The organism is Methylopila henanensis (assembly GCF_042681025.1).
In the GTDB taxonomy this organism is placed as follows: domain Bacteria; phylum Pseudomonadota; class Alphaproteobacteria; order Rhizobiales; family Methylopilaceae; genus Methylopila; species Methylopila henanensis.
Map to the genome: position 1 here is coordinate 298,393 of NZ_JBHUER010000010.1, position 101,893 is coordinate 400,285.

General features: G+C 71.1%; 100 protein-coding genes, 1 other RNA gene and 1 riboswitch. Of the genes, 52 read left to right on the forward strand and 49 right to left on the reverse strand.

Annotated elements, in window-relative coordinates:
• Positions 1 to 38: 38 nt before the first annotated feature.
• From ACFSCV_RS14505 to ACFSCV_RS14515, 3 genes are all read right to left on the reverse strand, one after another.
• Positions 39 to 344 carry a hypothetical protein gene (locus ACFSCV_RS14505; RefSeq protein WP_378800286.1) on the reverse strand — a complete coding sequence of 102 codons (306 nt, stop codon included), beginning with the start codon at positions 342 to 344 and terminating at the stop codon, positions 39 to 41.
• A 164-nt stretch (positions 345 to 508) separates the two neighbouring features.
• Complete coding sequence (locus tag ACFSCV_RS14510) at positions 509 to 1,189, reverse strand: YoaK family protein (RefSeq protein WP_378800287.1); 681 nt, start codon at positions 1,187 to 1,189, stop codon at positions 509 to 511.
• A 46-nt stretch (positions 1,190 to 1,235) separates the two neighbouring features.
• Positions 1,236 to 2,228, reverse strand: coding sequence for an MBL fold metallo-hydrolase (locus tag ACFSCV_RS14515; protein ID WP_378800288.1), 993 nt, complete (start codon positions 2,226 to 2,228; stop codon positions 1,236 to 1,238).
• A 64-nt stretch (positions 2,229 to 2,292) separates the two neighbouring features.
• Here ACFSCV_RS14515 and ACFSCV_RS14520 point away from each other — a divergent pair, with 64 nt between their 5' ends.
• The gene (locus tag ACFSCV_RS14520) at positions 2,293 to 3,078 is read left to right on the forward strand and encodes a helix-turn-helix transcriptional regulator (protein ID WP_378800289.1); all 786 of its coding nucleotides are present in this window, start codon (positions 2,293 to 2,295) and stop codon (positions 3,076 to 3,078) included.
• Positions 3,079 to 3,212: 134 nt separating this feature from the next.
• Here ACFSCV_RS14520 and ACFSCV_RS14525 read toward each other — a convergent pair whose 3' ends face one another.
• The gene (locus tag ACFSCV_RS14525; protein ID WP_378800290.1) at positions 3,213 to 3,542 is read right to left on the reverse strand and encodes a hypothetical protein; all 330 of its coding nucleotides are present in this window, start codon (positions 3,540 to 3,542) and stop codon (positions 3,213 to 3,215) included.
• 100 nt (positions 3,543 to 3,642) lie between these two features.
• Here ACFSCV_RS14525 and ACFSCV_RS14530 point away from each other — a divergent pair, with 100 nt between their 5' ends.
• Together ACFSCV_RS14530 and ACFSCV_RS14535 are read left to right on the forward strand one after the other, a co-directional pair.
• Positions 3,643 to 4,608 (forward strand): LysR family transcriptional regulator, encoded by a 966-nt coding sequence (locus ACFSCV_RS14530; RefSeq protein ID WP_378800291.1) that lies wholly within the window; start codon positions 3,643 to 3,645, stop codon positions 4,606 to 4,608.
• A gap of 101 nt (positions 4,609 to 4,709) precedes the next feature.
• Positions 4,710 to 5,771, forward strand: coding sequence for a transglycosylase SLT domain-containing protein (locus ACFSCV_RS14535; protein WP_378800292.1), 1,062 nt, complete (start codon positions 4,710 to 4,712; stop codon positions 5,769 to 5,771).
• A 7-nt stretch (positions 5,772 to 5,778) separates the two neighbouring features.
• Here ACFSCV_RS14535 and ACFSCV_RS14540 read toward each other — a convergent pair whose 3' ends face one another.
• The gene (locus ACFSCV_RS14540) at positions 5,779 to 6,207 is read right to left on the reverse strand and encodes an organic hydroperoxide resistance protein (protein ID WP_378800293.1); all 429 of its coding nucleotides are present in this window, start codon (positions 6,205 to 6,207) and stop codon (positions 5,779 to 5,781) included.
• 168 nt (positions 6,208 to 6,375) lie between these two features.
• Between ACFSCV_RS14540 and ACFSCV_RS14545 the strand changes: the two genes are divergently transcribed.
• On the forward strand, positions 6,376 to 6,816 hold the full coding sequence (locus ACFSCV_RS14545; RefSeq protein ID WP_378800294.1) for a MarR family winged helix-turn-helix transcriptional regulator: 441 nt from the start codon (positions 6,376 to 6,378) through the stop codon (positions 6,814 to 6,816).
• A gap of 33 nt (positions 6,817 to 6,849) precedes the next feature.
• Here the strand turns inward: ACFSCV_RS14545 and fliJ are convergent, their stop codons facing one another.
• Entirely contained in the window at positions 6,850 to 7,266 is a 417-nt protein-coding gene (fliJ, locus tag ACFSCV_RS14550; RefSeq protein WP_378800748.1) for a flagellar export protein FliJ, read from the reverse strand.
• A gap of 30 nt (positions 7,267 to 7,296) precedes the next feature.
• On the reverse strand, positions 7,297 to 8,616 hold the full coding sequence (fliI, locus tag ACFSCV_RS14555) for a flagellar protein export ATPase FliI (RefSeq protein ID WP_378800295.1): 1,320 nt from the start codon (positions 8,614 to 8,616) through the stop codon (positions 7,297 to 7,299).
• 375 nt (positions 8,617 to 8,991) lie between these two features.
• On the opposite strand from fliI, the gene ctrA reads away from it, so the two are divergent.
• Positions 8,992 to 9,693: a response regulator transcription factor CtrA gene (gene ctrA / locus ACFSCV_RS14560; protein WP_271199100.1), complete on the forward strand. Its 702-nt coding sequence runs from the start codon at positions 8,992 to 8,994 to the stop codon at positions 9,691 to 9,693.
• Positions 9,694 to 9,755: 62 nt separating this feature from the next.
• Here ctrA and ACFSCV_RS14565 read toward each other — a convergent pair whose 3' ends face one another.
• From ACFSCV_RS14565 to ACFSCV_RS14595, 7 genes are all read right to left on the reverse strand, one after another.
• Entirely contained in the window at positions 9,756 to 11,273 is a 1,518-nt protein-coding gene (locus ACFSCV_RS14565; RefSeq protein ID WP_378800296.1) for an EF-hand domain-containing protein, read from the reverse strand.
• A gap of 94 nt (positions 11,274 to 11,367) precedes the next feature.
• On the reverse strand, positions 11,368 to 12,225 hold the full coding sequence (locus tag ACFSCV_RS14570) for a CheR family methyltransferase (protein ID WP_378800297.1): 858 nt from the start codon (positions 12,223 to 12,225) through the stop codon (positions 11,368 to 11,370).
• Positions 12,222 to 13,364: a protein-glutamate methylesterase/protein-glutamine glutaminase gene (locus ACFSCV_RS14575; RefSeq protein ID WP_378800298.1), complete on the reverse strand. Its 1,143-nt coding sequence runs from the start codon at positions 13,362 to 13,364 to the stop codon at positions 12,222 to 12,224. Before ACFSCV_RS14575 ends, ACFSCV_RS14570 begins: the two co-directional genes overlap by 4 nt.
• A 27-nt stretch (positions 13,365 to 13,391) precedes the next feature.
• Positions 13,392 to 13,757: a response regulator gene (locus tag ACFSCV_RS14580; protein WP_378800299.1), complete on the reverse strand. Its 366-nt coding sequence runs from the start codon at positions 13,755 to 13,757 to the stop codon at positions 13,392 to 13,394.
• Between the two features lie 25 nt (positions 13,758 to 13,782).
• The gene (locus tag ACFSCV_RS14585) at positions 13,783 to 14,235 is read right to left on the reverse strand and encodes a chemotaxis protein CheW (protein WP_378800300.1); all 453 of its coding nucleotides are present in this window, start codon (positions 14,233 to 14,235) and stop codon (positions 13,783 to 13,785) included.
• Positions 14,232 to 16,868: a hybrid sensor histidine kinase/response regulator gene (locus ACFSCV_RS14590; protein WP_378800301.1), complete on the reverse strand. Its 2,637-nt coding sequence runs from the start codon at positions 16,866 to 16,868 to the stop codon at positions 14,232 to 14,234. The genes ACFSCV_RS14585 and ACFSCV_RS14590 overlap by 4 nt, the downstream gene beginning before the upstream one ends.
• A gap of 117 nt (positions 16,869 to 16,985) precedes the next feature.
• Entirely contained in the window at positions 16,986 to 17,921 is a 936-nt protein-coding gene (locus ACFSCV_RS14595; protein ID WP_378800302.1) for a DMT family transporter, read from the reverse strand.
• 163 nt (positions 17,922 to 18,084) lie between these two features.
• On the opposite strand from ACFSCV_RS14595, the gene dmeF reads away from it, so the two are divergent.
• Positions 18,085 to 19,089 carry a CDF family Co(II)/Ni(II) efflux transporter DmeF gene (gene dmeF / locus ACFSCV_RS14600; protein ID WP_378800303.1) on the forward strand — a complete coding sequence of 335 codons (1,005 nt, stop codon included), beginning with the start codon at positions 18,085 to 18,087 and terminating at the stop codon, positions 19,087 to 19,089.
• A 9-nt stretch (positions 19,090 to 19,098) separates the two neighbouring features.
• On the opposite strand, the gene ACFSCV_RS14605 is transcribed toward dmeF, so the two are convergent.
• The 7 genes from ACFSCV_RS14605 to ACFSCV_RS14630 form a co-directional block, all read right to left on the reverse strand.
• Entirely contained in the window at positions 19,099 to 19,923 is an 825-nt protein-coding gene (locus ACFSCV_RS14605; RefSeq protein WP_378800304.1) for a TIGR00282 family metallophosphoesterase, read from the reverse strand.
• 110 nt (positions 19,924 to 20,033) lie between these two features.
• Positions 20,034 to 20,159: an EncA/B family entericidin gene (locus ACFSCV_RS14610; RefSeq protein ID WP_271199111.1), complete on the reverse strand. Its 126-nt coding sequence runs from the start codon at positions 20,157 to 20,159 to the stop codon at positions 20,034 to 20,036.
• A gap of 90 nt (positions 20,160 to 20,249) precedes the next feature.
• The gene (locus ACFSCV_RS14615; RefSeq protein ID WP_378800305.1) at positions 20,250 to 20,849 is read right to left on the reverse strand and encodes a 5-formyltetrahydrofolate cyclo-ligase; all 600 of its coding nucleotides are present in this window, start codon (positions 20,847 to 20,849) and stop codon (positions 20,250 to 20,252) included.
• A gap of 12 nt (positions 20,850 to 20,861) precedes the next feature.
• A non-coding RNA gene (gene ssrS / locus ACFSCV_RS19195) (6S RNA) lies at positions 20,862 to 21,019 on the reverse strand.
• Positions 21,020 to 21,060: 41 nt separating this feature from the next.
• Positions 21,061 to 21,741, reverse strand: coding sequence for a hypothetical protein (locus ACFSCV_RS14620; protein WP_378800306.1), 681 nt, complete (start codon positions 21,739 to 21,741; stop codon positions 21,061 to 21,063).
• Between the two features lie 143 nt (positions 21,742 to 21,884).
• Entirely contained in the window at positions 21,885 to 22,256 is a 372-nt protein-coding gene (locus tag ACFSCV_RS14625) for a cell division protein ZapA (RefSeq protein WP_378800307.1), read from the reverse strand.
• A 3-nt stretch (positions 22,257 to 22,259) separates the two neighbouring features.
• Complete coding sequence (locus ACFSCV_RS14630; protein ID WP_378800308.1) at positions 22,260 to 22,568, reverse strand: DUF4164 family protein; 309 nt, start codon at positions 22,566 to 22,568, stop codon at positions 22,260 to 22,262.
• Positions 22,569 to 22,862: 294 nt separating this feature from the next.
• On the opposite strand from ACFSCV_RS14630, the gene tkt reads away from it, so the two are divergent.
• The 12 genes from tkt to ACFSCV_RS14690 all read left to right on the forward strand — a co-directional run bounded on the left by tkt (position 22,863) and on the right by ACFSCV_RS14690 (position 37,028).
• Positions 22,863 to 24,854 (forward strand): transketolase, encoded by a 1,992-nt coding sequence (tkt, locus tag ACFSCV_RS14635; RefSeq protein ID WP_378800309.1) that lies wholly within the window; start codon positions 22,863 to 22,865, stop codon positions 24,852 to 24,854.
• A 163-nt stretch (positions 24,855 to 25,017) separates the two neighbouring features.
• A complete protein-coding gene (gene gap, locus ACFSCV_RS14640) occupies positions 25,018 to 26,028 on the forward strand; it encodes a type I glyceraldehyde-3-phosphate dehydrogenase (protein WP_378800310.1) in 1,011 nt (336 codons plus the stop codon).
• Positions 26,025 to 26,606, forward strand: coding sequence for a putative glycolipid-binding domain-containing protein (locus ACFSCV_RS14645; RefSeq protein WP_378800749.1), 582 nt, complete (start codon positions 26,025 to 26,027; stop codon positions 26,604 to 26,606). The genes gap and ACFSCV_RS14645 overlap by 4 nt, the downstream gene beginning before the upstream one ends.
• Positions 26,607 to 27,806: a phosphoglycerate kinase gene (locus ACFSCV_RS14650; RefSeq protein ID WP_378800311.1), complete on the forward strand. Its 1,200-nt coding sequence runs from the start codon at positions 26,607 to 26,609 to the stop codon at positions 27,804 to 27,806.
• 50 nt (positions 27,807 to 27,856) lie between these two features.
• On the forward strand, positions 27,857 to 28,822 hold the full coding sequence (locus ACFSCV_RS14655) for a class I fructose-bisphosphate aldolase (protein WP_378800312.1): 966 nt from the start codon (positions 27,857 to 27,859) through the stop codon (positions 28,820 to 28,822).
• Positions 28,823 to 29,000: 178 nt separating this feature from the next.
• Entirely contained in the window at positions 29,001 to 29,648 is a 648-nt protein-coding gene (locus tag ACFSCV_RS14660; RefSeq protein ID WP_378800313.1) for a thiamine phosphate synthase, read from the forward strand.
• Positions 29,645 to 30,742, forward strand: coding sequence for a tetratricopeptide repeat protein (locus ACFSCV_RS14665; RefSeq protein WP_378800314.1), 1,098 nt, complete (start codon positions 29,645 to 29,647; stop codon positions 30,740 to 30,742). The genes ACFSCV_RS14660 and ACFSCV_RS14665 overlap by 4 nt, the downstream gene beginning before the upstream one ends.
• Positions 30,743 to 30,827: 85 nt before the next feature.
• Entirely contained in the window at positions 30,828 to 31,391 is a 564-nt protein-coding gene (gene efp / locus ACFSCV_RS14670) for an elongation factor P (protein ID WP_378800315.1), read from the forward strand.
• A 193-nt stretch (positions 31,392 to 31,584) separates the two neighbouring features.
• Positions 31,585 to 32,370, forward strand: a complete 786-nt coding sequence (locus ACFSCV_RS14675) for an inositol monophosphatase family protein (RefSeq protein WP_378800316.1) — start codon at positions 31,585 to 31,587, stop codon at positions 32,368 to 32,370.
• 95 nt (positions 32,371 to 32,465) lie between these two features.
• Positions 32,466 to 33,515 carry a flagellar motor protein MotA gene (locus tag ACFSCV_RS14680; protein WP_378800317.1) on the forward strand — a complete coding sequence of 350 codons (1,050 nt, stop codon included), beginning with the start codon at positions 32,466 to 32,468 and terminating at the stop codon, positions 33,513 to 33,515.
• A gap of 16 nt (positions 33,516 to 33,531) precedes the next feature.
• Positions 33,532 to 34,554 (forward strand): peptidoglycan -binding protein, encoded by a 1,023-nt coding sequence (locus tag ACFSCV_RS14685; protein ID WP_378800318.1) that lies wholly within the window; start codon positions 33,532 to 33,534, stop codon positions 34,552 to 34,554.
• A gap of 476 nt (positions 34,555 to 35,030) precedes the next feature.
• Positions 35,031 to 37,028, forward strand: coding sequence for a TonB-dependent receptor domain-containing protein (locus ACFSCV_RS14690; protein WP_378800319.1), 1,998 nt, complete (start codon positions 35,031 to 35,033; stop codon positions 37,026 to 37,028).
• A gap of 69 nt (positions 37,029 to 37,097) precedes the next feature.
• Here ACFSCV_RS14690 and ACFSCV_RS14695 read toward each other — a convergent pair whose 3' ends face one another.
• Entirely contained in the window at positions 37,098 to 37,520 is a 423-nt protein-coding gene (locus ACFSCV_RS14695) for a GNAT family N-acetyltransferase (RefSeq protein WP_378800320.1), read from the reverse strand.
• Between the two features lie 3 nt (positions 37,521 to 37,523).
• Positions 37,524 to 39,335, reverse strand: coding sequence for an ABC transporter transmembrane domain-containing protein (locus ACFSCV_RS14700; RefSeq protein ID WP_378800321.1), 1,812 nt, complete (start codon positions 39,333 to 39,335; stop codon positions 37,524 to 37,526).
• Positions 39,336 to 39,545: 210 nt separating this feature from the next.
• On the opposite strand from ACFSCV_RS14700, the gene rpmE reads away from it, so the two are divergent.
• The 9 genes from rpmE (at position 39,546) to ACFSCV_RS14745 (ending at position 47,729) form a co-directional block, all read left to right on the forward strand.
• Positions 39,546 to 39,779: a 50S ribosomal protein L31 gene (rpmE, locus tag ACFSCV_RS14705; protein ID WP_378800322.1), complete on the forward strand. Its 234-nt coding sequence runs from the start codon at positions 39,546 to 39,548 to the stop codon at positions 39,777 to 39,779.
• Between the two features lie 89 nt (positions 39,780 to 39,868).
• Positions 39,869 to 40,270 carry a hypothetical protein gene (locus tag ACFSCV_RS14710; RefSeq protein ID WP_378800323.1) on the forward strand — a complete coding sequence of 134 codons (402 nt, stop codon included), beginning with the start codon at positions 39,869 to 39,871 and terminating at the stop codon, positions 40,268 to 40,270.
• 35 nt (positions 40,271 to 40,305) lie between these two features.
• On the forward strand, positions 40,306 to 42,390 hold the full coding sequence (locus tag ACFSCV_RS14715) for a putative bifunctional diguanylate cyclase/phosphodiesterase (RefSeq protein WP_378800324.1): 2,085 nt from the start codon (positions 40,306 to 40,308) through the stop codon (positions 42,388 to 42,390).
• Between the two features lie 88 nt (positions 42,391 to 42,478).
• On the forward strand, positions 42,479 to 43,363 hold the full coding sequence (locus ACFSCV_RS14720) for a hypothetical protein (protein ID WP_378800325.1): 885 nt from the start codon (positions 42,479 to 42,481) through the stop codon (positions 43,361 to 43,363).
• 242 nt (positions 43,364 to 43,605) lie between these two features.
• The gene (locus tag ACFSCV_RS14725; protein ID WP_378800326.1) at positions 43,606 to 44,415 is read left to right on the forward strand and encodes a hypothetical protein; all 810 of its coding nucleotides are present in this window, start codon (positions 43,606 to 43,608) and stop codon (positions 44,413 to 44,415) included.
• Between the two features lie 88 nt (positions 44,416 to 44,503).
• Complete coding sequence (gene argB / locus ACFSCV_RS14730; RefSeq protein WP_378800327.1) at positions 44,504 to 45,397, forward strand: acetylglutamate kinase; 894 nt, start codon at positions 44,504 to 44,506, stop codon at positions 45,395 to 45,397.
• Positions 45,394 to 45,720, forward strand: coding sequence for a hypothetical protein (locus ACFSCV_RS14735; protein ID WP_378800328.1), 327 nt, complete (start codon positions 45,394 to 45,396; stop codon positions 45,718 to 45,720). Before argB ends, ACFSCV_RS14735 begins: the two co-directional genes overlap by 4 nt.
• Before the next feature lie 123 nt (positions 45,721 to 45,843).
• A complete protein-coding gene (locus tag ACFSCV_RS14740) occupies positions 45,844 to 46,605 on the forward strand; it encodes a pyrimidine 5'-nucleotidase (protein WP_378800329.1) in 762 nt (253 codons plus the stop codon).
• A gap of 125 nt (positions 46,606 to 46,730) precedes the next feature.
• Complete coding sequence (locus ACFSCV_RS14745; protein WP_378800330.1) at positions 46,731 to 47,729, forward strand: sugar-binding transcriptional regulator; 999 nt, start codon at positions 46,731 to 46,733, stop codon at positions 47,727 to 47,729.
• 4 nt (positions 47,730 to 47,733) lie between these two features.
• Here the strand turns inward: ACFSCV_RS14745 and ACFSCV_RS14750 are convergent, their stop codons facing one another.
• Positions 47,734 to 48,015, reverse strand: a complete 282-nt coding sequence (locus ACFSCV_RS14750; protein ID WP_378800331.1) for a hypothetical protein — start codon at positions 48,013 to 48,015, stop codon at positions 47,734 to 47,736.
• Positions 48,016 to 48,209: 194 nt separating this feature from the next.
• On the opposite strand from ACFSCV_RS14750, the gene ACFSCV_RS14755 reads away from it, so the two are divergent.
• A complete protein-coding gene (locus tag ACFSCV_RS14755) occupies positions 48,210 to 48,863 on the forward strand; it encodes a pyridoxamine 5'-phosphate oxidase family protein (protein ID WP_378800332.1) in 654 nt (217 codons plus the stop codon).
• A 102-nt stretch (positions 48,864 to 48,965) separates the two neighbouring features.
• Complete coding sequence (galE, locus tag ACFSCV_RS14760; protein WP_378800333.1) at positions 48,966 to 49,985, forward strand: UDP-glucose 4-epimerase GalE; 1,020 nt, start codon at positions 48,966 to 48,968, stop codon at positions 49,983 to 49,985.
• Between the two features lie 216 nt (positions 49,986 to 50,201).
• Here galE and ACFSCV_RS14765 read toward each other — a convergent pair whose 3' ends face one another.
• Entirely contained in the window at positions 50,202 to 50,363 is a 162-nt protein-coding gene (locus tag ACFSCV_RS14765; protein WP_271199139.1) for a Thivi_2564 family membrane protein, read from the reverse strand.
• A gap of 130 nt (positions 50,364 to 50,493) precedes the next feature.
• On the reverse strand, positions 50,494 to 51,426 hold the full coding sequence (locus tag ACFSCV_RS14770) for a class I SAM-dependent methyltransferase (protein WP_378800334.1): 933 nt from the start codon (positions 51,424 to 51,426) through the stop codon (positions 50,494 to 50,496).
• A gap of 154 nt (positions 51,427 to 51,580) precedes the next feature.
• Here ACFSCV_RS14770 and ACFSCV_RS14775 point away from each other — a divergent pair, with 154 nt between their 5' ends.
• On the forward strand, positions 51,581 to 51,979 hold the full coding sequence (locus ACFSCV_RS14775) for a hypothetical protein (RefSeq protein ID WP_378800335.1): 399 nt from the start codon (positions 51,581 to 51,583) through the stop codon (positions 51,977 to 51,979).
• Between the two features lie 149 nt (positions 51,980 to 52,128).
• Here ACFSCV_RS14775 and ACFSCV_RS14780 read toward each other — a convergent pair whose 3' ends face one another.
• Positions 52,129 to 52,593, reverse strand: a complete 465-nt coding sequence (locus tag ACFSCV_RS14780) for a nuclear transport factor 2 family protein (RefSeq protein ID WP_378800336.1) — start codon at positions 52,591 to 52,593, stop codon at positions 52,129 to 52,131.
• A gap of 50 nt (positions 52,594 to 52,643) precedes the next feature.
• Between ACFSCV_RS14780 and ACFSCV_RS14785 the strand changes: the two genes are divergently transcribed.
• Positions 52,644 to 53,099, forward strand: a complete 456-nt coding sequence (locus ACFSCV_RS14785; RefSeq protein ID WP_378800337.1) for a DUF983 domain-containing protein — start codon at positions 52,644 to 52,646, stop codon at positions 53,097 to 53,099.
• A gap of 18 nt (positions 53,100 to 53,117) precedes the next feature.
• Here ACFSCV_RS14785 and ACFSCV_RS14790 read toward each other — a convergent pair whose 3' ends face one another.
• The 8 genes from ACFSCV_RS14790 to ACFSCV_RS14825 all read right to left on the reverse strand — a co-directional run bounded on the left by ACFSCV_RS14790 (position 53,118) and on the right by ACFSCV_RS14825 (position 64,427).
• Entirely contained in the window at positions 53,118 to 54,476 is a 1,359-nt protein-coding gene (locus ACFSCV_RS14790) for an aminotransferase-like domain-containing protein (RefSeq protein ID WP_378800338.1), read from the reverse strand.
• Positions 54,477 to 54,823: 347 nt separating this feature from the next.
• A complete protein-coding gene (locus tag ACFSCV_RS14795) occupies positions 54,824 to 58,351 on the reverse strand; it encodes a 5-oxoprolinase/urea amidolyase family protein (RefSeq protein ID WP_378800339.1) in 3,528 nt (1,175 codons plus the stop codon).
• A 137-nt stretch (positions 58,352 to 58,488) separates the two neighbouring features.
• Positions 58,489 to 59,172, reverse strand: coding sequence for an urea amidolyase associated protein UAAP2 (locus ACFSCV_RS14800; protein WP_378800340.1), 684 nt, complete (start codon positions 59,170 to 59,172; stop codon positions 58,489 to 58,491).
• A 12-nt stretch (positions 59,173 to 59,184) separates the two neighbouring features.
• Positions 59,185 to 60,009 carry an urea amidolyase associated protein UAAP1 gene (locus ACFSCV_RS14805; RefSeq protein ID WP_378800341.1) on the reverse strand — a complete coding sequence of 275 codons (825 nt, stop codon included), beginning with the start codon at positions 60,007 to 60,009 and terminating at the stop codon, positions 59,185 to 59,187.
• A 76-nt stretch (positions 60,010 to 60,085) separates the two neighbouring features.
• Positions 60,086 to 60,195: riboswitch (guanidine-I (ykkC/yxkD leader) on the reverse strand.
• Between the two features lie 68 nt (positions 60,196 to 60,263).
• Complete coding sequence (locus ACFSCV_RS14810) at positions 60,264 to 60,476, reverse strand: hypothetical protein (RefSeq protein WP_378800342.1); 213 nt, start codon at positions 60,474 to 60,476, stop codon at positions 60,264 to 60,266.
• On the reverse strand, positions 60,473 to 61,282 hold the full coding sequence (locus ACFSCV_RS14815) for an anti-sigma factor family protein (protein WP_378800343.1): 810 nt from the start codon (positions 61,280 to 61,282) through the stop codon (positions 60,473 to 60,475). The genes ACFSCV_RS14810 and ACFSCV_RS14815 overlap by 4 nt, the downstream gene beginning before the upstream one ends.
• Positions 61,266 to 61,811: a sigma-70 family RNA polymerase sigma factor gene (locus ACFSCV_RS14820; RefSeq protein ID WP_378800344.1), complete on the reverse strand. Its 546-nt coding sequence runs from the start codon at positions 61,809 to 61,811 to the stop codon at positions 61,266 to 61,268. Before ACFSCV_RS14820 ends, ACFSCV_RS14815 begins: the two co-directional genes overlap by 17 nt.
• Before the next feature lie 72 nt (positions 61,812 to 61,883).
• Positions 61,884 to 64,427, reverse strand: a complete 2,544-nt coding sequence (locus ACFSCV_RS14825; protein WP_378800345.1) for an HWE histidine kinase domain-containing protein — start codon at positions 64,425 to 64,427, stop codon at positions 61,884 to 61,886.
• 321 nt (positions 64,428 to 64,748) lie between these two features.
• On the opposite strand from ACFSCV_RS14825, the gene ACFSCV_RS14830 reads away from it, so the two are divergent.
• From ACFSCV_RS14830 to ACFSCV_RS14840, 3 genes are all read left to right on the forward strand, one after another.
• Positions 64,749 to 65,537: a cell wall hydrolase gene (locus ACFSCV_RS14830; protein WP_378800346.1), complete on the forward strand. Its 789-nt coding sequence runs from the start codon at positions 64,749 to 64,751 to the stop codon at positions 65,535 to 65,537.
• A gap of 85 nt (positions 65,538 to 65,622) precedes the next feature.
• On the forward strand, positions 65,623 to 65,994 hold the full coding sequence (locus tag ACFSCV_RS14835) for a YciI family protein (RefSeq protein WP_271199153.1): 372 nt from the start codon (positions 65,623 to 65,625) through the stop codon (positions 65,992 to 65,994).
• The gene (locus ACFSCV_RS14840; RefSeq protein WP_378800347.1) at positions 65,991 to 67,247 is read left to right on the forward strand and encodes an RNA polymerase sigma factor; all 1,257 of its coding nucleotides are present in this window, start codon (positions 65,991 to 65,993) and stop codon (positions 67,245 to 67,247) included. The genes ACFSCV_RS14835 and ACFSCV_RS14840 overlap by 4 nt, the downstream gene beginning before the upstream one ends.
• On the opposite strand, the gene ACFSCV_RS14845 is transcribed toward ACFSCV_RS14840, so the two are convergent.
• From ACFSCV_RS14845 to ACFSCV_RS14880, 8 genes are all read right to left on the reverse strand, one after another.
• The gene (locus ACFSCV_RS14845) at positions 67,241 to 68,611 is read right to left on the reverse strand and encodes a glutamate--cysteine ligase (protein ID WP_378800348.1); all 1,371 of its coding nucleotides are present in this window, start codon (positions 68,609 to 68,611) and stop codon (positions 67,241 to 67,243) included. The genes ACFSCV_RS14840 and ACFSCV_RS14845 overlap by 7 nt on opposite strands.
• Positions 68,612 to 68,689: 78 nt before the next feature.
• Entirely contained in the window at positions 68,690 to 69,394 is a 705-nt protein-coding gene (locus tag ACFSCV_RS14850) for a L,D-transpeptidase (RefSeq protein ID WP_378800349.1), read from the reverse strand.
• Positions 69,395 to 69,518: 124 nt separating this feature from the next.
• Positions 69,519 to 70,259 carry a L,D-transpeptidase gene (locus ACFSCV_RS14855; RefSeq protein WP_378800350.1) on the reverse strand — a complete coding sequence of 247 codons (741 nt, stop codon included), beginning with the start codon at positions 70,257 to 70,259 and terminating at the stop codon, positions 69,519 to 69,521.
• Positions 70,260 to 70,571: 312 nt separating this feature from the next.
• The gene (locus ACFSCV_RS14860; RefSeq protein WP_378800351.1) at positions 70,572 to 71,321 is read right to left on the reverse strand and encodes a 16S rRNA (uracil(1498)-N(3))-methyltransferase; all 750 of its coding nucleotides are present in this window, start codon (positions 71,319 to 71,321) and stop codon (positions 70,572 to 70,574) included.
• Between the two features lie 24 nt (positions 71,322 to 71,345).
• Positions 71,346 to 71,852 (reverse strand): DoxX family protein, encoded by a 507-nt coding sequence (locus tag ACFSCV_RS14865; protein ID WP_378800352.1) that lies wholly within the window; start codon positions 71,850 to 71,852, stop codon positions 71,346 to 71,348.
• Positions 71,849 to 72,637 (reverse strand): HvfC/BufC family peptide modification chaperone, encoded by a 789-nt coding sequence (locus ACFSCV_RS14870; protein WP_378800353.1) that lies wholly within the window; start codon positions 72,635 to 72,637, stop codon positions 71,849 to 71,851. The genes ACFSCV_RS14865 and ACFSCV_RS14870 overlap by 4 nt, the downstream gene beginning before the upstream one ends.
• A 1-nt stretch (position 72,638) precedes the next feature.
• Entirely contained in the window at positions 72,639 to 73,508 is an 870-nt protein-coding gene (gene bufB, locus ACFSCV_RS14875; RefSeq protein WP_378800354.1) for an MNIO family bufferin maturase, read from the reverse strand.
• Positions 73,509 to 73,584: 76 nt separating this feature from the next.
• On the reverse strand, positions 73,585 to 73,869 hold the full coding sequence (locus ACFSCV_RS14880; RefSeq protein ID WP_378800355.1) for a BufA1 family periplasmic bufferin-type metallophore: 285 nt from the start codon (positions 73,867 to 73,869) through the stop codon (positions 73,585 to 73,587).
• 170 nt (positions 73,870 to 74,039) lie between these two features.
• Between ACFSCV_RS14880 and ACFSCV_RS14885 the strand changes: the two genes are divergently transcribed.
• The 6 genes from ACFSCV_RS14885 to ACFSCV_RS14910 all read left to right on the forward strand — a co-directional run bounded on the left by ACFSCV_RS14885 (position 74,040) and on the right by ACFSCV_RS14910 (position 81,598).
• On the forward strand, positions 74,040 to 74,591 hold the full coding sequence (locus ACFSCV_RS14885) for a sigma-70 family RNA polymerase sigma factor (RefSeq protein WP_378800356.1): 552 nt from the start codon (positions 74,040 to 74,042) through the stop codon (positions 74,589 to 74,591).
• Positions 74,588 to 75,226, forward strand: coding sequence for an NrsF family protein (locus ACFSCV_RS14890; RefSeq protein ID WP_378800357.1), 639 nt, complete (start codon positions 74,588 to 74,590; stop codon positions 75,224 to 75,226). Before ACFSCV_RS14885 ends, ACFSCV_RS14890 begins: the two co-directional genes overlap by 4 nt.
• Positions 75,227 to 75,345: 119 nt before the next feature.
• Entirely contained in the window at positions 75,346 to 76,788 is a 1,443-nt protein-coding gene (locus ACFSCV_RS14895) for a sodium:proton antiporter (protein ID WP_378800358.1), read from the forward strand.
• Positions 76,789 to 77,007: 219 nt separating this feature from the next.
• Positions 77,008 to 77,865, forward strand: coding sequence for a hypothetical protein (locus ACFSCV_RS14900; RefSeq protein ID WP_378800359.1), 858 nt, complete (start codon positions 77,008 to 77,010; stop codon positions 77,863 to 77,865).
• Positions 77,866 to 78,027: 162 nt separating this feature from the next.
• Positions 78,028 to 80,010, forward strand: coding sequence for a DEAD/DEAH box helicase (locus ACFSCV_RS14905; RefSeq protein WP_378800360.1), 1,983 nt, complete (start codon positions 78,028 to 78,030; stop codon positions 80,008 to 80,010).
• Positions 80,011 to 80,116: 106 nt separating this feature from the next.
• Positions 80,117 to 81,598, forward strand: coding sequence for a helicase HerA domain-containing protein (locus ACFSCV_RS14910; RefSeq protein WP_378800361.1), 1,482 nt, complete (start codon positions 80,117 to 80,119; stop codon positions 81,596 to 81,598).
• A gap of 2 nt (positions 81,599 to 81,600) precedes the next feature.
• Here the strand turns inward: ACFSCV_RS14910 and ACFSCV_RS14915 are convergent, their stop codons facing one another.
• The 4 genes from ACFSCV_RS14915 to ACFSCV_RS14930 all read right to left on the reverse strand — a co-directional run bounded on the left by ACFSCV_RS14915 (position 81,601) and on the right by ACFSCV_RS14930 (position 86,449).
• Positions 81,601 to 83,076, reverse strand: a complete 1,476-nt coding sequence (locus ACFSCV_RS14915; protein WP_378800362.1) for a methyl-accepting chemotaxis protein — start codon at positions 83,074 to 83,076, stop codon at positions 81,601 to 81,603.
• A gap of 202 nt (positions 83,077 to 83,278) precedes the next feature.
• Positions 83,279 to 83,770 (reverse strand): DUF3617 domain-containing protein, encoded by a 492-nt coding sequence (locus ACFSCV_RS14920; protein WP_378800363.1) that lies wholly within the window; start codon positions 83,768 to 83,770, stop codon positions 83,279 to 83,281.
• Between the two features lie 71 nt (positions 83,771 to 83,841).
• Positions 83,842 to 85,455, reverse strand: a complete 1,614-nt coding sequence (locus ACFSCV_RS14925) for a phosphoenolpyruvate carboxykinase (RefSeq protein ID WP_378800750.1) — start codon at positions 85,453 to 85,455, stop codon at positions 83,842 to 83,844.
• A gap of 262 nt (positions 85,456 to 85,717) precedes the next feature.
• Positions 85,718 to 86,449 carry a HugZ family pyridoxamine 5'-phosphate oxidase gene (locus ACFSCV_RS14930; RefSeq protein ID WP_378800364.1) on the reverse strand — a complete coding sequence of 244 codons (732 nt, stop codon included), beginning with the start codon at positions 86,447 to 86,449 and terminating at the stop codon, positions 85,718 to 85,720.
• Between the two features lie 136 nt (positions 86,450 to 86,585).
• Here ACFSCV_RS14930 and ACFSCV_RS14935 point away from each other — a divergent pair, with 136 nt between their 5' ends.
• From ACFSCV_RS14935 to ACFSCV_RS14955, 5 genes are all read left to right on the forward strand, one after another.
• Positions 86,586 to 87,299, forward strand: coding sequence for a response regulator (locus ACFSCV_RS14935; protein ID WP_378800365.1), 714 nt, complete (start codon positions 86,586 to 86,588; stop codon positions 87,297 to 87,299).
• Positions 87,300 to 87,333: 34 nt separating this feature from the next.
• Positions 87,334 to 89,130 carry a stimulus-sensing domain-containing protein gene (locus tag ACFSCV_RS14940; RefSeq protein ID WP_378800366.1) on the forward strand — a complete coding sequence of 599 codons (1,797 nt, stop codon included), beginning with the start codon at positions 87,334 to 87,336 and terminating at the stop codon, positions 89,128 to 89,130.
• Positions 89,127 to 89,642 carry an HPr kinase/phosphorylase gene (locus ACFSCV_RS14945; RefSeq protein ID WP_378800367.1) on the forward strand — a complete coding sequence of 172 codons (516 nt, stop codon included), beginning with the start codon at positions 89,127 to 89,129 and terminating at the stop codon, positions 89,640 to 89,642. The genes ACFSCV_RS14940 and ACFSCV_RS14945 overlap by 4 nt, the downstream gene beginning before the upstream one ends.
• Positions 89,643 to 89,708: 66 nt before the next feature.
• Positions 89,709 to 90,110: a PTS sugar transporter subunit IIA gene (locus tag ACFSCV_RS14950; protein WP_271199175.1), complete on the forward strand. Its 402-nt coding sequence runs from the start codon at positions 89,709 to 89,711 to the stop codon at positions 90,108 to 90,110.
• Positions 90,111 to 90,137: 27 nt separating this feature from the next.
• Positions 90,138 to 90,419, forward strand: a complete 282-nt coding sequence (locus ACFSCV_RS14955) for an HPr family phosphocarrier protein (RefSeq protein ID WP_378800368.1) — start codon at positions 90,138 to 90,140, stop codon at positions 90,417 to 90,419.
• A gap of 100 nt (positions 90,420 to 90,519) precedes the next feature.
• On the opposite strand, the gene ACFSCV_RS14960 is transcribed toward ACFSCV_RS14955, so the two are convergent.
• Positions 90,520 to 91,542, reverse strand: coding sequence for a Tim44 domain-containing protein (locus tag ACFSCV_RS14960; protein ID WP_378800369.1), 1,023 nt, complete (start codon positions 91,540 to 91,542; stop codon positions 90,520 to 90,522).
• A 228-nt stretch (positions 91,543 to 91,770) separates the two neighbouring features.
• Between ACFSCV_RS14960 and ACFSCV_RS14965 the strand changes: the two genes are divergently transcribed.
• Both ACFSCV_RS14965 and ahcY read left to right on the forward strand, forming a co-directional pair.
• The gene (locus tag ACFSCV_RS14965) at positions 91,771 to 92,586 is read left to right on the forward strand and encodes an outer membrane protein (RefSeq protein ID WP_378800370.1); all 816 of its coding nucleotides are present in this window, start codon (positions 91,771 to 91,773) and stop codon (positions 92,584 to 92,586) included.
• A gap of 190 nt (positions 92,587 to 92,776) precedes the next feature.
• A complete protein-coding gene (gene ahcY / locus ACFSCV_RS14970) occupies positions 92,777 to 94,213 on the forward strand; it encodes an adenosylhomocysteinase (protein ID WP_378800371.1) in 1,437 nt (478 codons plus the stop codon).
• A 70-nt stretch (positions 94,214 to 94,283) separates the two neighbouring features.
• On the opposite strand, the gene ACFSCV_RS14975 is transcribed toward ahcY, so the two are convergent.
• A complete protein-coding gene (locus ACFSCV_RS14975; protein WP_378800372.1) occupies positions 94,284 to 94,892 on the reverse strand; it encodes an NAD(P)-dependent oxidoreductase in 609 nt (202 codons plus the stop codon).
• Between the two features lie 71 nt (positions 94,893 to 94,963).
• Between ACFSCV_RS14975 and ACFSCV_RS14980 the strand changes: the two genes are divergently transcribed.
• The 5 genes from ACFSCV_RS14980 to addB form a co-directional block, all read left to right on the forward strand.
• A complete protein-coding gene (locus ACFSCV_RS14980) occupies positions 94,964 to 95,401 on the forward strand; it encodes a winged helix-turn-helix transcriptional regulator (RefSeq protein WP_378800373.1) in 438 nt (145 codons plus the stop codon).
• Between the two features lie 156 nt (positions 95,402 to 95,557).
• Positions 95,558 to 97,990, forward strand: coding sequence for a sensor histidine kinase (locus ACFSCV_RS14985; RefSeq protein WP_378800374.1), 2,433 nt, complete (start codon positions 95,558 to 95,560; stop codon positions 97,988 to 97,990).
• Positions 97,987 to 99,552, forward strand: a complete 1,566-nt coding sequence (tsaE, locus tag ACFSCV_RS14990; protein ID WP_378800375.1) for a tRNA (adenosine(37)-N6)-threonylcarbamoyltransferase complex ATPase subunit type 1 TsaE — start codon at positions 97,987 to 97,989, stop codon at positions 99,550 to 99,552. The genes ACFSCV_RS14985 and tsaE overlap by 4 nt, the downstream gene beginning before the upstream one ends.
• A gap of 20 nt (positions 99,553 to 99,572) precedes the next feature.
• Positions 99,573 to 100,271, forward strand: coding sequence for a nucleotidyltransferase family protein (locus ACFSCV_RS14995; RefSeq protein ID WP_378800751.1), 699 nt, complete (start codon positions 99,573 to 99,575; stop codon positions 100,269 to 100,271).
• Between the two features lie 95 nt (positions 100,272 to 100,366).
• Positions 100,367 to 101,893 (forward strand): double-strand break repair protein AddB (gene addB, locus ACFSCV_RS15000; protein WP_378800376.1); only part of this gene is annotated, 1,527 nt, incomplete at its 3' end.

Below are 101,893 nucleotides of genomic sequence, written 5' to 3' on the forward strand. Positions count from 1 at the left end.
CCCCCGTCGTTCAGTCCGGTCGGGGAACCGGTGGGCCGTTACGAGCCGGGCTTCGCGACCGAAGCGTCGGCCTGGACCGCCGGCTGGGCGGCGAGCCAGACGCCGTTGGCCGCGGTCAGGAGGTAGCGGCTTTCGCGCTGGACCTCGGCGAGGCTGGTGGCGCGGCCGGCGACCGCGACATGCATCGCGCCGACGGTGCCGGCCGACTGGGTCGAGGCCGCGTCGGCCGCGCTGACCCGGAACGGGGCCTTCGGTGCGTCGACGTTGGAGGTCAGGTCGCTGGCGAGCGCCGGAGCGGAGACGAGGGCCGCCAGAACGGCGGCGATGGAAGCGGTGCGGATCATGGCTCAGGTCCTTGAAGCTGCGCGGCGGGGCCGACCCCGCCGTCTCTTGGACCGTAATTTGCTACCGCCCTTTTCATGAATCAAACCGATCGGTTCGATACTGACTATCGACCACGTCGATGACACGTACGACGGAAGTCTAACCCCCTCCGGGCTCTCGCGTTTCAGCCGCCTTCCGTCGCCTTCCGGCTCGCCACGGCGAAGGTCAGCAGCGACACGACCGGCGCCGGCGCGAAGCACCACAGCGGCGCGGCGACGAAAACCAGCGCTCCCGCGCCGCAGCCGATCGCGAAAGCGGCGACGCTCAGCCCCGTCGGCCCGAGCCGCTTCTTCGCCGCCGCCCGCGCCTCCGGCCGGATCGGCCGCATCAGGTCGCCGAGGTCGACCATCATCTGAGTCGTGGGGCCGGTCATCACGGTCGAGGGCGGCAGGCTCGCGAGCCGGACGCGATGCACCGCGTTCTGGATCGCCATGGCGGCGACCAGCGCGCCGCCGGTCGCGAGCGCCGGCCAGGCGTCGCCGTCCGGGAACGGGCCGAGCCGGACCGAGAGCACGGCCGCGGCGACCAGAAGGACGGCCTGAAGCGCGAACATGATCCGCGTCACCGGCCAGCCCCTGCGCTCCATGCCGATCCCGGCGAGGCGCGCCACGAGCACGACCACGCAGAACAGCGGCAGCGCCAGAAGCTTGGCGAGCACGCCGGTCGCGCCCATGGCGACCGCCGCGCCGAGCGTGACGAAATTGCCGGTGACATGAGTCGTGAACAGGCCGTGCAACGCGAGGAAGCCCGCCGCGTCCACATAGCCGGCGTTGAAGCTGAGCAGTACGAGGAGGAGGAGCCTCATGGCCCGAAGTGGACGGCGCGGCGGCCGCGACGTCAATCCCGATCCGTCACTCCGCGAGCTGATAGGTGACGGGCAGCCAGCGATAGGCGCTCCCCGCCCGCTCCACGAAGCCGAGCGAGGGAAACGACGTGTGATAGCCCAGCACCGGCAGCCGTTCCGCCGCCGCCATCTCGTAGACGCGCCGGCGCGTCGCCGCGCCTTCCGCTTTGTCCATGTCGAACAGCGCGCTCCATTCGGGATGCGCGAGCGACGCCACCTCGTGATGGGCGCAGTCGCCCCAGACGAGCAGCCGCTTTCCCTCGCTCTCGAGATGGTAGGCGAGATGCCCCGGCGTGTGGCCGTGGGCCGCGACGGCGCCGATTCCCGGCGCGACCTCGTCGCCGGGCTTGAGGAAAGTGGTCCGCGCGGCGAGCGGCGGCATGAACTTGCGGAACAGCAGCGCGGAGTTGCGTTCAACCCCGCCCTTCGGCGCGCCGAGGCGGGCGTCGTCGGCCCAGAAGGCGTGCTCGCGCGCGCCTAAGGCGTAGCGGGCGTTGGGGAACGCCGCCGCCCCCGCCTCCATCAGCCCGCCGATGTGGTCGACGTGGCAATGGGTCAGCGCGACGACGTCGATGTCCCCGGGCGTGACGCCCGCCGCCCTGAGGCTGTCGATCAGCCGGCCCCCGGCCGGGCGCGGGACGAAGCCTTCCGCGCCGTTGCCGGCGTCGATCAGCACGAGCTCCCGGCCCGTGTTGACCACGACCGGGCTGAAGCCCGGCCGGAACCGGGCCGGCGGCAGCAGGTTCGCGCGCATCAGCGCCTCCACCTCCTCCTTCGGCCGGTCCTCGCCGACGATCGGCCACGGGCCGTCGATCATCGCGTCGGCGTCGCTGAGGACGGTGATCTCGAAGGCGCCGAGCGTCAGGCGGCGGAAGGCGGGCTCCGCCGGCCCGAGCCGCGGCGCCGCCGCGGTGGCTGGTCTTGCCCGCAGCAGGGCTGGCGCGGCCAGAAGGCCGATCGCGACGGCGCGGCGGGTGACGCCCTCGGTGGACTTGCGCATGGTCGGCCTCGGCTCGATGGTGGTCGGACAAGGTCGAGCCATACGGCCGTCGGGAGGATCGCGCTTGTACGAAGCCGCTGCGGCCGCGCCTGGGCCGGCGGCGCTCGGGCCGCTGTGGCGGCTCGGCGCCGGGCGCACGCTGTTCGTCGGCCCGCTGGTCTACAACGCGCCGCACCAGCATGGCGCGCCGGTGTTCCTGTCGAGCCTGGGAGGGCCGTTCGGCCTGAGGCTGCCGGGAGGCGGCTGGCTCGCCTGCGAGGCCGCGATGATCCCCGCCGGCGTGGTGCACGAACTGCGCCTCGACGGCGAGCCGGTGTTCGTCCTCTACGCGGAGCCGGACGCCGGCGGTCCGGCGGCGCTGGCGAGCCTCGTCGCGGCGCCTTCCGAGCGCGACGGGGTCCTCGTCGGCCGCTCCATGGTCCAGACGTTCGCCCGCGAGCTGCACGAGCGCCGGGACGCGCTCGACTTCGTGGACGAGGGCCTCGACGACGCGCTGGCCTTCGCGCAGGCCCGCGCGCGCCGGGCGATCGACCCGCGGGTCGCGGCGACCGCGCGCGCGCTCGACCGCGCCGGGGCGCCGCTCGATCGGCTGGCGCGCTCGGCGGGGCTGTCGCCCTCAAGATTGCAGCATCTGTTCACGCAGGAGGTCGGCGTCCCGTTCCGGCGCTACCGCGCCTGGGCGCGCATGCGCCGCGCGATCGCCGAGATCGTGGAAGGCTCGAACTTCACCACCGCGGCCCATGCGGCCGGGTTCGCGGACCAGGCCCATTTCGCGCGCCATTTCCGCGCGACCTTCGGCGCGGCGGCATCCGTCAGCCTGACGAAGCCGCGCGCCCCGGCGGGGCGGTGAACCGATCGCCGGTCCGCCCCGTACAGGCAGCCGGCGCTGGGCCCCAACCCCTGCCGCCGATCCTAGACCTCCAGTGCCCCCCGGAGGTCGCGGCGGCGGGCGCTCCGCGACGTGGAGCGCCCGCTCGCGCCCGGTCAGTTGGTGCCCGGCGCGCCGATGAAGACGCGGTCGCCCTCGCGGAAGATCTCGACCGAGGTGGCGGGCTGTCCGAGCTCCTGCGGAGCGGAGACCAGAACCCGCTGGCCGGCGGCGAGAGTCGTCTCGAAGCGCAGCGAGGGGGAGTCCGCCTTGCGGGCGATGCCGGCGACGACGCGGTAGCCTGCGGGCGACACCGTGTAGTAGGCGATGCCGGCGCGGGCGCCGAGCTCGATGCGGCTCGCCGCGCCCGGCTGCAGCTCGACGGCCGAAGCCGAGGCGGTCAGACCGGCGAGGACGGCGGCGGCGGTTGCGATACGAGTGATCATGGTGGTCATCTTCCGGATGGGGCGCGGCGGGACGATCCCGTGCCGCTGTCTGAGGCCGAAGATGCCTATCCTTTCGTCATGAATCCAACCGATTGGATCGATGCGCTCTATTGACCATATCGATTTAAGCCGCTTCGACCTCAACCTGCTCGTCGCCTTCGACGCGCTGATGACGGAGCGCAGCGTCACGCGCGCCGCGGTGCGGCTGGGGCTCGGGCAGTCCGCGACCAGCCACGCGCTGGCGCGGCTGCGGGCGCTGTTCGGCGACGAGCTTCTGATCCGCGGTCCGAACGGCATGCAGCCGACGCCGCGGGCGTTGGATCTGGTGGAGCCGGTGCGCTCGGCGCTGGCGCAGGTCACGTCCATCGTGGCGCGGGACGACGCGTTCGATCCCGCGACCTCCGACCGCACCTTCGTCATCGGCATGCCGGACAGCACCGAGGTGCTGCTGATCCCGTCGCTGCTCGCGCATCTGCGCGAGATCGCGCCCGGCGTGCGGCTGCTCATACGGAGCATCGACCGCATCCGCATCCTGCAGGACCTCGACGCCGACCGGGTGGAGCTCGGCATCGGCCTGTTCGACGACGGCGGGCTGCAGCACAAGCGCCGGCTGCTGCACCGCGACAGCTACGTCTGCATCTTCAACGCCGGCCTGGTGGGGATCGAGCCGCCGATCACCATCGAGGACTATGTCCGCCTGCCGCATGTGCTGACGAGCCTGGTCGAGAGCGCGCACGGCGTGGTCGACGACGCGCTCGCCAAGATCGGGCTCAGCCGCGTGATCGCGCTGACCTCGCCGCGCTTCACCGCCGTGCCCTTCGTGGTGAAGCAGGCGCCGGTCATCGCCACCATGCACGCGCGGGTGGCGCGCTTCTTCGCCGACGCGCTCGACCTGACGGTGAGCCCCGCGCCGATCCTGCTGCCGGACGTCTCAGTGTCGATGATCTGGCACGCCTCCTACGACGGCGACGCCGGCCACCGCTGGCTGCGCGACACGATCCGGAAGCTGAGTGACTCCCGGCCGCCCAGCCTCAATCTCTGGCTCAGCAAGGCCGACGAGGAATAAGGCCGGGGCGTCGCCTCATCCGCGCGCCGCGCCCCCGCCACGCAATGGACTCAATTGCGGCCGATCAAGAGCGTTCGTGCGACGGCGTAGGGACGCGAAGCGTGAAGGCAGGGCTGTTCGGGATCGCCATGGCGGTCGCATGCGCGCATGGCGCCTCGGCGCAGAGCGCGCCCGCGGACGCCGCGAGATTCGACGCCATCGTCGCGAAGCATTCCTCCGCGAACGGCGTGCCGGAACGCCTCGTGCGCCGCGTCATCATGCGCGAGAGCCGCTACAACCCGCGCGCCTACAACCGCGGCCATTACGGCATGATGCAGATCAAGCACGCGACCGCGAAGTCCATGGGCTATCAGGGCGACGCGTCCGGCCTGTTCGACGCCGACACCAACCTCGCCTACGCCGTGCGCTACCTCGCCGGCGCCTACAAGGTGGCGGGCGGCGACGAGGACAAGGCGGTCCGCTTCTACGCCAGCGGCTACTATTACGACGCCAAGCGCAAGGGCATGCTCGCCGCGATCGGCCTCGGCCGGAACGGCAAGTTCGGGCCTCCGCCCGCCCAAGTCGCGGCGGCGACGCCTCCCGCGACCGCCCCGGCGCCCGCCGCGCGGGTCGAGACGCGCATCGCGTCGACGACCCCGGCCGCGCCGCCGGCTCCGCGCGTGATCGGCGCCGACGCGCGTCCGGTCCTGGCCTCCGTGGCCCCGGTCGCTCCCGCCGCCGTTCCGGTTCCGCCCGTGGCGGCGACGCGGCCGGCCGCCACGACCTCGCCCGCCGCCAACGCCCGCGTGGCGGGCGCGGCCGACGCGATCGGCGGCCTGTCGCGGGTCGCGGCGGTCCAGCCGGCCTCGCCCGTTCGCGAGGCGCAGGCCTACGCCGGCTCGCGCGCGCTCGGCGCGCCGGCCGAACTCGTCGACATGGCGACGCCTGCACGCGCGGGCGCCGTAGCGGTTCCGCTTCCGCCGACCGCTCCGCGCCAGACCGCCGCAGCGACGCCCGTCGCCGTTCCGGCGACGGCGGCCGTGCGGGCCACGGCGGCGACGCAGACCGCAGCCGTCGTCGCGCCGTTGCCGCCCGAGCGGGAGCCGCAGATCGTCACCGGCGCGATCGAGCCGGCGGCGGTCGCCCCGCGGGCGAAGCCCCGCCGCTTCGGCCCGCCGAAGTAGCCGTCGCTCAAACGACCACCGTCAGCTTCACGTCGAGATTGCCGCGCGTCGCCTCCGAATAGGGGCAGACCACATGCGCGCGCGCCACGAGGTCCTCGGCCGTCCCTTGGTCGAGGCCGGGCAGCGAGACCTCGAGCGCCACGTCGATGCCGAAACCCTTGCCGTCGTCGCGCGGGCCGAAGCCAACCGTTGACGTCACGTTGGCGTCCGCCGGAACCGCGATCTTGTCGCGCCCGCCGACGAAGCGCACCGCGCCGAGGAAGCACGCGGCGTAGCCGACCGCGAAAAGCTGCTCGGGGTTGGTCCCCTCCCCGCCCGCGCCGCCCATCTGCTTCGGAACCGACAGCGAGACGGCGAGATTGCCGTCGAGCGTCGCAGACTTGCCGTCGCGCCCGCCGCCGGTCGCGCGCGCCTGGGTGGAATAGATGATCTTCATCGAACGTCTCCTGTTGGACGAGGCTCTGGAACGACCGTGACCCGGCCGCGACCCATTCCTTATCTCACACGATTTGATCGTACACGATATATATACACACATGGCTGACCAGCCCTATCGCATGGGATTATATCGCACGCGATCTATCATCTGTGGCATGATGCGCGCATGTCCGCGCCCTCCCTCAGCCTCGACGAGTTCGTCTGTTTCGCGATCTACACCGCGAACGGCGCCTTCAACCGCGCCTACAAGCCGGCGCTCGACGCCATCGGCCTGACCTATCCCCAGTACCTGGCGATGGTGGCGCTGTGGGCGAAGGACGGCGTGACCGTCGGCGCGCTCGGCGAACAGCTCTTTCTGGAATCGAACACGCTGACGCCGCTGCTGAAGCGGCTGGAGGCCGCGGGGCTCGTCACCCGCCGTCGGGACGCCGAAGACGAGCGGCAGGTCCGCGTGCATCTCACGGACGAAGGCCGCGCGTTGCGCCTGAAGGCCGCGAGCGTGCCCGAGAGCATCGTCGGCGCGCTCGGCTCGGCCGCCGCCCCGGAGGACATCGGACGCCTGCGCGACGAGATCGCCCGGCTCAGAGACGCCCTGAACGGACGCTGATCGAATCGTGAAGGGATGGCCCGCGGGCCAGCCTCAGCTCGCGCGCAGCTCGACGGGCGTCAGCCCGATGCGGTCCATCTCGGCCTGGTCACGGGCGGCTTCGGCGAGCTTTTCGCGCGCGGTGTCGCGCTCCTCGAGGATCTCGATCTTCTTGAGCTCCTCGAACGCCTCGGCAAGCGCTCCTTGCGCGTCGGCGAGCTGGCCGCGCAGCTCGTCGGCGGAGCGCATCAGATTGTCGCGCCGAACCTTCGCCGCCTTGGCGTAGGTCGGATAGGCGTAGTGGGCGACGTCATGGATGCCCGCCCGCTCCTGCTCCTGCGCGATCTCGCGGTCGAGGTCGCCGGCCATGCGCTCGAATTCGGCGATCATGGATTCGATCTGCGCCGCCTGCCGACGTTTTTCGTCGACCTGGAAGCGCTTGAGCTTGAGCAGGGTGTCTCTGGATTTCATGTCGGACATGGAAGCACACGCGGGTTAGCGTCAGGTTTCCGAAACGCCTAAGATCGAAGCAAGCTGGGCATACCCTTCGCCGAGACGCGTTGCTTCTTCCTTACCCTGCGCCAGAAAGCGCTCCATCGGCCCGTTCAGCGCGATGGCGTCGTCGACCTCCGCGCTCGATCCCGGACGGTAGGCGCCGAGGCGGATCAACTCCTCCATGTCGGTGAAGGTCGCCATGGCGCGGCGCGCCTGGGCGATCAGCGGCCGCCGCTCCTCCGGCGTCGAGCGCGGCATGGTGCGGGACACCGATTTGAGGATGTTGATCGCGGGATAGCGGCCCCGCTCCGCGATCGCGCGCTCCATCACGATGTGGCCGTCGAGGATGCCGCGCACGGCGTCGGCCACCGGCTCGTTGTGGTCGTCGCCGTCCACGAGCACGGTGAAGACGCCCGTGACGGTCCCCTCCCCCGTGCCGGGCCCCGCGCGCTCGAGCAGCCGGGGCAGTTCGGCGAACACGGTGGGGGTGTAGCCCTTGGTGGTCGGCGGCTCGCCGGTGGCGAGGCCGATCTCGCGCTGCGCCATGGCGAAGCGGGTCACGCTGTCCATCATACACAGCACGTCCAGCCCCTCGTCGCGGAAGGCCTCCGCGAGCGTAAGCGTGAGATAGGCCGCCTGCCGGCGCTTGAGCGCGGGCTCGTCGGAGGTCGCGACCACCACGATCGAGCGCGACAGGCCGGCCTCGCCGAGGTCGTCCTGCAGGAACTCCTGCACCTCGCGGCCACGCTCGCCGATCAGGCCGATCACGGCGGCGTCGCAGGCGGTGTTGCGGGCGAGCATGGCGAGCAGCACCGACTTGCCGACGCCGGATCCCGCGAAGATGCCCATGCGCTGCCCCGCGCAGCAGGTGACGAAGGTGTTGAGCGCCCTCACCCCGAGGTCGAGCGGCTCGCCGACGCGCCGGCGGGCGTGCGCCGGCGGGGGAGGCGCGCGGTAGGGATAGAGCAGCGGGCCTTCCTTGAGCGGGCCCTTGCCGTCGATCGGCGCGCCCATGCCGTCGATCACGCGGCCGAGCCAGGAGCGCGCCGGGCGAACGCCGGGCTGGGCCGAGCCGACCACCGCGCGGCACCCGCGGCGCACGCCCTCGAGCGGCGCGAACGGCATCAGCAGCGCCTTGTCGCCCTGGAACCCGACCACCTCGCAGTCGGTGCCGCGGCCGTTGGCGGCCTCGATCGTCACCCGACCGCCGATCGCCATCGCGCCGAGCGGCCCCGCGACCTCGACCAGGAGGCCGCGCACGCCGACCACGCGCCCGTAGACCTCGCGCTCCGGCGTCGCCTCGATCGCCTCGATCAGCCCCTGCATCGGCGGCTTTTCCCCAATCCCTAGCGAATCATTGCCGAGACTGCGCCTAGCGTAACGCTTCGTTTACCGCCACGCCCAATCATGGCCCCAACGCTTAAGGGTGCGGAAACCGTAACGCCGGCTCGGAAGTTTGAGTCGGAAGAGTCGGTTAGGCGCTTTTCTTAAGGTTTGAAGTGAGTTTGCATTTCTCCGTAACGTGCTGATTTTCATCACTTTATGAAGAAATGCGCCCCAAATGAGATCAAGCTTGCGGCGCAGAATCACCTTCTGTTAACTAATGGTCGTTAAGCTTGAATCGGACTTTAAACGATCGGTTCACCGTGCCGGGCTCGGCGTCGCCGAGGCAGGCCACGCGGGCATCGGTGGAGGATTCGCATGCGCGTTCTTCTGATTGAGGACGATAGCGCCACGGCGCAGAGCATCGAGTTGATGCTCAAGTCCGAAAGCTTCAACGTCTATACGACGGAGCTCGGGGAAGAGGGCATCGACCTCGGCAAGCTCTATGACTACGACATCATTCTGCTCGACCTGAACCTGCCCGACATGTCGGGCTACGAAGTGCTCCGCGCGCTTCGGGTCGCGAAGATCAAGACGCCGATCCTGATCCTCTCCGGCCTCGCCGGCATCGAGGACAAGGTCCGCGGCCTCGGCGTCGGCGCCGACGACTACATGACCAAGCCGTTCCACAAGGACGAGATGGTCGCCCGCATCCACGCCATCGTGCGCCGGTCGAAGGGCCACGCTCAGTCGGTCATCACCACCGGCGACCTGATCGTGAACCTCGACACCAAGACCGTCGAGGTCGGCGGCGCCCGGGTGCACCTGACGGGCAAGGAATACCAGATGCTGGAGCTGCTGAGCCTCAGGAAGGGCTCGACGCTCACCAAGGAGATGTTCCTCAACCATCTCTACGGCGGCATGGACGAGCCGGAGCTGAAGATCATCGACGTCTTCATCTGCAAGCTCCGGAAGAAGCTCGCCAACGCCACCAACGGCAAGAACTACATCGAGACCGTCTGGGGCCGCGGCTACGTGCTGCGCGAGCCCAACGAGGACGAGACCCGCGCCATCGCCTGACGCGCGGCTCCCGACGCGCCGTTTCGCGAAGCCCCGGACCCTCGGTCCGGGGCTTCGTCGTTTCAGGGCCTGCCGCGGCAGCCGAAGCGGCCTGAAGCGGGCTCGGAACCGTCCTCGACGGCGATGCAGGAATGACCCAAATCGCCCTTTGGCCGGGGCACGCCGGGCGCGAGCGAGAAGCCGACCGAATGCGCGCCCGCGAGCCCAGCCGGAAAGCGCGGGATAGGCTTGACGATCCGGAAGGTTCCGCCAACGCGTTCGATCGCGCCCTCGCCCACGAGCTTGGCGAGCCCCACCTGCTGCGGCAGCACCTCATAGGCGACGACCGGCGCGCCCGCCACGACCGTGGCGGGGTCGATCTCCACCACCCCGCCCGGAGCGAACCGTAGCGCGTCGCGCCAGGTCCGCGGGTCGAAACCAGCCGGCGCATCGTCCGGCTTACGCGACGCCTTCGCAACGGTCATCGCGGGAAGCGTGAGGGCGGTGGCCTTGTATGCGCCGCCGAACGCGTCTGGAGCCCGGCCCAGCGCGCGCCGCAGCGCAGATCGGGCGGCGTCAGCTTCCGGCGAACCGGGCTTGCTAAAGGAGCCGAAGCAGCCCCGAGGGGCGACCATCACCTTGTCCGCCGGCAGGCCGACCACCCCCGCGGCCGAGAGGCCGGACGGCCCGGCCTTGGCGGAAGCGAGCACGAGCCGCGCCACGCGGTCCTTCGCGCCCGCCACGCGCCAGATCATGGCGTCGCCGGACGTCAGGACGATGTAGAGCGGCTGGTCGCCCTCCTCGATCACGAGCTCCGCAGTCGTGCTGTCCTCGTTCTGCCCCACGACGGTCGCAGTCGGCACGGCGTCGCCTCCGCTCAGCCCGAACGCGACGATCTGCTGGCCGTCGGCCACGCGCGGAACCTCGCAGGACGGCGCGTTCTTCTCGATCGCCGCGATCCGGAGCGGGGCCTGAGCCGCCTGAAACTCCTCGGTCGCGATCAGGCCGTCGCCGTTACGGTCGACGATGGAGAAGATCCGGCGCAGGGCCTGCTCGGCCTCGGACGCCATGACGCGCCCGTCCCCGTCGCTGTCGAACGCCATGAACGGCTCGACCGAACCTTCGCCGACGCCGCGAAAGACCGAGGACGGGCCGGGAGCCGACACGGCGTCCTGCAACGTGATGCGACCGTCGCCGTCGCGGTCGAGCCGGTCGAACCGCTCGTCCTTCGCTCCCGGCGCTCGCGCCCCCGCAGGCCCCAGCCGCGCAAGCTCACGCTCCTCCTGCGACAGAACGCCGTCGCCGTCGAGGTCGGCGCCGACGAAGAGAGATGCGTTCTGCGCCCGACCGAACGCGTCGAGCCGCCGGCGGGCCAGCGCGACGTCGGCGGCGTCGAGACCGTCATTGCCGACGTCAGCCGCCCGGAACGGCCGCAGCGCCTCGGCGACGAACTGCTCGACATAGAGGCCTGACCGCAGATAGCGGGCGAACTCGGGCGACAGTTGCGGTCCGGAATCCTGGGCCGCCGCGCCGCCTGGCGCGAGCGTCATAAGAATGGCGAGGGCGGCGAGCCGCGAAGGACGGACAATCACAGGACGCATCTCCGTTCTCGAACAACGGAGAAGTAGCAAGGAGCAGGACGACCTCGCCAGCGGCGTCCGCCAACAGGGTTTACACCGCGTAGGACGTCCGCCGTCAGCGGACCGCGGAGGCGAGGCGGAAGGCGGAGGGCGCGGCGCCGGGCGGCGTGGGTACGAACAGGCCGCGGTGGCTCGGATGCGGGCGGAACGCGGCGTTGAGGCCGAGCACGGTCTCGGCCGAGCCCAGCAGCAGCGCTCCGTCCGGAGCGAGCTGCTTGCCGATCCGGCCGAGGATGTCGGCCTTGGTCGGCTCGTCGAAGTAGATAAGCACGTTGCGGCAGAACACGACGTCGAACTGACCGAGCGGGGAGAAGTCGCGCAGCAGGTTGAGCGTGCGGAACTGCACCCGCTCCCTGAGCTTCGCGGCGATCCGCCAGCGGTCGCCCTCCTGGGTGAAATGCTTCAGCAGCAGCTTGATCGGCAGCCCGCGCTGGACCTCGAACTGGCTGAACAGGCCGGTGCGGGCGCGATCGACCACCTCGCTCGCGAGATCGGTCGCGACGATCTCGAACCGCCAGCCGGGGTACTGCGCCGCCTTGTCCTCGAGCGCCATGGCGAGCGAGTACGGCTCCTGGCCCGTGGAGCAGGCCGCGCACCAAATCCGCACGCGCTTCTGGGCGGCGCGGGTCTTCGCGAACTCCGGCAGCAGCACGTCGGAGAACTGCGTGAACGGCGCGCCGTCGCGGAAGAAGAACGTCTCGTTGGTGGTCATCGCCTCGACCACCGACTGGGCGAGCGCGGTGTCGCCGCCGCGCATCAGCCGCTGCGCGAGCTCCGACAGGGAGGCGATACCGGCCTTGCGGGCGATCGGCCCGAGGCGGCTCTCGACGAGGTAGCGCTTGTCCTCGCCGATCACGATGCCCGACCGCTCCTTGAGGAAGCGCGCGAGGAAGGCGAATTCCGTCGGCGTCATGCGCGCTCTCCGGCGATCAGGCGGGCGATCCGAGACCCGATGGCGGGCAGCGGCAGAACGGCGGCGCAGCAGCCGGTCGCGACGGCGGCGCCCGGCATGCCCCAGACGACGCTTGTGGCTTCGTCCTGCGCGATCACGGAGCCTCCGGCGGAGGCGACGGCGCGCACGCCCGCCGCGCCGTCCGAGCCCATGCCCGTCAGCATCACGGCGAGCAGGCCCGAGCCGTAGGCCGCGGCGGCGGTGCGGAAGGTCGGGTCGACCGAGGGCTTGCAGAAGTTCTCCGCGGGCCCGTCGTCGATCGAAGCGAAGGCCGCTCCGCCCTTCAGCGCGACGGTCAGGTGCTTGCCGCCCGGCGCGACATGGATGACGCCCGGCTCCAGCGGCTGGCCGTGCGCGGCCTCGCGGCCGGGCCGTCCGCTCGCGGCGCCGAGATGCTCGGCGAGCGTCGGGGTGAAGGCGGCCGGCATGTGCTGCGTCACGAGCACCGGCACGCGGGCGATCGACGGCCCGATGGCGTGGAGCAGCGCCGCCAGCGCCTGCGGGCCGCCGGTCGAGGCGCCGATCGCGATTGCGCGCACCGGGGCGGCTGAGAACGGACGGAACCTGGCTGCGGGCGCGGCCGGGGCGAAGCTCGACGCGGCGGGCGCGGGAGCCGGCGCCGCAGGGCGCGGCTCGAACCCGGCGCCGGGCGTCCGCATGCGCGCGCGGCGCAGGGCGTGCTCGCCGACCGCGCGGATTTTGGCGACGAGGTCGCGCCGGTAGTCGGACTGCGCCACCTCGGCCGTGGGCTTCGCGATGAAATCGGCAGCGCCGAGCGCGAGGCACCTGAGCGAGATGTCGGCGTTGCGGCGCGTCAGCGACGACGCCATCAGCACGGCGAGGTCCGGCTGCGCCTTCAGCAGCAGCGGCAGCGCCGACACGCCGTCCATGTCGGGCATCTCGACGTCGAGGACCGCCACGTGCGGGCGAAGGCGGACGACGTCGGCGACCGCCGCGAGCCCCGTCCGGCTGGTTCCGGCCACGACGAGGCCCGGCTCCTCCCCGAGCCACTTCGCGACGACGCCGCGCACCACCGCGCTGTCGTCGACGATCAGGATGCGGAGAGGCTCCGCGGACATGCTATGCGCTGCGAATGTCATGACGCGTCGCTCGTTGAGGGGACGTCGTCAGATCAGGCCGACCTCGGCGAACTTCGAGCCGATGATCTCCTTGTCGAACGGCTTCATGACGTACTCGTCCGCGCCGGCGCGCATCGCGCGGGTGATGAAGGAGACGTCGTTCTCGGTGGTGCAGAACACCACCTTCGGCGTGTCGCCGCCCGGCAGCGAGCGCAGCTCCGCCAGGAACTCGTAGCCGTCCATGACCGGCATGTTCCAGTCGAGCAGGATGCCGTCCGGCATCGCCTGCTTGCAGAGCGCGAGCGCGCTCTGGCCGTTCTCGGCCTCGGAGATCTTGAAGCTGTAGCCTTCGAGGATGCGCCGCGCGACCTTGCGGATGACGCTCGAGTCGTCGACGACGAGACAGTGTTTCATGGTCCGGCTCCTGAGGGGGCTCTGGTCAGGCGGCTTGCGCGAGGGTGGCGGAATCGACGGCGCGTTCGACGTCGAGGATCAGCATCAGTTCGCCGTCGAGGCGGTGGACCCCTTCGGCGACGGCGGCCCAGCGCGGGTCGAGCGTCGCGGGCTTGGCCTCGCGGGCGGAGGCGCTCAGCGCCAGCACGTCGCCGACCCGGTCGACGATGAGCGCGAGCGCCTCGCCCTTGTGGTCGACGCCGACCGCCATCGTGTGCTCGTCGATCGTCTTGGGCGTCAGGCCGAGCCGTACCCGCATGTCGATGGCGGTGACGATCCGGCCGCGCAGGTTCAGCACGCCCGCGATCTCCACAGGCGAGAGCGGCACGCGCGTGAGACGTTCGAGCGCGAACACCTCGCGCACGCGGCCGATGTTGATGCCGAAGAGCTGGCCCGCGACTTCGACGGTGACGTAGGTGATCGGATCGTCGGCGCTCACGCGGCGCTCCTCCAGCGGGGGGCGAAAGTTTCGAGCGAGGCGACGAGGCGGGGCCGGTCGAACTTCGCGACATAGTCGCTGAAGCCCTCGTCGCGCGCCCGCTCCACCATGCTCTCCGCCGTCAGCGAGGACAGCGCGAGGATCGGGCTATGCGCGGCGAGGCCTTCCGCGCGCACCGCCGCGGCGAAGGCGAAGCCGTCCATCTCGGGCATCTCGATGTCGGTGACGATCACGTCGAAGCCACGGCCGTCGCGCAGCAGCCGGAGCGCCTCGCCGCCGCTCGCCGCCGCCGTGACGCGGAAGCCGGCGGCGGTCAGCACCGGCGTCAGCATGTTGCGGAAGAAGGAGCTGTCGTCGACCAGCAGCACGGCCGGCTGGTCGTTGCGCTCGGACGGGCGGTCGGTGCGGCGCAGCCAGTCCTCGAAGGCGAGCGTGAGATAGTAGGCGACGTCGACAATCTCGGTCGCATGGCCCGCCACCACCGAGGTGCCGAGCACGCCGGCCGTGATCGAACCGATCGTGATCTCCATGCGGTGGTCGACGATGTCGATGATCTCGTCGACCACGAGCCCGACCGAGCGGCCCTCGTCGGAGAACACCAGCAGCGGCTGCGCGCCGGCGCTCTTCAGCGCGACGCCCTCGCCCGCAGGCACCAGCGGCATGAGCCCGCCGCGGTACTGCACCAGCATGCGGCCGCCGGTCGCCTCGATCGTGTCGACGTCGATCATCTCGAGACGGGTGACGAGGGCGAGCGGCACCGCCTTGGGCGCGGCCGAGCCGGCGCGGAACAGCAGTAGCGGCACGAGGTCGGCCCGTTCGTCGACGCCGGCGCCGGTCTCCTCCGCCGCCGCCTCGCGGTGGGTGGCGGGCCCTGCCGCCGCCGCGACGCCGTTCGGGTCGAGGATCAGGATGACCGACCCGTCGCCGAGGATGGTCGTGCCGGAGAACAGCGCGATGTGGTTGAGCCGCGAGGCCATCGGCTTGACGACGATCTCCTCGGTGTGGAGCACGTCGTCGACGACGATGCCGAAGATGTCGTCGCCGACCTGGCTGATCACCACGAAGACGTCCTCGGCGGCGTCGGCCGGCTGGGGCGCGAGGCCGAGCAGGTCGCGCAGCCGCACCAGCGGCAGCAGCCGGTCGCGCAGGCGCAGCAGCGAGGTGTCGCCGATCCGCTCGATCACGTGTTCGCCGCCGCGGCGGGTGCGGACGAGCTCCAGCACCGAGAGCTGCGGGATGGCGAAGGTCTCGCCGTCGGCCGTCACCATCAGCGCGGAGACGATCGCGAGCGTGAGCGGGATACGAATGACCACCGCCGAGCCCTTGCCGGCGGTCGAGCGCAGGTCGACGGCGCCGCCGATCAGCTCGATGTTGGCGCGCACCACGTCCATGCCGACGCCGCGGCCGGAGACGCTGGTGACGGCGGCGGCGGTGGAGAAGCCCGGCGCGAAGATGAAGCGGTGGATCTGCGCGTCCGACATCTTCTCGACGTCGGCCTCGGTCGCGAGCCCGTTCGCGACCGCCTTCCTCTTGATGCGCTCGACGTCGAGGCCGCGGCCGTCGTCGGCGATCTCGACGATGATGCAGCCGCCCTGGTGATAGGCCGAGAGCCGGATCACGCCGGTCTCGGGCTTGCCCGCCGCGACGCGCTCGGCCGGCGTTTCGAGGCCGTGGTCCGCGCAGTTCCGCACCATGTGCGTCAGCGGGTCCTTGATCAGGTCGAGGACCTGTCGGTCGAGCTCCGTGTCGGCGCCTTCGGTGACGAGCTCGATCTTCTTGCCGAGGTCGGCCGCGAGGTCGCGCACGAGCCGCGGCAGGGCGCGCCAGGCGGCGCCGATCGGCTGCATGCGGGTCTTCATGACCCCTTCCTGCAGCTCGGCCGTGACGTGGTTCAGCCGCTGCAGCGAGGGGCCGAACTCGCTCTCGCCCCGCCGGCGCACGGTGTCGAGGAGCTGGTTGCGGGTCAGCACCAGCTCGGAGACCATGTTCATCAGCCGGTCGAGCGTGTCGACGCCGACGCGGATCGTCTGGCCCGCGAGCGTGACCTCGCCGCCGCGCGCGTCCTCGACCAGCGCGACCGGGGCCTCGACCTTCGCCGGCTCGGCCTTCCGCGGCTCGGCCGGAGCGGCTGCGACCGGCGCGAGCGCGGTCTCCGGCCCCGGAGCCTCGCGGAAGGCGCGTTCCAGTTCGTCGAGCGGAACTTCGCCCGGCCGCAGTTCGCGCCCGAGCTTCGGGTCGATGGCGGTCTTGGGCTTCGAAACCTCGATCGCGACGCGCTCGAGCTCCGCGATCAGGTCAAGATCGTCGCCGGCGGGCTCCTTCCCTGCCTTCTCCAGATCGGCGAGGATTTCCTTGATGCGGTCGATCGCCGCGAGAATCAGCGTCACGGCGTCCGGCGTCGCCATCGCGCCGGAGCGGAACTCGCCCATCAGCGTCTCGGCGGCGTGGGCGAGCGCCTCAAGGCGGCCGAGCCCGAGGAAGCCGCAGGTGCCTTTCACCGTGTGAACGAGGCGGAAGATATTGCCGAGAATCTTGTCGTTCGCCGGCTCCTGCTCAAAGCGGACCAGTTCGACGTCGACCTGATCCAGATTCTCGGCGGTCTCTGTCAGAAAATCGCGAAGCAGCTCGTCCATTCCGTCCCCCAGGAAGCGCCTCACGGGGGCGGCTTCGCACGACGGCGGAAGAGTGCGACAAAATGAATAACGGAGTGTTGCGCGACGCCGCGCGCGATCCCGGTTTCGCCGCGGATTCTAGGGCCTTCGGCCGACAAGGCCGAGCGCGAGCGCATTGCCTGCGGCGACCAGCAGCGCGCCGGCGATGGCGCTCGGACCCCAATGGTAGTCCTCGAACACGCTCGATATGGCGAGCGCGACGACGGGGAACAGCACGGTCGCGAAACCCGCGCGGCCGGCGCCGACGCGCTTCAGCAGCGCGAGATAGGCGAGGAGCGCCACGACCGACGAGCCGATCGAGAGCCATCCCAGCGACAGCAGGTAGGGCGCCGTCAGCTCGACCGTGAAGCGCGCGCCGCTCGCCGCGGCGAGAATCGTCAGCCAGATCGTGCCATAGGCCATGCCCCAGGCGGTGGCGGCGACGTCGGGGATCAAACGCTGGATCACGCTCGACACCATGTTGCCGGAGCAGAACAGCAGCGTGCCGGCGACGCAGAGGCCGAGCCCGCCCAGCGCCGCGAGGTCGAAGCCGGCCGAGGCGATCTCGGGCGCGTAGAGCAGCGCGACGCCGGCGATGCCGAGCGCGGCGCCGGCGAGCGTGCGCCGTTCGGCGCGGCGGCCGAACAGCAGCGCCCCGAGCGCGATGTTGATCGGCGAAGCGAGCGCGAACACGACCGCGAGCAGCCCGGACGCGACATGGGCGCCCGCGAGATAGAACATCAGGAAGTTGGTCGAGTACATCAGCACGCCCGCGAGCGCGAAGCCCGCATGCGCCTTGAGGCCGTAGGCCAGCCGCTCGCGCCGCGCCGCGGCGAGCGCGAAGCAGACGAGCGCCGCGAGCCCGAACCGCCAGACGAGCGACACCGTCGGCGAGACCACGCCGAGCTGGTGATGGATCGCGATCCAGCTCGTGCCCCAACCCAGCACCAGCACGGCGTAGAGGCCGAGATCGGACTTGCCGACGGCGGCGGAGTCGCGGGACGGCTGCGGAGTGACGTAGGCGGCGGCGGACATGGCGCGACGATCGGGACTGCGGCGTGGAGCCGCGTTATCGCCCGCGCGCCACGCGAAGAGAAACGCAGATCGCTTATGCCGGCCATCGCCATATGTGATGGCCTTGACCGGACCATGAGACCGTTCCACGCCCGTCTCCAGGGTTTCGGCGAGGAGGCGCGCGATGCACATCGCGGACGACGGGCGCGTGGCGCCCGAGCTTACGCACCAGCACGCGTTTCTCGGCGCGGACCATGCCCGCAACGAGCGCCGCACGCTGATCGTCGTCGGCGTCACGCTCGTCACGATGGTGGTGGAGATTGTCGCTGGCTGGGCCTACGGCTCGATGGCGCTGACCGCCGACGGCTGGCACATGGCGACACATGCCGGCGCGATCGGCCTCGCCGCCCTCGCCTACCGCTTCGCCGCCCGCCACGCCGCCGACCCAGCCTACGCCTTCGGCGCCGGCAAGGTCGGCGACCTCGCCGGCTTCGCAAGCGCGATCGTGCTGGGCCTCGTCGCGCTCGCGATCGGCTGGGAGTCGTTCGCCCGCCTGGCCAGTCCGCAGCCGGTCGCCTACGCCGAGGCGACGGTCGTCGCGGTCATCGGCCTCGCCGTGAACGTGGGCTGCGCGCTGGTGCTCGGCCACGGGAGCGGCCATGGCCATCACGACCACGGCCATGGTCACGCCCCCGACCATCACGACCATGGCCACGACCATCACGAGCACGACCACAATCTGCGCGGGGCCTATCTGCACGTGCTGGCAGACGCGCTGACCTCTGCGCTCGCGATCGGCGGGCTCCTCGTCGGCTGGCGCTCGGGCTGGACCTGGATCGATCCCGCTATCGGCGTCGTCGGCGCGGCGGTGATCGGCTCCTGGTCGTTCTCACTCGCCCGCGACACCGCCCGCGTGCTGGTCGACGTCATGCCCGACGCCGGGCTCGGGAGCCGCATCCGCGAGCGGCTGGAGATCGGCGACGCGCGCGTGACCGACCTGCATCTGTGGCGCGTGGGGCCGGGGCACATGGCCGTGATCGCGTCGGTCGCGACGCATGAGCCGCTGGAGCCGGCGACCTGCAAGGCGCGCCTCGCCGGCCTCGCTGGCCTGAGCCATGTCACGATCGAGGTGAACCGCTGCGCCGGCGAAACGTGCCACAGCCATGACGGGCCGCGGCGCGCCGCCTGAGCCGCGCCGTCAGCTCTCCCAGAACTCCGGCCGCGCCTCGCTGAGCGCGCCGCCGATGCGCACCGGCGCGATGCGGGCCGCGAGCCCGTTGGCGTCGACCTCGACGGCGAGCCCGGACAGCGTGCCGACGCCCTCCGCGGGCTCGAAGCGGCCGGACGGCAGCTTGCGCAGGAACCGCTGGACCGGCTCGTCCTTCTTCATGCCGAGCACGCTGTCGTAGTCGCCGCACATGCCGGCATCCGACATGTAGGCGGTGCCGCCGGGCAGGATGCGGTGGTCGGAGGTCGGCGTGTGGGTGTGCGTGCCGATCACGAGCGTGGCGCGGCCGTCCACGAAGTGCCCGAAGGCCTGCTTCTCGCTGGTGGCCTCGGCGTGGAAGTCGACCACCACCGCGTCGGCGGCGGCGCCCAGCGGGCAGGCCTCCAGTTCGGCGTCGGCGGAGCGGAACGGATCGTCGAGCGCCGTCCCCATGAACACGTTGCCCATGACGTTGACCACCAGCACGCGCGCGCCGTTCCGCGCCTCGACGAGCTGGGCGCCGCGGCCGGGCGTGCCTCGGGGGAAATTGACAGGACGCACCAGCCGGTCGGCGCGCTCGGAAAACACCAGCGCCTCGCGCTGGTCGAACGCATGGTTGCCGAGCGTGACGGCGTCGCAGCCGGCGTCCAGAAGCTCGTGGTAGATCGCCTCGGTGATGCCGAAGCCGCCGGCGGCGTTCTCGCCGTTGATGACGACCACGTCGAGCGCCCAGCGCTCCCTGAGGCCCGGCAGGCGCTCGATGACGGCGGCGCGGCCGGCGCGGCCGACGACGTCGCCCAGAAACAGAAGTCGCATCACGGATCCCGGATCATGACGAAGCGCGCCGGCCGCTTTCGGGCCGACGCGCCTCACTATCCGAGCCTGACGGCGCCGTCACCGCCGGAAAACGGCGAAGACGCTTGCGATCAACGCGCGATCGCCTGCCCCGTTGCGGTGACGTCGCGCTTCGCGCCGCGCACGGTGTTGGCGCAACCGGCCATCGTCACGGTGAAGGCGAGAACGGATGCGAGGGCGATAAGACGACGCGCCATGGCGGACACTCCAAAGATAGCGATACCGGCCCCGTTGGCGCGGCGGACCATCAACGCGCGACGGGCCGACATGGTTTCGCCACCACGCCGTCAGACGAACGCCGCGTAGCCGGCCTCCGTTAGCACGCCGTCGAGCTTCTGGTCGTAGGCGTCGGTCGGAACGCGCGCGATCTCCTGGGCCGCGAAGGCGAGGCCGATCGCGGTGGTGGGGCGTAGCGTGCGCAGGTTTTCGAGCGTGCGGTCGTAGAAGCCGCCGCCGTAGCCGAGCCGGAAGCCCCGGGCGTCGAAGGCGGCGAGCGGCGCGAACAGCAGGTCGGGCTCGACCTCGGCCGCGCCCTCCCCCGGCTCCAGCAGGCCGAAGCGTTTCGTCTCCAGCGGCTCGCCGGGCGACCAGGCGCGGAAGACGAGCGGCGCCTCCTTGCGCGCGATGACCGGCAGGCAGAGCGGGATGCCCATGGCGTGGAGCCGGTCCATCAGCGGCGCGGTCGCGATCTCGCCGCGGATCGCGACGAAGACGGAGACGCGGGACGGCTTCAGCCGCGCGACGAGGTCGGCGCCGGCTTCGGCGACCGCCGCGCCTGCACGGATGCGGTCGGCCTCGGAGATCGCCGACCGGCGCTCCAGAACCTCGCGCCGCAGCGCCGCCTTGAGGGCGGCGGCGTCGTGCGGCGGAACGGTCGTGTCGGTCATGCGGAGAAGAAGCGCGGAGCCACGATGGCCGTTGGAGGTAAGATCCCGGGACACCTACTATGTAGGTGGGCCCCGTGCCGCCAAGTCCACGGACGAGGCGGGGAACAGGTCCCGTTCGAGATCGTAAGGGCCCGGGGATTCAAGTTTCCTGACGCACCCCGCAGCACCGCATGACCAATGTAGGCGAGCGGAGGCAAAAGCGCCAGTGTCCTCAGCGCGGCGGCAGGCCGAGCGACGCGCGAAAGTCGTTGATCGGGATCGAAGGATACGAGAGCTCGCCCACCGGCGCGAAGCGCTTTGGTCGCGGGGGTCGCATGGCCAAGGCCAGATCAGGAGGCGGCGGGAGCACCCCCACGACCCGGACTCTTGGCGGAAGAACCAAGTTACGCGTGTCAAAGGACGTCGATTCCAAGCGAACGGCGTCAAGGGTGAGCGTCTTGACCAACCGCGCCGCACCGTCGAAGTCGTGCGGTTTATATCGCCGGTCAATTGTTTCGTAATGACGGGGCGCTTGTTCGACGAAACCGATCGCCGCGACACAGCCATCAGACACTGTGAAGTATGCGATTGTTGTATCCGGCTGGAATTCCGCAGAGCTTTTCAATCGATATTCAGCCAACACACTATCGAGCTGGAAAGAGCGGAACATTTTCAAGCGGCCGGTGGGCTCGAACTGATCACCGAGACCTTCCTGACCGCCGAATGCCGCTGCAAGCGGGCGCCAACGATCGTCAACGTCCTTGCTGACCGTTCCGCTCCCGCCGGTGACCATGACGCTGAGGACGACGTCGCCATACGGGGCGCAGCTTCGGCATACGATGAACGTCAGCCCACGATGTCCCGGGGAGAACCGGACTCGCGGATCGCTCGACCCAAGCCGGTACTCGCGCATTTGGCCATCTGCGAGGATCCGGCCGTATCGGTAACCGCCGCCCGCGCCAATGCAGGCCAACGTCTCGGCGTGGGCCGGTCCGATCAGAACCGCCGCACAGATCAGCGACCGCAGACACTGAGCGAGCCGTATTCGCAGCCGCACTACTCCCGCCGCACCCCGTCCGACAGCTCCTCCGCCAAGCGCTCCAGGCGTTCGGCGGCGGCGGCGATCTCGTTGGCGACGTCGGCGTGGCGGCCGTCCCAGGCGGCGCCGGCGTCGGCGCGCTCGGCCTTCAACGCGGCGATCTCGGCCTCGAGCTCGGCATGGCGCTTGGCGGCCGCGTCGAGCTCGTCGGCGATCATGATCGCCGTCATCACCGAGAGGCGCACGTCGCCGACCTCGCCGAAGGAGCGCTTGAGCCCGGAATGGCGCTCGTCGACCAGCCGGCCGAGCGCCAGCAGGTGCTCCTCCTCGCCCTCGCCGCAGGCCATCTTGTAGTCGCGGCCGCCGATCGTGACGGTGACCTGGGGCATCGCTCAGCCCTCCGCTTCGGCGAGCACCGCGGAGACGGCCGCGATCGCCGCGTCGACGCGGGCGGCGAGCTCGCGATCGCCTTCGTTCGCGGCCTCGGCGCGGGCGGCGGCCTCGTCGAGCAGGCCGGCGAGCCGGAGACGGTCGTCCGCGAAGACGTTCAGCTCCTCCTCGCGGGCGCGGGCGGCGTCGGCGGCGTCGAGCGCGCGGCCGACCGCGGCCTCCGCCGCGTCGAGGGCCGCGTCCAGTCGCTTCAGCGCCACGTCGAGATCGCTCACCCGGAACGCCCCCATCTTCCGAGCCTTGAACGCCATGACGCCGGCGACGGAAACCGACGTCGTGGCAAGGCGTTGCAGGACCGACTTTAAGAGACCCGTCGAAAACGCGTCAATCGTGCGGAGCGCGCCGTCCACCGCGCTCTGCCCGCGACCTGCGGAACGGCTCCGCTCGGCGCGCGTATTGACATGACGGGGCGCCCCTTTAAACGTCCCGGCGACCCTGCGGCCGGCCGCGGCGCTCTTGGAGCTCGGGCGCTCCTGCCCCGACGCCGCCGGCCGCCCCGAACTCCGCGCGCGGCCCCGGCCGCGCAGACAGGACTGGACGTCTCCATGACCGACGCGAACGCCACCCGCCGGCTCGCCAACGCCATCCGCGCGCTTGCGATGGACGCGGTGGAGAAGGCCAATTCCGGCCATCCCGGCATGCCCATGGGCATGGCGGACGTCGCGACTGTGCTGTTCACCAAGGTGCTGAAGTACGACGCCTCGGCGCCGTTCTGGCCCGACCGTGACCGCTTCATCCTCTCCGCCGGCCACGGCTCGATGCTGCTCTACGCGCTGCTGCATCTGACCGGCTCGAAGGAGATGACGATCGACGAGCTGAAGCGCTTCCGGCAGGTCGGCTCGCGCACGCCGGGTCACCCGGAGCGCGGCCACACCGAGAGCGTTGAGACGACCACCGGCCCCCTCGGCGCCGGCATCTCCAACGCCGTCGGCCTCGCGCTCGCGGAGCGCATCCTCGCGGCGCAGTACCCCACCATCACCGACCACCGCACCTTCGCGATCTGCTCCGACGGCGACCTGATGGAGGGCGTCAGCCAGGAGGCGATCGCGATCGCCGGCCACTACAAGCTGTCGCGGCTGGTGTTCCTCTACGACGACAACTCGATCTCGATCGACGGCGACACCTCGCTGTCGGACTCGGTCGACCAGATCAAGCGCTTCGAGGCCTGCGGCTGGAACGCCGTCCGCATCGACGGGCACGACCCGGAGGCGATCGAGGCCGCGCTGAAGGCGACCGAGAACGCCGACAAGCCGACGCTGATCGCCTGCAAGACCGTGATTGGCTTCGGCGCGCCGAAGAAGGCCGGCACCGAGAAGGCGCACGGCTCGCCGCTCGGCGCGGAAGAGATCGCGGGCGCCCGCAAGGCGCTGGGCTGGGACTACCCGCCGTTCGAGATCCCCGAGGACGTGCGCTCCGCCTGGGCGGAGGCCGGCCTGCGCGGCCGCGCCGCGCGCAAGGAGTGGGAGAGCCGGTTCGAGGCGATCGAGCCCGCGGTGCGCGACGACTACGAGCGCCGCCTGCACGGCGACCTGCCGGCGGACTTCGCCGCGATCATGACGGCCTACCGCGCCAAGCTCTACGCCGCCCCGAAGGAGGTTGCGACCCGCAAGGCCGGCGAGGCCGCGCTCGAGGTGGTGTCGACCGCCCTGCCCGAGCTGGTCTCGGGCTCGGCCGACCTGACGCCCTCCAACAACACGCTCACCAAGAACATGACCGTCATCCGCCCCGGCGAGTACGGCGGCACGTTCATGCACTGGGGCATCCGCGAACACGGCATGGCCGGCGCGATCAACGGCCTCGCGATCCACGGCGGACTGCTGCCGGTCGGCTCGACCTTCCTTGTGTTCTCGGACTACTGCCGCCCGTCGCTCCGGCTCGCGGCGCTGATGGGCCTGCGCGTGGTGCAGGTGTTCACGCACGACTCCATCGGCGTCGGCGAGGACGGCCCGACCCATCAGCCGGTCGAGCACCTGGCTTCGCTCCGCGCCATCCCGAACCTCAACGTGTTCCGCCCCTGCGACCAGATCGAGACCGCCGAGGCCTGGGAGCTCGCGGTCTCGTCCAAGACGCGGCCGAGCGTCCTGGCGCTCACCCGCCAGAACCTGCCGCAGCTCCGGCTTGAAGAGACGGCCGAGAACCTTTCGGCGAAGGGCGCCTACGAGCTCGCCGCCGCGGACGGCCCGGCCAAGGTCAGCCTGTTCGCGACCGGCTCCGAGGTCAGCCTCGCGATCGAGGCGAAGGCGAAACTCGACGCCGCGGGCCTGCCGACCCGCGTGGTCTCGGCCCCCTGCCTCGACCTGTTCTTCGACCAGCCCGGCTCCTATCGCGCCGAAGTGATCGGCACGGCTCCGGTGAAGATCGCGATCGAGGCCGCCATCCGGCAGGGCTGGGACGCGATCATCGGCTCGGACGGCGGGTTCGTCGGCATGTCGAGCTTCGGCGAGAGCGGCCCCTACAAGGAGGTCTACGCCAAGTTCGGGATCACGGTCGACGGCGTCACCGAACTCGCGACCCGTCTCGCGGCTTCAGCCGCGTGAATGGGCGGCTTCACCAAATCTCAGGCGCTTTTTTCCGCGAGAAGCCCCATATAGAGCGCCCTTGCGCCCGCCGAGCCGTGACGGCCGACGGCGGACGCGCAAGGGACGATGAACGGAACGCTCCGCGCTCAAGCGGGGCCGACAGGCGAGGGAAGACGAGAAAATGGCGGTGAAGGTCGCGATCAACGGCTTCGGGCGCATCGGACGGCTGGTGCTCCGGGCGATCGTCGAGTCCGGGCGCAAGGACATTCAGGTGGTCGCGATCAACGACCTCGGGCCGGTCGAGACCAACGCGCACCTGCTGCGCTACGACTCGGTCCACGGCCGCTTCCCGGCCGAGGTGACCGTCAACGGCGACGTCATCTCCGTCGCCGGCCACGGCGACATCAAGGCGACCGCGATCCGCAACCCGGCCGAGCTGCCGCACGCCGAGCTCGGCGTCGACATCGCGCTCGAATGCACCGGCATCTTCACCTCGAAGGAGAAGGCTTCGGCCCACCTCCAGGCGGGGGCCAAGCGCGTCATCATCTCGGCCCCCGGCGACGGCGTCGACCTGACGGTTGTGTTCGGCGTCAACGACGACAAGCTGACGAAGGACCACATCGTGGTCTCGAACGCGTCGTGCACCACCAACTGCCTCGCCCCGGTCGCCAAGGTGCTGAACGACGCCATCGGCATCGAGCACGGCTTCATGACGACGATCCACTCCTACACGGGCGACCAGCCGACGCTCGACACCATGCACAAGGACCTCTACCGCGCCCGCGCGGCGGCCCTCAGCATGATCCCGACCTCGACCGGCGCCGCCAAGGCCGTCGGCCTCGTGCTGCCGGAGCTGAAGGGCAAGCTCGACGGCGTCTCGGTGCGCGTGCCGACCCCGAACGTGTCGGTGATCGACTTCAAGTTCGTCGCCAAGCGCGCGACCTCGGTGCAGGAGGTCAACGACGCGGTGAAGGCCGCGGCCGCCGGCAAGCTCAAGGGCATCCTCGACGTGGTCGACGCGCCGCTGGTCTCCTCCGACTTCAACCACAACCCGCACTCGTCGAGCTTCGCGCTCGACCAGACCAAGGTGCTCGAGGGCACCTTCGTGCGCGTCCTGAGCTGGTACGACAACGAGTGGGGCTTCTCGTCCCGCATGTCGGACACGGCCGTGGCGATCGCGAAGCTGCTCTGACCGCGACCGAGGACAGCTTCCTGCCGGCGCGCCCGCTGACGGCGCGCTGGCGCAGCCTCGAGGGCGACGGCCTCGATCACGTGGTCGTCGCGCCCGAGGACGGGCGTGTCGTGTTCCGCGGCGCCGTGATCGGCGCGCGCGGCGGCGCGCCCTACGGCGTGTACTACCGCATCGACTGCGACGCCGGCTGGCGCGTGCGCGAACTCGCCCTGGGCTCGGTCGACGGGCGCGGGCTGCACCTCGTCTCGGACGGCCGCGGCCATTGGGCGAACGGCGTCGGCGAGCCCCTCCCCCAGTTCGACGGCTGCCTCGACGTCGACCTCGCCGGCACGCCGCTGACCAACACGCTGCCGATCCGCCGCCGGGCGTGGACGCCGGGCGAGACCGCAGAACTGCGGATGGTCTACGTGCCCTTCGATAGCTACGTTCCGGCGGTCGACGGGCAGATCTACACCTGCCTTGAGCCCGGCCGCCGCTTCCACTACCAAGCGGCGGACCGCAGCTTCGAAGCCGTCCTTTCGATCGATTCCGACGGCCTCGTGACCGACTACCCAGGCCTCTTCACTCGGGTGATCTGAATGACCGCCTTCAAGACCCTCGACGACGTGGACGTCGCCGGCAAGCGCGTGCTGGTGCGTGTGGACCTGAACGTGCCGATGGACGGAGGGACCGTCACCGACGACACCCGGCTCCGCGCCATCAGGCCGACGCTGACCGAGCTGTCGCAGAAGGGCGCGAAGACGATCCTGCTCGCCCATTTCGGCCGCCCGAAGGGCAAGCGCGACGAGAGCCAGTCGCTCCGGCCGGTTGTCGCGGCGCTTGAGAAGACGCTGATCCAGGACGTGGGCTTCGCCGAGGACTGCGTCGGCGAGGCGGCGGCCGCGGCGGTCGCGCGCATGACGCCGGGCGACGTGCTGCTGCTGGAGAACGTGCGCTTCCACGCCGGCGAGGAGAAGAACGATCCGGCCTTCGCGGCCGAACTCGCGAAGCTCGGCGACATCTACGTCAACGACGCCTTCTCGGCCGCGCACCGCGCCCACGCCTCGACCGAGGGGATCGCCCGGCTGCTGCCGGCCTACGCGGGCCGCTCCATGCAGGCCGAGCTCGACGCGCTGTCGAAGGCGCTGGGCAACCCCGAACGCCCGGTGGTCGCGGTCGTCGGCGGCGCCAAGGTCTCGACCAAGCTCGACCTGCTCGGCAACCTCGTGGCCAAGGTCGACCACCTCGTGATCGGCGGCGGCATGGCGAACACCTTCCTTGCGGCGCAGGGGATCGATGTCGGCAAGTCGCTGTGCGAGCGCGACCTGCTCGACACCGCGCGCGAGATCGAGGCCAAGGCCAAGGCCGCGGGCTGCGCCATCGTGCTGTCCGCCGACGGACGGCTGGCGAAGGAGTTCAAGGCCAACGCCGCGAACCGCGTCGCTCCGGTCACGGACGTCGCCGCCGACGAGATGATCCTCGACATCGGGCCGGCGGGCGTCGAAGGCGTCGCGAATGTGCTGGAGCAGGCCAAGACGCTGGTGTGGAACGGCCCGTTCGGCGCGTTCGAGCTGACGCCCTTCGACGAGGGCACGGTCGCCGTGGCGCAAAAGGCCGCGGCGCTGACGGCCGAGGGACGTCTTCTCTCCGTCGCGGGCGGAGGCGATACTGTCGCCGCGCTCAACCACGCTGGCGTCGCCGGCGAGTTCACCTATGTCTCGACCGCCGGCGGCGCGTTCCTCGAATGGCTCGAGGGCAAGGAGCTGCCGGGAGTCGCCGCGCTCAGCGCGACAAGCTGAGCGTTTCGCCTTATATCAACGCCACCCGCGAACCGAACTTCGAGAGGCCTATGAACGCTCAGACCAAGATCGCCCCCGCGACCCACTCGCTCATCACGCCGCGGGTCAAGGAAATCCTGTCCTGGTACGAGAGCGACAACCCCGGCACCAAGGGCAACCTCTACCGCCTGCTGATGACGGGGCGCCTCGCCGGCACCGGCAAGCTGGTGATCCTCCCCGTCGACCAGGGCTTCGAGCACGGCCCGGCGCGCTCCTTCGCGCCGAACCCGGCGGGCTATGACCCCCACTACCACTACCAGCTCGCGATCGACGCCGGCCTCAACGCCTACGCCGCCCCGCTCGGCATGCTGGAGGCGGGCGCCGACACCTTCGCCGGCCAGATCCCGACCATCCTCAAGATGAACAGCGCGAACTCGCTGTCGCGCCTCAACGAGGACGCCGACCAGGCCGTCACCGCCTCGGTCGCGGACGCCGTCCGCCTCGGCTGCTCGGCGATCGGCTTCACGATCTATCCGGGCTCGGACGCGGCCTACGACCAGTTCGAGGAGATCCGCGAGCTCGCGGCGGAGGCGAAGTCGGTCGGCCTCGCCGTGGTCGTGTGGTCCTACGCCCGCGGCGGTTCGCTGACGAAGAAGGGCGAGACGGCCGCGGACGTCATCGCCTACGCCGCCCACATCGCGGCGCTGCTCGGCGCGCACATCATCAAGGTGAAGCCGCCGACCGACCACCTCGAGCTCGACGCCGCGAAGAAGGCCTACGACAAGGCCAAGATCCCGGTCTCGACCCTCACCGAGCGCATCCAGGACGTGGTGAAGAGCTGCTTCGGCGGCCGCCGCATCGTGATCTTCTCCGGCGGCGAGACCAAGAACGACACCGCCGCGCTCCTCTCGGAGATCAGCCAGATCGCGGCCGGCGGCGGCTTCGGCTCGATCATGGGCCGGAACGCCTTCCAGCGTCCGCGCGACGAGGCGATCGACCTGCTCGGCAAGATCATCGACATCTACAAGGCGGCGTGATCCGCCATCGGCCGGGCGCTTCGCTCCGGCCCTGACGACGACCGGAACCGCCGCGCCGCTTCTGTCGCGCGGCGGTTTTGCGTTCCGCCCCCGCGCTTCGGGACGGCGGGCCGCCGCCCCGTTTTCGCCAAAGCCCGGCGCCACAAGCGCACGCTCTTCTCCCGCGAGCCCACGCCCGATGACCGACGACGCTTCCGCCCCACGCCTGATGCTCGTGACGCCGGAGCTCGCCGAGACCGAGGCCTTCCTGCCGGTCCTTGAGGCCGCGCTCGCGGCCGGTGACGTCGCGGCCGTCGCGATCCGGCTCGCCCCCGCCGACGACCGCGCCCGCATCGCGCGGGCGAAGCCGCTGATCGCGGCCGCGCAGGGCGCCGGCGCCGCCGCGCTGATCGCCGGAGAGGGCGTCGAGGACATCGTGGGCAAGTCCGGCGCGGACGGCGTACATGTGGTCGGCGAGGTCGCGACCGCCGAGGCCGTCGAGCGCTTCCAGCCCGAGAAGATCGTCGGCGCCGCCGTGTCCCGTTCGCGCGACGAAGCCATGACCGCCGGCGAGCGCGGCGCCGATTACGTGCTGTTCGGCATGGCCGAGAACGGCGCGGCCTGGTCGGCGGAACAGACGCTGGAGCGCGTCGCGTGGTGGGTCCCGATCTTCGAAACTCCCTGCGTCGGCTTCGCCGGTTCGCTCGACGACGTCGCGGCGCTCGCCGCGACCGGCGTCGAGTTCGTCGGGCTGGGCGACGCGGTGTGGCGCCACGAGGCCGGCCCGGCCGCGGCCGTCGCCGCCGCCCACGCCGCGATCTCGCTCGCGCGGGCGCCGACGCCGTGAAGCGGCTGGCCGCAGCGCTGGCCGCGGCAGCCATCGTCTGCGGCGGCGCGCAGGGGCAGACGCGGCCGAACGAGCGCGATCCGAAGCTGCCGGTGCCGAGCTTCAAGGACATGATGATCCTGACGCCGGACGGCGCCGGCGATCCCACGCGCCACGCCGCGCCGCCCCCGCCGAAGGCGCCCGGGCCCGAGGCGGCCGCGGCCGTCGACCCCAACGCCGATCTCCCCTACGGGGCCTATCAGCGCGGCCATTACATCGAGGCCCGGTCGCAGGCGCTGAAGCTCGCGGAGGGCGCCCGGCTCAACAGCGCCGCCATGACCCTGCTCGGCGAGCTCTACGCCAAGGGCCAGGGCGTGCGCCGCGACATGCCCCAGGCGATGGCCTGGTACGAGCGCGCCGCCGATCTCGGCGACCCGCAGGCGATGCTCGCGCTCGGCCTGATCCATGTGAACGGCGACGGCGTCCCAAAGAACGTCGCGCGCGCGATCGAGGAGTTCGAGCGCGCCGGCGAGCTCGGCCAGCCGGCCGCCCTCTACAATCTCGGCCTGCTGCGCCTGCAGGCCGGCGACGCGCGGGCCGCGGCCAAGGCGTTCGCGAAGGCCGCCGAGATCGGCGAACCGGACGCCCAATACGCCTACGCCGTGCTGCTGAGGGAAGGCCGCGGCGTCCCCGCCGATCCGGCGGCGGCGGCCAGCTGGCTCGCCAAGGCCGCGGCGCAGGACCAGATCGCCGCGATGGTCGAATACGCGATCGCGCTGTTCCGGGGCGTCGACGTCGAGAAGAACGAACTGGAGGCCGCGCGCCTGTTCCGCCGCGCAGCCGACCGCGGCAACGCCATCGGCCAGAACCGGCTCGCCCGGCTCTACGCCTATGGCCGCGGCGTCGGGCGCGATCCCGTGCGCGCCGCGGCCTGGCACCGGCTCGCGAGCGATCAGGGGCTGGTCGACACCTGGCTCGAAGGCTTCGTGCAGACCCTGCCCGAGGCCCAGCGGACCGAGGCCGCGGCGCTGGCGCGATCCTGGGCCACGCCGTTCGGACCGATCCCGGAGGCGGAAGCCGCCGGCGCGCGCACGATGGCCGCCCCGAAACCTTGACGCCGCGCCCGGCCGGGGGCAAACGAGCGCGACCCTTTTTCAAGCCGCGCCGCGAAGCGCCGGCCTTCGCGCGAAAGACCGACCCATGAAGATCAACGGAAACCAGATCACCCCCGGCATGGTCCTCGAGCACCAGGGCGGGCTCTGGGCCGCGGTGAAGACCAACGCCGTGAAGCCCGGCAAGGGCGGCGCCTTCAACCAGGTCGAGATGAAGAACCTGATCGACGGCCGCAAGCTCAACGAGCGCTTCCGCGCCGACGAGACCGTCGAGCGCGTCCGCCTCGAGCAGAAGGACTTCCAGTTCCTCTACGCCGAGGGCGACGACCTGGTGTTCATGGACACCGACACCTACGAGCAGATCACGCTTGCGACCGACTTCATCGGCGAGCGCGCTGCCTTTTTGCAGGACGGCATGACGGTGACCGTGGAGATGCACGAGGAGCGCCCGATCGGCGTGAAGCTGCCGGATCAGGTGACGCTCGAGATCGTCGAGGCCGATCCGGTGGTGAAGGGCCAGACCGCCGCGTCCTCCTATAAGCCGGCCAAGCTCGAGAACGGCCTGCGCGTGATGGTGCCGCCCTTCATCGCGTCCGGCGAGCGCATCGTGGTCGACACCAACGAGGTCACCTACCTCCGCCGCGCGGACTGAGAGGAGCCTTCCGACCGCGCCGTCATCCCGGCCGTGGCGGCGCGAGCCGCGCAGAGCCGGGCCCCTCGGCGGGTTGGAGCGCTCTTCCCGCGCACGATCCCGGCTCTCCGCTTCGCTCCGGCCGGGATGACGGCTTGACCGACCTACCCGCGTCTCCCTCCGGGCGGCGCCGACCCTGAAAGCGAACTTTCCAATGGCCCGCTCGCCCGTCCTCAACGTCATGGTCCAGGCCGTCATGAAGGCCGGCCGCGCCATGCGTCGCGACTTCGGCGAGGTCGAGCAGCTTCAGGTCTCGGCCAAGGGCCCGGGCGACTTCGTCACCGCCGCCGACCGCAAGGCCGAGGAGACGCTGTTCGCGGAGCTCTCCCGCGTGCGGCCGGGCTACGGCTTCGTGATGGAGGAGCGCGGCGAGGTCGCCGGCACCGATCCGGACCACCGCTGGATCGTCGATCCGCTCGACGGCACCACGAACTTCCTGCACGGCATCCCGATGTTCGCCATCTCGGTCGGGCTGGAGCGCGCGGGCCAGCTCGTCGCAGGCGTGATCTTCAACCCGATCACCGACGAGCTCTACACCGCCGAGCGCGGCGGCGGCGCCTATCTCAACGACCGCCGTCTCCGGGTCGCGGCGCGGCGCGACATCGTCGACGCGGTGATCGCCTGCGGCGTGCCGCATCTCGGCCGCCCGGCCCACGACCTGTTCCGCGAGGAGCTCGGCCGCGTCCAGGGCCGCGTCTCCGGCATCCGGCGCTTCGGCGCGGCCTCGCTCGACCTCGCCTATGTCGCCTCCGGCCGGCTCGACGGCTTCTGGGAGCGCGACCTGAAGAGCTGGGATCTCGCCGCCGGCATCCTGCTGGTGCGCGAGGCGGGCGGCTTCGTCAGCGACGCGGCTGGCGGCGACGCCATGCTCGCGCGCGGTTCGGTCGTCTGCGGCAACGAGGCGATCCACGGCCAGCTTCTGAAGCTCGTAAAGGGCTGAAACATCGCCCCACCGTGGTTCCTACGCACTTTTTGAGCGTCGGGAACCGTGGTCTATGGTTGCGCAACAAAGCGCAACCGCCGGGCGGCCTGTCGATGTCCCTGTCCGAACTCGACCCTTACAAGCTGTCCTCGCCGCGGGTGTTCCTGCTCCGCATGGTGATCTTCCTCGCGCTCGCGGGCTTCGTGGGCCTGATCCTGCACGACCAGATCGGGAAGGCGTTTCTGGCGAACGCCGGGCTCAACGGCCTGATCTTCGCGGTGCTGATCATCGGCATCCTGCTCGCATTCCGGCAGGTGATCCGGCTGTTCCCCGAGGTGCGCTGGGTCAACGGATTCCGCATGTCGGAGCCGGGCCTCGCGCTCCGCGACCAGCCGAAGCTGCTCGCGCCCATGGCGAGCCTGCTCGGCGACCGCGTCGGCAACGCGCCGATCGGCACCAACCTGATGCGCTCGATCCTCGATTCGATCGCGACCCGCCTCGATGAGGCGCGCGAGATCGGGCGCTACCTCACCGGCCTGCTGGTGTTTCTCGGCCTGCTCGGCACCTTCTGGGGCCTGCTGGAGACCGTCGGCTCGATCTCAGGCGTGATCTCGTCGCTCGGCGGAAGCGGCACGCAGGACACCGGCGTGCTGTTCGAGGAGCTGAAGAACGGCCTCGCCGGCCCGCTCGCCGGCATGGGCACCTCGTTCTCCGCCTCGCTGTTCGGCCTCGCCGGCTCGCTGATCCTCGGCTTCCTCGACCTCCAGGCTGGGCAGGCCCAGAATCGCTTCCACAACGAGCTCGAGGACTGGCTTGCGGCCGCCGTGGCTGTGGCCGACGCGGACGCGCGCGACGGCGTCTTTGGCCCGCCCGCCCCCTCTGTGGTCGACCAGGCCGGACGCGGCGAGGTCGCGGCCGCGCTCGACCGGCTCGCCAAGACCATGGCCGAGCAGGGCGGCGGCGGCTCCGGCAAGGCGGCGGCGCAGGCGACCGCCCACCTCGCCGAAGGCATTCAGGGCCTCGTCAAGCACATGCGCTCCGAACAGCAGATGATCCGCGACTGGGTCGAGACCCAGTCCAACCAGCAGGAGGCGATCCGCGACCTGCTGGAGAAGCTGCTCACGGAGCGCTCCCGCGGCGAAAGCGAGCGGGCGCAGCCGTGACGGCGGGAGCCTCGCCATGGCTCTGAGCGCGCGGCGGCGCTACCGCCCGGTCGACTACTGGCCGGGCTTCGTCGACGCGCTGTCGACGCTGCTGCTCGTCATCATCTTCCTGCTGACCGTGTTCATGGTCGCGCAGTTCCTGCTCGGCCGGGAAGTGTCGGGCAAGGACACCGCGCTGCAGCGGCTGAACGCGCAGATCGCGGAGCTTACCGAACTGCTGGCGCTGGAGCGCTCCACCGGGCGCGCGTCGAAGGACGAGGCCGCCTCGCTGATGGCGAGCCTGCAGGCCGCCGAGAGCGAGCGCGACCGCCTCCGCGCCGAGGCGCAGTCCGGCGCGAGCCGGGCGGACGCCGCCGGCGGGCAGGTCGCGGAGCTGCAGGGCTCGCTCGAGCGCGAGCGCGACCTCTCCGCCCGCGCCCGCAGCCAGGTCGAACTGCTGAACCAGCAGATCTCTGCGCTGCGCCGCCAGATCGCCGCGCTCGAAGACGCGCTCAACGCCTCCGAGAACCGGGACCGCGAAAGCCAGGCCAAGATCGCCGATCTCGGCTCGCGCCTGAACGTGGCGCTGGCGCAGCGCGTGCAGGAGCTGGCGCGCTACCGCTCCGACTTCTTCGGACGGCTGCGGCAGATCCTGGCCGACCGGCCGGACGTGCGCGTGGTCGGCGACCGGTTCGTGTTCCAGTCCGAGGTGCTGTTCGACGTCGGCCAGGCGCAGCTCAACGACGCGGCGAAGCCCGAGCTCGACAAGCTCGCGTCCGCGCTCAACGAGCTGAACCGGGACATCCCCGGCGACATCAACTGGGTGATGCGCGTCGACGGCCACACCGACATCCGCCCGACGCGGGGCGCCTATCCTTCGAACTGGCTGCTGTCCTCCGCGCGGGCGATCGCGGTTGTCGAATATCTCGTCTCGAAGGGCGTGCCGCCCCAGCGCCTGCTCGCCGCCGGCTTCGGTGAGTTCCAGCCGCTCGACACGGCCACGACCGAAGACGCCTACCGCCGGAACCGCCGCATCGAGCTCAAGCTGACGGAGCGCTGAGGGCTCCCGACGTCTCCACCGTCGCCGCCCTCCCCAGGCGCACACTCCGGCCGCGCCCGGCAAGCCTTTGCGAGCGCGCTTCCCTTGTCGCGACGCCCGGAGCCGCCGCTCCCGCAGCCCCCCCCCCCCCCCCGGACGACGCGGCAGATTAGAAACGCGTCGACACCCGCATGCCCGCGTTCCCGCGTTCCCCGAGAACACCGCGAGCCTGACGACGGAAGCCGGCGCGCGCTCCGGCACCGCTCCCGTCGATGTTGAACTACTTCAATTATAAATTAGATCCTCACCTACAACTATAATTAGATAACTTCCAAGTTAATTGTGGCTTATAAAGCACATTTTTAATTCCTAAAAATACAAAACTACTTAAAATCATTGCTCATGATTTGCTAAATATTCAAATTTATCGCCTCTCAAAGACTTATGGCGAAGCAAAATACACAACTTTTGCTTGCCGAAGAGCCAAGGCGACACTCATGCACAGACGTCTTCTTGCGTTGATGGCGGGATCCGCCGTCGCGACGCTTCTGACCGCCTCCGGTTCGGCCAGCGCCCAGGTCGCGCAAGAGGAGGCCACGCCGCTCGAACCGCTCTCCGTCATCGGAAGCAGCGGGGGCGCTGCGGCCAACGCCACCACGATCGACGCCACGGCCGTTCAGACCTACGGCCGCAACAAGATCGACGACGTCCTTCGCGCGACGCCGGGCGTGTTCACACGGCAGAACGCCCAGCAGCCGGGGGTGGCGGTCAACATCCGCGGCTTCGAGGGTTCGGGGCGCGTGAACATGATGATCGACGGCGTCCGCCAGAGTTTCCGGTTCACGGGACACGAGGCTGCGGGCTTCACCTATGTCGACCCGAACCTTCTGGCCGGGATCGACATCATGCGCGGCGAGGTGACAACGACGGGCGGCGGCGCGCTCGCGGGCTCGGTGAACTTCCGCACGCTCGACGTCGACGACATCCTCCTGCCCGGCAAGGCCTATGGCGGACTCGGCAGGCTGAGCTGGGGCAGCAACGGCGTCGACTTCTCGGAGATGGCCGCCGCCGGCGTCCGCACCGACAGGGTCGACTTCGCCGGCGCGATCAGCCGCCGGCAGTCCGACGACTACAAGGACGGCGACGGCGAGAAGGTCGCCGGCACGTCGCAGGACCTGCTCTCGGGCCTTGTCAAGGCGAAGGTCCGGATCGGCGACGATCAGGAGCTCTCTCTCGGCGGCGTCTTCTACGACAACGACTTCTTCGCCAACTCCTACGACCAGACCGTCAAGAACAACACCTTGTCCGTAAAATACCGGTACAATCCGGACAGCCCCCTGATCGACCTGACCAGCAGCATCTTCTACAACAACCTGAAGATGCACTACACGGGCGGGACGGGGAGCGCTGTCGGCCGCAAGATCGAGGATGAGGGGATCGGCTTCAATTTCTCGAACGTCTCGCTGTTCGATCTCGGCGACGTCGGCGTCCGGACCGCCAACGGCGTCGAGTATTTCCACGACCAGGTGACGTCCGAGGATGGCGGCGTCAATCCCGCCGACGGTAAGAGCTCCACGGGCGGCGCATTCACCGAGACGACGTTCCGCTACGGCATGTTCGACCTCACGGGCGGCCTGAGATACGGCTTTTACTCGCTCGAGGGCAGCGGAACGCCGAACGACACGTATGGCTCGTTCAACGTCGACAAGTCGGAGGGCAGTTTCGACCCCAAGATCACGCTCGCGGTCAACGTCACGCCGTGGCTGCAGCCCTATGTGACCTGGGGGCGGTCCATGCGCGCCCCGACCACGCAGGAGACGATGCTGGGCGGCAGCCACCCAGGCTCCGTGTCAGGCGTCTACGTGCCGAACCCAGACCTCGATTCCGAAACCTCGCAAGGCTGGGAGTTCGGCGCCAACCTCAACCGTGGCGGCGTGTTCCGCGCCGACGACGTCTTCACCGCGCGCGCGAACTACTTCGTCAAGAACGTCAAGAACTACATCGCTGCGTACTTCAACGCCTCGGAGCGCGGCTTCCAGTTCGTCAACGTCGACGGAACCACTAAGGTCAAGGGCTTTGAACTGGAGGCGCGGTACGACATCGGCGTGGCCTTCGCCAGCGTCGGCTACACGCACATGTCGTCCGACCTTCCCAGCCAGATGCCCGGACTGGGCGCGAGCCAGTACATGCCGGACGACGTCCTCACCCTTGAGGGCGGAGCCCGCTTCCTCGAACGGAAGCTGACGGTCGGCGGACGCTACAGCTACGTTTCGGAGGGATTGGTCGCGAACGCCGGCAGCGCCGGAGCCACGGCGGCCAGGGGCGGCGATCCGTACCGCCTGGTCGACGTCTACGCCAGCTACGCCCACTCCGAGAACCTGACCGTGAGCGGAAAGGTGTCGAACCTGTTCGACAAGCAATACACGCCGTTCCTCAGCACGACCGGGGCCGGCCAGGGCCGCACCTTCTACCTGACGACCCAGCTCCGGTTCTGAACGGCGGGGCGCCCCGACCGCGGGACGCGGGCTCTCCGGGGTCCTGCGTCCCGCCCCGGCCGGAAGCCGTCAGAACGTCTTGCGGAGGAAGAACCGTTCGCGGCCGCGGGGGTGGCCGGAGATGGAGCCGAAGACCTCGAAGCCGAGCTTCTCGTAGAAGCCGCGCGCCTGGAAATCGAAGGTGTCGAGCCAGATCCCGGCGCAGCCGCGGGCGCGAGCCTCCCGCTCGGCGCGGTCGAGAAGGGCGCGCCCGAAGCCAGCGCCTCGCAAGCGCTCCGGCACCACCAGCAGCTCCACATAGAGCCAGTCGAAGCTCGTGCGGCCCCACAGGCCCCCGACCGTCCCGGCGGTCTCGGGGTCGCGCAGCAGCACGGCGAGCGGCCGGGCGCCCGAAGGACCGACCGTCGCGTCGTTGAAGGCGATCAGCTCGCGCAGGATGGCGTCGCGGTCCTCCGCGCCGGCCGCGTCGGTCAGGACGAGGTCGGGCGTCACGCCTCAGCCCGCCGCGACGCGCAGCGCCTCGTCGACGCGGCCGAACTGCAGTTCGGCGAGCCGGGCGTAGAGGCCGCGGCGGGCGACGAGCTCCGCATGGGTCCCCTCCTCCACGACCGCGCCGTCCTCGATCACCACGATGCGGTCGGCTGCGAGCACGGTCGCGAGGCGATGCGCGATGACGAGGGTGGCGCGGCGCGCGCCGCGCACGGCGAGCGCCTGCTGAACCAGCGTCTCGCTCTCGGCGTCGAGCGCGGATGTCGCCTCGTCGAGCAGCAGCACGGGGGCGTCGCGCAGCAGCGCGCGGGCGAGCGCGATGCGCTGCCGCTGGCCGCCCGACAGCGTGACCCCGCGTTCGCCGAGCAGCGTGTCGTAGCCCTGCGGCAGCGCGGCGATGAAGGCGTGCGCGCCGGCCTCGCGCGCCGCCGCCTCGACCTCGTCGTCGGTCGCGGCCTGTCGGCCGAGGCGGACGTTCTCGCGCGCGGTCGCGGCGAACACCACCGGGTCCTGCGGCACCAAGGCGAGCCGCGCCCGCACATCCTCGAGCGTCGCGGCGCGGATGTCGACGCCGTCGAGCGTCACCCGGCCCGCGGTCGGATCGTAGAAGCGCAGCGCGAGGTTGATCAGCGTGCTCTTGCCGGCGCCGGAGGGGCCGACGATCGCCACCGTCTCGCCGGGCCGCACCCGGAACGACACGTCCCGCAGCACCGCCCGCTCCGGCGCGCCGGGATAGGCGAAGCCGACGCTCTCGAAGGCCAGTTCGCCGCGCGGCGGCTCGGGCAACCGCACGGGCGAGGCTGGGTCGGTCACGCCGGGCCGGACCTCCAGAAGCTCGTTCAGACGCTCGGCCGAGCCTGAGGCCTGGGACAGCTCGCCCCAGACGTTGGACAGCTCGCCGATCGCGCCCGCCGCGAACACGGCGTAGAGCACGAACTGGCCGAGCGTGCCCGGCGTCATCGTTCCCGCAAGCACCCCGGTCGCGCCGTACCACAGCACCGCGACCACGCTCGCGAAGATCAGGAAGATCGCGATCGCGGTCAGAACCGCGCGCGCGCCGATCGAGCGCTCGGCGGCGGCGTAGGCGTCCTCGACCGCGGCGCGGAAGCGGCCGGCCACCCGCGCCTCGGCGTTGACGGCCTGGACGCTGCGCATCGCGCCGATGGTCTCGCCGGCGAGCGCCGAGGCTTCCGCCAGCGTGTCCTGGGCCGCTCGCGAACGGCGGCGCACCGAGCGGCCGAAGCCGACCAGCGGCAGCACGATCACGGGGATCGCGAGCAGCACCATCGCGGAGAGCTTGGGGCTCGTCACCGCCATCATCGCCGCGGCGCCGAGGAACAGGAACAAGTTGCGCAGCGCCTGGCTCGCCGTCGCGCCGAACATCGCCTTGATCTGGGTCGTGTCGGCGGTGAGTCGCGAGACCAGCTCGCCCGAACGGGCGCTGTCGTAGAACTCGGCCGACAGCGTGGTGAGCCGTGTGAACACCGCGTCGCGCAGGTCGGCGACGACCCGCTCGCCGAGCGTGGTCACGAACCAGTAGCGGGCGGCGCTCGCGACCGCGAGCACGGCGACGACCGCGAGCATGGTCCCGAAATACCAGTCGACCATGCCGGGATGCTCGGCCGAGAAGCCGAAGTCGATCACCCGGCGCACCGCGACGGGAATCGCGAGCGTCGCCGCGGCGGACGCGACCAGCGCCACGAAGGCGCCGAGCATGCGGCCCTTGTGGCGGAGCGCGAACGGGCGGAGCGCTGCGAGCGGGCGGAGCGAACGCGAACTCCGATCCCCCTCCCGCTCAGTGGATCGGCGGCGGGCCATCGCTGGGCATCTTTGTTGTTGTTCTAATCGTCATGCGCGCGCTTTATGCCGCGCGGAGCGCGCATCCGACAACCCCGACCTCCGCGGCCCAACCGCACGGCCCTGTTGTTCCGGCCAGCGCTTTGGGTTATAGGCTGCGCCCTCACGCGAATTCAGACCGTTAGACGCCGCCTTCCGGCCGAGCGTCAGCCGAAGACGATAGGCCTCGCCATGAAGACCGACATCCATCCGGACTACCACACGATCAAGGTCGTCATGACCGACGGCACCGAGTACCTGACCAAGTCGACCTACGGCAAGGAAGGCGACTCGCTGCAGCTCGACATCGACCCGAAGACGCATCCGGCGTGGACGGGCGGCTCGACCCAGCTCACCGACCGCGGCGGCCGCCTCTCGCGCTTCAACAAGAAGTTCGCGAACTTCGGCATCTCGTCCAAGAACTGATCGGCGCACCGCCGGTCCACACTACTCCGGAAGCCTCGACCGCGCGGTCGGGGCTTCCGTCGTTTCAGCCCCTCGAAAGAGGCCGTCGCTTGCCGAGAACGCTGACGCTTTCCCTCGCCGCGCTCGCCGCCGTGGCGGTCGTGATGTTCGGCTGGTCGTATTTCGACCGCGCGACCACCCCCGGCGCCCGGCCGGGCCTCTCCGGCGAGGCGCGCGCGGCCTTCATACGCGCCGCCAACGACGCCTGCGTCACCGCCCAGACCGGCGCGCCGGAGAACGTCTCGCTGAAGCCCGAGGCGATCGCCCGCTTCTGCCGCTGCTATGGCGAGACGCTGGCCGACTCCATGTCGCCGGCCGACATCGAGCGCCTGGCGAAGCTCAGCCGCGAGGAGATCGTGGCGGCGCAGGAGGAGAACGCAGGCGAGGCGTTCCAGTCCTGCTCCGAGCAGGTGGAGCGCGACGCGGGCCGCCCGTCCGGCGCGTCGCGCTAACCCTTCCTTGACCATCGCCGCGTTATGTCTCGGCGATGGCGAGCGAACCCACCCCAGCGGCGTCCGAGCCGGCCGGTTCGCGCGCCGAGGGCTGGCGCGCCGGCCTGACCGTGCGCTTCGCGGCGCTGATCGGCGTGTTCGCGCTCGGCCTCGCGGGCGTCCTGATCGCGACCTCGGCCTATGACGTGCGCGCCTCCGGGCAGGAGCGGGCCGAGCGCGCGGCGATCGTCGCCTCGCTCGCCTTCCAGAACGCGATCGCGCGCGGCGACGCGCCGGACGCGGCCCTGACCGCCCTGCGCGGCGAGCACGGCGCGGCCTACGCCACCCTGCAGGATCGAACCGCGACGACACCCACGGACGGCGCGGTCGCCGCGATCACCCGCGACGACGACATGGTCCGGCTCGCGCAGCCGGTCGACCTGCCCGATGGTTCGCGCGCCGAGCTCCGGGTCGGCGTCTCGCTAGCGCACGCCGGCCAGGAAGTCGCGCGCATCGTCGCCGCCGGCATGATCGGGACCCTCGGCTTTCTCATCCTGACGATGCCGGCCGTCGTGCTGCTGTTCAACCGCACGACACGGCCGCTGCGCCAGCTCGCGCGCGCCGTCACCTGCATGGGCGCCTCGGACGCCGATCTGACGGCCGCCGCGGATCGCGCCGACGAGATCGGCGCGCTCGCCCGGGCGCATCTCGCCGTGACGCGGCAGTTGCTGGCCACCAACGACGTCGTCCGCCGCCTCACCTTCGCCGACACGCTGACGCGGCTGCCGAACCGCGAGGCGCTGCGGGAGCGCATCGCGACAGGGCTGCAGATCGGCGAGACGGCGGCGCTGCTGAAGATCGGCGTGTTCGGGATCGACCGGGTCGGCGCGGGCCTCGGCCAGACGGCCGCCGACGCCGCGGTGCTGGGCGTCGCGGAGCGACTACGCGAGGTTCTGGCCGCCTGGGGCCGCAACGGGCCTCCGAGCAAGGCGCTGTGGGGCGACCGTGCGGCCGTGCTGGCGCGCACCGGCGAGGCCGAGTTCGCCCTCCTCGTCGAACGCGCGGCTCCGGAAGCCGGCGACGAACTGGCCATGCGCGCGCTCGCGGCGTTCGAAACGCCGCTGACGGTCGACGATCACCAGTTCACGCTCGGGCTGGCGGTCGGCGTGGCCTTCGCGCCCGCGAACGGCGACGAGGCGCGCGAGCTCATGCGCAGCGCCTCGACCGCGCTCGCGAGCGCCCTCGCGGGCGGCCCGCAGACGGTCCGTCGCGCCGGCCTCGCCCTCACCGACGACGCCTACGGACGACTGAGGATCGAGCAGGAGCTGGCCCGGGCGATCTCGAACGGCGAGCTGGAGCTGCACTACCAGCCGCAGATCGAGCTGCGCGGCGGCCGCGTCGTGGGGGCCGAGGCGCTGGTGCGCTGGCGCCATCCGACCCGCGGTCTGGTGCCGCCGGACAAGTTCGTGCCCGTCGCCGAGGAATGCGGCCTGATGGAGAGCCTCGGCCGCTTCGTCATCGAACAGGCGAGCCGGCAGGCCGCGGCGTGGCGGGAGCTCGGGCTCGACATGCGCGTCGCCGTCAACGTGTCGGCGCTGCAGTTCCGCAACCCGCGCTTCGCGGAGCAGACGCTCGCGCTGGTGCGCGGCGTGGGGTGCGACCCCGCCCTGATCGAGCTCGAGATCACCGAGAGCGTCGCGATGTCCGACAGCCTGCACGCCGCGCGCGAGCTCGCGCCGCTCAGGGCGGCGGGCGTCCGGATCGCGATCGACGATTTCGGCACCGGTTACTCGAACCTCGCCTCGCTGACCGCGCTGCCGTTCGACGTGCTCAAGATCGACCGCGCCTTCGTGCGCGACGCGATCGAGAAGCGGAACGCGCAGGTGGTGGTCGCGGCCGTGCTCGGCCTCGCCGCGAGCCTCGGAGTCGAGACGGTGGCGGAAGGCGTCGAGACCGAGGACCAGCGCGCGCTGGTGGCGAGCCACGGCTGCACCTACGGCCAGGGCTACCTGTTCTCCCCCGCCCTTCCCGCCCCCGCCTTCGAAGCCTGGCGCCAGAAGCGCCTGATCGAGGAGCTGCGGGAGCTCAGCCGGCGCGCCGGCGTTCCGGCCGAAGAGGCCTCGGCCAGAGCGGCGACGTGATCCGTCGACGCCACGCGGCCTTAGCTGTAAGCCTCCCTCCGAAGGGTGCGAACGGCCGAGCCCGATCGAAAGGGGCGTGCGGAGGTCGATGAGCGCGAACGTTGAGGACGTCGACGGAGACGCGAGAGCCTACGCCCCGGACGAGGTGAACCCCGAGGGCCTCGCCCACATCGCCGGCCGCATCCGCCGGTCTTTGCGTCCCGGCCCACGCCGGCCCACGCTCGTGATCGTATTTTCCGCCCGGCTGAAGTTTCAGCTCGGAGGGCTCGACTTCGGCGCGACCACGCTCGATCTCGCCGACAGCCGCAATGAGTACTACCTCGTCCGCGTGCTTGCGCTGCGGCGCGGACTGAGCGCGTTCATCGAAGACAACGACTTCCGCACAGTCTGCTGCATTGGCGGCAGCAAGGGCGGCTTCGGCGCGCTCATGACGTCCCGCCTGCTGGCGGAGCAGATGCCGGACCGGACGTTCTCGGCCATGGCCTTCAGCCCGCAGACGCGACTGTGGCCGCAGAACGCGGCGCTGCGCTACCCGACCTATCACCGCTTTCTCGACAGGCTCGGCGAACTCGACATGACGGAACGCCGGCGCGTTCGGCGCTATGCGGACCAGAGTCGGCCGGTCGACCTGCCGAACCTCAGATGGTTCGTGTCCTACGGAACGCTCAACGACGTCGACGCGGCGGAAGCCAAGAGCCTGCGCGGTTCGAGCGTCGTGCTCGACCCGCTGCCGATCAGCTACCACGGCTCGCTGCTGTTCTACATGGCGCAGGGGCTCGACCGCGCAGGGCGGCAGGACATGCTGCGCCGCTTCCGCAAGGCGGCGGACGCCGACGAGGACGTCGCCTTCGTCAACCTGACCGAGGAGGACGACGACATCCTGCGCGAAACCGAAGCCGCGCCGGATCGTCCGCCGTTCATGGACATGGCGCGCTGGGTGATCCGGGGCGCGCACGACCACGACCGTCCTTAGCCCAGGCCTTCACGGACTGCGGGGACGACGCGCCCATCCGACGGTCGAAGCGCTCTCGCCTCGACTCACCCCGCTGTGATATCGCATCGCAGCATGTTATCGTGCGACGCGAGACAACGGAGAGTGGTTGGTTGACGCTACTTGGTCACGGCGCCGGGAATGTTCCGGACCCTCAGGAAGCGCCAGAGTCTCACGAGCCAGGGAGCGTCGACGCCTCAGCGCTTGAGCGGATCGACGCCGACTTGCGCTGGTCGCTGCGGCCCGGGCCCCGCACGCGCGCTCTGGTCATCGTGTTCTCCGCCAAGCGGAAGTTCGAGATGGGCGGGCAGGATTTCGGGGCGACCACCCTCGATCTGTCCGATCGCCGCGACGCCTATTACGCCGTCCGCACCCTCGCCCTGACCCGCGCGCTGCGCGACTTCATCACCGACAACGACTTCCAGTCGGTCTGCTGCCTCGGCTACAGCAAGGGCGGATTCGGTTCGCTCGCGGTCAGCCGCGCGCTCGCGCAGGCGATGCCGGAGCGCACGTTCTCGGCCTTCGCCTTCAGCCCGCAGACGCAGCTCTGGCCGCCGAGCAGGCGGCTTCGCTACCCGACCTACAAAGCGTTTCTGGAAGGCGTCAAGTCCTTGAGCGCGACCGAGCGCCGCCGCACGGAGACGCTCGGCGACCAGACCAAACCGGCCAATCTGCCCAACCTCCGCTGGCTCGTGACCTACGGCGCGCGCAACCCGGTCGACTCCGGCGAGGCGCTCGCCCTGCGGGGCTCGAGCGTGGTGCTCGATCCGCTTCCGGTCAGCTTCCATGTCAGCCTGCTGTTCTACCTCGTCCAGGGCCTCGACCGCGAAGGCGTGACGGCCTACTTCCAGTCGATCCGCCGCTCGGCGCCGTCGTCCGACGAGGACGCCGCCTTCACCCAGCTCTCCGAGAAGGCCGAGCGGACGATCGACGAGATCATGGCCATTCCGCCGCGCCGCACGCTGCCGGAGATCGTCGGCTGGCTGCTGAAGGGCGAATGGCGCGGCGCGTCGGACAGGGCGCAGGCCGCCTGAGCGCGGCGGCGCGCGATCGGTCATTGAGCCGTCACATCGAAGCGTCTAGAACGCGCCGGCCCGATCCTGCGTTCGCGAGGCCGCTTCCATGACTGTTCCCGGCGCTCCCCACGACACCGCCCGCATCCTCGTCGAGGCGCTGCCCTACATGCAGCGCTACGACGCGGCGACGGTCGTTGTGAAATATGGCGGCCACGCCATGGGCGACGCCGAGGCCTCGCGCTGGTTCGCGCAGGACGTGGCGATCCTCAAGGAAGTCGGCATCAACCCGATCGTCGTGCACGGCGGCGGGCCGCAGATCGGCAAGATGCTCGATCGCCTCGGCATCAAGAGCGAGTTCAAGGCCGGCCTGCGCGTCACCGATCAGGCCACCGTCGAGGTGGTCGAGATGATCCTCGCCGGCCTGATCAACAAGAACATCGTCGCCTCGATCAACGCCGAGGGCGGCCGCGCCATCGGCCTGTCCGGCAAGGACGGCGGCATGGTGTCGGCGCGCAAGGCGACCCGCACCATCATCGACCCCGAGACCCGCCTCGAGCAGACCGTCGATCTCGGCTTCGTGGGCGAGCCGGACCGCGTCGACCGCACCGTGCTCGACTGGGTGCTCAACTCCGACCTCATCCCGGTGGTCGCGCCGGTCGCCGCGGGCGCCGACGGCGCCGCGACCTACAACGTAAACGCCGACACCTTCGCCGGCGCGATCGCGGGCTCGGTCGACGCAAAGCGCCTGCTGCTGCTGACCGACGTGCCCGGCGTGCTCGACAAGTCCGGCAAGCTGATCGAGCAGCTCTCGATCGAGGAGGCGCGACGCCTGATCGCCGACGGCACCATCTCGGGCGGCATGATCCCGAAGGTCGAGACCTGCATCTACGCCGTCGAGAAGGGCGTCGAGGGCGTGGTCATCCTGGACGGCAAGACGCCGCACGCGGTGCTGATCGAACTGCTGACCGACGGCGGCGCCGGAACGCTCATCACCCGGTGAGCGAGAACGTCGTCCAGTTCCGCCGCAGGCCGGAGAAGAAGCCACCGCCGGGCCCCGCCCGCCGCGGGCTGGGCGAATTCGCCGTCGCCATGACGGTGATGGGGCTGATCTTCTACCTGCTGCCGTCGCTGTGGTCGGGCGTGCCGCGCCACCTGCTGGCCGTGATCAACCTGCTGGTCGCGGTGGTCTATGTCAGCCAGGGGCCGCGGCTCGTCGCGATCGGCTGGATCGTGCTGTCGTTCGCGCTGCTCGCGCTTACCGGCGCGCCGTCGCCGGTTTCCTACGCGCTGTCGCGGGCCTCGGACTACGCTCAGGCGCTTTAGGCCCCGCTCCCGACATCGAAACGCCGCAAGGCCGGACGATCATGGGTCGTTCATGAAAGCTGTGGCAGTCTCGGTCGCTCGACGTCGCGTCCGGCGACTGGCCGCCCGAAGCAGCAGGCGCACATGAACGACATGCCCAAGCCCGCATCCGTCGCCCGTCTGGCGCAGCACGCCATCGAGGCGCAGGCGAAGGGCTTCGACCATGTCGACACCTGGGTCTTCGACCTCGACAACACGCTCTACCCCGCCTCGTCGCGGCTGTTCGACCAGATCGACGACCGCATCACCTCATACATCGCCCACCGCTACGGCATCGACGGGATCTCGGCGCGCGCGCTGCAGAAGTACTACTACCGCACCCACGGCACGACGCTGCGCGGCCTGATGGCCGAGGACGGCCTCGACCCCGCGAACTTCCTCGCCTTCGTGCACGACATCGACCATTCGGTGCTGGAGCCCGCGCCCGACCTCGCGGCGGCGATCGCGCGGCTGCCCGGACGCCGCTTCGTGCTGACGAACGGCTCCCGCCGGCACGCGGAAAGCGTCGCGGGCCGGCTCGGCGTGCTCGACCTGTTCGAGGACGTCTACGACATCGCCGCCTCGAACTACGTGCCGAAGCCGGCGCAGCAAGCCTATGACGGATTCTTGAAGCTGCACGGCATCGCGCCGGAACGGGCGGCGATGTTCGAGGATCTGTCGAAAAACCTCGTGGTGCCGCACGCGCTCGGCATGCGCACGGTGCTCATCGCGCCTCGCGACGGCGAGCCGGACGCGCTGGAGCGCGCGACCTCGCCGGAGGATTTCACCGGCGCGCCCCATGTGGACCACGTCACCGACGACCTCGCGGGCTTCCTGTCCGCGCTGTCGATCGTCGCCGCGCGCTGACGGCCACTCTCCCGGCGCTTCGCCTTTTTGCCCATTCGCCGCCGCTTGCCGCGGCGAAGCGCGGTCGTCATCTTCGCGGCCGGCGGACGGTCTTGTATGCCAGCCGCCGTCCACGGAGACCGACGATGGAAACGACCCTGGCGGGGCCGCCGGCCGACCATGCGCCGGCCGCGCCTCCGGGCGACGCCGAGGCGATGGTGCGCGCGGCGTGGCTCTACTTCGTCGGCGAGATGAACCAGAGCGAGATCGCCGACCGGCTCGGCCTGTCGCGGGTGAAAGTGAACCGCCTCATCGCCGCCGCGCGCGCCGAAGGCGTCGTCCACGTCCGCATCGTGCATCCGTCGGTCGAGATGATCGCGCTCGAGAACGAGCTGTGCTGCGCCTTCGGGCTCGACGCCTGCAGCGTGACGCCCGCCTCGGGCCAGGAGGAGCGCGGCGAGTCGGAGATCGACAAGCGCTTCGTCGCGATCGCCGCCGCCGAAACCCTCGCCCGCGCGGTGGCCGCCAAGCCGGACGGCGTGTTCGCGCTGTCCTGGGGCACCACCATGGCCGCCGTCGCCCAGGCCTATCGCGGGCCGCGGGCGCCCAGGGCGCGCTTCGTCTCGGTGATGGGCTCGCTCACCCGCAAGGCGGCGTCGAATCCGTTCGAGGTGGTGCACCGCGTCGCCGAGCGCACCGGCGGCGAGGGCTATTTCCTCCCCGCGCCCTACCTCGCCGACACGATCGCGGACCGCGACGTGCTGGTGGCGCAGCGCACGGTGCGGACCGCTCTCGATCTCGCGAACGCCGCCGACGTCGCTATGTCCGGCGTGACTGAGGCGACTCTTGAGAGCTTCCTGGTGGCGCAGAAGCTGATTTCGGAGGACGAACTACGGGACGCCCGCGCGGCTGGCGCGGTCGGCTCCTTCGCCGGCCTGTTCTTCGACGCCGAGGGAGCCTTCGTCGACTGCGACGTCAACCGGCGCCGGGTCGGCGTGCCGGGCGACACCTTCCGCACCCGCTGCACCATCGGCGTCGCGTCAGGCCGCCTCAAGACCGAGAGCGTGCGGGCGGCGCTGAAGGGCCGCATTTTCCGCCATCTCGTCACCGACGAGACCATCGCCCGCGGCCTGCTGAACCGCTGACGCCTCACCAGCCCCCGTAATAGGGGCCGAACCGGCCGTAGCGCGGCTCGAGGTCGTCCAGACGGCGGCTGCGCTCGCGGCGGCGTTCGACGTCGAGCGTCATGCGGCAATTCGCGAAAGCCTCGGTGCCGGGCTTCATGCCGTAGCCGCGGCAGCGCGCCGTGTCCTCCGCGGCGAGCTGCGCCGGATCGGTCGCGCAGCCGGCGAGCCCGACGCAGGCGGCGAGAAGCGCGGCGGCACCGAGCGGCCTCGGCCAGAGGCGGCGCGTGTCGTGAATCTCGGCCATGCCCGTTCTCCGTGGCGGCGCGGCGGTCCGGTTTCGTCCGCCGCGGTCGCGTCACGGAAAGATGTGGCGTTGGGGCGTCGATGTGAAGACGCCATCCATGCCTCATGGAGGATAGGCCGCGGGCGCGGTCGGAGGCATGATCCGGCCGCCGGCCCGTCGCGCCGGCCCACGAAAAGACATCCGGGAGAACGCCCATGGCCTCGCTTTACTTCGACGACCATCGCCGCCTGCAGGAGGAGTTCGGCTCCGGCAAGCTCGCGAAGCTGCTCGACGAGAAGCACGCGCATGACGAACTCGCCGACGACGAACGCGCCTTCATCGAGCAGCGCGACTTCTTCTTCCTGTCGACCGTCGATCCAGACGGCATGCCGACGGTGTCCTACAAGGGCGGCCCGGTCGGCCTGGTGCGGGCGCTCGACGGCCGCACGCTGGCGTTTCCCGGCTTCGACGGCAACGGCATGTTCCTGTCGATGGGCAACATCGAGGGCCAGGGCAAGGTCGGCTTGCTGTTCATGGACTTTGAGACCCCGCATCGCCTGCGCGTGCAGGGCGTCGCGCGCGTGCTGCGGGACGACCCGCTGATGGCGGGCTGGACCGAAGCGAAATACGTGGTGCGGATCGAGGTGACCAAGGCGTGGGTGAACTGCCCGCGCTACGTCCACACCTACGAGCGCAAGGCGCAGTCGCGCTATGTGCCGCGTCCGGATCGGCCGACGCCGCTCGCGGTCTGGAAGCGGCTCGACATGGTGCAGGACGTGATCTCGGACGACGACCGCGCCCGCGCCGAACGGGAGGGCGTGATCGATCCGCAGACCTACGGCGGCAAGCTGATGCGCGGCGAGGCCTGAGCGGGGGCGGTCTGGAGCAAGGGCGCCCTGCAACCAAACGCAAAGGGTTCTTCGTGTAAGCTTCAGTCGGGAAACGCGTTCCGAACGCAAAAGGGTCGTCTCATGACGGTGCTGATCACCGGCGGCGCAGGGTACATCGGCGCGCACATGGTGCTCGCGATGCGCGAGCAGGGCCGGAGCGTCGTCGTGCTGGACGATCTCTCGACCGGCGCGCGCGAGGCGCTGCCCGAGGACGTGCCCCTCGTGGTGGGCGACGTCGGCGACGAGACGCTCGTGCTGCGGACCATCGCCCAGCACGGCGTGACCGCGGTCGCCCATTTCGCCGCGAAGATCGTGGTGCCGGACTCGGTCCGGGACCCGCTCGGAACCTACCTCGCCAACACGGGCAAGACCCGCAGCCTGCTGTCGGCGGTGGTCGCGGCCGGCGTGACGCGCTTCATCTTCTCGTCGACCGCCGCCGTCTACGGCCTTCTGCCGCCGACGCCGACGCCGGAGGATGCGCCGGTCGCCCCGGCTTCGCCCTACGGAACCTCGAAGCTCATGTCGGAATGGATCCTGCGCGACGCCGCGGCCGCGCACGGGCTGTCCTACGTCGTGCTGCGCTACTTCAACGTGGCGGGCGCCGACCCCGCGATGCGCACGGGCCAGCGCGCCGCGGGCGCCAGCAACCTGATCACGCTCGCGACCCGCGCCGCGCTTGGCCTTCGGGCGGGGCTGGACATTCTGGGGACCGATCTGCCGACGCCGGACGGCACCGGCGTCCGGGACTACATCCACGTCGCCGACCTCGCGGCCGCGCATGTGGCGGCGCTCGACTATCTCGGGGCCGGCGGCCCAAGCGTGACGCTGAACTGCGGCTACGGCCGCGGCTTCTCGGTGCGCGAGGTGGTGGCGGCGGTGAACCGGGCCGCGGGGCTCGAGATCGCCACGCGGGAGGCCCCCCGGCGGCCCGGCGATCCGTTCGTCTCCGTGGCGGACGCCCGGCAAATCCGCGACCGGCTCGACTGGACGCCGAAGCTGGACGATCTCGACCTCATCGTCCGGCACGCGCTGGAATGGGAACGGCGGTACTGGATCGGATCGGCCGAACGGCAGGCCGAGATCAGACGCCTCGCGAGCTGATCTCAGGCTCTCTCCGCGCTTCAAATCTGCGAAGTCAGCTTCGGCGCCGCGCCCGAGCGCCGGACCGCTTTGTCGCCGACCGGCCACCCTTATGCGCGCGTCGTCCTCCGGCCTGGGCGAAAGAACACATCCCCGGCGTCGGACCCGACGCCGGGGATGGATGGTCCGTTCAAGCCGAACCGATACGCCGCATTGATTGGTCTGAAGCGCCTTCGCTCAGAACACCGCGAGATATTTCAGCAGCGAGATGATGCCGATGATGATGACGATGATGCGGATGATCTGCTTGGCCCGACCGTCGATCGGCAGCATGCCGACCAGATAAAGCACCAGAAAGATCACCAGAACGGTGATCAGAATACCGATCAGTGGGGACATGTCTCGTCATCCTTGTGCGGCGAGAAAGAAAGAAACGCGGCCGACCTTCAAGCTCCGGCCCGCTCCGCGTTTTACGCGCCGTCGCGATGTGAAAACGCACACACGCGTGATCGGTTCCGGGGAAATGCGCTCAGTCCGGCTTGCGCGCCGTCAGCAAAAGGGAGGCCCCCTCGTCGTCCGCGGCGCGCGGCGCGCCCCTGAGCGTCCACATCGCGTAGCCCGCGAGAAAGCCGACCGCGCTCGCCGCGTGCCACGACCAGGCGTGCCGGTAGCGGCGGTCCACGCATCTGATCGGCGAGCAGCGCGCGATCCAGTAGACGATCGCGTCCACGTCCGACCACGGCGCCTGCTCGACGCGGGCGTCGACGAGGCCTGCGCGCTCCGCCGCCGCGCGCAGCGCAGCCTCCGTCCACCAGGTCAGATGGTGGGGCGTGGCGTTGATCAGGTAGTTCGGGATGCGGGCGCCGGCGGAGGGCACATGCGGCACGCCGACGATCACCTGCCCGCCCGGCCGGACCGCCGCCGCCATGCCCCGCAGCATCGCGAGCGGGCGCTCCACATGCTCCAGCACCTGGAACGCGCAGGTGAGGTCGTAGGCCCCGGCGTTCGTCGCGAGATGGCCATCGAGGGTTTCAGCGAGGACGTAAGGCGGCCGGTCGGCGCCGCCATAGGGCTCCAGCCCAACATAGTCCGCGTGCGGGACCGAGGCGCGGAAGGCGCCGAAGCCGCAGCCGACGTCGAGCACCCGGTCTCCGGGCGCGACGCTCTGCGCCGCCATGGCGAACTCGGCCTTAGGGCCTTTGTCGCGATGGCGATCGAGCCGCATGCGGGCGTAGACACGGTCGTAGAAGGCGGCGTCGCCCGCGGTCATCGGATCAAAGAAGTGCAGCCCGGTCGGCGATTCCCAGAGCCCGAAGCGGGTCGCGCCGCGGAAGCTCGGCCGCACGTCGACGCGGAACTCGTAGCGCCAGAGATCGGCGAGCAGTTCCGCGCTCACCCATTGCACGAGCCGCGACGCGGGCTCGCCGGTGACCGGACAGGGCGGACGGCGCGTTCGGCTCACGATCGGCGGCTCTCCTTTCGCGGTAGGCGTCGGGCGGACGACCTGTGATCGCCCGCCGGGACCTCCGGATCAAGCGCGCGGCCGCCACTGGACGCCGGCGCGGGGCGCGCCAGAACCACGCAGGACCTCCCCGACGCCCTCAAGGAGCCGCGGCATGAGCCTGCCCACGCTGTCGACGCCCACCCGCCGCCAGGCCGAGACCTTCGCCACCGCGCTTGGCTGGGTCTCGCTCGGGCTCGCCGCGGTGGAGCTCGCGGCGCCGGGCGCGCTGGCGCGGCGGCTGGGGCTGTCGAAGAACCACCAGTTCCTGAAAGGTTTCGGCGCGCGGGAGCTCGCGACCGGCGCGGGTCTGTTCGGGTGGCGGCGCGGCCGCGGCAAGCGCGTCTGGATCTGGGCGCGCGTCGCCGGCGACGCCATGGACGTCGCCGCCCTCGCCCCGGCGCTTAGCCGCGACAATCCCAAGCGCGCAGCGGCCTTCGCGGCGCTCGGCGTGATCGCGGCGGTCACCGTGATCGACGTGCTCTGCGCCCGAGCGCTCGACGACGAGCTGTAGCCCCTCGTTCATCCCAAATGCGCCGTCATGGTCCGGCTTGACCGGACCCATCCATGTCCGGCGTCAAGCCGGAGGACGACGGGCGGATGAGGCGGCGATCGATCCGCCGCCATTGCGGTTCCGGTTTCGCCGGACGCCCCTCATCCGCCTCAGAGGCCGAGATCGCTCAGCGACGGGTGGTCGTCGGGCCGGCGGCCGAGCGGCCAGTGGTACTTGCGGTCGCTCTCGGCGATCGGATGGTCGTTGATGCTCGCGATCCGCCGGCGCATCAGCCCGTGCTCGTCGAACTCCCAGTTCTCGTTGCCATAGCTGCGGAACCAATGGCCGCTGTCGTCGCGCCATTCGTAGGCGAAGCGCACGGCGATGCGGTTCTCATGCCAGGCCCAGACCTCCTTGATCAGGCGGTAGTCGAGCTCGCGCGCCCACTTCCGGGTCAGGAAGGCCTCGATCGCGTCGCGGCCCTGCAGAAACTCCGCCCGGTTCCGCCACACGCTGTCGACGGTGTAGGCCTGCGCCACCCTGGCGGGCTCGCGCGTGTTCCAGGCGTCTTCCGCCATCCGCGCCTTCTGCGCGGCGGTCTCGGCGGTGAAAGGCGGCAGCGGCGGACGGCTCATGGGGCTCTCCCGTTTGCGAGGACATGAAGACCATACATTATTGACATTGTATGGCAACGAGAATACATGCGCATGGACGTCATGAGAGGGAGACCGCCGTGACCACGCAGACCCATCCGAACCTCGCGCCCTACGCCGTCGGCGTGCGCGGGCGCTGCCCCCGCTGCGGCGAGGGCCACATGTTCGACGGCTTCCTCAAGCTGCGGCCGAACTGCGAGGTCTGCGGCCTCGACTACTCCTACGCCGACCCGGCGGACGGGCCCGCCTTCTTCGTCATCACCTTCGGGTGCCTTCCGGCCGCCTTCTGCGCGGTCTGGATCGAGGCGGTCTACGGCGCGCCCTACTGGGTGCATCTCGTCACCACCCTGCCGCTGCTGCTCGCGACCTGCATCCCGCCGCTGCGCCCGCTGAAGGGCTGGCTGGTGGCGAGCCAGTTCCATCACAAGGCCGCCGAGGCCCGGCTGATCCGGCCGGGCGAGGACGAGGACGACCGCGGCGGCTGGTGAGCCGCGGGTCTCGAGGCCTCACACCACGTCATGCACGCGGCGCCGTTCGCCCTGAACGAGCGCCGCAAGCGTCTTCAGGGCGGCGGCGAGCCGCGCTCGGTCGGCGACGCCGCCGAGCGAGATCCGCACCGCCTCGGGCGCCGCGCCGTCGGCCCGGAACGCGTCCGAGGGCGTGACGCCCAGGCCCTGCGCGCGCGCCGCCTCGATCAGCCCGTAACGGTCCCAGTGCGCCGGCAGCGGCAGCCACAGATGCAGCCCGTTCCGCGCGCCGCGGGCGCCCGGCAGGATGTCGCGCGCGAGCGCCTGCCGCGCCGCCGCCTCCTCCCGCACGCCGCGCAGCAGCGTCTCGGCGTCGCCGCTGCGGATCCAGAACGTCGCGAGCGCGGTCATCAGCGGCGCCGTCATCAGCGCGAAGGCCCGCATGGCGGCGGCGAACCGGCGCGCGCCCTCCTCGTCCGGCGCGACCACATAGGCGGTGCGCAGGCCGGGCGTGAGGCATTTCGACAGCGTCGCCACATGCCAGGTCGCGGCCGGCGCGAGCGTCGCGAAGGCGGGCGGCGCGTCCTCCGCCAGCCGCGCGCAGGGGTCGTCCTCGATGATCGTCAGGCCGTGGCGCGCCGCGGCGGCGGCGATGTCCCGCCGGCGCGGCTCGGGCATGGTGGCGGCGGTCGGGTTCGCGATCGTCGGGTTGAGGTAGACTACGCGGGCCCCGCCCCGCGCCGCGCGCTCCAGCGCGTCGGGGCGCATGCCGTCGGCGTCGGTCTCGACCGCGACAGTTTTCAGCCCGAGCCGCGAGACCGCCAGCAGCAGGCCCGGATAGCACAGCGGCTCGGCCAGCACGGCGTCGCCGGCCTGAGCGTGCAGCGACAGCAGCGCCGTGAGCGCGGTCTGCGCGCCGGGGCTGACCGCGATCCGCGCGTCGTCGATCCGGCCGAGCCCGGGCTTCAGCCACAGCGCCGCCGCCGCCCGGTCCTGCGGAGCGCCGGGGCCGGAATGATAGGACATCAGCAGGTCGACGTTCGCCCGCGCCGCGATGTCGGCCACGCCGCGCGCGATCGCGTCGGCGAGGGAGACGCCGCGGGGCGCCGGCGGGATGTTCATGCTGAGGTCGATCGCCGGCGCGCTGAGATCCGGCCGCGCGGCGATGAAGGAGCCGCGGCCGGTGACCGCGTCCAGCAGGCCGCGGCGGCGCGCCTCGGCGTAGGCGCGGGTGACGGTCGTCAGGTCGACGTCGAGCTCCTGCGCCAGAGCGCGCTGCGGCGGCAGCCGGTCGCCCGGACGCAGCCGCCCCTCGTCCGCCGCCGCCTCGATCGCGTCGGCGATCTGCAGGTAGTACGGGCTTGCGTCGGACAGGGCGATCCGGCCTGGCCAGGACATGACAGCTCGGACCTCGCGCATCCATACAAACGGATGCATTGTATGCCTTGCGCGCGGCGAGCGCCAGCGCCGCTTTTCCGGCCCCGCATCGTCCCGGACGCCGCCGCGCAGGCCTGCAACAGACGTGAAACGCCGGGTGAATTTTCTGAAATTTCCTGCGACGGCGGGGCAAGATCCGCCAACATTCCGGCGAACGGTCCGGGCCGCCCCTTGTCCCGGCCTTGAGCCGGGCCCGAGAGCCTCCACGGTCCCGAAAAGCCCGCCCGACCGTGCCCTGCTTCCGAAGCGCGTCGGCGTTTATGAGTCCCGGCTCTGGGCCAGGACAAGGGCATGAGCTTCCGCCCGCCTCACGCCGGGCGGATCGCCGCCACCACGTCGCCGGACCGCACGGTGCGGCCGGGCTTCGCCCGGAGCGACACGATCTCGCCGGCGGCGGGCGCCATGATCTCCATCTCCATCTTCATGGCCTCGACCACGACGATCGGCTGGCCGGCGACGACATGGTCGCCCTCCTCCACCAGCAGCTTCCAGACGTTGCCGGTCATATGGCTCGCGGCTGGGACGCAGCCGTCGGGGACCGCGCTCTCGTCCTCCGGCGCGGAGCCCGCGTCGCTGACGAAGCTGTCGAGGCCCCTCGCCTTCCAATCCGCCCGCTCGGCCTCGAAGGCGGTCTGCCGGCGCGTCTGAAAGGCGGCGATGCCGTCCGCGTTGTCGGCCAGGAACCGCGCATAGTCGCGGTAGGAGAAGGAGCTGTCCTCGATCCGCACGTCGTAGCGGCCGTGCGGGAACGCGGCGCGCATTTCGCGCAGCTCCTCGCTCTCTACGGGGAAGAAGCGGACGCGGTCGAAGAAGCGCAGCAGATAGGGGTGGCCGGGCTTGAAGGCCTCGGTCGTGCGCCACGAGTTCCACATCTGGATCGTGCGGCCGAAGAGCTGGTAGCCGCCCGGTCCCTCCATGCCGTAGACGCAGAGATAGGCGCCGCCAATGCCGACGGCGTTCTCCGGCGTCCAGGTGCGGGCGGGATTGTACTTGGTCGTCACCAGCCTGTGGCGCGGATCGACCGGCGTCGCGACTGGCGCGCCGAGATAGACGTCGCCGAGGCCCATCACGAGATACTCGGCGTCGAACACGATCTTCGCCACGTCCTCGACCGTGTCGAGGCCGTTGATGCGGCGGATGAACTCGATGTTGTCGGGGCACCAGGGCGCGTCGGGGCGGACGAGCTCCTGATATTTGCGCATGGCGAGCCGTATCTCGGGATCGTTCCACGACAGCGGCAACCACACCGTGCTGCTCGGCACGGTCACGTCCTCCGGCGCCGGCAGCCCGGCCTCGATCTCCGCCAGCGCGTCCAGCACCCGCGCCTGCGGGATCACGGCGCTGTCGAAATGCACCTGCATCGAGCGGATGCCCGGCGTCATGTCGATCACGCCCGGCAGCTTCGCCTGGGCCAGCGCCTCGGCCAGCACGTGCACCCGCATGCGCAGGGCGACGTCGAGGGTCATGTCGCCGTACTCGACGAGGATGTTGTCGTCGCCCTGGCGGCGGTAGACGACCCGCGCCGGGCCGTCCTCGCGCGCGCCGAGGATCGGGCTTTCGACGTCGCGTGCGCGCTTGACCGCCGGCGCGGCGAGCCCGTGGGGCGCGAAGCGCACCGTGTCTCCGGGGCGGAGCTGGCCCGCCTTCCACAGCTCGTCGCGCGCGATCGTCACGGGGCACACGAAGCCGCCGAGGCTCGGCCCGTCCGGCCCGAGGATGATCGGCATGTCGCCGGTGAAGTCGAGCGCGCCGACGGCGTAGGCGTTGTCGTGCAGGTTCGAGGGGTGAAGCCCGGCCTCGCCGCCGTCGCTCCGGGCCCAGCGCGGCTGCGGGCCGATCAGCCGCACGCCAGTGCGGGCGCTGTTGAAGTGCACCTCGTAAGGCGCGTTGAACAGGTCGACGATGTCGGCGTCGTCGAAGAAGTCCGGCGCGCCGTGCGGGCCGGAGCGTACGCCGATGGTCCACTCCCTCATCATGACCGGGCGCTCGTCGGCGCGCGCCGCGCGCGGCTCGGAAATCGCCGCGGCGCCGTCGACCTTGAGGATGTCGCCCGCCCGGAGCGCGCCGGTGGCGTGGCCGCCGAAGCCGCCGAGCATGAAGGTCGCCTTCGAGCCGAAAGCCTCCGCCGCCTCGATCCCGCCGCGGACGGCGAGATAGGTGCGCTGCCCCGCCCCCTCGATCGCGCCGAGCGCGAGCGTCGCGCCGGCGGGAACCTCGACCGGCTCGAAGTAAGGAATCGGCGCCCCGTCGAGCGTCGCCCGCATCGCCGCGCCCGTGAGCGCGATCGTCGCCGCGCAGTGGAACTTCAGCGTCGGCCCGGTCGCGGTGCATTCGAGCGCGGGCGCGCCCTCGGCGTTGCCGGCGATGCGGTTCGCGAGCCGGAACGAGCGCTCGTCCATCGGGCCTGAGGGCGGCACGCCCACATGCCAGAGGCCGAGCCGGCCCGGCCAGTCCTGCACGCTGGTCTGCGCGCCGGGGCTCACCACCTCGATCGCGCGCGGGGCGAAGGCGAAGGACTTGAGCGCGCCGGTGGAGACGTCGCCGGCGGCGAAGGCGTCCCACCCGGCGATCGCGCGGACATAGTCGAGATTGGTCTCGATGCCGAGCAGCGTGGTCTCGGCCAGCGCATCCTTCAGCTTCGCGAGCGCGTCGGCGCGGGTCTCGCCATGGACAATCACCTTGGCGAGCATCGGGTCGTACCAGGGCGTGACCTCCGCGCCGGTCTCGATCCAGCCGTCGACGCGGGCGGAGGCCGGGAACAGCGCCTTGGTGATCCTGCCGGTCGAGGGCCGGAAATCCGCCTGCGGGACCTCGGCGTAGATCCGCGCCTCCATGGCGGCGCCGACGGCGACGAGGCTCGCCTGCGAAGGCAGCGTGAAGTCGCCCGCGGCCTGCGCGACCATCCACTCCACGAGATCGACGCCGAAGACCGCCTCGGTGACGGGATGCTCCACCTGCAGGCGGGTGTTGACCTCGAGGAACGACACGTCGCCGCGGCCGACGTCGTAGATGAACTCGACCGTGCCGGCGGATTCGTAGGCCACCTCGCGGCCAAGCGCCACGGCGGCGTCGCGCAGCCGGGCGCGCACGGCGTCGGGCAGGTTCGGCGCCGGAGTCTCCTCGATGACCTTCTGGTTCCGCCGCTGCAGCGAGCAGTCGCGCTCGCCGAGCGCCACCACGCCGCCCTTGCCGTCGCCGAAGATCTGCACCTCCACATGGCGCGCGACCGCGACGAAGCGCTCGAGATAGACGCGGGCGTCGCCGAAGCTCGCCCCCGCCATGCGCTGCACGGCGGCGAAGCGCTCGCGCAGCTCGCCCGCGTCGCGGCAGAGCTGCATGCCGATGCCGCCGCCGCCCGCGGTCGACTTCAGCATCACGGGGAAACCCACGCTCTCCGCCGCGGCCACAGCCTCGTCGGCGGTCGCGAGCAGGTCGGAGCCCGCGAGCAGCGGCACGCCCGCCGCGCGGGCGATCTCGCGCGCGGTGTGCTTCAGCCCGAACCCGCGCAGATGCTCCGGCCGCGGGCCGATGAAGCGGACGCCGTTCTCCGCGAGCCGCTCCGCGAAGCCGGCGTTCTCCGACAGGAAGCCGTAGCCGGGATGGACCGCCTCGGCGCCGGTCGCGCGGCAGGCCGCGACGATGGCCTCGACGTTGAGATAGCTGTCCTTGGCGGCGTCGCCGCCGACGCAGACCGCCTCGTCGGCGTCGAGCACGGGCCGGGTGAAGCGGTCGGCCTCGGAATGGACCGCGACCGAGGCGACGCCGAGCTTCCGCAGCGTGCGGACGATGCGGCCCGCGATCTCGCCGCGGTTCGCGATCAGAACCTTCTTGAACATGGCCGTCCATAAGGCTGCGGCCGGCGGAGCCCGGCGCCGTCATGCCCTGCGGGCATCCACGACTTGGGGCGTCGAGCGCGGCGTGAAGAAGTCGTGGACGCCCGGCTTCGCCGGGCATGACGGTTCAGCGGCGCCGCTCAGGCGTTCGACGGGTCGAAGATCAGCACCCTGACCGGCGACGGGTCGAAGCCGTTGCAGGGGTTGTTGATCTGCGGGCAGTTCGAGATCACGCAGAGCAGGTCGACGGCCGCCAGCACGTCGACGTAGTCGCCGGGCGACGACACGCCGTCGACGATCGCGAGCGCGCCGGAGGGCTCGATCGGCACGTTCATGAAGAAGTTGATGTTGGGCACGATGTCCCGCTTCGTCATGCCGTGCTTCGCCACCTCGATCACGAAGTTCTCGCGGCAGGCGTGCATGTGCCTCGTGTGGTGGCCGAAGCGCACGGTGTTCGCCTCGCAGGAGCAGGCGCCGGCCGAAGTGTCGTGCCGGCCGCAGCTGTCGGCGATCACGGTCCCCATCAGCCGGCCCTCGTTCGAGATCAGCCGCGTGCCGGTGGAGACGTAGGGCGCGCCCTGCGCCAGGATCGTGTCCTGCGCGCTGTAGCGCTCGGAATGGTCGTGCGCGGCGTAGAACAGGGTGTCGACCGCCTGGCAGCCTTCGAGGTCGACGATGCGCAGGATCTGGCCCTTCTCGACGATCCCGGACCAGGGCCGGTTCGCCGGGATGGTGAAGTCGTAGATCGCGTCCTTCGGATCGAGCGCCGCGGGGCTCGCGAAGAACGAGGAGGCGGGCCGCTCGGCGGCGTGGAGGTCGGTCATCGGCTCTCTCCCTCAGACGGCGCGCAGATAGCGGGCGTTGTTCTCGAAGCCGCGGACCGCCTCGGCGGTCGCGGTGCGGCAGATGTCGTCGGCCTCGGGCGGGGCTGAGCGATGGACGATCAGCTCCACCTCGCCTGGGTCGAACACCCGGTCGGGCGCCAGCGGATGCGGACAGTTCGAGACCGCGACCAGCAGGTCCATCTCGGCGCGCAGGTCGACGAAGTCGCCGGGCTGCACCACGCCGTCGCGGAACGCGAAGCGCCCGTCCGCGCCGTGGCGCACCGGCGCGAACAGCGTCAGCAGCGGCGCGAGATCGCGGGCCCCGAGCCCGAACTTGGAGGCCGCGAGGACCATGTTCTCGCGGGTGGAGCGCAGCGCGGCGTCGCCGTATTTGGCGAGGTTCGAGCCCGGCGTCGAACCGCCGACGACGGTGTCGTGCGCGCCGCAGGTGTCCTCGACGATCGACAGCATCACCCGGCCCATGTCCGAGAACAGCACCCGGCCCTTCCGGAGGTCGGAGGTCCACTGCACCTTGATGGTGTCGGCGCTGTTGTAGCGTTCGGAGGTGTCGGCCGCGTTCCAGAAGAACAGCGATACGCCGGACGCGCCGGAGGCGTTCAGCACCCTGAGCGCCTCGCCGCGGGCGATCCGGCCGGTCCAGTACCAGCCGCCGGGCAGCGTCTCGCGCTCGCGCACCGCGGCGGGGTCGATCGGCGCGCCGTCGCGGGCCGTGGCCGGAGGAAGCGTCTTCGGCGCGTCGCCGGCGGCCTTCAGCCGCGCGTACTGCGCGCTGCGCTCGGCGATGATCTTGGCTTTCAGGGGATCGGTCGACGTCATGATGAGCCTCGTTCCAAGAACTTCAAGGAAGCCTGGAACGGGCGAAGACCAGCGTCGCCAGTTCCTGGCTGCTGAGGTCTCCCGGGATTTTCGCCCGCCGTGTCCGGTCCGGATGTCTCCCGGTCCGGCGGCGGCTCTCGGACCAGCCGCCGCTTCACGCGACGCGGAACCCTAGCCGCCAACTCATGCGCAAACCTATAGCCGCGCCCCCGACATCACGACAGCGCGAAATATAGACAGTCGCCGCCGCAAGATTAGGCGCGCGCCTGCGGCGTCTGGCGGCGGGGGGCGCGCGGATCGAAAGGCACGACGTTCGACCGCGCCTGCGCGGCCCGCGCGGCGCGCTTCAGCAGCTCCAGCCCGCCCATCGGCCGATCCGTCTCGGCCACGGACGGCGCCTCGCGCTCCAGCAGGTCGTCGATCCGGCCGCAGGCGTAGGCCGAGCGGAGTTCGCTGCGCAGGCTCATCGGGCGGCCTCCGTGCGCGCGGCGCGGCCGATCCGACCGGCGAAGCGGTCGGCCCGGGCCAGCAGCTTCTCCTCGTCCGCCTGGGCGACGAGGGTGTAGGCGACGTCCGCCACCTGCCAGTAGGCGGCGACGACGTCCTCGTCGATCCGCCGGACGACCGCCGCCTCCATGCCGAACGCCCCGGGGCGCACCGCATAGAACGACAGCAGGCCGAGGTCCGGGGTCTCCATCGCCATCTGGACGCTCGGCCCGTACTTGGACGGGAACACCTGGACGTCCGTCACCTTCCAGTCCTTGGGCAGCTTGGGAAGCACGATCGCGGTGGCGGCGCGGATCTCGGTGCGGTCGTAGTCCGGCGTCTCGACCTGAGACTCCATCTCCCCGCGCAGCAGCGCCGTCCGATGGGCCATGACGGCGTCGACCACATAGGCGGGCGGCTGGGGCGACGCGAACACCGCCCCGACCAGCAGCGGTCCGACGGAGGCGTTCGCGATCCAGCCGGCGCCGACGAGCAGCATGACCACCGCCGCGCGCCGCAGGTTCACGAACAGGCGCTGCCGCGAGCGCGCGCCCTCGAGCCGCCGCGCGAGCTTCAGGGTCTGCGCGCGCCTATCCGCCGGGGCCTGCGGTTCGCCGAAGGCGCAGCGCAGTTCGTCGCGCAGGCGCATGTCGGCCATCACCCGGCTCGCCAGCGGCGGGTGAGCGGCGAGATAGGCCTCGATCTCGATGCGGCGGCGCAGGTCGACCTGACCGTCCACATAGGCGTCGAGCTCGCCCTCCAGAATGGGATCAGGCGTCGATGCCATCGGTTCCTCTCACGATGCGAAGATGCTGGGGTCGTTTTTCCGGCTCCGCCGCCTCGATCCGCCGCAGCGCCTCGCGGGCGCGGGCGAGCCGCGACATCAGCGTGCCGACCGGCGCGCCGAGCACGTTCGCGGCGTCGGCGTAGGACAGGCCCTCGACGGCGACGAGATGGAGCGCGGCACGCTGCTCTTCCGGCAGGCTGGCGAACTGCTCGCGGATCTGCGCGAGCCGGACGACGTGGTCCTGCGCGGGCGCGTGGTGGTCGTCGGACGTCTCGCCCGCGCGGGCGATGCGCAGCAGCTCGGCCCGGCGGCTGCGCACGCCGTCGATGAAGACCGCGTGCAGGATCGCGAGCAGCCAGGGCCGCAGCTCCCGCTCGTCGTCGTAGCTCGCCCGCTTAGCGTAGGCGCGGACCAGCGCGTCCTGCACCAGGTCCTCGGCGTCGGCGGGGTCGCGCGTCAGCGTGAGCGCGTAGCGGCGCATGGCCGGCAACTGCGCGATCACGTCGAAGCGGGAAGAGCTGCTCGTCATGACAGGCTTACGGAGCCGCGGAGCTGTTTCATCCGCAGCATCGCGTATTTTTTTGCGCGCCGCCGCCCGTCGTCAGGCTCGCGCGTCGATCGCCTGCTCGAGGCCCCGGATCAGGGCCTGCACGTCGTAGGGCTTGCGGACGATCGGAACGCCCGAGAAAGCCTCGGGGATCATCGAGCGGTCGCCGTAACCGGTGGCGAAGACGAACGGGATGTCGCGCCGGACCAGCTCCTCGGCCACGGCGATCGACGTGCCGTCGCCCAGATTGACGTCGAGCACGGCGGCGTCCGGCGCATACTGCATGAGGTGGCGCAGCGCCTCGGCCGCCGAACCGCTGGTCGAGACGTTCGTCATGCCGCTGGCCGCGAGCATCGCTTCGACGTCCATCGCGATCAGCATCTGGTCCTCGACCAGCAGCAGGCGCATGTCGGCGAGCGGCGCGGCCCGCTGCGGCTCCGCGAACGGTTCGGCGATGTCCGCGCCGCGAACGCGGGAGTCCACCAGCGCGACATGCTTCGCGGGGATCAGGAGCCGCGCCACGACGCCGCTCGGCGGATACTCGACGGCGCTCTCCCCGCCGAGATCGTAAGGAATGCTGCGGTCAACCAGAACGGTGCCGAAGCCCTGCCGCCGCGGCGGCGACACCGGCGGCCCCCCGCTCTCGCGCCACAGAATTTCGCAGTCGCCGGCGGAGGTCCCGCTCCATGACACGTCCAGCCGCCCGCCGCGCCCGGACAGCGCGCCGTACTTCGCCGCGTTGGTCGACAGCTCGTGCAGCACCAGCGCAATCACCGAGAACGCCCGCGCGTCCAGCCAGAACTCAGGGCCGCTTGTCTCCACCGTCGAGCCCGGATCGCGATAGGGCGTCAGCTCCGCCGCGACCAGATCGGTCAACCGGCCGCCGCCGTCTCCGCGCACGATCTGATCGTGCGCATAGGCGAGCGCCTGGATCCGGCCCTTGAGCGAGGCGACGTAGTCCGCGATCGAACGGCCGTCTTGGGCGGGATGGCCGACAAGCGACTTGATGATCGCCAGGATGTTCTTGACGCGGTGGTTCAGCTCCTCGTTCAGCATGCGCTGGCGCAGATCCGCCTTGCTGCGCTCGTCGGCGAGCAGCTCGTTGTGCCGGAGAGCGATCTCGACCAGCGCGCTGCGGGCGGCCTCCGCGATCTCGCGGTCGTCGTCGGACCACGGCCGCGACTGGCCCCGGACGGTCTCCTTCCAGATCGCGAAGCTCTTGCGCGGCGTAAGGCGGTCGCCGAGAGGGCCCGTGCCGTAGACCTTCTCCGGATTGCCGGCCCAGTCGAGCGTCTGCACGATCTCCTTGCGGAAGAAGAACAGATAGTCGCGCGGGCGCTGGGAGAGCGGCACGGCCAGCATGCCGACGACCGAAGGACAGACCTCCTCCGCCTGCGGCAGCAACTGCCCGAGGGCGTGGGTGGCGAAGACCCGCCCCTCGGCGACCCCGCCGACGAACTGCGCGAGCTGCGGGGCGAAGGTCGCGGGCGGAGCCGCGCCGATCGACAGCCAGGCCCCGCCGAGCCAGAGCCCGACGCCGTCGCAGGGCATGAGCTGCCGGATGTCGTCGAGGCTCTCGCGCAGCGCCTCGCCGAGATCGGCGTGGTGCGAGGCGAGGCGCAGCACGCCGTCGAGGGCCGCGCGCGCCTTGGTCGCGGCGTCGAGCTTGCCGCGTTGCTTGAGGGCTTCGAGGTGCAGCGAGAAGAACTCGCCGAACATCTCGGCCGCCGACCGCTCGGCCATCGGCAGCACGCGCGGGCTGTAGTGGTGGCAGGCGATGAGGCCCCACAGCTCTCCGCCCACCACGACCGAGATCGACATCGAGGCCGCCACGCCCATGTTGCGGAGGTACTCGCAGTGGATCGGCGACACGCTGCGCAGATGCGCGAACGACAGGTCGAGCGGCTCGCCCGAGGCGTCGATCGCCGGCGCCAGCGGCACGCGCTCCCCCGAAGCGTCGGAGATCACGCGGATGGTGTTGCGCAGGTAGAGGGCGCGGGCCTGCTGGGGGATGTCGCTCGCCGGAAAGTACTGGCCGAAGAAGCTCTCGAGGTCCGGCCGTTTCGCTTCCGCGACCACACGCCCGGAGCCGTCGCGTTCGAGGTGATAGACCATGACGCGGTCGTAGCCGGTGACCGCCTTGACGAGCCGGGCCGCGTCCGGGACCAGCCGGCCCACATCGTCCAGCCCGCGGATGCGGCCGATCAGCATCCGCGCGAGATCGAGCGGCTGCCGCGCCTCGACGCTCGCCGGCTCGAACTCGATGATCGCGCTGGCGGCATGGGCGTGGACCGCCATGTCGAACATGCGCCCGCCAACCTCGACCGCGAACGCCAGCGCCGGCCGCGACGCGTCGCTCGCGAGCGTCAGCGCGTTCCGCACGAAATGGGCCGCCGCAGCGCCGATCACATCCGCGAGCTCGCGGCCGTTGAGATCGCCGGACGCGCCCAGCATCTCCGGCGCGTTCGCCGAATGGCGCAGCACCCGGGACGCGCTGGGATTGCACACGATCATGCAGCCGTGCGGCTGGATGCTCCCGGGGGTGTGGATCGGCTCCCGGTCGCAGTTGGTCAGATCGACCGTGGATGCGGCGGGCATCCGATCTCCTTCTCGATTGCTCGCCGCCCCCGCGACGCCCGAACGCGACCAGACCGCGCAACTAGGCTCCCGGGGTATATAGTTCCGTTTCCCTCCGGGAAAGGGCGCCCGGTTGCATCGGCGCCGCCTGGGAATCCAGCGGCTGAAACGTCCCGGGTTCATTGTTGCAGGCGGATTAACCGGAATTCACCCGTCGCCGGGCGGGCGTTAACCGTGACATTAACGATTTGATAACCGGCCGCGGGTCCATTAACCCCTCAGTAAGGACGCTGGCTGCTCGCGGGCGGCGTCCGGGAAGCTGAAGGGGGAACGCCAGCCGCCATGACGAAGTCCTTCGTCCGTGTCGTCGCGTCCGCGACCGTCGCTCTCGCCGCCGCAGCCTGCGCGCAGGCGCCGAAGCCCGCCGCCATCGTCAAGGTCAGCTACTCGGCGCAAGACCGCGACTGCCTCGCCCGGGCGATGTATTTCGAGTCCCACCGGGGCAGCGACGAGGGCATGCGCGCCGTCGGCACGGTGGTGGCGAACCGTGTGAAATCAGGCTCTTACGGCTCCACGGTGTGCGACGTGGTAGCCCAGAAAGGCCAGTTCGCGCCCGGCGTGATGACGAAGGCCATGGACGACAGCGGCGCCGAGCGCGCCCGCCGCGTGGCCGACGAGGTGCTGCAGGGCAAGCGCCATCCGGGCGTTCGGAACGCGATGTTCTTCCACACCGCCGGCCTGCGCTTCCCCTACCCCAACATGCATTACGTGCTGCTCGCCGGGGGCAACGCCTTCTACGAGAAGCGCAGCGTCGAGACCCAGGCGGACCTGCGCGAGAACGCCCGCTCCCGGGCGCTCGCGCTCGCCTTCGCCAAGACCGACCCGACCGCCGAAGCCAAACCGATCGTCGTGGCGTCCCTCTCCCCGCGCGAGGCTCCGCAGCCGCAGGAGCAGCGGGCGCCTCAGGCGCAGACCCCTGAGACGCCGGCGACCGTCGCCGTGACGACCACCGAGACGCCGTCCGCGCCGCCCGCTTTCGCGCCGATCCCCTTGCCGCCTCAGGCTTTTCCGACGCTCGCGGCGGAGCATCCGACGCAGCCGGCCCTGGCGCTGACGGCCGAAACGCGCTGACGCCAAAACTTTTCGCCTGAGCAGCGCAGGCGCTGTCGGCCCGGGGCATACTCGTCCGTCCTTGTGACGAAACGGGACCGCTCCGATGCTCTACGCGCTGCTCTGCTACCACTACGAGGACGTCGTCACCTCCTGGACCAAGGAGGAGGACGACGCCTGCATGGCCCGGCTCGATGTCGTGCACGAGAAGATCGCCCGCCAGGGCAAGCTCGGACCCGCCGCCCGGCTGATGCCGACCACCGCGGCGACCACGCTGCGCAAGGACAGCGATCCTCCGCTCGTCATCGACGGGCCGTTCGCGGAAACAAAGGAGCAGCTGCTCGGCTTCTACGTGGTCGATTGCGCCTCGCTCGACGAAGCGCTTGAGATCGCGCGCGATCTCGGCCGCGCCAACCCCGGCGGCTCGTACGAGATCAGGCCCGTCTCGCTCTTCAAGCCCGGCGCGCTCCCGACATGACGACCGACCTCGCCTGGATCGACAAGGCGCTGATCGCGGCGCGCCCGCAGGCGGTCGCGGCGCTGCTGCGCTACTTCCGGGACCTGGAGCTCGCGGAAGAGGCCTTTCAGGAGGCCTGCCTCAAGGCGCTCGCCGCCTGGCCCCGCAACGGCCCGCCGCGCGATCCGGCGGCCTGGCTCATCTTCGTCGGCCGCAACGCCGCGCTCGACGCCAAGCGACGCGACCGCCGCCTCGCCGCCCTGCCCGACGAAGACGCGATCTCCGATCTCGACGACGTCGAAGGCGATCTGGTCGAACGGCTCGATCAGGCCGATTACCGGGACGACATCCTCCGGCTTCTGTTCGTCTGCTGTCATCCCGATCTGCCGTCGACGCAACAGATCGCGCTCGCGCTTCGGGTCGTGTCGGGCCTCGCCGTGCGCCAGATCGCCCGGGCCTTCCTTGTCAGCGAAAGCGCCATGGAGCAGCGCATCACCCGCGCAAAAGCCCGCGTGGCGAAAGCCGGGACTCCGTTCGAGACGCCGTCCGCGATCGAGCGCGCGGAGCGGCTCACGACCGTCTCCGCCATGATCTATCTCGTCTTCAACGAGGGATACTCGGCCGGCGAAGCGACGAACGAGGCCCGCTCCGCGCTCTGCGCCGAGGCGATCCGGCTCGGGCGCCTGCTGATGAAGCTGTTTCCCGCCGAACCCGAGCTGATGGGGCTCTCGGCGCTGATGCTGCTGCAGCATTCCCGCGCGGCCGCGCGGTTCGACGCCCAAGGCGGCGTCGTGCTGCTGGAGGAGCAGGACCGCGCCTTGTGGGACCGGCGCATGATCGCCGAAGGCCTCGCCTTGATCGACAAGGCGATGCGGCGTCGGGCGCCCGGCCCCTATCAGATCCAGTCCGCGATCGCCGCGCTCCACGCCCAGGCCGCGTCCGCCTCGGACACCGACTGGCGCGGAATCGACCAGCTCTACGCCACGCTCGAACGGATGCAGCCCTCGCCTGTCGTCACGCTGAACCGCGCCGTCGCGGCCGCCAAGCTCGACGGCCCCGAAGCGGGCCTCGCGCTGATCGAGCCGCTTGCAGAAAAACTCTCAGGCTACTTCTACTATTTCGGCGTGCGCGGCGTTTTCCTGAAGCAGGCCAATCGTTTCGCCGAAGCCCGCGTGGCCTTCGACCGCGCGATCGCGCTCGCGAATTCGCCCGCCGAAGCCGCCCATATCCGGATGCATCTCGATCAGCTGACGTCCGAAACAGCGCCTCAGTAGGCGAACTCGCTGAAGGCCGGATCGACGCTTTCCTCCCACGGGCCGCCGTACTTCGCGAGCAGCTGATCGGCGAGCGTCGCCTTCTGCTCGACCACGCGATGCAGCGGCGCGAGATGGATACGCTCGTCCTCGCCGTAGAGATTGGGCCGCGCGCGGCGGGCGAGGCCGTCGTCGGCGAGCGCCAGCACGTCACGGGCCACTTCGAGCACCGACCGGTTGCGGATGCGGGCGGACAGGCCCTCGCGGGGGACGTCGTCGCGAAGCTTCTGGCGCTCGTCGGCGGTCCAGTGCTTCACGATCTCCCATGCGGCGTCGAGGCTTGCGTCGTCGTAGAGAACGCCGACCCAGAACGACGGCAGCGCGCAGATGCGTCCCGTCGGTCCGGAGTCCGCGCCGCGCATCTCGAGGTAGCGCTTCAGCCGCACCTCGGGGAAAATCGTGCTGAGGTGGTTCGCCCAGTCCGCGACGGTCGCGCGCTCGCCCGGAAGCTGCGGCAGCCGGCCCGCCAGCAGGTCGCGGAACGACGCGCCCGCCACGTCGTGGTAATGGTCGCCGCGTTTCACGAAATACATCGGCACATCAAGCGCATAGTCGACATAGCGCTCAAAGCCCATGCCGTCGTCGAACGCCCAGGGCAGCATGCCGGCGCGGGCGTTGTCGGTGTCGCGCCAGATCTCGGAGCGCGCAGACAGGAAACCGTTCGGCCGCCCTTCCGTGAACGGGGAGTTGGCGAACAGCGCGGTCGCGATCGGCTGCAGGGCCAAGCTCACCCGCAGCTTGCGGACCATGTCGGCCTCGCTGGAGAAGTCCAGGTTCACCTGCACCGTGGAGGTCCGGTACATCATGTCGAGGCCGCGCGAGCCGACCTTCGGCATGTAGCGGGTCATGATGCCGTAGCGGCCCTTGGGCATCACCGGCGTCTCCGCCAGCGTCCATTTCGGGCTCATGCCGAGCCCAAGGAAGCCGAGGCCGAGCGGCTCGGCCACCTGCCGCACCTGAGCGAGGTGGGCGTGCAGCTCGGAGCAGGTCTGGTGGATCGTCTCGAGCGGCGCGCCGGAGAGCTCGAACTGGCCGCCGGGCTCCAGGCTGATGGCGCCGCCGCCGGTCACGTCGAACAGGCCGATGATGCGGCCGGCCTCCATGATCGGCTCCCAGCCGAGCAGCATCTGCATCCCTTCGAGCAGGGCGCGGATGCCGTTCGGCCCTTCATAGGCGACCGGCGACAGGTCGGCCCGGCGGAACGGGAACTTCTCGTGCTCGGTCCCGATACGGAAGCTTTCGACCGGCTTGCAGCCGACCTCGAACCAGGAGACCAGCTCCTCGCGCGAGGTGATGAAGGTGGGATCGAGTTGGTCGCGGGCCATGACGGCTCCTGATCAGGCGAAGCCGCAGACAGTTAGGCGGTCGGATCGCAGGCGTAAAGCCGGTCCGCGCGCCGAACGTCAGGTCACGCCGAGGGTGCGGCTCGCGGGCAGCACCACGACCTGCGCTCCGGTCGAGACGCGTTCGTAGAGGTCGATGATGTCGTGGTTCAGCATGCGGACGCAGCCGGACGACATGGCGCGGCCGATCGAGCGCGGCGCGTTGGTGCCGTGGATGCGGTACATCGTGTCGCGTCCGCCCTGGTAGAGGTAGAGAGCGCGCGCGCCGAGCGGATTGTCGAGCCCGCCGGGCATGCCGCCGGCCCATTTCGCGTTCAGCGCGGGATCGCGCGAGATCATGTCGCGGGTGGGCGTCCAGGTCGGCCACTCGGCCTTGCGCTGGATGGTGGCGCGGCCGCTCCACTCCATGCCCTGCTTGCCGACGCCCACGCCGTAGCGCATGGCGCGGCCGCCGCCGAGCACGAGGTAGAGCAGGCGTGCGTCGGGATCGACGACGATGGTGCCGGCTTTCTCGCCGGTCGGATCCGTCATGCTGCGACGGAGCACGGCGGGGTGCAGGTTGCGCCAGTTGATGCCCGGCAGAGGGAACTTCTCGTCGGGCCGCGGCCCGTAGATGTCGTCGTAATTCGCGCCGTCGGGATCGATGAACGCCCTGACGTCGCGGAGCGAACCGCCGGCGCAGGCCGCGAGGCCTAGCGGCAGCAGCGAGACGAGCGCGCGCCGGGTGAGCTGGCGGGAGGCGGCGGGAGCGTCGTGACGCGACATGGGCGGGCCGTCCGTTCGTGTATGCGCAATGATCGACGGCCGCCGAGGCGGCCGTCCGGGTTTCGTCAGATGAAAAGGCGGAAGGGCGCGGCGCGCGCCGTCGAGGGCTGCGCGCCGGCCGGAATCACGCGCGGACGACCACGCGGGTGCCGAGCGGCACGCGGCTGTACAGGTCGATGACGTCCTGGTTCAGCATGCGGATGCAGCCGGACGAGACGGCCTTGCCGATCGAATAGGGCTCGATGGTGCCATGGATGCGGAACAGCGTGTCCTTGTCGCCCTGCCACAGCGCCATGGAGCGGGCGCCGAGCGGGTTGCCGGGGCCGCCGGGCATGCCGTTGGCGTAGGGACGGGCGTGCGGGTCGCGCGCCACCATCTCCGCCGGCGGGTGCCAGTCCGGCCATTCGAGCTTGCGGCGGATGTAGGCTTCGCCGTTCCAGGCGAAGCCCTGGCGGCCGACGCCGACGCCGTAGCGGATCGCCGTGCCGTCGTCCTGGACGAGGTAGAGGTGCCGCTCGCGCGGGTCGATCACGATTGTCCCGGCCGGCTCGCCGGTGGTGTTCGGAACCGTCTGCTTGAGGAACTTCGGGTCGATTCTCTGGAGGTTGACCGCCTTGATCGGGTACGGCTCGTCGGCGCCGACGGCGCCGTAGCGGCCCTCGTCGGACAGGCCCGAGCCGAAGGACGGCGCCGGCGTCAGCACGGGCGTCACCGTGACCGGAGCCGCCGCGTAGGGCATCGGGCTCGCCGTCGGCAGCGCCCGCGACTGCGAGCAGGCGGCCAGAGCGAGCGGCAGCGCCGCGAGAATCAACCGGCGCGACCAGAGCGCGGCCGAGGCGGCCGGAGCGTTCGAAACTGATGACATGGGAGGTATTCTTCGCATGACCCGCACATGCCGCCACGACCCGGCGGCTTCCTTAACGGCTATACGCCTCTCGACGTTCCGGCGGCATGCCAAGATCGCGAGCCGGCGGTCGATCCCGCCGCTGTGCGCTATTTCGGCAACTCCGCCGCGACGCGAACCACGCAATTCGAGGTTAATCGACCTGCAACCTCGGGTTAACAATCGCCCGAACAGGGTTAACAACGGGTTGACGACGCGGCCGCCGTTAACCCGGCGACGCGGGGCGAATTAACCTCGGCTGCGCTGGGCGGGTTAACCCGTCGCAGTCTGTGTTCAAAATGAGGCGTCGCCGTCCCGCGCCGCCTGAACAAGCGCCAGCGCCGCGACCGCGGCGGTGTCCGCGCGCAGGATCCGGGGGCCGAGCGACAGCCGGACCACCGACGGCAGCCTCAGCAACGCGGCGCGCTCGGCGGGGTCGAACCCGCCCTCCGGGCCGATCAGCACGCCGAGCGCGCCGGAGGCCCGGCCGCGGAGCGCGGCCATCGGATCGGCGACGTCGGCCGCCTCGTCGCAGAAGGCGAGCGGGACCTCCGCCGGCCAGGCCTCCAGCGCCTTCTCCAGCGGCTCGGGCTCCAGCACCTCGGGCGCCGAGATCACCCCGCACTGCTCCGCCGCCTCGACGACGTTGGCGCGCATCCGCTCGAGATTGACGCGGGCGGCCTGGGTCCGCCGCGTCAGCACCGGGCGCAGCCGGCCCACGCCCATCTCCACCGCCTTCTGGACCATGTAGTCGAGCCGGGCGTGCTTCAGCGGCGCGAACAGGTAGTCGACGCCTGTCGGCGGCGTCTGCGGCCGGGTCATCTCCTCGACGACGACCGTGACCCGCTTTTTCGCGACCTCCTCGGTCCTCGCCCGCCATTCGCCGTCGCGGCCGTTGAACAGCAGCAGCCCGTCGCCGGGCGCGAAGCGCAGCACGTTGCGGAGGTAGTTCGCCTGCGCGTCGCCGAGGTCGACGCTCGCGCCGGCGGCGAGGTCGGCCTCGACGAAGAGGCGCGTGGACGTGAAGTCGTAACGGGCGGACATGACGCCGTTCTTAGTCGACGCCGCTCACCGGCGCCACGCCCGCGCGATGAGATGGTCGAGCGACAGCGCGCCCGGCCCGCGCGCGATCACGAGCAGGAAGCAGGCGGCCCAGACGCCGTGGGTCGGCCAGGCGTCGGGATAGACGAAGATCTCGATGACGAGCGTCATGCCGAGCAGCGCGAGCGCCGCGAACCGGCTGGCGAAGCCGATCACCAGCAGCAGCGGGAACAGATGCTCGGCGACCGCCGCCGCATAGGCCGCGATCGTCGGATCGACCAAAGGAAGGCGGTACTCCTCCTGGAACAGGAAGACCGCGCTGTCGGACAGGCCGAAGCCGCTGACCTTGGTCTGGCCGGACCGCCAGAACACCGCGGCGGGGAAGACGCGGGCCGCGAGCGCCAGCGCCGAATAGGGAATGCGCTCGAACAGCGCGATCGCGGCCTCGACGGCGCGGGCGATCCCGGAGGCCGGCGCAGGGCCCACGACCTCGGGCGAAACGGCGCGAGGCGCCGCGGTCGGAGCGTTGGTCATGGGATGCGCCCTCCCCGGCGCGGTCGGGCCGCCGTCACGGCGACCACGAGGCCGGCCCCGATCAGGCCGGCGAGGTTGAGGGTGAGGTCGAAGCCGGCGTCGTCCGCGCCCGCGAACCGCGCCGCGGCGCCGAGGCTCCGGCCGGCGGCGAGCGCGCCGAGGAAGGCCGCGCCTCCCGCCGGCAGCCGGCGCACGACGACGTCGAGCGCGGGCCGGACGACGAGCGCGTCCTCGGGCGTCCAGTCGACGATCGGGGCGAGCTCGCGCTCGCCGGCGTTCATCGCCCAGATCGTCAGCGCGGGATAAGCGGAGCGCACGATCTCGAGCGAAGGGTGAAGCGTGACGTGGAGCCGCGCCAGCTCCTCCGGGCGCACGGCCGCGAACCGTTCGGGCCCCAGCGGCTCGGCGTCGGCGGCGTGATAGGCGCGGGTGCGCGCCGCCTCGATCCGCATGACGTCGGCGACGTAAGGCGCGCTCGCGAGCGCAGGAACCGCGGCGGCGAAATCCGCCAGGCCGTCGCCATAGGCCATCATCACGGCCGAACGCGGCGGATGCTCGCGCGCATAGGCGCCCGCCAGTTCGGCGAAGAAGGCGTCGCCGACGATGCGCCGGCTGGCCGGGAACCGCGTCTCCAGCGCGGCGCGGAGCGACGCGGCGACGTTGTTGCGGTAGACCGCGAAGCGTCGCTCCGGGGCCCCGCCGCGCGAGAGCGCGAGGTCGGGAGGAAGCGCGGCCGCCGGATCGCGCAGCGCCGCGGCGAAGCGGGACTGGACGGCCGCGCCCATCTCAGGCCGCCTCGTCATGGGCGGCCGTGACCAGAAGGCTCCGGGCGCGCTCCGCCTCGGCGCGCAGCACGGGCCACGCCGGCACGTCGTTGTCCCACTCGATCAGCGTCGGCAGCGGCCCGGCGCGGCGGAGGACGTGAAGATAGAGCGCCCAGACCGGGTCCGGCACGACGGCGCCATGGGCGTCGATCAGCAGCGGCGCGCCGGCGTCGTCCGTGGTCTCCGCATGGCCCGCAAGATGGATCTCGCCCACGTCGGCGAGGGGAAAGGCGTCGACATAGGCTTCGGGCGAGGCCCCGTGATTGACGGCGGAGACCAGCACGTTGTCGAGGTCGAGCAGCAGCCCGCAGCCGGCGCGGCGGGCGACGGCGTCAAGGAACGCGGTCTCCGGAATGTCGCTTTCGGCGAAGGCGACATAGGTCGCCGGGTTTTCGAGCAGCATGCGCCGGCCGAGCGCGTCCTGCGTCTGCTCCACATGGGCGACGACCCGGTCCAGCGTCTCGGCGGTGTAGGGCAGCGGCAGCAGGTCGTTGAGGAACGCGCCCGCATGGGTCGACCAGGCGAGATGCTCGGAGAAGCTCTCCGGCTCGTAGCGGTCGCACAGCGCCTTCAGCCGGGCGAGGTGCTCGCGGTCGAGCGGATCGGCGCCGCCAATGGACAGGCCGACGCCGTGAAGGGACAGCGCGTGGTCGCGGCGCAGCCGGCCGAGCCGGGCGTGCGGCGGCCCGCCGGCGCCCATGTAGTTCTCGGCGTGGACCTCGAAGAAGCCGTCGAACGGCCGGTCGGCGAGGATGTCGTCGAAATGCTCCGGCTTGAAGCCGACGCCGGGCAGCGCCGGCAGCCGGACGGGGAGCGGCGAACGCAGGGCCATGGCGGCGCCTCCTTGGCGGCCGGGCCCTTGTCCCCGCGCCCTCGCGCGGGCGGCGGGGACAAGGAACGCGACGCGGTTACGACTTGAGGGGGGTGAGCGAACCCATGCCGGACGGCGTCTTCATCGTGACGCAGGTGCCGGCGGGAACGGCCTTCCAGGCGTTGCCCTGATAGTCCACCTTGGAGGTCCCGGCGCAGGTCGTGCCCGCGCCCGCGGCGCAGTCGTTCTGGCCCTTGAGGGCGACGCCGTAGCACTTCTCCTTGCCGGCCATCTTGTCCTCGGCGAAGGCCGGCATGGCGACGGCTGCGAGGGCGGCGGCGAAGGAGCCGGCGAGCGCGACGTTGACGGTGCGGCGATTCATGATCTTGTCCTCCTGAGGATCAGGCGAGCCCTCATCGGCCCGCGTTCAGGAGTTCGCGTGGAGCTGCGGGCCCGTTACGTCTTCACGCTAAAAAAAACGTTGGGAAATGAGGCGCTTGAAGCGTGTAACGCTTCGCCGCCCGGCTGCGTAAAGAGCCAGAGGGAGGCTGCGTGAACGAAAGGGAGGGCGACTGGGCGGCATGGCTCGCGGCGGCGGAAGCCGGCGACGCCTCGTCCTATCGGCGGCTGCTCGAAGAACTCGCCGGCTTCCTGCGCGGCGTGCTCCGGCGGCGAGCCTCGGCCTACCGGCTCGGCTCGGACGACGTGGAGGACGCGCTTCAGGAGGCGCTGCTCGCGATCCACCTGAAGCGCGGCACATGGGATCCCGCGCAGCCGGTCGGCCCATGGGCCGCGACGATCGCGCGGAACAAACTGATCGACTCGCTGAGGCGCCGCGGACGGCGCGTCGACGTGCCGATCGACGAACTGGCGGAGGTCCTGCCCGCGCCCGCGGAGGACGACGGGCTGACGCCGCGTGAAACCGAGAAGCTGATCGGCGTGCTCAAGGGCCGGCAGCACGATGTGGTGAAGGCTATCTCGCTCGACGGCGACGACATCCGCTCGACCGCCGCGAGATACGGAATGAGCGAAGGGGCCGTGCGCGTCGCCCTGCATCGCGGGCTCAGCGCGCTGTCCGCCGCCTACAGGAGCTTCAGGGAATGAGGACCGACCAGCTTATCGGAGCGCTTGCGCAGGACGCGGCCACGCCGCCCGTCCGGCTGACGCGCGTCTTCGCGCTGGCGACCCTCGCCGCGGTCGTCGCCGCAGGGCTCGTCTTCATGATCCAGCTCGGGCCCCGGCCCGACTTCATGGCCTCCCTCGGCACGCTGCGCTTTCCGTTCAAGTTCGTGGTGACGACGGCCTTCGCCGCGGCCGCCGCCGCGCTCGTGCTCCGCCTGTCGCGGCCGGCGGCCCCGACCGGGCCGGCGAAGGCGGCGCTGGGCGCGGCGCTGACCCTGCTGGCGCTCGGCCTCGCCGCCGAGCTCAACATGACGCCGGAGGCGAGCTGGGCGGCCCGCATGATCGGCCGCAACGCGCTGGTGTGCCTGACCTACATCCCGCTGATCGCGGCGGCGCCGCTCGGCCTGCTGCTCGTCGCGCTCAGGCGCGGCGCGCCGTCCTCGCCCGCCGCCGCTGGGGCCGCAGCCGGTCTGCTCGCAGGCGCCATCGCCGCGACCTTCTACGCCGCGCATTGCACAGACGACTCGCCGCTGTTCGTGGCCGTCTGGTACTCGGCCGCGGTCGCGATCGTCACCTGCGCCGGCGCCGTTCTCGGCGGCCGGCTGTTGCGGTGGTGAAGGCCTCGCCGGCCCGCTGAGGCTTCGGGCCGGCGGGACGCCGCGGCCGTCCGGTTCTGGTTGGCCTGCGGCGGCGCGCAGGCTACCTCTGGGCGTCCCGACGCCGAGCCCGCCGCCCCATGACGTCACGCGCCCCGCGCCCGCTTCTCCCCGCCGCGATCATCCTCGCCGCCGCGCTCTCCGCGCCCTCCCCAGCGTTCGCCGCGGCAGCCGACGGCCATGTGGACGGCGCCGGGCTGTCGCTGGTCTGGACGCTGCCGCTCCTCGGCATGCTGCTGTCGATCGCGATCCTGCCGCTCGCGGCCCCGCGTCTCTGGCACCACCACTATGGCAAGATCGCCGCCGGCTGGGCGCTGGCGCTGCTCGCGCCGTTCGCGCTCGTCGAAGGTCCCGGCCCGGTCGGGACCGAACTCGTCCACGCGGCGCTCGGCGAATACGTCCCGTTCGTGATCCTGCTGTTCTCGCTGTTCACGATCTCGGGCGGCATTCTGGTCGCCGGCAACCTTCACGGCACGCCCGCGCTCAACACGACGCTGCTCGCCGTCGGCACGCTGCTCGCGAGCGTGATCGGCACCACCGGCGCCTCGATGGTGCTGATCCGGCCGCTGCTCAGGGCGAACGACCACCGCCGGCGCAACGCCCATGTGGTGATCTTCTTCATTTTCCTGGTCTCGAACATCGGCGGCTCGCTGACGCCGCTCGGCGACCCGCCGCTGTTCCTCGGCTTCCTGCGGGGCGTCGACTTCTTCTGGACCACGACCCACATGGCCAAGGAGACCGCGGTTCTGGTCGCGATCCTGCTGCCGGGCTTCTACCTGCTCGACCGCTGGTTCTTCTCGCGCGAGCCGGCGATCCCGAAGCCCGATCCGACGCCGGACAGCCGGCTCGCGCTGAAGGGGCTGCGGAACCTGCCGCTGCTCGCCGGCGTGATCGCCGCGATCCTGATGAGCGGGCTGTGGGATTCCGGCGTCGTGTTCGACGTGTTCGGGACCAAGGTCACGCTGCAGGCGCTCGCCCGCGACGTGATCCTGGTCGGGCTCGCGCTGGTCTCGCTGAAGATCACGCCGGCGGAGCTGCGCGAGCGCAACGGCTTCGACTGGGAGCCGATCCGCGAGGTCGCCAAGCTGTTCGCGGCGATCTTCACCACGCTGATCCCGGCGCTGCTGATCCTGAAGGCGGGAACCGAGGGCGCGGCGGCGCCGCTGATCGCGCTGGTCTCGCGGCCCGACGGCGCCCCGAGCGACGCCACCTATTTCTGGCTCACCGGCCTGCTGTCGAGCGTGCTCGACAACGCCCCGACCTATCTCGTGTTCTTCAACCTCGCCGGCGGCGACGCCACAGAGCTGATGGGGCCGCTCGCCTCGACGCTCGTCGCGATCTCCGGCGGCGCGGTGTTCATGGGCGCGCTCACCTATGTGGGCAACGCGCCCAACTTCATGGTGCTCGCGATCGCGAAGAGCCGCGGCGTCGCGATGCCGAGCTTCTTCGGCTACATGGTCTGGTCCTGGGGCGTGCTCGGCCCCTGCTTCGTGCTGCTGACGCTGTTGTTCTTCGATTGGTGAGGGGCGGACGGCTTCAGAATCACGTCCGGGCGCGAAACGAGCGCGTCGCCTCAAGCGGTTTACCGGACGTTATCGGAATCCGGCGAAGTTAGCGGACGATCCTTTTTTCGGCGCGTGTGTGTCGAAAGGGTCGCCGCGGGCGGCGCGTGATTGCCGGCCGCGATGGCCTGAGCCGCGTTCGGCGCCCCCGCGCCGAGGCCGGGCCGCGGAGCAGACGACATGCGTTCAAGGTCGCCGGGCCTCACCCTCGCCGTCGCAGCGGCGCTCGCCCTCATCCTCGCCGGCTGCTCGTCCAGCCCTCGCGTCAAGAAGGTCAAGACCGGCGCGGTCTCGTACCAGACGGTCAGCCTGATGCGCGAGAACGACATGCCGCGCCAGGCGCCGATACTGATCCGGGTCTACAAGCAGGAGGCGGTGCTGGAGGTCTGGAAGCAGGAGCGCAACGGCCGCTACGGCCTGCTGCGCTCCTACGAGATCTGCCGCTTCTCCGGCAAGCTCGGCCCCAAGCTGCGCGAGGGCGACCGGCAGGCGCCGGAGGGCTTCTACGCCATCACCGCGGGCGGGCTGAACCCCTACTCGCGCAACCACCTCGCCTTCAACATCGGCTTCCCCAACGCCTTCGACCGCTCGCTCGGCCGCACCGGCAGCCATCTGATGGTGCATGGCGGCTGCAAGTCGGTCGGCTGCTACGCCATGACCCACAAGAACATGCACGAGATCTATGCGCTGGTGCGCGAGGCGCTGCTGAGCGGCCAGAGCGCGGTGCCGTTCCAGGCGTTCCCCTTCCGCATGACCGACGCGAACATGGCGCGGCACGCCGACAACCCGAACATGCCGTTCTGGGCCATGCTCAAGGAAGGCCACGACATCTTCGACGCGACCGCCCGCCCGCCGCAGGTGGCGGCCTGCGGCGGGCGCTACGGCTTCGCGCGCCCGCCCCGTCCGGGCGAGCCGCCGGCCTCGAGCGAGGAGATCTGCGCCAACGCCTCCTACGCCCGCGGCGGCGACGTCGGCGGCGCGTACATGGACGCCGCCTACGCCCCGCCCCCCGACGACGGCATGATGGCCGTGCGCTGACGCCATAGGGCGCAAGGTGGCGCCGCGGCGCGAAACGCGGTATCAGGGCGGCCACACGCAAGATCGGGCCAAATCCGGCGAAGAGACGCCGCGGACGACAACCGTCCGCGGCGTCTCTTCGCGTTGTCCGCCCGCCGTTCGAAAAGCGATCCGCCTTTGTCCATGACCGACCTCGCCGCCCCGCTCGCACGCGCGCTCGACGCCCGCGGCTATGCGGAGCTCACGCCCGTCCAGAACGCGGTTCTGGCCGAGGGCCTCGAGGCGCGCGACCTGCTGGTCTCGGCCCAGACCGGCTCCGGAAAGACGGTGGCCTACGGCCTCGCCATGGGCGGGACGCTGCTCGACGGCGCGGAGTTCCTCGGCGAGGCCGGCCGCCCGGTCGCCCTGGTGGTGGCGCCGACCCGCGAGCTCGCCATGCAGGTGGAGCGCGAGCTGCGCTGGCTCTACGCCGAGGCGCGCGGCCGGGTCACGGCCTGCGTCGGCGGCATGGACCCGCGCGCGGAGCGGCGGCGGCTGGAGCTCGGAACCCACATCGTGGTCGGCACGCCGGGCCGGCTGCGCGACCATATCGAACGCGGCGCGCTCGACCTTTCGGGGCTGAAGGCCGCCGTGCTGGACGAGGCCGACGAGATGCTCGACCTCGGCTTCCGCGAGGACCTCGAATTCATCCTCGAGGCCGCGGCGCCGAAGCGGCGGACGCTGCTGTTCTCCGCCACGCTGCCGCAGGACATCATCGCGATCACCCGCCGCTTCCAGCGCGACGCCGCCCGCATCGAGATCGCGGGCGCGACCCGCGCCCACGCCGACATCGAGCACCGCGCCGTCCGCGTGCATCCGCGCGAGTCCGGCCATGTGGTGGTGAACCTGCTGCGGCAGTTCGACTCCGAGGCCGCGATCGTGTTCTGCGCCACCCGCGAGAGCGTGCGCCGGCTGCACGCCACGCTCGCCGAGCGCGGCTTCGACGCGGTGTCGCTGTCGGGCGAACTCAGCCAGAACGAGCGCAACCGCGCGCTGCAGGCGCTGCGCGACGGACGCGCCAAGGTCTGCGTCGCGACCGACGTCGCCGCCCGCGGCATCGACCTGCCGAAGCTCGGCCTCGTCATCCACGCCGAGCTGCCGCACGACGCCGAGATCTTCCAGCACCGCAGCGGCCGCACCGGCCGCGCGGGCCGCAAGGGCGTCAGCGTCCTGCTGGTCCCAACCTCGCGGCGGCGCAAGGCCGAGACCCTGATGGTCGACGCCGGCGTGACCCCGATCTGGAGCGGCCCGCCCACGGCGGAAGAGATCCGCGCGCTCGACCAGGAGCGGCTGCTGGCCTCGCCCGCGCTCACCGATCCGGCGACCGACGAGGATCTCGCGCTGGCGCAGGCCTTCGCCGCCCGGCTGACGCCCGAGCAAATGGCGGTCGCGCTGGCGCGGCTCCACCGCGCCCACCTGCCGGCGCCGGAAGAGGTCAGCGATCCCGGCGAGCGTCCCGCCGTGGTCCGCAAGGGCGCCGGCGCCGACCGTTTCGAGCGCGCCGGCTCCGAGCCCCGCGCGCCGCGCGGGCCGTTCGGCGAGGGCGTGTGGTTCCGGCTCGCCGTCGGCCGCAAGCAGAACGCCGATCCCAAATGGCTGCTGCCGCTGATCTGCCGCCGCGGCGGGGTGACCCGCGACGACATCGGCGCGATCCGCATCTTCGACGGCGAGACCAAGGTCGAGATCGCCGCCGCGGCCGCGGAGAGCTTCGCCGCGATGGCGCTCGGCGCCGAGAAGGGCGACGTCGCGATCTCCCGCGCCGAGGCGCCCGGCGCGCGCGAGCCCGGCCCCCGCAAGGCCCCCCGCCCGCGCTTCGACGCGCAGAAGTTCGACCGTCCCCGGCAGGACCGGCCGGACTACGGCTCCAAGCCGGGCTACGACCCGATGAACGCGGCCTCCGCGCGCGAGCCCGCCGCCCGGGCGCCCGCGCCTTACGTGAAGCGCCCCCGTTCTGACGCGCCAAGCGAGACGCAGGGCGCGCGGACCTTCCGCGACAAGCCCGCCCACGGCCACCACGGCGCCGCGACGCGCGACCGTCCGCGGCCGGAGCGGCCGTCCGGCCCGCGCAAGCCGACCGGCGGCCCCGCCAAGAAGCCGCATCGCGGCCGCCGCTTCGCCGACGGCTGACACGCGCTTTCTCTGGGGACGACGGCGCGGCGGCGTGGACTTGTGCGCCGCGATCGCGGACCGTCCCCTCCCCTGACACGGCGACGGGAGCGGGAATCAGGCCGGCATGACGGTGAGCGTGGACATCGGCGCGCGGGGCAACGGCCAGCGCGCCGTCCTCGACCTCGAGGAGCTGCTGGCGACCCGCCTGCTGGTGCAGGGCAATTCGGGCTCGGGCAAGTCGCATCTGCTGCGCCGGCTGATGGAGCAGAGCGCGCCCTGGGTGCAGCAATGCGTCGTCGACCCGGAGGGCGACTTCGTCACCCTCGCCGACGGTTTCGGCCATGTGGTGGTGGACGCGGCCGGCTGCGAGCGAGACCTCGCCATGATCGCGGACCGCGTCCGCCGCCATCGCGTGTCGGTGGTGCTGAACCTCGAAGGGCTCGACGTCGACCGCCAGATGCGCGCCGCCGCCGTGTTCCTGAACGGCCTGTTCGAGGCCGACCGCGACGTCTGGTATCCGATGCTGGTGGTGGTGGACGAGGCGCAGCTTTTCGCGCCCGCCGCCTCCGGCGACGCCGACGAGGAGAGCCGCCGCCAGTCGCTCGCCGCCATGACCAACCTGATGTGCCGCGGCCGCAAGCGCGGGCTCGCCGGCGTGATCGCGACCCAGCGTCTGGCGAAGCTCGCCAAGAACGTGGCGGCGGAAGCCTCCAACTTCCTGATGGGCCGCACCTTCCTCGACATCGACATGGCGCGGGCCGCCGACCTGCTCGGGATGGAGCGGCGGCAGGCCGAGGCGTTCCGCAACCTCGACCGCGGCGCCTTCGTCGGGCTCGGCCCGGCGATCGGCCGCAAGCCGGAGGCGATCCGCATCGGCACGGTGCAGTCCGAGGGCCGCGGCGGCAGCCCGAAGCTCACGCCCCTGCCGGAAAAGCCGGCGGAGGACGCTGCCGGGCTGATCTTCCGCCCCTCGGAAGGCGAGAGCCTGCCGCGCGCGGCGGCGTCCGCCGCCTCCACCGCCGACGTGCTGGCGCAGCTCGCCCGCACGCGCGAGGCGGCCGCCGCGGCGGCTCCCGAAGCCCGCGTCGACCTGTTCGCCGACGCCGAGCGCGAGAAGACCATCGCCGAGATCATGGCCGCGATCGTCGCGGAGCCGGACGCGAGCTTCCAGCCGGTCTCGGCGCTCTATCAGGACTTCCTCGTCCGCTGCCGCATCGCCCGGCTTCCCGGCGAGGCGCCTGACCTGCCGCGCTTCCGCCGCGAGCTCGCGATCGCCAAGGCCGGCGTCGACGACGCCTCGGTCGAGGCCTCCGACTGGGAGCAGGCGACGCTGGTCGCCGCATCGCTGCCGGAGGACGTGCGCGGCGTGTTCCTGCTGGTGGCGAAGGCCGCCCTCACCAAGGCGCCCTGCCCCTCCGACGGCGAGATCGCCCGCGCCTACGGCACCCGCTCGCCCGGCCGGGCGCGGCGGCTGCTGGCCTATATGGAGGAGCGCGGCTTCCTCACCTGCGCCGCCGACATGCGCGGCGCGCGCATCGTGATGCTGCCGGATCTCGGCTGGCAGACCGCGCCGGGCTTCCCCGACGCGCTGGCCAAGACCGCCTGAGCCTACCGCGCCAGCACGCGGGCGGCGTCGCGGGTGGTCGTGACGGCGCTCGAGACCTGCCCGACCGCGCGCGAGATCTGGTCGATGGCGCCGGAGATGTCGGCGACCGAGCGCGCCGCGCCCTGCATGTTGACGGACATGTCGCGCGTCACCGCGCTCTGCTCCTCGACCGCAGCGGCGGTCGCGACCACCGAGCCGCGCATGATCTCGATCGAGCCCCGGATCGCCTCCAGCGTCTGGACGACGTCGGTCGACAAGGTCTGGACGCCGGCGATCTCGGCGCCGATGCGGTCGGTGGCGCGGGCGGCCTGCGTCGCAAGGTTCTTCACCTCCTGCGCCACCACCGCGAAGCCGCGACCCGCCTCGCCCGCACGGGCCGATTCGATCGTGGCGTTGAGGGCGAGCAGGTTGATCTGCGCCGCGATGTTCTGGATCAGCGCGACGATGCCGCCCATGGCGGAGGCCGCTTCCGACAGGCGGCGGGTGAAGTCGGTCGCCGCGCTGGTCTGCTCAAAAGCGTCGTCGGTCGCGCCGCGCGAGCGCGACATGCTCTCCGACACTTCGGCGACCGAGACGGCGAGCTGCTCGGCCGCCGCCGCCATGGTCTGGACATCGCCGGTCGCCGCAGCCGCGGCGTGAAGCGCGCCGCCGGCCTCGTCGGCCGAGCGCGCCACCGCCTCGTCGATCTCGGAGAAGTTGCGGTCGATCATCCGTTGGAGATTGGCGAGCAGACGCACCTGTTCGGTGATGTCGGTCGCGAACTTCACCACCTTATAGGGCCGCCCGGAGGCGTCGAGGATCGGGTTGTAGGAGGCCTGAATCCAGATCTCGCGGCCGTCCTTGCCGATGCGGCGGTACTGCGCCGCCTGATGCTCGCCGCGCTTCAGCCGGGCCCAAAACGCGGCGTATTCGGCGCTGTCGCGCTCGGCCGGCTCGACGAACATCGCATGGCGTCGGCCCACGATCTCGTCCAGCCGGTAGCCGAGCACGGCGAGGAAGTTGTCGTTCGCCGTCAGCACCACGCCGTCGAGCGTGAACTCGATCACCGCCTGCGACTTGCCGATCGCCGCGATCTGGCCGGCGCGGTCGGCGTCCTCCGCCTTCTGGCGGGTGATATCGGTCGCGAACTTGATGACCTTGTAAGGCTTTCCGTCGCGCCCGAGCACGGGGTTGTACGAGGCCTCGATCCAGATCTCGTCGCCGGTCTTCGAGATGCGCTTGAACTGGGACGCCTCGAACGCGCCCGAGCGCAGGCGGCTCCAGAACGCGGCGTAGTCGGGCGACGCGGCGTAGGCCGGCTCCACGAACATCGCGTGATGCCGACCGACGACCTCGCTCCTACCGTAGCCGACCACGGCGAGAAACGCGTCGTTCGCGGAGAGCACATTCCCCGCGAGATCGAATTCGATCACGCCCTGGACGCGGTCGAGCGCCGCGAGGCGCGCCTCCCGGTCGGCAGCCTGTCTTGTCTGGAACATCGTCGCAGCCCCCGCCGCTCGCACGGGGCAGCGCCGGACGCTCGATCGCCCGCCCCCAAAACCGAGAGTGCGCAAGACCTGATTAAGACAGCCGCCTCAATTGACTGTGATCGGTCACAGCAAGAACGACCCGAAGTCTTCGCCCGCGGATTTGCGCTTGCGCCACGTTCAAGGCCATCCGCAACGCCGGACTGACCGGCGTCTACTGCGGCTTCGCAGGCGTGCCCGGCGTCGGCGCGACCGTGCCGTCCTCCAGGATGATGTCGCCCGGCTTCTGGCCCGGCTGGCAGTCGCCGATGCGGCGGTTTTCGATCACCGTCTTGCGGGTGAGCGGGGTCGACTGGTCGGGAAGCCCGGTCAGCACCGTGACGGTCTCGATCCGGACCGTGGTCTGGAAGTCGCCGGTGATCGCGCCCTTGCCCTCGGCCGTGACCGCGCCGACCTTGCACAGCGTCTCGGTGGCGTAGCCGTCGGCGGTCCGGGTCACGACGTTCTTCGAACAGGAGTTCTGGCCGCCGACCGCCTGCTTGGCGAGCCGGTCGGTGTCTTCGCCGACGCACTGCCGCGCCTTGGTCACGCCGTCGTCGGACGTGCTGACCGACTCCCACAGGCCGGGCGCCCGGTGCGGCACCTCGTCCGCGGCCGCCGCGCCGGCCGGCGCGGCGATGAGGGCCGCAAGGATGATCGCTCTCATGGGTTCGCCTCTCGTCGATCGACAGGCGACGTCACATAGGGCGACGCGGCGGCGAACCTATGCCAGGGATCTCATTCGGCCGCGGCGCGGAACGACGGCGAGGCGTCGCGCACCTCGGCGTCGACCGCCTCGTCGAAGCGCCCGAAGTTCTGGCGGAACATCTCCACAAGGCGGCGGGCGGCGGCGTCGTAGGCCGCCTTGTCGGCCCAGCCCTCGCGGGGCCTGAGCAGCGCCGGGTCGACGCCGGGCGCCTCGGTCGGGACCGCGAAGCCGAAATTCGGGTCGACATAGGTCTCGGCCTGCTTCAGCTCGCCGCTGAGCGCGGCCGCGAGCAGCGCGCGGGTGGCCGCGATCGGCATGCGCTGGCCGACGCCGTAGCCGCCGCCGGCCCAGCCGGTGTTCACCAGCCAGCAGTCGACGTCGTGCTCGGCGATCAGGCTTTTCAGCAGCTCGCCATAGACCTGCGGCGGGCGCGGCATGAACGGCGCGCCGAAGCAGGTGGAGAAGGTCGCCTGCGGCTCGTTCACGCCGGTTTCGGTGCCGGCCACCTTGGCGGTGTAGCCCGACAGGAAGTGGTACATGGCCTGCGCCGGGGTGAGCCGCGCGATCGGCGGCATCACGCCGAAGGCGTCCGCGGTCAGCATGACGATGTTCTTCGGCTGGCCGGCGCGGCCCGTCGGGCTCGCGCCCTTGACGTAGCGCAGCGGGTAGGCGCCGCGGGTGTTCTCGGTGCGCGAGCCGTCGTCATAGTCCGGCAGCCGCGTGACGGGATCGAGCGGCACGTTCTCGAGCACCGCGCCGAAGCGGCGCAGCGCCGCCGCGATCTGGGGCTCGGCCTTGGGGCGCAGGCGGATGGTCTTGGCGTAGCAGCCGCCTTCGAAGTTGAACACGCCCTCCGGGCCCCAGCCGTGCTCGTCGTCGCCGAGGAGCTGGCGCTGGCCGTCGGCCGACAGCGTGGTCTTGCCCGTGCCGGAGAGGCCGAAGAACACCGCGACGTCGCCCTTCTCGCCCACGTTCGCGGAGCAGTGCATCGGCATCACGCCGCGCTCCGGCAGCAGGTAGTTGAGCACCGAGAACACCGACTTCTTCATCTCGCCGGCGTAGGCCGTGCCGCCGATCAGCACGATCCCGCGGGCGAGATCGAGCGCGATCACGGTCGGGGAGCGCACGCCGTGGCGCTCGGGATCGGCCCGGAACGACGGCAGGTCGACGATGGTGAGCTCGGGCGCGAAGCGCGGCAGCTCCGCCCGCTCCGGCGGGATCAGCATGGTGCGGATGAACAGCGAGTGCCACGCGTATTCAGTGTAGACGCGGGTCGAGAGCCGATGCGCGGGGTCCGCGCCGCCGTAGAGATCCTGCACGAACAGCTCGCGGCCGCGGACATGCGCGATAAAGTCCTGCCGCAGAGTCTCGAACTGCTCAGGGGTGAGGCTCGCGGCGTTGTCCCACCAGATCGTGTCCTCGGTGGTCTCGTCGCGGACGATGAACTTGTCCTTCGGGGAGCGGCCGGTGTGGGCTCCGGTCTCGGCCGCGAGCGCGCCGGTCGCCGAGAGCTGGGCTTCGCCGCGGCGAAGCGAGCGCTCGATCAGCACCGGGGTCTCGAGGTTCCAGTTGAGCCCCGCGAGATCCACGAAGCCGAAGGTTTCGGCCCCGTGATCCTCGTTCCACTCGCCGATCTGTCGCAACATCGTCTCCATGGTCTTTTCCGCGCCGTTCGCGCGCTCCTTGGCTCCCCAGAGATCAGCCAATCGGGGCGCGAACATGACAGTCCTGTCAAGATTGCGGCGACGCCTGGAAGCTTCGAATTTCGTAGAAAAGCCTCCCCCTTTAGTCGATCATCTAGCAGTCGATCGATGAAAACTTGGCCGGAAAGATGCGAATTCATCTCTCCGGCCATAAAGACAAACTGAAGACTAAACTGTTACGATGCAGCGGCGCTGAATGCGCTCACGCCGCGGCGGCGCGGGCCCTGGCGACCAGATCGACCAGCCGGCGGCGCACGTCGCCGGCGTTCTCCGCCCGCCCGTCGAACGGCAGGTAGAGCGCGCGGCCGTCGAGCCCGAGCTCGCAGCCGAGCGGATCGACTCCCTCGAACCGCCACGCGCCGTCCTCCGCGCCGAGCAGCGCGGTGGCGTAGAGCCGCGTCGCGTCGGCGTGGTCCTCGTTCATATGCGCGACGACGCCCGCCTCCGCCTCGACGAGCGCCTCGGCGCCGGCGAGATCGGTCGCGAGCGCGTCCCAGCCGATGTCGACGATGCGGCCGAAGCCGGCGACGAGATGGGCGCCCTCGGGCGCGAGCCGCAGCATGCGGAAATCGGCGAAGTCGTAATAGCCCGCGGACTCCGGCTGCCGCGCCAGCCAGCGGCCGCGGCCCGCCTGCTTGTCGAACGGCTCGACCGCGCCCAGCAGCGTGACGCGCGGATGCGCCAGCGGGTCGCCGCCGCCGACCTCGGCGAACAGCAGGCTCGCGCGCGGATCGCGCTTCAGGTTGGCGGCGTGGCGGGCGAGATCGGACACGAGCAGCAGCGGCGCGCCGTCCGGCGCGGTCGCGACCGCGACAAGCGAGACGTAAGGGGAGCCCGAGGCGTCGAGCGTCGCGAGCCCGGCGCGGCGGGCGGCGCGGATCAGCCGCCGGGCCTCGGAGACAGGTTCGAAAACGGCTGCGGCGGGGCCGGACATCGGTCAACTCCTCGTCATCTCGCGCGGCGCGCCGTCGAAGTGGGCGCTTGACATCCGCGGCGTTCGGGCGCGCCGTCACAATTCAGCCACGCCATGCCGCTTCATGCGGCGGGGGTTTCATTTAGCAGACGGCGCCATGCCCACGATCGCTTTGGTCGACGACGACCGCAACATCCTCACCTCGGTCTCCATCGCCCTCGAGGCGGAGGGCTACCGGATCCAGACCTACAACGACGGCGCCTCGGCGCTCGAAGGGCTGAAGGCGGCTCCGCCGGACCTCGCCATCTTCGACATCAAGATGCCGCGCATGGATGGGATGGAGCTGCTCCGGCGCCTCCGGCAGAAGTCCGAGCTGCCGGTGATCTTCCTGACGTCGAAGGACGAGGAGATCGACGAGCTGTTCGGCCTCAAGATGGGCGCCGACGACTTCATCCGGAAGCCGTTCTCGCAGCGGCTGCTGGTGGAGCGGGTCAAGGCGGTGCTGCGCCGCTCCGCCGCCAAGGACGCGGCCGCCCTGCCCGGCGCGACCGCGAAGGACGCCGACAGCAAGGCGCTCGAGCGCGGGCTGCTGATGATGGACCCGGAGCGGCACACCTGCACCTGGAAGGGCGAGCCGGTGACGCTGACGGTGACCGAGTTCCTGATCCTGCAGGCGCTCGCCATGCGCCCCGGCGTGGTCAAGAGCCGCAACGCCCTGATGGACGCGGCCTATGACGACCAGGTCTATGTGGACGACCGCACCATCGACAGCCACATCAAGCGGCTGCGCAAGAAGTTCAAGGCGGTCGACGACGACTTCGACATGATCGAGACGCTCTACGGCGTCGGTTACCGCTTCAAGGAAAACTGAGCGCGGCCGACGCCCGGACGGCGGGCTGGACCTCATGAGCGTGGACGCCGAGCGGACGGACGATCTCGCCTCGCCCGAGGCGGAGGACGAAGGCGCCGTCCGCCGCCCGCTGCGCGCGCGGGCCCGCGACGCGCTGCAGGCGCTGCGGCTGCTCGGCTTCTCCAGCCTCACGCGCCGGATCGTGGTGCTGAACCTCGCGGGGCTGCTCGCCCTCGCCTCCGGCATCCTCTACCTCAACCAGTTTCGCGCCGGCCTGATCGACGCGCGCGTCCAGAGCCTGCTGATCCAGGGCGAGATCATCGCCGGCGCGATCGCCTCCTCCGCGACGGTCGAGACCAACCAGCTCTACGTCGACCCGGACAAGCTGCTGGAGCTGCAGCTCGGGGAAAGCGCCTCACCCGGCGAGGAGGGGCTGCAGAGCCTCGAATTCCCGATCAATCCGGAGCGGGTGGCGCCGGTGCTCCGGCGCCTCGTGACGCCGACCCGCACCCGCGCGCGGATCTACGACCGCGACGGCGGCCTGCTGCTGGACTCGCGCTCGCTCTACGCCCGCGGCGACATCCTGCGCTTCGACCTGCCGGCGCCGAAGACCCGCGACCCGAACCTGTTCGAGAAGGCGTGGTCGTCGGTGAAGTCGTGGTTCCGGCGCTCCGACCTGCCGCTCTACGCGGAGCTCGGCGCCGCGAACGGGCGCGGCTACCCCGAGGTGAACCGCGCGCTGTCGGGCGCGCCGCAGAGCGTCGTGCGCGTGAACGACAGCGGCGAGATCATCGTGTCCGTCGCGGTGCCGATCCAGCGCTTCCGCGCCGTCACCGGCGCGCTGCTGCTCTCGACCCAGGGCGGCGACATCGATTCGATCGTGCGCGCCGAGCGCTACGCCATCGTGCGCTACTTCCTGGTCGCCGCCGCGGTGATGCTGGTGCTGTCGCTGCTGCTCGCGAGCACCATCGCCGGCCCCGTCCGCAAGCTCGCCGACGGCGCCGAGCGGGTGCGCCACCGCATCCGCCACCGCGCCGAGATCCCCGACTTCACCAACCGCTCGGACGAGATCGGCCATCTGTCCGGCGCGCTGCGCGACATGACCAACGCGCTCTACGCCCGGATCGAGGCGATCGAGAGCTTCGCGGCCGACGTGGCGCACGAGCTGAAGAACCCGCTGACCTCGCTGCGCTCGGCGGTCGAGACGCTGCCGCTCGCCAAGTCCGACGAGGCGCGCGGCCGGCTGCTCGACGTGATCGGGCACGACGTGCGCCGGCTCGACCGGCTGATCAGCGACATCTCCGACGCCAGCCGGCTCGACGCCGAGCTGCAGCGCCAGGACGCCGAGCCGGTCGACATCGTGAAGCTGCTCTCGACCGTGATCGACATGCAGAACAGCGTCCGGCGCGACGACGACGTCAAGGTCGCGCTCAAGGTCGCCGAGGCGGCGCAGGGCCGCGACGCCTATCTCGTGCTCGGCCACGATTCGCGGCTCGCCCAGGTCGTCACCAACCTGATCGACAACGCCCGCTCGTTCTCGCCGGAGGGCGCGACGGTGCGGGTCGGCTGCCGGCGGGTGAAGAGCGCGGTGGAGATCATCGTCGACGACGTCGGGCCGGGCATCCGCCCGGACGCGATCGAGCGCATCTTCGAGCGCTTCTACACCGACCGGCCCGAGCACGGCTTCGGCCAGAACTCCGGCCTCGGGCTGTCGATCTCGAAGCAGATCGTCGAGGCCCACAGCGGAACGATCCGCGCCGAGAACCGGCTGGCGAAGTCCGCGCAGGAGGACGGGGAGCCGAAGATCGCCGGCGCCCGCTTCGTGGTGCGGCTGCCGGCGGCGCTGACGTGACGGAGCACGCCACCTGCGTCGTGGTCGGGGACGCCGGCGTGCTGATCCGCGGCCGCTCGGGCGCGGGCAAGTCGTCGCTCGCGCTGGAGCTGCTCGACCGGGCGGAGCGCGACGGCCGCTTCGCCCGCCTCGTCGCCGACGACCGCGTGACGCTGTCGGTCCATGGCGGCCGCCTCGTCGCCGCGCCGCCGGCCGCGCTCGCCGGCCTGATCGAGATCCGCGGCGTCGGGATCGTGCGCCGCGCCTGTCTTCCGGGCGCCGTGGTGCGGCTGGTCGTCGACCTCGTCGAGGTGCCCGAGCGGCTGCCTCCCGATGAGGCGCTGAGCGCCTCGATCGGAGGCGTCGCACTGCCGCGACTCCCCGTCGCAGCCCGTTCCGCAGGCGCCTGCGCCTTGGTATCCCAGGCGGTAACACCCATGTTCTCGCAACCGTATTGTGACGTCTACGCACTTGCGTTCGCGTCGCAACATGAAAAACTGGGCTTTCCGGCGCCGCAAGCGTCGGCATCCTGATCCGACCGCGCTGGGTGGCGCGCGGCGGTCGCGACGTGGAGCGCAAGCGATTTGCGCGGAGACTGCATGATAGGCCTCGTTCTGGTCACTCACGGGCGTCTCGCCTGTGAGTTTCGCGCCGCCCTCGAACATGTGGTCGGGCCCCAGGGGCAGATCGCGACCATCACGATCGAGCCCGACGACGACATGGAGCTGCGGCGCGGCGACATCATCGCGGCCGTGCGCGAGGTCGACAGCGGCGACGGCGTCGCCGTGCTGACCGACATGTTCGGCGGCACGCCCTCCAACCTCGCCATCTCCTGCATGGACGGCCGCAAGGTTGAGGTGATCGCCGGCATCAACCTGCCGATGCTGATCAAGCTCGCCAGCGTGCGCTCGGACCTGCCGCTTGACGCGGCGGTCGTGCAGGCGCAAGAGGCGGGGCGCAAGTACATCAACGTCGCGAGCCGCGTGCTGTCGGGCAAGTGACCTGCAGGGCGTGAGGGCGTTCGACAGATGAGCGACGGCGGCGTTTCACGCGAGCTGCCCATCGTCAACCGGCGCGGCCTGCACGCCCGGGCCTCCGCGAAATTCGTCCAGACCGTCGAGCGTTTCCAGGCCGACGTGTTCGTCAGCCGGGCCGGCGAGACCGTCGGCGGCACCTCGATCATGGGCCTGATGATGCTCGCCGCCGCCCCCGGCACGACCATCCTCGTCGAGGCGCGCGGCGCCGAGGCGCGCGAGGCGCTGGAGGCCATCACCGCCCTCGTCGCGAACCGCTTCGGCGAAGACGAGTAGGCGGCGCGCGCCCCCCCCCCCTTTCACGAGAGTGACTCCAAAACGAAAACGGCGCCCGCGAGGGGCGCCGTCGTCAGGTCGTGGGCCGGAAGGCTGAAGCTCAGGCGGCCTGCTGGATCGCGGACAGCCGCCAGTCGCCGCCGCGCGGGCGGACGAAGGTCCAGAGCTCGGTCGCCTCGACCGGTCGGTTCGGGTCGCCCTCAACCAGCCGGCCGGTGGCGCGGTCCTCGAGCACGTCCACGAGGCCATAGCGCATCGCGACGGTGGCGTAGTCGCGCTCGCCCTCGTTCCAGGCCTCCGACAGGTCGCCCTGCAGCAGCTTCACGTCGCGGATCCGGTTGACCACGCCGCGGCTGCGGTCGTCCTCGATGTCGGCCGAGAAGCCGTCGACCATCTCGGCGGTGGCGAGGCGGTTGAGGCGGTCGAGGTCCTGATCGGAATAGGCCGTCTGCACGTCGGAGAGCATGCGCTCGAACTGGTCGAAGTCCTTCCCGTCGAGCGTAACCGGCGTCGTCGCCACCGGGGCGGCGCGGCCGAAACCGCCGAAGCCGCCGAGGCCGGAGGCCGGACGGCCGTTCGACGCCTGCGGCGCGTCGAAACGGTAGCCGCCGCCCGGAGGCGGGGACGCCGGGTTCGGGGCGCTCTGATAGGCCGGGGCCTGCTGGGTCTTGCGGTTGCGGAACCAGTTCATGGCGAGCCGCACCACGAAGAAGATGATCACGCCCTGCAGCACCAGGCCGAGGATCGAGGCGAGCGAGCCCAGTCCCCCGAAGAAGCCGGAGCCCGACAGCAGACCGAACAGGCCCGCGCCGAGCAGGCCGCCCATCAGCATGCCGCCGAAGCCGCCGCCGAACATGCCGGGACGGCGCTGGGCCGCGGCCGCCGCGCCGGCGCCCTGGCCGGGCTGCATTGCGTTCGGCTGGGTCTGCGAGCGCTGGATCGGCGCCGCGCCCGGGGAGGTGGCTGTGGGAGGCGGCGCCTGGAAGGTCTTCGATCCGCGGCTGCCGAATCCGCCGCTGCGGCCGGCGCGGGCGTCGGCGTCGAGAGGCGCGAGCGTCACGCCCATCACGAGCGCCGCAAGCGCGGTTGCGGCGATACGGCGGACGAGGGTCGGTCGGGACATTGGCGTTTCGTTTCCCCAGTTGCGTTGGCCGCAATGTGGGGATCGGCGCCTGCGATGTCATCACACGCAAACGTCACTCGCGACGCTGTGATCCGACGCGCCCTCGCCGCGCTGCGGCCAAAATACAACGCAGGGGCGCATGGGTCGCCGATCACGGGAACGTATGAAACCGATCGTCGGACCCCGCGCGTAGGGCCAGCGCACACCTCCGTGCCTTGGGGAACCGCCATGATCAGCATGCTCCGCGCGTCGGCCGCCGCCGCCGCGCTTCTCGTCTCCGCCGCGTCGGCCGTCGCGGCCGACCTGCCCGCCTATGAGGAGCCGGCGGTCGTCGCCGTGCCGTCCTTCACCTGGACCGGCTTCTACGTCGGCGCCAACGCCGGCTACATCTGGGGCGATCACGACATCCGCACGCGCGGCAAGGACGCGGCGACCCGCCTGAACGTCCAGAACCGCCTGCGTCCGCCGAGCCTCGGCATCGACGGCGACGGTTGGACCGTCGGCGGGCAGCTCGGCTACAACGTGCAGCTCGACAACTCTCCGATCGTGTTCGGCGTCGAGGCCGACTTCAACTACACCGACATCGACGAGACCGCGCGCTACGCGATCCCGCCGCTCGCCCCTGCCCTCGGCACCATTCGCTCCAGCTTCTCGCAGGAGCTCGAGTACCTCGGCACGGTGCGCGGCCGCCTCGGCTACGCGTTCGACCGCGTGCTGGTGTACGGCACCGGCGGCCTCGCCTACGGCAAGGTCAAGACCTCGGCCCGCTTCAACAACAACCTGACGCCCGCGGGCGCCGGCGGCGCGCTCGGCTTCTCCGACAGCAAGAGCGACTGGGAAGTCGGCTACGCCGTCGGCGGCGGCGTGGAGTACGCCGTGACCGACAACATCTCGGTCAAGGGCGAGTACCTCTACTACGACCTCGGCGACACCACGCTGAACGTGAACCGCACCCCCGCCGCGCCGCTCGGCCAGTCGGGCTACAAGTCCAAGTTCGAGAACGACGGCCACATCGCGCGCGTCGGCGTGAACTACAAGTTCTGATTCCGCCCGACGGGCGACATGGGAAAGGGGCGGTCTTCGGGCCGCCCCTTTTTCATCGCCCGATTTCGACATAAAGACTTCTTTATGTCTTTATTGATCACCGGCGAAAGGCGTGTTACGAGGCGGGCGACATGCACGTCCCGCCCGCGGCGCCCCCGCATGGCCGGGTCAAACGGAAGGATCGCTGCTCATGAGCCAGACCGCCGCCGCCCTCAAGGACGCCCCGCTCAACGACTATGTCGTCAAGGACATCTCGCTCGCCGACTGGGGCCGCAAGGAGCTCGCGATCGCCGAGACCGAGATGCCGGGCCTGATGGCCTGCCGCAAGGAGTTCGGCCCGTCGCAGCCGCTGAAGGGCGCGCGCATCGCCGGCTCGCTGCACATGACGATCCAGACCGCGATGCTGATCGAGACGCTGAAGGCGCTCGGCGCCGACGTCCGCTGGGCCTCGTGCAACATCTATTCGACCCAGGACCACGCCGCCGCCGCGATCGCCGCGAACGGCACGCCCGTCTTCGCCGTGAAGGGCGAGACGCTGGAGGAGTACTGGGAGTACACCCATCGCATCTTCGAGTGGGCCGACGGCGGCACGCCGAACATGATCCTCGACGACGGCGGCGACGCGACCCTGCTGCTGCATCTCGGCAAGCGCGCGGAAGCCGGCGACGTCGCCTTCCTCGAGGGCGCGACCAATGAGGAGGAGACCATCCTCTTCGCCGCCATCAAGAAGCGCCTCAAGACCCATCCGGGCTGGTACACGAAGAACGCCGACGCCATTAAGGGCGTGACGGAAGAGACCACGACGGGCGTGCACCGCCTCTACGAGTTCGCCAAGAAGGGCGAGCTGCTGTTCCCGGCGATCAACGTCAACGACAGCGTCACCAAGTCGAAGTTCGACAACCTCTACGGCTGCCGTGAGTCGCTGGTGGACGCGATCCGCCGCGGCACCGACGTCATGATGTCGGGCAAGGTCGCGATGGTCGCGGGCTTCGGCGACGTCGGCAAGGGCTCGGCCGCCTCGCTGCGCCAGGCCGGCTGCCGCGTGCTCGTCTCCGAGGTCGACCCGATCTGCGCCCTGCAGGCGGCGATGGAGGGCTACGAGGTCGTCACCATGGAGGAGGCGACCAAGCGCGCCGACATCTTCGTGACCGCGACCGGCAACGTCGACGTCATCACCGTCGACCACATGCGCGAGATGAAGGACCGGGCGATCGTCTGCAACATCGGCCACTTCGACAGCGAGATCCAGATCGGCGCGCTGAAGAACTTCAAGTGGGACAACATCAAGCCGCAGGTCGACGAGGTCGAGTTCCCGGACGGCAAGAAGATCATCGTGCTGTCGGAAGGCCGCCTGGTGAACCTCGGCAACGCCACCGGCCACCCCTCCTTCGTGATGTCGGCGTCCTTCACCAACCAGACGCTCGCGCAGATCGAGCTGTGGGCGAACAACAAGGACGGCAAGTACAAGAAGCAGGTCTACGTGCTGCCCAAGACCCTCGACGAGAAGGTCGCGGCGCTGCATCTCGAGAAGATCGGCGTGAAGCTGTCGAAGCTCTCGACCAAGCAGGCGGGCTACATCGGCGTGCCGCAGACCGGCCCGTTCAAGCCGGACACCTACCGCTACTGAGCCTTATCCGCTCATCCGCACGACCGACGGGGAGGCCATCGCGCCTCCCCGTTTTCGTTTCGGAGGCTCGTCAGTAGCCGACGGTGAAGCGCCTGCGGGAATGCGCGGGGCGCTCCAGTTCGTCGACGAAGGCGATGGCGAAATCCTCGTACGAGATGCTGCTGCCGTCCGCGTTGGTCAGCAGCGCGTCGCCGCCGATCCGGAAGACGCCGGTGCGCTCGCCGGGGACGAACAGCGCCGAAGGCGACAGGAACGTCCAGTCGAGATCGCTCTCCCGCCGCAGCAGGTCGAGATAGGCCGCGCCGGCCGCGGCCTCGGCCTTGTACTCCTCCGGGAATTCCGGCGTGTCGATCAGCCGGACGCCGGGCGCGACCTCCAGGCTGCCCGCGCCGCCGACGACGAGATAGCGCGGAACGCCCGCCTGCTTCACCGCCGCCAGCAGGTTCGCGGGATCGCCGGCCGAGAAATGCACCGAGCTGATGACGGCGTCGTGGCCGCGAAGAACCTCCGCGAGGCCCGCGACGTCCGCCGCGTCCGCGGCGACCGCCGTCACGCCTTCAGCCTTCGCGATGCGGTCGGGGTTGCGGGCGATCGCGGTGACGGCGTGGCCGCGACGGACGAGTTCGGCGAGGAGACGGGAGCCGACGGCGCCGGAGGCGCCGATCAATGCGATGGTCATGGTCGTGGTCCCTGATAAGTTTCAGATGGAAACCTACATATCAATCCGACAGCAGGGCTCAAGAAGGCACCATGACGACACCAGGTCACCTGCGGGGCGCCGCCTCGCCATCCGCCGCTTCGGGCGCGGCCAACGCCTACGCCGCCTCCTGCCCGACCCGCATGGTCCTCGACAGCATCGCGGACAAATGGGCCGCGCTGATCCTCGGTCTGCTCGCCACCGGGCCGCGGCGCTTCAACCAGCTCCGCCGCGAGGTCGAGGGGCTGTCGCAGAAGGTGCTGTCGCAGACGCTCAAGGGTCTGGAGCGGGACGGGCTGGTGACGCGCACCGCCTTCCCCACCGTGCCGGTGACGGTCGAATACGCCCTGACCCCGCTCGGGCTCACGCTCGCCCATGTGGTGGACGGCCTCAGGATCTGGGCGGAAACCCACATCGCGGACGTGTTGGAAGCGCAATCCCTTTACGACGCCCGAGCGGGCCACGGCGCCGCAGTCGGGGCGAAAAAGTGACCAAACGCGCATTCGTACTCTTTATGGACTCTTGGGGGCGATTCCCCCCGTCAGTAGACTGACCTCTGATTCGCGACGGGCCGCGTGGGGCGGCGCGCAGGATCCCGCGGCCGGAGCGGCGCTTGTCGCCCGGCCCGCCGGTGGGGGTTGCAGCACATGTTCGAACGGCCGCGACAGGGACCCGCTCGCCTGGCGATCGCAGGCGCGGCGACCGTCCTGCCCGCCGCCTCCGCCCACGCCGCGCCCTTCGGCGCCTCCGAAACCGCGGCGCTCGCGCTGTTCCTCGGCGCGCTGTTCGTGGCCGTGACCTGCGCCATCATGCTGCTGCGCGCGCGCCAGCGCCTCGCCGACGCCGGCGTCGAAAGCTCCCGCGAGATCGCCGACCTCCGGAGCAGACTCGACCGCGCCGAGGCGCTGGTCGCCTCCGAGACGCAGGTCATCGTCACCTGGCGCGGCGACGGCGCGCCCGAGATCGTCGGCGAGCCGTCGCGCCTCACCGGCCTGCCGGCGGGACGGCGGCTGCTCGCCTTCGGCGCGTGGCTCGAGCCCGAAACCGCCCGCGGCCTCGACGCCCGCATCGACGCGCTGCGCCAACGCGGCGAGCCGTTCCGCCTCGTGCTGCGGACGCCGCAGGGCGGCCATCTGGAGGCGGACGGCCGTCCGGTCGGCGGCGCGGTGGTGATGCGGCTCCGCGACGTGACCGGCGAGCGCCTCGCCCGCGCCGAGATCGAGGACCGCAACGCCGAGCTTCAGGGCGCGCTCGGCCGCACGCTCGCGCTGATCGAGGCCCTGACCCAGCCGGTGTGGCTGCGCGACGAGGACGGCCGGCTCGCCTACGCCAACGAGGCCTACGCCCGCGGCGTCGAGGCCCAGGACGGCGTCGCCGCCGTCGAGCAGAACGCGGAGTTCCTCGACCAGACGATCCGCGCCGCGGCCCGCCGCGCCAACGAGGCCGGCCAGGTGTTCCGCAAGCGCGCGCCGGCCGTGTTCGCCAGCCAGCGCCGCATCTTCGACGTGGTCGAGGCCCCCTCGCCGTCCGGCGCCGCGGCGATCGCGATCGACGTCTCAGAGCTCGAGGACGTCCGCGCCGACCTGTCCCGCCAGATGGAGGCCCACCGCCGCACGCTGGACGAGCTCGCGACCGCGGTCGCGATCTTCCGCAAGGACGGCGCGCTCTCGTTCCACAACCAGGCCTACGCGCGGCTGTGGTCGCTCGATCCCGCCTTCCTCGAAGGCGGCCCGAGCGACGCCGCCATCCTCGACCGGCTGCGCGCCGACCGGCGGCTGCCGGAGGAGGCCGACTTCCGCAAATGGAAGGCCGAGCTGCACGAGGCCTATCGCGCGATCGAGCCGCGCGAGCACTGGTGGCACCTGCCGGACGGCCGCACCCTGCGCGTGGTGGCCGCGCCGAACCCGGAAGGCGGCGTCACCTACCTGTTCGACGACGTCACCGAGCGGCTGGAGCTCGAAAGCCGCTTCAACGCGCTCACCAAGGTGCAGCGCGAGACCATCGACCACCTTCAGGAGGCGGTCGCCGTGTTCGGCTCCGACGGCCGGCTGAAGCTGCACAACCCGGCCTTCGCCGCGCTCTGGCGGCTCGGCGAAACGGACCTCGCGAACCGGCCGCACGCCGACGAGATCCTGAAGGCCTGCGGCGCCCGCGCCGCCGACGTCGACCTCTGGGCCCGGCTCAAGATGGCCCTGACCGCCATGCCGGACGAGCGCCAGCCGCTCGCGCTTCGCATCGACCGCGACGGCGGCGGCATCATCGACGTGGTGACGCTGCCCTTGCCGGACGGCGGCGCCTTGGCCACCTTCACCGACGTGACCGCGAGCGTGAACGTGGAGCGCGCGCTCCGCGAACGCGCCGAAGCGCTGGAGGCGGCCGACCGGCTGAAGAACGACTTCGTGAACCACGTCTCCTACGAGCTGCGCTCGCCGCTCACCAACATCATCGGCTTCGGCCAGCTGCTCGGCGACGCGCGGCTCGGCACGCTCTCGACCAAGCAGCGCGAATATGTCGAGCACATCCTGTCGTCCTCGGCGGCCCTGCTCGCGATCATCAACGACATCCTCGACCTGACCACCATCGACGCCGGCGCCATGGAGCTGGAGCTCGGGCCCGTGGACATCCGCGAGGCGATCGACGGCGCGGTCGAAGGCGTGCGCGACCGGCTCTCGGAAGCCGGCCTCGGGCTCGAGATCGAGGCGGCCGACGACGTCGGGGTGTTCGTCGCCGACGCCAAGCGCGTCCGGCAGGTGCTGTTCAATCTGCTCGCCAACGCGATCGGCTTCTCGAAGCCCGGCCTGTCGATCCGCGTCAGCGCCGAGCGCTCGAAGGACAAGGTGATCTTCCGCGTCGCCGACCGCGGGGCCGGCATTTCGCCCGAGCTGATCGAGAAGGTGTTCGACCGGTTCGAGAGCCGCACCGCCGGCGCCCGCCACCGCGGCGTGGGCCTCGGCCTCTCGATCGTGCGCTCGCTGGTGGAGCTGCATGGCGGGCAGGTCGCGATCGAGAGCAAGCCCGGCGTCGGCACCGTCGTCACCTGCGCCTTCCCCGTGCGCGCCATCGCCGCGGCCGCCGAATGAGGGGCCCTGCGAGCCTGATCGGAGCGGCGCGGACGGCGGCGTCGAAGCCCGGCGTCGAGACCTGGGAGCTGACGCTGCCCGACGAGGCGGCGACCGCGGCGCTCGCGGCCGACGTCGCCCGCGCGCTGAAGCCCGGCGACCTCGTGACCCTGTCCGGCGACCTCGGCGTCGGCAAGTCCACCTTCGCCCGCGCGCTGGTGCGCGCCCGCGCCAACGATCCCGAACTCGAGGCGCCGAGCCCGACCTTCACGCTGCTGCAGACCTACGACCTGCCGCGCGGACCGATCGTGCACGCCGACCTCTACCGTCTGACCGGCCCGGAGGAGCTCGAGGAGCTCGGCTGGGACGAGGCCGGCGAGGACGCGATCGTGCTGGTGGAATGGCCGGACCGGCTGGGCGCCGAACTGCCGCCGGACCGCCTCGACTTGGCGCTCGACATCGCGCCGGGCGGCGCCGGGCGGCGCGCCCGCTTCTCCGGCTACGGCGCCTTCGCGCGCCGCCTCGCAAGGCTGCGCGACGGAAAACGCTTCGTCGACGCCGCCGGCTGGGGCGAGGCCGCGCGCGAGCACGTGCAGGGCGACGCGTCGAGCCGGCTCTACGAGCGCCTGACGCTCGGAAACCGCACCGCGATCCTGATGGACGCGCCGGCCCGCGCGCACGGCCCCGCGATCCGAGACGGCAAGAGCTACCTGACGCTGGCGCGGCTCGCGGTCGACGTGAAGCCCTTCGTCGCGGTCGCCGACGCGCTGCGCGGCCTCGGCTACGCCGCGCCGCAGATCTATGCGCAGGACCTCGTCAACGGCTTCCTGCTGGTGGAGGACATGGGCTTCGAGCCGGTGGCCGCCGGCGGCCAGCCGATTGCGAGCCGCTACGAGCTCGCCGCCGACCTGCTCGCCGACCTGCACGGCCGCGAGCTTCCCGTCGACCTGCCGGTCGGCCGAGAACTCTACCGCGTGCCGCCCTACGACGTCTCCGCCATGCTGGTCGAATGCGACCTGCTGAACGACTGGTACCTGCCCCACGCCACCGGCGTCTCGCCGGACCCGGAGGCGCGCGAGGCGTTCCACGCCCTCTGGCGCGCGGCGCTGGAGCCGGTGCTGGCCGAGGAGCCGACCTGGACGCTGCGCGACTACCATTCGCCGAACCTGACCTGGCGCGACGACCGCGAGGGCCTCGCCAAGCTCGGCCTGCTCGACTTCCAGGACATGGTCATGGGCCCGCCGGCCTATGACGTGGTCTCGCTGATGCAGGACGCCCGCGTCGACATGCCGGACGGGCTCGAAATGGCGCTCGCCGCCCGCTATCTGGAGCGCCGTCGGCGGACCGACCCGAGCTTCGAGCCGCGCGCCTTCGCCCGCGCCTACGCCACCATCGGCGCGCAGCGGGCCACCAAGATCCTCGGCATCTTCGTCCGCCTCGCCAAGCGCGACGGCAAGCCCGGCTACCTCGCCAACCTGCCGCGCGTGCTGAAGACGCTCGCGGCGAACCTCGCCCATCCCGACCTCGCCGAACTCGCCGCCTGGTACGAGGCGCGGCTTGGGCCCCTGGAGCGACCGGCGTGAGCGCGCGCATCACCGACGCCATGGTGCTGGCCGCGGGGCTCGGCACCCGCATGAAGCCGATCACCGAGACGCGGCCGAAGCCGCTGGTGACGGTCGGCGACCGCACGCTGCTCGACCATGTGCTCGACCGCCTCGCCGAGGCCGGCGTCGAGCGCGCGGTGGTCAACGTGCATCACCACGCCGACCAGATGGAGGCCCATCTCGCTGGCCGGACCTCTCCGGAGATCATCATCTCCGACGAACGCGGCCGGCTGATGGACTCCGGCGGCGGCGTGGCCAAGGCGCTGCCCCACCTGCGCGGCGACGCGATCTTCATCCTCAACGCCGACACGTTCTGGATCGACGGCGCGCGGCCGAACCTCGCCCGCATGGCCGAGATGTGGGAGCCGCAGCGCATGGACGCGCTGCTGCTGGTGGCGGCGCTGACCGCGAGCGTCGGCTTCGAGGGCGCGGGCGACTTCCAGTTCTTCACCGACGGCCGCCTGCGCCGCCGCGCCGAGCGGCAGGTCACGCCCTTCGCCTACGCCGGCGTCGCGATCATGCCGCGCGCCGCGTTCGAGAACCGCGGCGACGAGCCGTTCTCGCTCAACCAGCTCTGGAACGAGGCGATCGAGCGCGACCGCCTGCACGGCCTGCGGCTGGACGGCGTGTGGCTGCACGTTGGCACGCCCGAGGCGATCGTCGAGGCCGAGCGGGCGATCGACCTGTCGGTGGTGTGACGGCGACCGGCGGCCTTCGCCCGCAGGGCGCCGATCGCGAAGCGCCGCCTGCGCGTCTCTGACGGCGGGCAAGCTCCGCGCTATCCTCGCCCGAGATGAGCGATTCCCCGCGCGTTCCCAACGTCGTCACCATCCCCGCGGGCGCGCCGTTCCTGCGGACGCTGGTCGACGGCCTGCTCGACGGCGCGCTGATCCCCGGCTTCGCGCCGCGCGGCGACCCGCTGGCGCTCGCGGACGCCACCATCTTCCTACCCACCCGCCGCGCCTCGCGCGCGCTTCGGGACGCCTTCCTCGAAGCGCTCGACGGCCGCGCCACCCTGCTGCCGCGCATCGCCCCGCTCGGCGACGTGGACGCCGACATCGAGGCGGCCGATCCGCTCGACGACGCGGACGCCGACCTGCCGCCCGCGGTCGCGCCGCTGGAGCGCCGGCTGACGCTGGCGCGGCTCGTCTCCCGCTTCGCAGAGACGCTCGACCGTTCGGCGCTCGCGCTCGGCGACGACGACGGCCCGCTGATCCCCGCGACCGCGGCGGAGGCGATCCACCTCGCCGGCGACCTCGAGGCGCTGATCGACGCCATCGAGACCGAAGAGGTCGACATCACAGCGCTCGACCGGCTCGCCCCGGGCGAGCACGACCAGTATTGGGCGATCACGCAGTCCTTCCTGCAGGTCGCGCTGCGCCTCTGGCCCGAGCATCTCGACGAGATCCGGCGGCTCGACCCGAGCCGGCGGCGCCGGCTGCAGATCGACGCCGCCATCGCCCGCGTGCAGGCCGGCGGCGGACCGGTGGTCGCGGCGGGCTCCACCGGCTCCGCACCCGCGACCCGGCGGCTGATCGCGGCGATCGCCAATGCGCCCCAGGGCGCCGTCGTGCTGCCGGGGCTCGACCGCGACGGGCTCGACGACGCCTCTTGGGCGACGCTGATCGAGGGCGACGAGCCGGCGCTCGCCGGCCACCCCCAGCGCGGCCTCTCCCATCTCCTGCGCGCGCTCGGCCTCGCGCGCGCCGAGGTTAGGGAGCTCGCGCCCGCGCCTCGGCCGCTCGCCGCGCGCGGAAAACTGGTCGCGGAGGCGCTGCGCCCGGCCGACACCACCGACCTGTGGAGCCGCGCGCCGCTTGCCCCGGCCGAGCGCGCCGCGGCGCTCGGCGAGGTCGCGATCGTCGCCGCGGCCCACCCGCGCGGGGAGGCGACGGCGGCGGCGCTCGCGCTGCGCGAGGCGCTGGAGACGCCGGGCAAGACCGCCGCGCTTGTCACGCCCGACCGGAGCCTCGCGGCGCGGGTCGCGGTCGAGCTCGAACGCTGGGGCGTCGCGATCGACGACAGCGCGGGGCAGCCGCTCGGCTCCGCTCGCGCCGGCGCGCTGCTGCGGCTCGCCGCCGACGCCGCGCTCGATCCGAGCCCCGGCAACCTGCTCGCGCTGCTGCGCGCGCCCGCCTGCCGGCTCGCGGCGGAGGCGGGCCGGCCCGAGCGCGCGATCGATGCGCTCGACCTCGTCGCCTTCCGCACGCCGCTGGCCAAACCGGGCTTCGCCGCGCTCCGCGCGGCGCTCGGCGCGCCCGCCCGCGGCCCCGCCGCCCGTTTCGGGAGCGCGGACCGGGCTCAGGCCGCGCGCCTGCTC

Coding starts and splice junctions, on each gene's coding strand:
- ACFSCV_RS14685 (WP_378800318.1), top strand. CDS start 33,532: ATGGCTCTGAGCGCGCGGCGGCGCTACCGCCCGGTCGACTACTGGCCG.
- ACFSCV_RS14740 (WP_378800329.1), top strand. CDS start 45,844: ATGAACGACATGCCCAAGCCCGCATCCGTCGCCCGTCTGGCGCAGCAC.
- ACFSCV_RS14800 (WP_378800340.1), bottom strand. CDS start 59,172: ATGACCGACCTCCACGCCGCCGAGCGGCCCGCCTCCTCGTTCTTCGCG.
- ACFSCV_RS14790 (WP_378800338.1), bottom strand. CDS start 54,476: ATGTCCTGGCCAGGCCGGATCGCCCTGTCCGACGCAAGCCCGTACTAC.
- ahcY (WP_378800371.1), top strand. CDS start 92,777: ATGAGCCAGACCGCCGCCGCCCTCAAGGACGCCCCGCTCAACGACTAT.
- ACFSCV_RS14910 (WP_378800361.1), top strand. CDS start 80,117: ATGACGGTGAGCGTGGACATCGGCGCGCGGGGCAACGGCCAGCGCGCC.
- ACFSCV_RS14870 (WP_378800353.1), bottom strand. CDS start 72,637: ATGGGCGCGGCCGTCCAGTCCCGCTTCGCCGCGGCGCTGCGCGATCCG.
- ACFSCV_RS14965 (WP_378800370.1), top strand. CDS start 91,771: ATGATCAGCATGCTCCGCGCGTCGGCCGCCGCCGCCGCGCTTCTCGTC.
- ACFSCV_RS14590 (WP_378800301.1), bottom strand. CDS start 16,868: ATGGACGAGCTGCTTCGCGATTTTCTGACAGAGACCGCCGAGAATCTG.
- ACFSCV_RS14625 (WP_378800307.1), bottom strand. CDS start 22,256: ATGCCCCAGGTCACCGTCACGATCGGCGGCCGCGACTACAAGATGGCC.
- ACFSCV_RS14660 (WP_378800313.1), top strand. CDS start 29,001: ATGACCGACGACGCTTCCGCCCCACGCCTGATGCTCGTGACGCCGGAG.
- ACFSCV_RS14980 (WP_378800373.1), top strand. CDS start 94,964: ATGACGACACCAGGTCACCTGCGGGGCGCCGCCTCGCCATCCGCCGCT.
- ACFSCV_RS14755 (WP_378800332.1), top strand. CDS start 48,210: ATGGCCTCGCTTTACTTCGACGACCATCGCCGCCTGCAGGAGGAGTTC.
- ACFSCV_RS14775 (WP_378800335.1), top strand. CDS start 51,581: ATGAGCCTGCCCACGCTGTCGACGCCCACCCGCCGCCAGGCCGAGACC.
- bufB (WP_378800354.1), bottom strand. CDS start 73,508: ATGGCCCTGCGTTCGCCGCTCCCCGTCCGGCTGCCGGCGCTGCCCGGC.
- ACFSCV_RS14610 (WP_271199111.1), bottom strand. CDS start 20,159: ATGGCGCGTCGTCTTATCGCCCTCGCATCCGTTCTCGCCTTCACCGTG.
- ACFSCV_RS14905 (WP_378800360.1), top strand. CDS start 78,028: ATGACCGACCTCGCCGCCCCGCTCGCACGCGCGCTCGACGCCCGCGGC.
- ACFSCV_RS14915 (WP_378800362.1), bottom strand. CDS start 83,076: ATGTTCCAGACAAGACAGGCTGCCGACCGGGAGGCGCGCCTCGCGGCG.
- ACFSCV_RS14580 (WP_378800299.1), bottom strand. CDS start 13,757: ATGAAACACTGTCTCGTCGTCGACGACTCGAGCGTCATCCGCAAGGTC.
- ACFSCV_RS14570 (WP_378800297.1), bottom strand. CDS start 12,225: ATGACGCCGACGGAATTCGCCTTCCTCGCGCGCTTCCTCAAGGAGCGG.
- tsaE (WP_378800375.1), top strand. CDS start 97,987: ATGAGGGGCCCTGCGAGCCTGATCGGAGCGGCGCGGACGGCGGCGTCG.
- ACFSCV_RS14675 (WP_378800316.1), top strand. CDS start 31,585: ATGGCCCGCTCGCCCGTCCTCAACGTCATGGTCCAGGCCGTCATGAAG.
- ACFSCV_RS14890 (WP_378800357.1), top strand. CDS start 74,588: ATGAGGACCGACCAGCTTATCGGAGCGCTTGCGCAGGACGCGGCCACG.
- ACFSCV_RS14545 (WP_378800294.1), top strand. CDS start 6,376: ATGTCCGCGCCCTCCCTCAGCCTCGACGAGTTCGTCTGTTTCGCGATC.
- ACFSCV_RS14840 (WP_378800347.1), top strand. CDS start 65,991: ATGACGACCGACCTCGCCTGGATCGACAAGGCGCTGATCGCGGCGCGC.
- ctrA (WP_271199100.1), top strand. CDS start 8,992: ATGCGCGTTCTTCTGATTGAGGACGATAGCGCCACGGCGCAGAGCATC.
- ACFSCV_RS14530 (WP_378800291.1), top strand. CDS start 3,643: ATGCGCTCTATTGACCATATCGATTTAAGCCGCTTCGACCTCAACCTG.
- ACFSCV_RS14880 (WP_378800355.1), bottom strand. CDS start 73,869: ATGAATCGCCGCACCGTCAACGTCGCGCTCGCCGGCTCCTTCGCCGCC.
- efp (WP_378800315.1), top strand. CDS start 30,828: ATGAAGATCAACGGAAACCAGATCACCCCCGGCATGGTCCTCGAGCAC.
- ACFSCV_RS14895 (WP_378800358.1), top strand. CDS start 75,346: ATGACGTCACGCGCCCCGCGCCCGCTTCTCCCCGCCGCGATCATCCTC.
- galE (WP_378800333.1), top strand. CDS start 48,966: ATGACGGTGCTGATCACCGGCGGCGCAGGGTACATCGGCGCGCACATG.
- ACFSCV_RS14955 (WP_378800368.1), top strand. CDS start 90,138: ATGAGCGACGGCGGCGTTTCACGCGAGCTGCCCATCGTCAACCGGCGC.
- ACFSCV_RS14750 (WP_378800331.1), bottom strand. CDS start 48,015: ATGGCCGAGATTCACGACACGCGCCGCCTCTGGCCGAGGCCGCTCGGT.
- ACFSCV_RS14975 (WP_378800372.1), bottom strand. CDS start 94,892: ATGACCATCGCATTGATCGGCGCCTCCGGCGCCGTCGGCTCCCGTCTC.
- dmeF (WP_378800303.1), top strand. CDS start 18,085: ATGCACATCGCGGACGACGGGCGCGTGGCGCCCGAGCTTACGCACCAG.
- ACFSCV_RS14930 (WP_378800364.1), bottom strand. CDS start 86,449: ATGTCCGGCCCCGCCGCAGCCGTTTTCGAACCTGTCTCCGAGGCCCGG.
- ACFSCV_RS14505 (WP_378800286.1), bottom strand. CDS start 344: ATGATCCGCACCGCTTCCATCGCCGCCGTTCTGGCGGCCCTCGTCTCC.
- ACFSCV_RS14595 (WP_378800302.1), bottom strand. CDS start 17,921: ATGTCCGCCGCCGCCTACGTCACTCCGCAGCCGTCCCGCGACTCCGCC.
- ACFSCV_RS14540 (WP_378800293.1), bottom strand. CDS start 6,207: ATGAAGATCATCTATTCCACCCAGGCGCGCGCGACCGGCGGCGGGCGC.
- ACFSCV_RS14700 (WP_378800321.1), bottom strand. CDS start 39,335: ATGGCCCGCCGCCGATCCACTGAGCGGGAGGGGGATCGGAGTTCGCGT.
- ACFSCV_RS14815 (WP_378800343.1), bottom strand. CDS start 61,282: ATGGCATCGACGCCTGATCCCATTCTGGAGGGCGAGCTCGACGCCTAT.
- ACFSCV_RS14860 (WP_378800351.1), bottom strand. CDS start 71,321: ATGTCCGCCCGTTACGACTTCACGTCCACGCGCCTCTTCGTCGAGGCC.
- ACFSCV_RS14835 (WP_271199153.1), top strand. CDS start 65,623: ATGCTCTACGCGCTGCTCTGCTACCACTACGAGGACGTCGTCACCTCC.
- ACFSCV_RS14615 (WP_378800305.1), bottom strand. CDS start 20,849: ATGACCGACACGACCGTTCCGCCGCACGACGCCGCCGCCCTCAAGGCG.
- ACFSCV_RS14820 (WP_378800344.1), bottom strand. CDS start 61,811: ATGACGAGCAGCTCTTCCCGCTTCGACGTGATCGCGCAGTTGCCGGCC.
- ACFSCV_RS14630 (WP_378800308.1), bottom strand. CDS start 22,568: ATGGCGTTCAAGGCTCGGAAGATGGGGGCGTTCCGGGTGAGCGATCTC.
- ACFSCV_RS14865 (WP_378800352.1), bottom strand. CDS start 71,852: ATGACCAACGCTCCGACCGCGGCGCCTCGCGCCGTTTCGCCCGAGGTC.
- ACFSCV_RS14935 (WP_378800365.1), top strand. CDS start 86,586: ATGCCCACGATCGCTTTGGTCGACGACGACCGCAACATCCTCACCTCG.
- ACFSCV_RS14830 (WP_378800346.1), top strand. CDS start 64,749: ATGACGAAGTCCTTCGTCCGTGTCGTCGCGTCCGCGACCGTCGCTCTC.
- ACFSCV_RS14960 (WP_378800369.1), bottom strand. CDS start 91,542: ATGTCCCGACCGACCCTCGTCCGCCGTATCGCCGCAACCGCGCTTGCG.
- ACFSCV_RS14855 (WP_378800350.1), bottom strand. CDS start 70,259: ATGTCATCAGTTTCGAACGCTCCGGCCGCCTCGGCCGCGCTCTGGTCG.
- ACFSCV_RS14620 (WP_378800306.1), bottom strand. CDS start 21,741: ATGCGCGAGTACCGGCTTGGGTCGAGCGATCCGCGAGTCCGGTTCTCC.
- rpmE (WP_378800322.1), top strand. CDS start 39,546: ATGAAGACCGACATCCATCCGGACTACCACACGATCAAGGTCGTCATG.
- ACFSCV_RS14845 (WP_378800348.1), bottom strand. CDS start 68,611: ATGGCCCGCGACCAACTCGATCCCACCTTCATCACCTCGCGCGAGGAG.
- ACFSCV_RS14795 (WP_378800339.1), bottom strand. CDS start 58,351: ATGTTCAAGAAGGTTCTGATCGCGAACCGCGGCGAGATCGCGGGCCGC.
- ACFSCV_RS14525 (WP_378800290.1), bottom strand. CDS start 3,542: ATGATCACTCGTATCGCAACCGCCGCCGCCGTCCTCGCCGGTCTGACC.
- ACFSCV_RS14510 (WP_378800287.1), bottom strand. CDS start 1,189: ATGAGGCTCCTCCTCCTCGTACTGCTCAGCTTCAACGCCGGCTATGTG.
- ACFSCV_RS14900 (WP_378800359.1), top strand. CDS start 77,008: ATGCGTTCAAGGTCGCCGGGCCTCACCCTCGCCGTCGCAGCGGCGCTC.
- ACFSCV_RS14985 (WP_378800374.1), top strand. CDS start 95,558: ATGTTCGAACGGCCGCGACAGGGACCCGCTCGCCTGGCGATCGCAGGC.
- ACFSCV_RS14785 (WP_378800337.1), top strand. CDS start 52,644: ATGGCAACGAGAATACATGCGCATGGACGTCATGAGAGGGAGACCGCC.
- ACFSCV_RS14565 (WP_378800296.1), bottom strand. CDS start 11,273: ATGCGTCCTGTGATTGTCCGTCCTTCGCGGCTCGCCGCCCTCGCCATT.
- ACFSCV_RS14605 (WP_378800304.1), bottom strand. CDS start 19,923: ATGCGACTTCTGTTTCTGGGCGACGTCGTCGGCCGCGCCGGCCGCGCC.
- ACFSCV_RS14690 (WP_378800319.1), top strand. CDS start 35,031: ATGCACAGACGTCTTCTTGCGTTGATGGCGGGATCCGCCGTCGCGACG.
- gap (WP_378800310.1), top strand. CDS start 25,018: ATGGCGGTGAAGGTCGCGATCAACGGCTTCGGGCGCATCGGACGGCTG.
- ACFSCV_RS14720 (WP_378800325.1), top strand. CDS start 42,479: ATGAGCGCGAACGTTGAGGACGTCGACGGAGACGCGAGAGCCTACGCC.
- ACFSCV_RS14920 (WP_378800363.1), bottom strand. CDS start 83,770: ATGAGAGCGATCATCCTTGCGGCCCTCATCGCCGCGCCGGCCGGCGCG.
- ACFSCV_RS14825 (WP_378800345.1), bottom strand. CDS start 64,427: ATGCCCGCCGCATCCACGGTCGATCTGACCAACTGCGACCGGGAGCCG.
- ACFSCV_RS14805 (WP_378800341.1), bottom strand. CDS start 60,009: ATGACGTCGACCGATCCCCTGAAAGCCAAGATCATCGCCGAGCGCAGC.
- tkt (WP_378800309.1), top strand. CDS start 22,863: ATGACCGACGCGAACGCCACCCGCCGGCTCGCCAACGCCATCCGCGCG.
- ACFSCV_RS14850 (WP_378800349.1), bottom strand. CDS start 69,394: ATGTCGCGTCACGACGCTCCCGCCGCCTCCCGCCAGCTCACCCGGCGC.
- ACFSCV_RS14680 (WP_378800317.1), top strand. CDS start 32,466: ATGTCCCTGTCCGAACTCGACCCTTACAAGCTGTCCTCGCCGCGGGTG.
- ACFSCV_RS14715 (WP_378800324.1), top strand. CDS start 40,306: ATGGCGAGCGAACCCACCCCAGCGGCGTCCGAGCCGGCCGGTTCGCGC.
- ACFSCV_RS14765 (WP_271199139.1), bottom strand. CDS start 50,363: ATGTCCCCACTGATCGGTATTCTGATCACCGTTCTGGTGATCTTTCTG.
- ACFSCV_RS14995 (WP_378800751.1), top strand. CDS start 99,573: ATGGTGCTGGCCGCGGGGCTCGGCACCCGCATGAAGCCGATCACCGAG.
- ACFSCV_RS14575 (WP_378800298.1), bottom strand. CDS start 13,364: ATGACATTCGCAGCGCATAGCATGTCCGCGGAGCCTCTCCGCATCCTG.
- ACFSCV_RS14950 (WP_271199175.1), top strand. CDS start 89,709: ATGATAGGCCTCGTTCTGGTCACTCACGGGCGTCTCGCCTGTGAGTTT.
- ACFSCV_RS14780 (WP_378800336.1), bottom strand. CDS start 52,593: ATGAGCCGTCCGCCGCTGCCGCCTTTCACCGCCGAGACCGCCGCGCAG.
- ACFSCV_RS14650 (WP_378800311.1), top strand. CDS start 26,607: ATGACCGCCTTCAAGACCCTCGACGACGTGGACGTCGCCGGCAAGCGC.
- ACFSCV_RS14940 (WP_378800366.1), top strand. CDS start 87,334: ATGAGCGTGGACGCCGAGCGGACGGACGATCTCGCCTCGCCCGAGGCG.
- argB (WP_378800327.1), top strand. CDS start 44,504: ATGACTGTTCCCGGCGCTCCCCACGACACCGCCCGCATCCTCGTCGAG.
- fliJ (WP_378800748.1), bottom strand. CDS start 7,266: ATGAAATCCAGAGACACCCTGCTCAAGCTCAAGCGCTTCCAGGTCGAC.
- fliI (WP_378800295.1), bottom strand. CDS start 8,616: ATGCAGGGGCTGATCGAGGCGATCGAGGCGACGCCGGAGCGCGAGGTC.
- ACFSCV_RS14810 (WP_378800342.1), bottom strand. CDS start 60,476: ATGAGCCTGCGCAGCGAACTCCGCTCGGCCTACGCCTGCGGCCGGATC.
- ACFSCV_RS14655 (WP_378800312.1), top strand. CDS start 27,857: ATGAACGCTCAGACCAAGATCGCCCCCGCGACCCACTCGCTCATCACG.
- ACFSCV_RS14745 (WP_378800330.1), top strand. CDS start 46,731: ATGGAAACGACCCTGGCGGGGCCGCCGGCCGACCATGCGCCGGCCGCG.
- ACFSCV_RS14515 (WP_378800288.1), bottom strand. CDS start 2,228: ATGCGCAAGTCCACCGAGGGCGTCACCCGCCGCGCCGTCGCGATCGGC.